At 63.2% G+C, this 111,022-nt stretch carries 109 protein-coding genes, 2 tRNA genes and 1 riboswitch (1 of these 112 cut by a window edge); of the genes, 48 read left to right on the top strand and 63 right to left on the bottom strand.

Annotated features, from left to right (window positions below; translation table 11 throughout):
- On the bottom strand, nt 1–1,194 hold the 5' portion of the coding sequence (gene hmgA / locus FJ867_RS07930) for a homogentisate 1,2-dioxygenase (protein ID WP_140565151.1). The gene continues 120 nt to the left of window position 1, outside the view; the window shows 1,194 of its 1,314 coding nt (coding positions 1–1,194); its start codon is at nt 1,192–1,194; the stop codon falls past the left edge of the window.
- 99 nt (nt 1,195–1,293) lie between these two features.
- Here hmgA and FJ867_RS07925 point away from each other — a divergent pair, with 99 nt between their 5' ends.
- From FJ867_RS07925 to FJ867_RS07910, 4 genes are all read left to right on the top strand, one after another.
- Nucleotides 1,294–1,737 carry a MarR family transcriptional regulator gene (locus FJ867_RS07925; protein WP_140494170.1) on the top strand — a complete coding sequence of 148 codons (444 nt, stop codon included), beginning with the start codon at nt 1,294–1,296 and terminating at the stop codon, nt 1,735–1,737.
- Between the two features lie 157 nt (nt 1,738–1,894).
- On the top strand, nt 1,895–2,533 hold the full coding sequence (locus FJ867_RS07920; RefSeq protein ID WP_140495013.1) for a lysophospholipid acyltransferase family protein: 639 nt from the start codon (nt 1,895–1,897) through the stop codon (nt 2,531–2,533).
- On the top strand, nt 2,530–3,480 hold the full coding sequence (locus FJ867_RS07915) for a phosphatidate cytidylyltransferase (protein ID WP_140494172.1): 951 nt from the start codon (nt 2,530–2,532) through the stop codon (nt 3,478–3,480). Before FJ867_RS07920 ends, FJ867_RS07915 begins: the two co-directional genes overlap by 4 nt.
- Nucleotides 3,481–3,484: 4 nt before the next feature.
- Nucleotides 3,485–4,132, top strand: a complete 648-nt coding sequence (locus FJ867_RS07910; RefSeq protein WP_181168334.1) for a CDP-alcohol phosphatidyltransferase family protein — start codon at nt 3,485–3,487, stop codon at nt 4,130–4,132.
- Between the two features lie 39 nt (nt 4,133–4,171).
- On the opposite strand, the gene tdh is transcribed toward FJ867_RS07910, so the two are convergent.
- Together tdh and FJ867_RS07900 are read right to left on the bottom strand one after the other, a co-directional pair.
- Nucleotides 4,172–5,206 (bottom strand): L-threonine 3-dehydrogenase, encoded by a 1,035-nt coding sequence (gene tdh / locus FJ867_RS07905; protein WP_140494176.1) that lies wholly within the window; start codon nt 5,204–5,206, stop codon nt 4,172–4,174.
- Nucleotides 5,207–5,258: 52 nt separating this feature from the next.
- On the bottom strand, nt 5,259–6,446 hold the full coding sequence (locus FJ867_RS07900) for a glycine C-acetyltransferase (RefSeq protein WP_140494178.1): 1,188 nt from the start codon (nt 6,444–6,446) through the stop codon (nt 5,259–5,261).
- 307 nt (nt 6,447–6,753) lie between these two features.
- Between FJ867_RS07900 and FJ867_RS07895 the strand changes: the two genes are divergently transcribed.
- Both FJ867_RS07895 and FJ867_RS07890 read left to right on the top strand, forming a co-directional pair.
- Nucleotides 6,754–8,826 (top strand): EAL domain-containing protein, encoded by a 2,073-nt coding sequence (locus tag FJ867_RS07895; protein ID WP_140494180.1) that lies wholly within the window; start codon nt 6,754–6,756, stop codon nt 8,824–8,826.
- A gap of 65 nt (nt 8,827–8,891) precedes the next feature.
- Complete coding sequence (locus tag FJ867_RS07890; protein ID WP_140817021.1) at nt 8,892–9,626, top strand: polysaccharide deacetylase family protein; 735 nt, start codon at nt 8,892–8,894, stop codon at nt 9,624–9,626.
- 60 nt (nt 9,627–9,686) lie between these two features.
- Here the strand turns inward: FJ867_RS07890 and FJ867_RS07885 are convergent, their stop codons facing one another.
- Complete coding sequence (locus tag FJ867_RS07885) at nt 9,687–10,085, bottom strand: MarR family winged helix-turn-helix transcriptional regulator (RefSeq protein WP_224619525.1); 399 nt, start codon at nt 10,083–10,085, stop codon at nt 9,687–9,689.
- A gap of 146 nt (nt 10,086–10,231) precedes the next feature.
- Between FJ867_RS07885 and FJ867_RS07880 the strand changes: the two genes are divergently transcribed.
- A complete protein-coding gene (locus FJ867_RS07880; protein ID WP_140494186.1) occupies nt 10,232–10,639 on the top strand; it encodes a hypothetical protein in 408 nt (135 codons plus the stop codon).
- A 128-nt stretch (nt 10,640–10,767) separates the two neighbouring features.
- Here FJ867_RS07880 and FJ867_RS07875 read toward each other — a convergent pair whose 3' ends face one another.
- Complete coding sequence (locus tag FJ867_RS07875) at nt 10,768–12,813, bottom strand: NADH:flavin oxidoreductase (protein ID WP_140817019.1); 2,046 nt, start codon at nt 12,811–12,813, stop codon at nt 10,768–10,770.
- A gap of 141 nt (nt 12,814–12,954) precedes the next feature.
- Here FJ867_RS07875 and queF point away from each other — a divergent pair, with 141 nt between their 5' ends.
- Nucleotides 12,955–13,416: a preQ(1) synthase gene (gene queF / locus FJ867_RS07870; RefSeq protein WP_140817017.1), complete on the top strand. Its 462-nt coding sequence runs from the start codon at nt 12,955–12,957 to the stop codon at nt 13,414–13,416.
- Nucleotides 13,417–13,425: 9 nt separating this feature from the next.
- Here queF and FJ867_RS07865 read toward each other — a convergent pair whose 3' ends face one another.
- The 5 genes from FJ867_RS07865 to FJ867_RS07845 all read right to left on the bottom strand — a co-directional run bounded on the left by FJ867_RS07865 (nt 13,426) and on the right by FJ867_RS07845 (nt 19,994).
- Nucleotides 13,426–14,031 (bottom strand): hypothetical protein, encoded by a 606-nt coding sequence (locus FJ867_RS07865; RefSeq protein ID WP_140817009.1) that lies wholly within the window; start codon nt 14,029–14,031, stop codon nt 13,426–13,428.
- A 4-nt stretch (nt 14,032–14,035) separates the two neighbouring features.
- Nucleotides 14,036–14,515 (bottom strand): DUF3828 domain-containing protein, encoded by a 480-nt coding sequence (locus FJ867_RS07860; protein ID WP_140624620.1) that lies wholly within the window; start codon nt 14,513–14,515, stop codon nt 14,036–14,038.
- Between the two features lie 140 nt (nt 14,516–14,655).
- Complete coding sequence (locus tag FJ867_RS07855; protein ID WP_140650051.1) at nt 14,656–16,638, bottom strand: FAD-dependent oxidoreductase; 1,983 nt, start codon at nt 16,636–16,638, stop codon at nt 14,656–14,658.
- Between the two features lie 118 nt (nt 16,639–16,756).
- A complete protein-coding gene (locus FJ867_RS07850) occupies nt 16,757–18,406 on the bottom strand; it encodes an ABC transporter substrate-binding protein (RefSeq protein ID WP_140817007.1) in 1,650 nt (549 codons plus the stop codon).
- A gap of 40 nt (nt 18,407–18,446) precedes the next feature.
- Nucleotides 18,447–19,994, bottom strand: a complete 1,548-nt coding sequence (locus FJ867_RS07845; RefSeq protein ID WP_140817005.1) for a trimethylamine methyltransferase family protein — start codon at nt 19,992–19,994, stop codon at nt 18,447–18,449.
- A 92-nt stretch (nt 19,995–20,086) separates the two neighbouring features.
- Here FJ867_RS07845 and FJ867_RS07840 point away from each other — a divergent pair, with 92 nt between their 5' ends.
- Together FJ867_RS07840 and mutL are read left to right on the top strand one after the other, a co-directional pair.
- On the top strand, nt 20,087–20,989 hold the full coding sequence (locus FJ867_RS07840) for a LysR substrate-binding domain-containing protein (RefSeq protein ID WP_140515572.1): 903 nt from the start codon (nt 20,087–20,089) through the stop codon (nt 20,987–20,989).
- A gap of 67 nt (nt 20,990–21,056) precedes the next feature.
- Nucleotides 21,057–22,934, top strand: a complete 1,878-nt coding sequence (gene mutL / locus FJ867_RS07835; protein ID WP_140817003.1) for a DNA mismatch repair endonuclease MutL — start codon at nt 21,057–21,059, stop codon at nt 22,932–22,934.
- 31 nt (nt 22,935–22,965) lie between these two features.
- Here mutL and FJ867_RS07830 read toward each other — a convergent pair whose 3' ends face one another.
- Together FJ867_RS07830 and FJ867_RS07825 are read right to left on the bottom strand one after the other, a co-directional pair.
- Complete coding sequence (locus FJ867_RS07830; RefSeq protein WP_140761687.1) at nt 22,966–23,709, bottom strand: hypothetical protein; 744 nt, start codon at nt 23,707–23,709, stop codon at nt 22,966–22,968.
- A gap of 135 nt (nt 23,710–23,844) precedes the next feature.
- Nucleotides 23,845–24,738: a DMT family transporter gene (locus FJ867_RS07825; RefSeq protein WP_140656188.1), complete on the bottom strand. Its 894-nt coding sequence runs from the start codon at nt 24,736–24,738 to the stop codon at nt 23,845–23,847.
- A 93-nt stretch (nt 24,739–24,831) separates the two neighbouring features.
- On the opposite strand from FJ867_RS07825, the gene FJ867_RS07820 reads away from it, so the two are divergent.
- Nucleotides 24,832–25,758: a LysR substrate-binding domain-containing protein gene (locus FJ867_RS07820; protein WP_140656191.1), complete on the top strand. Its 927-nt coding sequence runs from the start codon at nt 24,832–24,834 to the stop codon at nt 25,756–25,758.
- A gap of 116 nt (nt 25,759–25,874) precedes the next feature.
- Here FJ867_RS07820 and FJ867_RS07815 read toward each other — a convergent pair whose 3' ends face one another.
- Complete coding sequence (locus FJ867_RS07815) at nt 25,875–26,417, bottom strand: hypothetical protein (protein ID WP_246675024.1); 543 nt, start codon at nt 26,415–26,417, stop codon at nt 25,875–25,877.
- Nucleotides 26,418–26,589: 172 nt separating this feature from the next.
- Here FJ867_RS07815 and FJ867_RS07810 point away from each other — a divergent pair, with 172 nt between their 5' ends.
- Nucleotides 26,590–26,823 carry a DUF2093 domain-containing protein gene (locus tag FJ867_RS07810; protein WP_140494196.1) on the top strand — a complete coding sequence of 78 codons (234 nt, stop codon included), beginning with the start codon at nt 26,590–26,592 and terminating at the stop codon, nt 26,821–26,823.
- Nucleotides 26,824–26,915: 92 nt separating this feature from the next.
- Here the strand turns inward: FJ867_RS07810 and lpxK are convergent, their stop codons facing one another.
- The 6 genes from lpxK to FJ867_RS07780 form a co-directional block, all read right to left on the bottom strand.
- Entirely contained in the window at nt 26,916–27,947 is a 1,032-nt protein-coding gene (gene lpxK / locus FJ867_RS07805; protein WP_140515566.1) for a tetraacyldisaccharide 4'-kinase, read from the bottom strand.
- A gap of 1 nt (nt 27,948) precedes the next feature.
- Nucleotides 27,949–29,265, bottom strand: coding sequence for a lipid IV(A) 3-deoxy-D-manno-octulosonic acid transferase (gene waaA, locus FJ867_RS07800; RefSeq protein ID WP_140494199.1), 1,317 nt, complete (start codon nt 29,263–29,265; stop codon nt 27,949–27,951).
- The gene (locus FJ867_RS07795) at nt 29,262–30,053 is read right to left on the bottom strand and encodes a lysophospholipid acyltransferase family protein (protein WP_140521674.1); all 792 of its coding nucleotides are present in this window, start codon (nt 30,051–30,053) and stop codon (nt 29,262–29,264) included. Before FJ867_RS07795 ends, waaA begins: the two co-directional genes overlap by 4 nt.
- 5 nt (nt 30,054–30,058) lie before the next feature.
- A complete protein-coding gene (locus FJ867_RS07790; protein WP_140494203.1) occupies nt 30,059–30,304 on the bottom strand; it encodes a DUF4170 domain-containing protein in 246 nt (81 codons plus the stop codon).
- Between the two features lie 76 nt (nt 30,305–30,380).
- Complete coding sequence (locus FJ867_RS07785) at nt 30,381–31,184, bottom strand: 3'(2'),5'-bisphosphate nucleotidase CysQ (protein WP_140728237.1); 804 nt, start codon at nt 31,182–31,184, stop codon at nt 30,381–30,383.
- Complete coding sequence (locus FJ867_RS07780) at nt 31,171–32,514, bottom strand: TldD/PmbA family protein (protein ID WP_140557090.1); 1,344 nt, start codon at nt 32,512–32,514, stop codon at nt 31,171–31,173. The genes FJ867_RS07785 and FJ867_RS07780 overlap by 14 nt, the downstream gene beginning before the upstream one ends.
- Nucleotides 32,515–32,671: 157 nt before the next feature.
- On the opposite strand from FJ867_RS07780, the gene FJ867_RS07775 reads away from it, so the two are divergent.
- Nucleotides 32,672–33,088, top strand: a complete 417-nt coding sequence (locus FJ867_RS07775; protein ID WP_140494209.1) for a VOC family protein — start codon at nt 32,672–32,674, stop codon at nt 33,086–33,088.
- Nucleotides 33,089–33,114: 26 nt separating this feature from the next.
- Here FJ867_RS07775 and epmA read toward each other — a convergent pair whose 3' ends face one another.
- On the bottom strand, nt 33,115–34,161 hold the full coding sequence (gene epmA, locus FJ867_RS07770) for an EF-P lysine aminoacylase EpmA (RefSeq protein ID WP_140624609.1): 1,047 nt from the start codon (nt 34,159–34,161) through the stop codon (nt 33,115–33,117).
- A 123-nt stretch (nt 34,162–34,284) separates the two neighbouring features.
- On the opposite strand from epmA, the gene efp reads away from it, so the two are divergent.
- Complete coding sequence (gene efp / locus FJ867_RS07765; protein ID WP_140494213.1) at nt 34,285–34,854, top strand: elongation factor P; 570 nt, start codon at nt 34,285–34,287, stop codon at nt 34,852–34,854.
- 37 nt (nt 34,855–34,891) lie between these two features.
- Here efp and FJ867_RS07760 read toward each other — a convergent pair whose 3' ends face one another.
- Complete coding sequence (locus tag FJ867_RS07760; RefSeq protein ID WP_140624608.1) at nt 34,892–35,791, bottom strand: HNH endonuclease; 900 nt, start codon at nt 35,789–35,791, stop codon at nt 34,892–34,894.
- 171 nt (nt 35,792–35,962) lie between these two features.
- Here FJ867_RS07760 and FJ867_RS07755 point away from each other — a divergent pair, with 171 nt between their 5' ends.
- Nucleotides 35,963–36,505 carry a dihydrofolate reductase family protein gene (locus tag FJ867_RS07755; protein ID WP_140624607.1) on the top strand — a complete coding sequence of 181 codons (543 nt, stop codon included), beginning with the start codon at nt 35,963–35,965 and terminating at the stop codon, nt 36,503–36,505.
- Between the two features lie 97 nt (nt 36,506–36,602).
- Here the strand turns inward: FJ867_RS07755 and FJ867_RS07750 are convergent, their stop codons facing one another.
- The 5 genes from FJ867_RS07750 to FJ867_RS07730 form a co-directional block, all read right to left on the bottom strand.
- Entirely contained in the window at nt 36,603–37,472 is an 870-nt protein-coding gene (locus FJ867_RS07750; RefSeq protein WP_140494217.1) for a patatin-like phospholipase family protein, read from the bottom strand.
- Nucleotides 37,469–38,845, bottom strand: a complete 1,377-nt coding sequence (locus FJ867_RS07745; RefSeq protein ID WP_181167395.1) for a pitrilysin family protein — start codon at nt 38,843–38,845, stop codon at nt 37,469–37,471. The genes FJ867_RS07750 and FJ867_RS07745 overlap by 4 nt, the downstream gene beginning before the upstream one ends.
- 2 nt (nt 38,846–38,847) lie before the next feature.
- A complete protein-coding gene (locus FJ867_RS07740) occupies nt 38,848–40,230 on the bottom strand; it encodes a pitrilysin family protein (RefSeq protein WP_140817001.1) in 1,383 nt (460 codons plus the stop codon).
- Nucleotides 40,231–40,370: 140 nt separating this feature from the next.
- A complete protein-coding gene (rsmD, locus tag FJ867_RS07735) occupies nt 40,371–40,925 on the bottom strand; it encodes a 16S rRNA (guanine(966)-N(2))-methyltransferase RsmD (protein WP_140624605.1) in 555 nt (184 codons plus the stop codon).
- Complete coding sequence (locus tag FJ867_RS07730) at nt 40,922–42,979, bottom strand: pseudouridine synthase (protein WP_140624604.1); 2,058 nt, start codon at nt 42,977–42,979, stop codon at nt 40,922–40,924. The genes rsmD and FJ867_RS07730 overlap by 4 nt, the downstream gene beginning before the upstream one ends.
- 182 nt (nt 42,980–43,161) lie before the next feature.
- Here FJ867_RS07730 and FJ867_RS07725 point away from each other — a divergent pair, with 182 nt between their 5' ends.
- Nucleotides 43,162–43,611 carry a nucleoside deaminase gene (locus FJ867_RS07725; RefSeq protein ID WP_140495017.1) on the top strand — a complete coding sequence of 150 codons (450 nt, stop codon included), beginning with the start codon at nt 43,162–43,164 and terminating at the stop codon, nt 43,609–43,611.
- 43 nt (nt 43,612–43,654) lie between these two features.
- Here the strand turns inward: FJ867_RS07725 and FJ867_RS07720 are convergent, their stop codons facing one another.
- Nucleotides 43,655–44,332 carry a hypothetical protein gene (locus tag FJ867_RS07720; RefSeq protein WP_140494227.1) on the bottom strand — a complete coding sequence of 226 codons (678 nt, stop codon included), beginning with the start codon at nt 44,330–44,332 and terminating at the stop codon, nt 43,655–43,657.
- A gap of 202 nt (nt 44,333–44,534) precedes the next feature.
- Complete coding sequence (gene ileS / locus FJ867_RS07715) at nt 44,535–47,498, bottom strand: isoleucine--tRNA ligase (RefSeq protein WP_140583797.1); 2,964 nt, start codon at nt 47,496–47,498, stop codon at nt 44,535–44,537.
- A gap of 295 nt (nt 47,499–47,793) precedes the next feature.
- Between ileS and FJ867_RS07710 the strand changes: the two genes are divergently transcribed.
- Together FJ867_RS07710 and FJ867_RS07705 are read left to right on the top strand one after the other, a co-directional pair.
- Nucleotides 47,794–48,237, top strand: coding sequence for an antitoxin Xre/MbcA/ParS toxin-binding domain-containing protein (locus tag FJ867_RS07710; RefSeq protein ID WP_140494231.1), 444 nt, complete (start codon nt 47,794–47,796; stop codon nt 48,235–48,237).
- Nucleotides 48,238–48,239: 2 nt separating this feature from the next.
- On the top strand, nt 48,240–48,674 hold the full coding sequence (locus FJ867_RS07705; RefSeq protein WP_140816999.1) for an RES family NAD+ phosphorylase: 435 nt from the start codon (nt 48,240–48,242) through the stop codon (nt 48,672–48,674).
- Nucleotides 48,675–48,686: 12 nt separating this feature from the next.
- Here the strand turns inward: FJ867_RS07705 and FJ867_RS07700 are convergent, their stop codons facing one another.
- The gene (locus FJ867_RS07700; RefSeq protein WP_224519163.1) at nt 48,687–49,457 is read right to left on the bottom strand and encodes a MipA/OmpV family protein; all 771 of its coding nucleotides are present in this window, start codon (nt 49,455–49,457) and stop codon (nt 48,687–48,689) included.
- A gap of 227 nt (nt 49,458–49,684) precedes the next feature.
- Between FJ867_RS07700 and FJ867_RS07695 the strand changes: the two genes are divergently transcribed.
- On the top strand, nt 49,685–50,239 hold the full coding sequence (locus tag FJ867_RS07695) for an HdeD family acid-resistance protein (RefSeq protein WP_140494237.1): 555 nt from the start codon (nt 49,685–49,687) through the stop codon (nt 50,237–50,239).
- A 58-nt stretch (nt 50,240–50,297) separates the two neighbouring features.
- On the opposite strand, the gene FJ867_RS07690 is transcribed toward FJ867_RS07695, so the two are convergent.
- Nucleotides 50,298–51,278, bottom strand: a complete 981-nt coding sequence (locus FJ867_RS07690; RefSeq protein ID WP_140817303.1) for a bifunctional riboflavin kinase/FAD synthetase — start codon at nt 51,276–51,278, stop codon at nt 50,298–50,300.
- 6 nt (nt 51,279–51,284) lie between these two features.
- A complete protein-coding gene (locus FJ867_RS07685; protein WP_140817302.1) occupies nt 51,285–52,145 on the bottom strand; it encodes a TIGR01459 family HAD-type hydrolase in 861 nt (286 codons plus the stop codon).
- A 249-nt stretch (nt 52,146–52,394) separates the two neighbouring features.
- Between FJ867_RS07685 and FJ867_RS07680 the strand changes: the two genes are divergently transcribed.
- From FJ867_RS07680 to FJ867_RS07670, 3 genes are all read left to right on the top strand, one after another.
- On the top strand, nt 52,395–54,308 hold the full coding sequence (locus FJ867_RS07680; protein WP_140816997.1) for a pilus assembly protein: 1,914 nt from the start codon (nt 52,395–52,397) through the stop codon (nt 54,306–54,308).
- A 195-nt stretch (nt 54,309–54,503) separates the two neighbouring features.
- Complete coding sequence (locus FJ867_RS07675) at nt 54,504–56,480, top strand: TadE/TadG family type IV pilus assembly protein (protein ID WP_181168333.1); 1,977 nt, start codon at nt 54,504–54,506, stop codon at nt 56,478–56,480.
- A gap of 114 nt (nt 56,481–56,594) precedes the next feature.
- Nucleotides 56,595–57,227: a LysE family translocator gene (locus tag FJ867_RS07670; protein WP_140583801.1), complete on the top strand. Its 633-nt coding sequence runs from the start codon at nt 56,595–56,597 to the stop codon at nt 57,225–57,227.
- A gap of 25 nt (nt 57,228–57,252) precedes the next feature.
- On the opposite strand, the gene FJ867_RS07665 is transcribed toward FJ867_RS07670, so the two are convergent.
- Nucleotides 57,253–58,077 carry a DUF2189 domain-containing protein gene (locus FJ867_RS07665; protein WP_140650058.1) on the bottom strand — a complete coding sequence of 275 codons (825 nt, stop codon included), beginning with the start codon at nt 58,075–58,077 and terminating at the stop codon, nt 57,253–57,255.
- Nucleotides 58,078–58,406: 329 nt separating this feature from the next.
- Between FJ867_RS07665 and FJ867_RS07660 the strand changes: the two genes are divergently transcribed.
- The gene (locus tag FJ867_RS07660) at nt 58,407–58,913 is read left to right on the top strand and encodes a CAP domain-containing protein (protein WP_140515544.1); all 507 of its coding nucleotides are present in this window, start codon (nt 58,407–58,409) and stop codon (nt 58,911–58,913) included.
- 53 nt (nt 58,914–58,966) lie between these two features.
- On the opposite strand, the gene FJ867_RS07655 is transcribed toward FJ867_RS07660, so the two are convergent.
- The 7 genes from FJ867_RS07655 to FJ867_RS07625 all read right to left on the bottom strand — a co-directional run bounded on the left by FJ867_RS07655 (nt 58,967) and on the right by FJ867_RS07625 (nt 66,956).
- The gene (locus FJ867_RS07655) at nt 58,967–60,499 is read right to left on the bottom strand and encodes a DHA2 family efflux MFS transporter permease subunit (protein ID WP_140494247.1); all 1,533 of its coding nucleotides are present in this window, start codon (nt 60,497–60,499) and stop codon (nt 58,967–58,969) included.
- 309 nt (nt 60,500–60,808) lie between these two features.
- The gene (locus FJ867_RS07650) at nt 60,809–61,987 is read right to left on the bottom strand and encodes an HlyD family secretion protein (protein WP_140816995.1); all 1,179 of its coding nucleotides are present in this window, start codon (nt 61,985–61,987) and stop codon (nt 60,809–60,811) included.
- Nucleotides 61,984–62,463 carry a MarR family winged helix-turn-helix transcriptional regulator gene (locus FJ867_RS07645; RefSeq protein ID WP_140495025.1) on the bottom strand — a complete coding sequence of 160 codons (480 nt, stop codon included), beginning with the start codon at nt 62,461–62,463 and terminating at the stop codon, nt 61,984–61,986. The genes FJ867_RS07650 and FJ867_RS07645 overlap by 4 nt, the downstream gene beginning before the upstream one ends.
- A 129-nt stretch (nt 62,464–62,592) precedes the next feature.
- Entirely contained in the window at nt 62,593–63,612 is a 1,020-nt protein-coding gene (locus tag FJ867_RS07640; RefSeq protein ID WP_181168332.1) for an iron ABC transporter permease, read from the bottom strand.
- 8 nt (nt 63,613–63,620) lie between these two features.
- On the bottom strand, nt 63,621–64,568 hold the full coding sequence (locus tag FJ867_RS07635) for an ABC transporter substrate-binding protein (RefSeq protein ID WP_140816993.1): 948 nt from the start codon (nt 64,566–64,568) through the stop codon (nt 63,621–63,623).
- Nucleotides 64,569–64,613: 45 nt separating this feature from the next.
- Nucleotides 64,614–65,402 (bottom strand): ABC transporter ATP-binding protein, encoded by a 789-nt coding sequence (locus FJ867_RS07630; RefSeq protein WP_140816991.1) that lies wholly within the window; start codon nt 65,400–65,402, stop codon nt 64,614–64,616.
- 256 nt (nt 65,403–65,658) lie between these two features.
- A riboswitch (cobalamin riboswitch) is annotated at nt 65,659–65,868 on the bottom strand.
- A gap of 62 nt (nt 65,869–65,930) precedes the next feature.
- Complete coding sequence (locus FJ867_RS07625; protein ID WP_140494255.1) at nt 65,931–66,956, bottom strand: LacI family DNA-binding transcriptional regulator; 1,026 nt, start codon at nt 66,954–66,956, stop codon at nt 65,931–65,933.
- Nucleotides 66,957–67,137: 181 nt separating this feature from the next.
- Between FJ867_RS07625 and FJ867_RS07620 the strand changes: the two genes are divergently transcribed.
- From FJ867_RS07620 to FJ867_RS07590, 6 genes are all read left to right on the top strand, one after another.
- Nucleotides 67,138–68,169: a Gfo/Idh/MocA family oxidoreductase gene (locus tag FJ867_RS07620; protein WP_140816989.1), complete on the top strand. Its 1,032-nt coding sequence runs from the start codon at nt 67,138–67,140 to the stop codon at nt 68,167–68,169.
- A 2-nt stretch (nt 68,170–68,171) separates the two neighbouring features.
- Entirely contained in the window at nt 68,172–69,077 is a 906-nt protein-coding gene (locus FJ867_RS07615) for a sugar phosphate isomerase/epimerase (protein WP_210240086.1), read from the top strand.
- A gap of 85 nt (nt 69,078–69,162) precedes the next feature.
- Nucleotides 69,163–70,170 (top strand): substrate-binding domain-containing protein, encoded by a 1,008-nt coding sequence (locus FJ867_RS07610; protein ID WP_140565111.1) that lies wholly within the window; start codon nt 69,163–69,165, stop codon nt 70,168–70,170.
- Nucleotides 70,171–70,255: 85 nt separating this feature from the next.
- Nucleotides 70,256–71,053 carry an ATP-binding cassette domain-containing protein gene (locus FJ867_RS07605; RefSeq protein WP_140624761.1) on the top strand — a complete coding sequence of 266 codons (798 nt, stop codon included), beginning with the start codon at nt 70,256–70,258 and terminating at the stop codon, nt 71,051–71,053.
- Nucleotides 71,050–72,093, top strand: coding sequence for an ABC transporter permease (locus FJ867_RS07600; protein WP_140494262.1), 1,044 nt, complete (start codon nt 71,050–71,052; stop codon nt 72,091–72,093). Before FJ867_RS07605 ends, FJ867_RS07600 begins: the two co-directional genes overlap by 4 nt.
- Nucleotides 72,094–72,470: 377 nt before the next feature.
- Nucleotides 72,471–72,944 (top strand): DUF2442 domain-containing protein, encoded by a 474-nt coding sequence (locus tag FJ867_RS07590; protein WP_224671649.1) that lies wholly within the window; start codon nt 72,471–72,473, stop codon nt 72,942–72,944.
- Between the two features lie 139 nt (nt 72,945–73,083).
- Here FJ867_RS07590 and FJ867_RS07585 read toward each other — a convergent pair whose 3' ends face one another.
- Genes FJ867_RS07585 through FJ867_RS07575 form a run of 3 tightly spaced genes read right to left on the bottom strand, consistent with a single transcriptional unit; the run spans nt 73,084 to nt 76,706 of the window.
- Nucleotides 73,084–74,223: an alanine racemase gene (locus tag FJ867_RS07585; RefSeq protein ID WP_140816987.1), complete on the bottom strand. Its 1,140-nt coding sequence runs from the start codon at nt 74,221–74,223 to the stop codon at nt 73,084–73,086.
- Nucleotides 74,220–75,512 (bottom strand): D-arabinono-1,4-lactone oxidase, encoded by a 1,293-nt coding sequence (locus FJ867_RS07580; protein ID WP_140665361.1) that lies wholly within the window; start codon nt 75,510–75,512, stop codon nt 74,220–74,222. The genes FJ867_RS07585 and FJ867_RS07580 overlap by 4 nt, the downstream gene beginning before the upstream one ends.
- A 12-nt stretch (nt 75,513–75,524) precedes the next feature.
- A complete protein-coding gene (locus FJ867_RS07575) occupies nt 75,525–76,706 on the bottom strand; it encodes an MFS transporter (RefSeq protein WP_140557121.1) in 1,182 nt (393 codons plus the stop codon).
- 126 nt (nt 76,707–76,832) lie between these two features.
- Between FJ867_RS07575 and FJ867_RS07570 the strand changes: the two genes are divergently transcribed.
- The 3 genes from FJ867_RS07570 (at nt 76,833) to groL (ending at nt 79,874) form a co-directional block, all read left to right on the top strand.
- A complete protein-coding gene (locus tag FJ867_RS07570) occupies nt 76,833–77,459 on the top strand; it encodes a TetR/AcrR family transcriptional regulator (protein ID WP_224519165.1) in 627 nt (208 codons plus the stop codon).
- Nucleotides 77,460–77,852: 393 nt separating this feature from the next.
- Nucleotides 77,853–78,149: a co-chaperone GroES gene (gene groES / locus FJ867_RS07565; RefSeq protein ID WP_006203049.1), complete on the top strand. Its 297-nt coding sequence runs from the start codon at nt 77,853–77,855 to the stop codon at nt 78,147–78,149.
- 69 nt (nt 78,150–78,218) lie between these two features.
- Nucleotides 78,219–79,874, top strand: a complete 1,656-nt coding sequence (gene groL / locus FJ867_RS07560; RefSeq protein ID WP_140494274.1) for a chaperonin GroEL — start codon at nt 78,219–78,221, stop codon at nt 79,872–79,874.
- A gap of 100 nt (nt 79,875–79,974) precedes the next feature.
- Here groL and FJ867_RS07555 read toward each other — a convergent pair whose 3' ends face one another.
- Nucleotides 79,975–80,586, bottom strand: coding sequence for a TetR/AcrR family transcriptional regulator (locus tag FJ867_RS07555; RefSeq protein ID WP_140494276.1), 612 nt, complete (start codon nt 80,584–80,586; stop codon nt 79,975–79,977).
- A gap of 97 nt (nt 80,587–80,683) precedes the next feature.
- Between FJ867_RS07555 and FJ867_RS07550 the strand changes: the two genes are divergently transcribed.
- The 4 genes from FJ867_RS07550 (at nt 80,684) to FJ867_RS07535 (ending at nt 82,954) form a co-directional block, all read left to right on the top strand.
- Nucleotides 80,684–81,694, top strand: a complete 1,011-nt coding sequence (locus FJ867_RS07550) for an NAD(P)-dependent alcohol dehydrogenase (RefSeq protein ID WP_140816985.1) — start codon at nt 80,684–80,686, stop codon at nt 81,692–81,694.
- Nucleotides 81,695–81,730: 36 nt separating this feature from the next.
- Nucleotides 81,731–82,177, top strand: a complete 447-nt coding sequence (locus tag FJ867_RS07545; protein ID WP_140494280.1) for an OsmC family protein — start codon at nt 81,731–81,733, stop codon at nt 82,175–82,177.
- Between the two features lie 17 nt (nt 82,178–82,194).
- Nucleotides 82,195–82,569 carry a nuclear transport factor 2 family protein gene (locus FJ867_RS07540; RefSeq protein WP_140494282.1) on the top strand — a complete coding sequence of 125 codons (375 nt, stop codon included), beginning with the start codon at nt 82,195–82,197 and terminating at the stop codon, nt 82,567–82,569.
- A 106-nt stretch (nt 82,570–82,675) separates the two neighbouring features.
- Nucleotides 82,676–82,954, top strand: coding sequence for a hypothetical protein (locus FJ867_RS07535; RefSeq protein WP_140637692.1), 279 nt, complete (start codon nt 82,676–82,678; stop codon nt 82,952–82,954).
- Nucleotides 82,955–83,054: 100 nt separating this feature from the next.
- Here the strand turns inward: FJ867_RS07535 and FJ867_RS07530 are convergent, their stop codons facing one another.
- From FJ867_RS07530 to FJ867_RS07500, 8 genes are all read right to left on the bottom strand, one after another.
- A complete protein-coding gene (locus tag FJ867_RS07530) occupies nt 83,055–83,666 on the bottom strand; it encodes a LysE family translocator (RefSeq protein ID WP_140494286.1) in 612 nt (203 codons plus the stop codon).
- A gap of 77 nt (nt 83,667–83,743) precedes the next feature.
- On the bottom strand, nt 83,744–84,127 hold the full coding sequence (locus FJ867_RS07525; protein WP_140521623.1) for a YkgJ family cysteine cluster protein: 384 nt from the start codon (nt 84,125–84,127) through the stop codon (nt 83,744–83,746).
- A 4-nt stretch (nt 84,128–84,131) separates the two neighbouring features.
- Nucleotides 84,132–84,299 (bottom strand): hypothetical protein, encoded by a 168-nt coding sequence (locus FJ867_RS28675; protein WP_181167560.1) that lies wholly within the window; start codon nt 84,297–84,299, stop codon nt 84,132–84,134.
- 1 nt (nt 84,300) lies between these two features.
- A complete protein-coding gene (locus FJ867_RS07520; protein WP_140494290.1) occupies nt 84,301–84,705 on the bottom strand; it encodes a hypothetical protein in 405 nt (134 codons plus the stop codon).
- Nucleotides 84,705–84,932, bottom strand: a complete 228-nt coding sequence (locus tag FJ867_RS07515; protein ID WP_140515521.1) for a hypothetical protein — start codon at nt 84,930–84,932, stop codon at nt 84,705–84,707. The genes FJ867_RS07520 and FJ867_RS07515 overlap by 1 nt, the downstream gene beginning before the upstream one ends.
- Nucleotides 84,933–85,266: 334 nt before the next feature.
- Nucleotides 85,267–85,476 (bottom strand): cold-shock protein, encoded by a 210-nt coding sequence (locus FJ867_RS07510; protein ID WP_010915421.1) that lies wholly within the window; start codon nt 85,474–85,476, stop codon nt 85,267–85,269.
- A gap of 491 nt (nt 85,477–85,967) precedes the next feature.
- Entirely contained in the window at nt 85,968–87,101 is a 1,134-nt protein-coding gene (locus FJ867_RS07505) for a metallophosphoesterase (RefSeq protein WP_140816983.1), read from the bottom strand.
- A 110-nt stretch (nt 87,102–87,211) separates the two neighbouring features.
- Nucleotides 87,212–87,877 (bottom strand): TetR/AcrR family transcriptional regulator, encoded by a 666-nt coding sequence (locus tag FJ867_RS07500; RefSeq protein ID WP_140650602.1) that lies wholly within the window; start codon nt 87,875–87,877, stop codon nt 87,212–87,214.
- Between the two features lie 119 nt (nt 87,878–87,996).
- Between FJ867_RS07500 and FJ867_RS07495 the strand changes: the two genes are divergently transcribed.
- The 4 genes from FJ867_RS07495 to FJ867_RS07480 all read left to right on the top strand — a co-directional run bounded on the left by FJ867_RS07495 (nt 87,997) and on the right by FJ867_RS07480 (nt 91,730).
- Entirely contained in the window at nt 87,997–88,779 is a 783-nt protein-coding gene (locus FJ867_RS07495) for an NIPSNAP family protein (RefSeq protein WP_140816978.1), read from the top strand.
- Nucleotides 88,780–89,154: 375 nt separating this feature from the next.
- Nucleotides 89,155–90,552, top strand: a complete 1,398-nt coding sequence (fumC, locus tag FJ867_RS07490) for a class II fumarate hydratase (RefSeq protein ID WP_140549217.1) — start codon at nt 89,155–89,157, stop codon at nt 90,550–90,552.
- A gap of 179 nt (nt 90,553–90,731) precedes the next feature.
- Nucleotides 90,732–91,154: a DoxX family protein gene (locus tag FJ867_RS07485; protein ID WP_140494302.1), complete on the top strand. Its 423-nt coding sequence runs from the start codon at nt 90,732–90,734 to the stop codon at nt 91,152–91,154.
- 171 nt (nt 91,155–91,325) lie between these two features.
- On the top strand, nt 91,326–91,730 hold the full coding sequence (locus FJ867_RS07480; RefSeq protein WP_140494304.1) for a DoxX family protein: 405 nt from the start codon (nt 91,326–91,328) through the stop codon (nt 91,728–91,730).
- A 280-nt stretch (nt 91,731–92,010) separates the two neighbouring features.
- Here the strand turns inward: FJ867_RS07480 and ppx are convergent, their stop codons facing one another.
- Nucleotides 92,011–93,546, bottom strand: coding sequence for an exopolyphosphatase (gene ppx, locus FJ867_RS07470; RefSeq protein WP_140558888.1), 1,536 nt, complete (start codon nt 93,544–93,546; stop codon nt 92,011–92,013).
- Nucleotides 93,546–95,738 (bottom strand): RNA degradosome polyphosphate kinase, encoded by a 2,193-nt coding sequence (locus tag FJ867_RS07465; protein ID WP_140816976.1) that lies wholly within the window; start codon nt 95,736–95,738, stop codon nt 93,546–93,548. The genes ppx and FJ867_RS07465 overlap by 1 nt, the downstream gene beginning before the upstream one ends.
- 200 nt (nt 95,739–95,938) lie before the next feature.
- Between FJ867_RS07465 and FJ867_RS07460 the strand changes: the two genes are divergently transcribed.
- On the top strand, nt 95,939–96,184 hold the full coding sequence (locus FJ867_RS07460; RefSeq protein ID WP_140494310.1) for a zinc-finger domain-containing protein: 246 nt from the start codon (nt 95,939–95,941) through the stop codon (nt 96,182–96,184).
- A gap of 18 nt (nt 96,185–96,202) precedes the next feature.
- Entirely contained in the window at nt 96,203–97,426 is a 1,224-nt protein-coding gene (locus tag FJ867_RS07455) for an FAD-dependent monooxygenase (RefSeq protein ID WP_140584478.1), read from the top strand.
- A 34-nt stretch (nt 97,427–97,460) separates the two neighbouring features.
- On the opposite strand, the gene FJ867_RS07450 is transcribed toward FJ867_RS07455, so the two are convergent.
- The 5 genes from FJ867_RS07450 to FJ867_RS07430 all read right to left on the bottom strand — a co-directional run bounded on the left by FJ867_RS07450 (nt 97,461) and on the right by FJ867_RS07430 (nt 102,501).
- Nucleotides 97,461–98,123: a TIGR02117 family protein gene (locus tag FJ867_RS07450; RefSeq protein ID WP_140816974.1), complete on the bottom strand. Its 663-nt coding sequence runs from the start codon at nt 98,121–98,123 to the stop codon at nt 97,461–97,463.
- Nucleotides 98,124–98,238: 115 nt separating this feature from the next.
- A complete protein-coding gene (locus FJ867_RS07445; protein WP_140494315.1) occupies nt 98,239–99,042 on the bottom strand; it encodes an amino acid ABC transporter ATP-binding protein in 804 nt (267 codons plus the stop codon).
- Between the two features lie 15 nt (nt 99,043–99,057).
- Nucleotides 99,058–100,215 carry an amino acid ABC transporter permease gene (locus FJ867_RS07440; protein ID WP_140561868.1) on the bottom strand — a complete coding sequence of 386 codons (1,158 nt, stop codon included), beginning with the start codon at nt 100,213–100,215 and terminating at the stop codon, nt 99,058–99,060.
- A 4-nt stretch (nt 100,216–100,219) separates the two neighbouring features.
- Nucleotides 100,220–101,407 carry an amino acid ABC transporter permease gene (locus tag FJ867_RS07435; protein WP_140494318.1) on the bottom strand — a complete coding sequence of 396 codons (1,188 nt, stop codon included), beginning with the start codon at nt 101,405–101,407 and terminating at the stop codon, nt 100,220–100,222.
- A 65-nt stretch (nt 101,408–101,472) separates the two neighbouring features.
- On the bottom strand, nt 101,473–102,501 hold the full coding sequence (locus FJ867_RS07430) for an amino acid ABC transporter substrate-binding protein (protein WP_140494320.1): 1,029 nt from the start codon (nt 102,499–102,501) through the stop codon (nt 101,473–101,475).
- 591 nt (nt 102,502–103,092) lie between these two features.
- On the opposite strand from FJ867_RS07430, the gene FJ867_RS07425 reads away from it, so the two are divergent.
- From FJ867_RS07425 to FJ867_RS07405, 5 genes are all read left to right on the top strand, one after another.
- Nucleotides 103,093–104,277 (top strand): cystathionine beta-lyase, encoded by a 1,185-nt coding sequence (locus FJ867_RS07425; RefSeq protein ID WP_140816972.1) that lies wholly within the window; start codon nt 103,093–103,095, stop codon nt 104,275–104,277.
- Nucleotides 104,278–104,489: 212 nt separating this feature from the next.
- Complete coding sequence (locus tag FJ867_RS07420) at nt 104,490–105,578, top strand: HPP family protein (protein ID WP_140515503.1); 1,089 nt, start codon at nt 104,490–104,492, stop codon at nt 105,576–105,578.
- Between the two features lie 90 nt (nt 105,579–105,668).
- Nucleotides 105,669–106,337 (top strand): RNA polymerase sigma factor, encoded by a 669-nt coding sequence (locus tag FJ867_RS07415; protein WP_140515501.1) that lies wholly within the window; start codon nt 105,669–105,671, stop codon nt 106,335–106,337.
- A gap of 116 nt (nt 106,338–106,453) precedes the next feature.
- A complete protein-coding gene (locus FJ867_RS07410; protein ID WP_140494328.1) occupies nt 106,454–106,978 on the top strand; it encodes a DUF4142 domain-containing protein in 525 nt (174 codons plus the stop codon).
- A complete protein-coding gene (locus tag FJ867_RS07405; RefSeq protein ID WP_140494330.1) occupies nt 106,975–107,295 on the top strand; it encodes a cupredoxin family copper-binding protein in 321 nt (106 codons plus the stop codon). Before FJ867_RS07410 ends, FJ867_RS07405 begins: the two co-directional genes overlap by 4 nt.
- A 120-nt stretch (nt 107,296–107,415) precedes the next feature.
- Here the strand turns inward: FJ867_RS07405 and FJ867_RS07400 are convergent, their stop codons facing one another.
- From FJ867_RS07400 to FJ867_RS07380, 5 genes are all read right to left on the bottom strand, one after another.
- Nucleotides 107,416–108,636, bottom strand: a complete 1,221-nt coding sequence (locus tag FJ867_RS07400; RefSeq protein ID WP_140561862.1) for an anion transporter — start codon at nt 108,634–108,636, stop codon at nt 107,416–107,418.
- Nucleotides 108,637–108,789: 153 nt separating this feature from the next.
- Nucleotides 108,790–109,578 carry a GGDEF domain-containing protein gene (locus FJ867_RS07395; RefSeq protein WP_140816971.1) on the bottom strand — a complete coding sequence of 263 codons (789 nt, stop codon included), beginning with the start codon at nt 109,576–109,578 and terminating at the stop codon, nt 108,790–108,792.
- Between the two features lie 185 nt (nt 109,579–109,763).
- Nucleotides 109,764–109,988 (bottom strand): hypothetical protein, encoded by a 225-nt coding sequence (locus tag FJ867_RS07390; RefSeq protein WP_140494336.1) that lies wholly within the window; start codon nt 109,986–109,988, stop codon nt 109,764–109,766.
- A gap of 289 nt (nt 109,989–110,277) precedes the next feature.
- Nucleotides 110,278–110,354, bottom strand: a tRNA-Arg gene (locus FJ867_RS07385).
- 58 nt (nt 110,355–110,412) lie between these two features.
- Nucleotides 110,413–110,718, bottom strand: a complete 306-nt coding sequence (locus FJ867_RS07380) for an ETC complex I subunit (RefSeq protein WP_140494338.1) — start codon at nt 110,716–110,718, stop codon at nt 110,413–110,415.
- Between the two features lie 141 nt (nt 110,719–110,859).
- Here FJ867_RS07380 and FJ867_RS07375 point away from each other — a divergent pair.
- Nucleotides 110,860–110,936: transfer RNA gene (locus FJ867_RS07375), tRNA-Pro, on the top strand.
- The last annotated feature ends 86 nt before the right edge of the window (nt 110,937–111,022 follow it).

Genomic DNA, 111,022 nt, shown 5'->3' with positions numbered 1-111,022 from the left:
CCGGGTCTCGAACATGAAGGCCATGGTGTTGTCGAGCTTGACGGGCTTCAGATCCGCGCGCGAGGCCTTTTCGAAGCCAGGTGCATCCGGGCCATGGGCCAGCATCAGATTGTGCAGACTGATGCCGCCGGGAACGAACCCTTCTTCCTTGGCGTCGTACTGGCCGTGAATCAGCCCCATGAACTCGCTCATGATGTTGCGGTGATACCAGGGCGGGCGGAACGTATCCTCCGCCACCAGCCAGCGCGGCGGAAAGATGACGAAATCGATGTTGGCGGTGCCCTCCTCGCCGCTCGGCGCCGTCAGCACCGTGAAAATCGACGGATCGGGGTGGTCAAAGAGGATCGCACCAACCGGCGAAAACGCCGCCAGATCATATTTATAGGGTGCATAGTTGCCGTGCCACGCCACAACATCGAGGGGCGAATGGCCGATTTCCGTGACATGAAAATGTCCGCACCATTTGACGATCAGCCGGCAGTGCGTCTCCTTCTCCTCAAACCAGGCGCAGGGCGTCTTGAAATCGCGCGGATTGGCCAGGCAGTTGGCGCCGATCGGGCCGCGGTCGGGCATCGTCAGCTTGGCGCCGTAGTTCTCGCAGACATAGCCGCGCACTTCGGCATCGACCAGTTCGACCTTGAACACGAGACCGCGCGGCAGGACCGCGATCTCGCCGGGCCTGAGCTCGATGACTCCCATCTCGGTGACGAAGCGCAAGGCGCCCACCTGCGGCACCACCAGCAACTCGCCGTCGGCGTTGAAGAAATGGTCGTCGACCATCGACCTGTTGGCGACATAGACATGCGCCGCCATGCCGGTCTGCCCAAGCACGTCGCCGGCGGTGGTGATCGAGCGCATGCCGGCGATGAAGTCGGTCGGCTCCTTCGGCATCGGCACCGGGCTCCAGCGATACTGGCCGAGCGCCAGCTCATGATCGCCGACATTGGGCGCACTTTTCCAGAAGGGATAGCTCACCGACTTGAAGCGCCCGGTATGTCTGACGCTCGGCCTGATGCGGTAAAGCCAGGAGCGCTCATTGGTGCCGCGCGGCGCGGTGAAGGGCGAACCGGAGAGCTGCTCGGCATAGAGGCCGTAGGCCGGCCGCTGCGGTGAATTACGCCCGTGCGGCAGCGAACCCGGCAGGCTTTCGGTTTCGAAATCGTTACCGAAACCCGGCATGTAGGAAAAGGCCATCGCTTCCTCCTCGCGAATGCTTGACCAAATTGGTTTCATTTGTAACCATCCAAAATGTAACTATCAATGCCGTGCGCGGGCATTTCTCGATGGCTGGTCATGGAATCCGAAATCCTGGAACTCGAAAGCTTTCTGCCCTACCGGCTGTATCGGCTGGCCGATGCGCTGAGCCGCGAATTCTCTCGGATCTACAAGGAGCGTCACGGCCTCACACGGCCGGAATGGCGTACGCTTTCGGGGCTTGGCCAGCGCGGCACAATGACCGCGACGGAACTCGGCGCGCAGTCGGCGATGCACAAGACAAAGGTTTCGCGTGCCGTGGCGGAGCTTGAGCGTCGCCGCTGGCTCATCCGAACCACTGACGAGAACGATCGCCGCGTCGAGCACCTGGCGCTGACCAGAGCCGGACTTGCGGCCTATAGCGAGATGGTGCCACTGGCGAAGGCTTTCGAACGGGAACTGCTGGCCCAGCTGAGCGCCGACCAGCAAGCCTCCATCGTCAAAGGCGTTGCGTCATTGGAAAGCGCGTTGGGTCTGAGATAGCGGCTATCGGCCGATAGAATATGAGACGGTGGCTCGACGCGACAGCGCCTTGAAGCAGAGACTGTCTGGCGGTCATTTTCGATCGCTGCTTGCTCGGTGGCGGATTTTCAGTGCTGTATGTCAGCCAGTGATCATCGACGGGCGAATTGGGGGAAGAATGAAGTCGCTGCTCGCGAGGCCGGTGGCCGTGGTCGTCTTGCTGTTTGCCAGAGCCATCACCGCTGTGCGGCCGTTTTGGCATGAAGGCAGATTGCCTCGGCGTCGCTCGATCTTCTTTGCCAATCATTCCAGCCATGGCGATTTCATCTTGATCTGGGCTGTTCTGCCGCCGCGCCTGCGGCGGCGGGTGCGTCCCGTAGCGGGTGCCGACTACTGGCTGAAATCAAAAGTCCGAGCCTTCATCGGCCGTGACGTTTTCAATGCCGTCCTGATCGAGCGCAATCGCGATGGACGCACGATGGATCCTGTCGAAAGCATGGGAGAGGCGATGAGGGAAGGCTCTTCGCTCATTCTCTTCCCGGAAGGCACGCGCAACCAATCCGACGCGTCCTTGCAGCCATTCAAGTCCGGCCTGTTCCATTTAGCGGCATCGCACCCGGATTTCGAGTTGGTGCCGGTATGGATCGCCAATCTCAACCGGGTGATGCCGAAAGGGGAATTCGTGCCTATCCCGCTGATCTGCACCGTGACGTTCGGCGAGCCAATGAACCTGGCTGATGGCGAGAGCAAGGATATATTCCTCGAGCGGGCACGTGGGGCGCTGCTGGCGCTGGCACCGAAAAAGGCAGCGGAATGAGCTCAACCCAATTCGATATGATGGTTCTCGTGCTCGGCGTCTGCGGGATCCTGCTCGTGGCCTCTTTCGTGGGGCATATCCTGGAGCGACGGCTGTCGCCAGAAGGCTCCAACCCAGCCATCGAGAACCTCAACGCCCGTATCAATGCCTGGTGGGTAATGGCGATCCTCATCGCCATAGCATTCATCGCCGGGCGGATCGGCGTCCTGCTTCTCTTCGGCTTCTGTTCCTTCGCCGCACTTCGCGAATTCGTGACGCTGACCAACACCCGGCGTGCCGACCACTGGGCGCTGGCCACGGCGTTTTTCGTCGTGCTGCCGGTACAGTATGTGCTGCTCTGGATCGAGGACTACGGGATCTTTTCTGTTTTCATCCCGGTCTACGCCTTCCTGTTGATGCCAATCATCTCAGCCACACGGGGCGACACCCAGCACTTCCTCGTTCGAATTGCCGAGGTGCAATGGGCGTTGATGATCTGCGTTTTCTGCGCCTCCCACGTCCCGGCTCTTCTGACGTTGCATATTCCCGGCTACGAGGGTCGCAATGTGCTTCTGATAGCCTTCCTTGTCATCGTCGTGCAATTGAGCGACGTACTGCAATACATCTGGGGAAAGGCGATCGGGCATACGAAGATCGCACCAAAGCTTTCGCCGTCCAAGACGCTTGAAGGTTTCCTCGGCGGCGTTGCAAGCGCCAGCCTCATCGGCGCTGGCCTGTGGTGGATCACGCCGTTCTCTCCGCTTCAGGCGGGCGCGATGGCCTTCCTGATCACGCTGATGGGTTTTTTCGGCGGCCTTGTGATGTCCGCCATCAAACGTGACCGCGGCGTGAAGGATTGGGGCCATCTGATCGACGGCCATGGCGGCCTGATAGATCGGCTGGATTCGGTGGTTTTCTCCGCTCCGATCTTCTTCCATCTCACTCGTTATTTCTGGTCACCGGGATGAGGCAGTGATGAACACGGGCGATCGCAGACCACTTGCAAGCCGCGACACGCGCTGGGCACAAGCGACGGCCAGACGTCTCGCCGCACTCTCCGTGACCCCCAACCAGATTTCGCAGGCCAGTATCCTCGCCGGCGCGCTGGCAGGCACGGCTTTCTGGCTTGGCGGGCAGAGCGGCGGCACTTCTCGTTCGCTGCTGTTGCTGGGCGCGGCGCTGTTTTGCCAACTGCGGCTGCTGTGCAATCTGTTCGATGGCATGGTCGCCGTCGAGGGCGGTAAGGCGTCGGCCGACGGGCCGTTCTGGAACGAGTTCCCGGACAGGCTCGCCGATATCGCCGTCATGGCCGGCATAGGTTACGGCATCGGCATGCCTGGCCTTGGCTGGGCAGCGGCCTGTTTTTCGGTTCTCACCGCCTATGTGCGGGAATTGGGGCGGGCCAACGAGACGCCGAGCGATTTCACCGGACCGATGGCCAAGCCACATCGCATGGCAGTCGCAACCGTCGCGGCACTGCTATCTACCGGAGAATTCCTTTGGAATGGCCACAACGAAGTCTTGACGCTTGCGCTCGCCGCCATTGCCATCGGCGCCGCCGCAACTGCGTTGCGGCGCGCATGGCGACAGGTGCGATGGCTGAAAACCAGGCGACCCTAGCATCGCCAGCCTCGAAGCCTGAGACTCCCGGCGCATCGATCACCAGTCCATCACCACCTTGCCCGAACTGCCGCTGCGCATCGCGTCGAATCCAACCTGGAAATCATCGATGCCGATGCGGTGCGTGATCAGGCCTGAGACGTCGAGCGGGCCCTGGACCAGCGCGATCATCTTGTACCAGGTCTCGAACATCTCGCGGCCATAGATGCCCTTGAGATGCAGCATCTTGAAGATGACCTTGTTCCAGTCGATCTCGAACCCGGTCGGCGCAATGCCGAGGATGGCGATCTTGCCGCCATTGTTCATGGTGTCGATCATGTCGCGGAAGGCGGGGGCTGCCCCCGACATTTCCAGGCCGACATCAAAACCCTCCGTCATGCCGAGCGCCGGCATCACGTCGCTCAGTTTTTCCTTGGAGGCGTCGACGACGTGCTGGACGCCAAGCTTGCGCGCAAGATCCAGCCGAACCGGATTGATATCCGTGATAACGACCTTCCTGGCGCCGACGCATTGCGCCACCAGCGCGCCCATGATGCCGATCGGTCCGGCGCCGGTGACCAGCACGTCCTCGCCGACCAGATCAAATGACAATGCGGTGTGAACCGCATTGCCCAGGGGATCGAAGATCGCGGCGATCTCGTCCGGCACATCGTCCGGGATCGGCACGACATTGTGCTGTGGGATCGCCAGGTACTCGCCGAAGGCGCCCGGGCGATTGACGCCGACGCCGAGCGTGTTGCGGCACAGATGCCCCCTGCCCGCGCGGCAGTTGCGGCAATGTCCGCAGACGATGTGGCCTTCGCCCGACACGCGTTGGCCGACCTTGTATTCGGTGACCGCGGCGCCGAAATCCGCGACGGTGCCGACGAATTCATGGCCGGTCACCATCGGCACGGGCACCGTCTTCTGCGCCCACTGGTCCCAATTGTAGATGTGGACGTCGGTGCCGCAGATCGCAGTCTTCTTCACCTTGATCAGGACGTCGTTGGGGCCGATTTCCGGCACCGGCACCTCTTCCATCCAGATGCCCGGCTCGGCCTTGGCCTTCACCAGCGCCTTCATCATGTTCGACATTCTTTTGTCCCTTGAATCTCTTGATCCGGAAGCGGTTTGCGGCGCCGGTCGCTCAGGAAATCACACCTAGTTCCTTGCCAACCGCACCGAAAGCCTCGACCGCCCGATCAATGTCGGCGCTGGAATGCGCAGCCGACATCTGCGTGCGGATGCGCGCCTGGCCCTTGGGCACCACCGGGAAGGAGAAGCCGATGACATAGATGCCGCGTTGCAGCATGCGCGCCGCCATCTCCTGCGCCAAGCTGGCATCGCCCAGCATGACCGGGATGATCGGATGGCCGGCGCCTGCCAGCGTGAAGCCGAGCTTCCCCATCTGTGTCCGAAACCGTTCCGCATTGGCATATAGGCGCTCGCGCAGGGCATCGCCATTGCGGATCATGTCGAACACTCTGATCGAGGCGCCGGCGATCGCCGGCATCAGCGTGTTGGAAAACAGATAGGGCCGCGAGCGCTGGCGCAGCCAGTCGACCACCTGTTTCTTGCCGGACGTGTAGCCGCCGGAAGCGCCGCCCAGCGCCTTGCCGAGCGTACCGGTGATGATGTCGACCCTGCCCTCGACGCCGCAATGCTCAGCCGAGCCGCGGCCGTTCCTGCCGACGAAGCCGACCGCGTGACTGTCGTCGACCATGACCATGGCATCGTATTTTTCGGCCAGATCGCACACACCCGCGAGATTGGCGATGATGCCATCCATCGAGAACACGCCGTCGGTGGCGATCAGCCGGAACCGGCAATCCTTCGCCTCCTTCAGCCGCGCCTCGAGATCCGCCATATCGTTGTTGGCGTAGCGGAAGCGCTTGGCCTTGGACAGCCTGACCCCGTCGATGATGGAGGCGTGGTTCAGCGCATCGGAGATGATGGCGTCCTCCTCGCCCAGAAGCGTCTCGAACAGTCCACCATTGGCATCGAAGCAGGAGCCGTAGAGGATGGTGTCGTCCATGCCGAGGAAGGACGATATCGTCGCTTCCAACTGCTTGTGCTCCTCCTGCGTGCCGCAGATGAAACGCACCGAAGCCATGCCGTAGCCGTAGCGGTCGAGCGCGTGCTTTGCGGCCTCGCGCAGGTCGGGGCTGTCGGCGAGGCCGAGATAGTTGTTGGCGCAGAAATTCAGCACCTTCTCGCCGCCGACATCGATCTCAGCCGACTGCGTGGAGGAAATCACCCGCTCGGACTTGTACAGTCCGGCCGATCTGAGCCCCTCAAGTTCACCGTCGATATGGGAGAGAAATGCTGCGGTCATGATCGTGCCTCGTTTGACGTGGGCCGACTGTCGTCCCGCACGCACAAAAAATCCACCGCAAAAGCGACCGGATCAGGTGGCTGGGTAATGTCGAACGGATGCCGCAGGCATGGCTCGAGAGACGATCCGGATCACGTGGGGCCGGCGAATGTTCAAATACGGACCGGCCGCGAAAGAGGCCGATAACCATTTCGCGATCTTTAAGCCTTTCCCCTTGTCGGCCAGCTGTCGATTTCCAGTCCTGTTAATGTTTGCAGTTCAATGATGCTCATACAGGAATCCGTTGGCGAGAGGGCCGCCCCCCAAGATGTCGCAGCAGCCGGTGCAAACCGTTTCAGGCAAGCTCATACTGCTGATCAAGGCTGGTTACTGGCTGGCGCTGCTGATCATCGCCGCCATGGTGGTGGCTTCCTTCATCCTGCTGCAGCAGGTGATGGCCACCCAACGCCACAACCATACGCTGCTCGATATCGTCAGCACGCAAAAGACGCTGTCGCAGCGCATCGTCTTCCTCGCCGGTGCGACCGGTGCTGCTTCGCGCGACAAGCAGCCGGCGCTCGTCAACGCGCTCAAGCAGGCGACGGCGGAGTTCGAAACCAACTATGACCTGCTGCTCAAGCAGACGGCCGCCGATCCAAAGTCGCCGGCCAGGCTCGATCCGAAGACGATCGAGAACGTCCTTTTCGGCAAGCCTTTCCATCTCGACTATTTTTCCGTCGGGCTGGTCGCCAATGGCGAACGCCTGGTATCGGCCTTCTCGTCCCAACTCGCACTCGGCGACAATGGCGGCTACAAGGGCGGTTACGAGCGCGTCACCCTCGACGCCTCGGTCGCCAACGCAACATTGTCGGGCTATTCGGCGCTGGGCCAGCGCATCAGCGCTTTCGCCGACGAACGATCCGAAAAGATGCTCGATCTGCACCGCACGCTGTTTTACGCCACGATCGGCGTCATCGTTCTGGTGGCGCTGTTCATCTTCCGGCCCATGTCAAACGCGATCCTGCGCAAGACGCGCGAACTCGTCGATGCGCGCAATTCGATGGCCTTCATCGCCGTTCATGACGGGCTGACAGGTCTGCACAACCGCACATTCCTGACCGACCATTTCGACACGCTGATCAAGAGCGCGCATCGTCGGCGCGAACGTCTTGCGGTGGTGCAGCTTGATCTCGACCGGTTCAAGCAGATCAACGACACGCTCGGCCACGCCGCCGGCGACTATGTGCTGGTCATCACGGCCCAGCGCATGCGCGATTCCTGTCGGGCGTCGGATCTGTGCGTGCGCCTCGGTGGCGACGAGTTCGTGATGATCCTCAACGGCGCCGGCGGCAGCGAAGACATCAACATGCTGGCACGGCGCATTCTTGCGCACATCAACGAGCCGATCGTCTTCCAGGGCACGACCATTCTACCGGGCGCCAGCGGCGGCATCGCCGTCTATCCGATCGACGCCGACAACGCCCAGGACCTGCTGGTTCACGCCGATCTGGCGCTTTACTCCGCCAAGAAGATGGGCGGCGGCAATTTCTCGTTCTTCTCCGAGGAATTGCGTCGCGAACTCGATTATCGCAAGCAACTCGAGCACGACATCAAGGTTGCCATTTCACAGCAGGCATTCCAGGTCTATTTCCAGCCGCAGGTTTCACTGAGCGACGGCACGATCAGTGGCATCGAGGCGCTGGTGCGCTGGAACCATGCCGAGCGCGGCATGATCTCGCCTGGCGAATTCATTCCCGTCGCCGAGAAATGCGGTTTCATGCCTGATATCGGCCGCATCGTCATCAGCAAGGCGATCAACGAAGCCGCCGAATGGAACCGCGACGGCATTGCTTTCGGACGACTTGCGGTCAACGTATCCGGAACCGAATTGCGCGAGCACGACTTCGATGCTTTCCTGTTCGAGACGCTTGAGAAGGCCGGCCTACCGCCGCAGAAACTGTCGCTGGAAATCGTCGAATCCGTCATTCTCGATGACGAGAAGACAGGCATCGCGGCAAAGCTACGCCATATCAGGGCCGCCGGCGTCCATCTTGAGCTCGACGATTTCGGCACTGGCTACGCGTCGCTCAGCCACGTCAATCCCAACGAGATCGACCGGCTGAAGATCGATCGCCGCTTCGTCCAGAACATCCATGAGAACGGTGACAACTCCAAGATCGTGCGCGCCATCACCGAGCTCGCGCGCGGCCTTGGTATCTCGATCGTCGCGGAGGGCGCCGAGACCGAAGCCGAACTCGATTCACTGATGGCCATCGGATGCGACCAGGTGCAGGGCTACTCCATCGCCTTCCCGATGCCGCAGGACAAAGCCCGTGACTGGCTGAGCGCCCGCATGCCGAAGAAGGCCAGGCTAACGGTGCTGCAGGGAAGCCTGGCGTAGGCAGCCCTCACCCGCGCTTGACAACTCATCACCGAGATGGCGCCCTGTGCAAACGGGTAGTTCCGATGCCGCTTCTGCTTGCTTTGCTGACCATGCTCGCCGCATTTCCCGCTTATGCAGTGGATCGCACCATCTATCTGACTTTCGATGACGGACCGCTGAACGGCACCAGCAACATCCTCGACGTGCTGGAAGCGCAGCAGGTGCCGGCGACGTTGTTCATGGTCGGCATGCATGCGCAGGCGAGCGCGGGCAACAAGGCATTAGTCAGACGCGCAAAAGCTCGGCCGCTGGTGACGGTCGGCAATCACAGCTACAGCCACGCCAACAACCGCTACCAGCATTTCTATGCCGATACGGAAGGCGTGGTGGCAGACATGCTGCGGGCCAACGCCGTGCTCGGGCTCGCTCCAGCGGTTCATGCGAGGCTGCCTGGGCGCGACGTGTTCAGACTGCCTTCAATGTCGAAGAACGACACCTCGCTCGGCCTTGCGCAGGAAGGCCGTGAGGAGCCGGACTATGAATTCGTCGCCGCTTCCCGCTTCTATCTCTATGGCTGGGACCATGAGTGGGTGCATGACGACACAGGCAAGCCGGTGCAGAGCGTCGACCACTTGGTCAGCGAGATCGATCACCTGTTCGGCTATGGCCGCTTCGTCAAGTGCGGAAAGATGATCCTGCTCATGCATGACGAGATGTTCCAGGACGGCTTCGACGGCAAGACGAAACTGACCAGGCTGATTACAGCGCTGAAGCAGCGCGGCTATGCTTTTGGGACAATCCAGAGCTATGACGACTGAGCGGGCGATCCCTAGAGCGCGTAGTGTCGAAAGAGATTTACGTGGCGCGCCTGGACATCGTCAGCTTTCCACATTGGCCCGCAAGGTCGCCAGCACTTGCGCAAACTCCGCCAGCCTGTCGTCTGACAGGCCCACGCGCAGCCGCTTGTCGAAGGCAAGCGCCGCCTTGCGCAGTGTCTCGAACATCGCCTCTCCGGCCTCTGTCAATTCCACCAGATGGACCCGGCGGTTGACGGGGTCGCGGCGGCGCGTCAGCAATCCCTGCGCCTCCATCGCGTTTAGATGATGGGTGAGCGTCGCTCCCTGTATGCCGATCATTCCGGCAAGCTCACGCTGGTTGGCAAGCTTGCTCGATTTGACCGACAGCAGAGTAAGCCAGACGGGCAACGTGCCGCCCGCTTCAACCAACGCGGTGTCGAAGGCCTGTGCAACAAGCTTGGCGGTGCGGCCGAGATTCATGCCGACCGGCGGGCGTTCAAAGGGCGTCATGGCAGGACACTAGACGGTGTTTTCCACGGATGGAACTGGCACTCATTTATACATTGACATCTAACAGTTAGATCTCTAACTATTTAGGCGACGGCGGGCAAGAGAGGAGAGCTGGTATGCAATATGTCTACATCATCACCATCGGTCTTCACGTCATGGCGGGGGTGTTCTGGGCCGGCACCACCATCACGCTGGCGCGCGACCCCGAGATCCGGGCTGAACGCTTCATTGGACCGCAAATGGGAGCGGCCGGCATGGTGTTTCTCACCGGTGCGCTGCTCTGGTATTTTTTCCATGGTGCCTATTTCGGCCCGATGGAAATGGTGCTGGCCCTCGGCATCGTTGCCGCCTTCGCTGCGGCTGGAGTGCTCAGCACCATGGTCCGCCGCACCAGCACGCAGCTTGTTGGCGCCGACGCGGCCACCGAACCTGCCCTGCGCGCGAAGATGGCCCAAGGCGAGCGAATCGCCGCCTGGCTGCTGGTTCTCACCGTGCTCTGCATGGCCACCGCCAGAATGTTCTGATCACGGATCGTACGGTGCCGGCGCAAGCAGGCGGCGTACGCGGCGCGCAACGAACCAAGGCAGCAGATGGCTCTCCTTGCGGAGGTTCCGTTGCGCGCCTCCTCGAAATTGTTAGCGACAGCAGCCTTTCAAATCCTTAGCCCGAACCGGATGCCGTCATAGATGGCGGCGTGGATGTTGCGCGAGGCGACGGCATCGCCGATGCGGAACAGCACGAAAGATCCTTGCGGATTGCGGTCGGGAAAAATGTCGCCGCCACTCACCAGCCGCTCATAGTCTATGGCGCCGCCGTTCGTCGCCAATGGCTTCAGCGAGAGGTAAAGGTCGTCTAGCGGCGCCGTGCCATGCTCGACCACCACCTGGTCGACCCGCCGCTCGCCGCGCCAGCCGTCGGCGAAATCGGAGGCAAGCTCGGCAACCAGTTGATTGCCCTCGCGGCGCACCGAGCGCAGCCTTGTGTTGATAGTGATGGTGACCCCCTTCTCCTGGAAGGCACGCATGTAGGGTACGTGGTTCATGCCGCCCATTTCCGGCGCGAAGAATCGCTCCGGCGAAACCAGTTCCAGCTTCGAACCGGCAGCCGCGACGAGTTCCGCAGCGCCCATTCCCTGATGGCCTCCATTGTCGTCATAGAGCAGCACGTTTTCAGCCGGCTTGACGCTGCCAGCCATGATGTCCCAGCTCGATGTGACAAGAGTGTCGCCCGCCATCAGCGGCGGATTCTGCGGCAGTCCGCCGGTGGCGATCACCACGACATCGGGCGACAACGCCAGAACGTCGTCCTTCTCGGCCCAACTGTCGTAGCGGATCTCGACGCCGAGCCGGTCGAGTTCGGCCAGCCGCCAGTCGACGATGCCGATCAATTCCTTGCGGCGCGGGTTCTGCGTCGCCAGCCTGACCTGCCCGCCGGCCTGGCCCGATGCCTCCAGCACCGTCACCTGATGGCCGCGCTCCGCGGCCACGCGCGCTATTTCCAGTCCGCCTGCACCAGCGCCGATGACGACGACTTTTCGCTTTGGTCCCTCGGCCTTGGTGATGATATGCGGAATGTCCGCCTCGCGGCCGGTCGCCGCATTGTGGACGCAGAGCGCCTCGCCGCCTTCGTAGATGCGGTCGAGGCAGTAGGTGGCTCCGACACACGGGCGGATTTCGTGCTCGCGCCCTTCCATCACTTTGCGGACGATGTGCGGATCGGCGATGTGGGCGCGGGTCATGCCGACCATGTCGAGCTTGCCGGCGGCGATGGCGTGGCGCGCGGTTGCGACGTCGGAAATTCGCGCCGCGTGGAAGGTCGGGAATTTCGTCGCCGCCCTCACCTCGCCGGCGAAGTCGAGATGCGGCGATGAGCGCATGCCGGTCACCGGAATGACCTTCGTCAGTGCCGCGTCGGTCTCGATCGAGCCGCGGATGATGTTGAGGAAATCGACCTTGCCTGATGAGGCCAGCCGCCTGGCGATCTCGACGCCCTCCTCTTTCGACAGGCCTTGCGAAAAATCCTCGTCGGCGACCATGCGTATGCCGACGACGAATTTTTCGCCGACGGCCGCCCGCACGGCGTCGAGAACCATGTCGGTGAACCGCAGCCGGTTGTCGAGCGAGCCGCCGAACTCGTCGTCGCGATGGTTGGTGGACGGAGACCAGAAGCCGTCCATCAGATGGCCGTAAGCCTCGAATTCGATGCCGTCGAGACCGGCGGCCTGGCAGCGCTGGGCGGCGGAAGCATAGTCGGAAACGATGCGCTCTATATCCCAATCCTCGATGGTCTTGGGAAAGGCGCGATGTGCCGGCTCCCGCACCGGCGAAGCCGACAGCACGGGCAGCCAGTCGGCTTTGTTCCAGCCGGTTCGACGGCCGAGATGAGTGATCTGGATCATCACCTTGCAGTCATGCTCGTGGCAGGCGTCGGTCAGTTCCGCGAGCCATGGCACGATCCCGTCATCATAGAGATGCAAATTGCCGAAGGCGGCCGGGCTGTCGCGTGAAACGATGGCCGAGCCGGCGGTCATTGTCAGCGCCATGCCGCCCTTGGCCTTCTCCGTGTGGTAGAGCCGGTACCGCGCCTTGGGCATGCCGTCTTCCGAATAGGCAGGCTCGTGGCTGGTCGACATCACCCGGTTCTTCAACGTCAGATGCTTGAGCTGATAGGGCTGGAGAAGCGGATCGTTGCTGGTCATCGTCTTCCTGCGGTTTCAAATTGTGTTATTGAGCGGCCAGATGCGCCGCCCCTGAGTGGATTGCGGCGTTTATTCCAATCTTCGTTCGCGCCGACCGCCATGGAAGCGTGCTTCCGGCGACAGGCAGGAAAGGAGCCGTCCATGATCGATACCAAAACCCTCACCCAGCTCGGCGCGCATGTCGAGACGCCACAGAGCCCGGAAGCGGCGGTCCTGGAAACCGTGCCGTTTTCGCGCGGCGACGGCCCGCCGGCCATCGTGCGCTTCACCTGCCCGGAATTCACCTCGCTGTGCCCGGTCACCGGCCAGCCTGATTTCGCCCACATCGTCATCGACTACGCACCCGACGCTGCTCTGGTGGAATCGAAGTCGCTCAAGCTGTTCATGACCTCGTTTCGCAATCATGGTGCTTTCCATGAGGATTGCACCGTCATGATCGGCCGCCGCATCGTGGCGGCAACGAGCCCGCTATGGTTGCGCATCGGCGGCTATTGGTATCCACGCGGCGGCATTCCGATCGACGTGTTCTGGCAGACGGGCGCACCGCCGGAAGGCGCCTGGCTGCCCGAGAGCGGAGTGGCGCCCTATCGCGGGCGAGGCTAGCTCGAACCATCATTCGCATTGGTACTGGCTGAGTGCCCATTCACCGGTCACCGATAGCAGGTCCGATATCTTCCATTCGCCATCGACCTTCTTGAACTTCCACTCAAGGCGGTGCGGGTTGCCGGCGACGACGAAGGCGACGATGACCTTGGCCTGGTCACCATTGATCGCCTCGAGCGTTTTCAGGCTCTTGTCGATCTCGCCCTTGTCATAGTCGGCATTGTCGAGCGCCATGTTGGGGTCCAGGCACTCGCCCTGCCCGGATTTGCGCAGCGCATCGCTCTTGTCGAGCACCGTTTTCGCCGGATCGACGAAATGGCGGCGCTGCGACGGATCGACCTCCAAGCCGACCTGGTCGTAGAATGGCCGCACCACCGCTGTCGGCGAGCCCGGCTGAATTGGGGCGGCAGGTTCGCTCGGCGAGGCAGCCGGTGGTGTTGCCGGCTCGGCGGCTGCGCGAGGTGCAGGCGCTGGCGGCGACCCGTTGGCGTCGGGCGCGGTGGCCGCCGGAGCGTTTGCCGGCGGCGCGCCGAGCAGCCCCTGCGCGGCGGCGCCACCCAAGTCCGCCGCCATCATGCACACGGCCGACAGCGCCAGGAACCAGCGGCGAGCCATCGGATCACTCCGGATCTTGGCCCGCCAGGCATTCGAGCTGGCTCAGCGTCCAGTCGCTGGTCTTCGATGCGATGTCCGATATCCTCCACTTGCCGTCGATCTTCTTCAGCGACCAATGCATTTCGCGTTGTGCATCGTCTCCTTCCGGAAAGAGACTGAAGCTCGCCACCACCTGGGCAGTATCGCCATCCACCATCTCGGATACTTTCAGGGTCTTGGAGACGGTCTTCTGGTCGAAATCCTGCGCATCGAGGCCCGGATCGAAATCGATGCAGGCGACCTGGTCCGGATTCTTCCTCGTTGCCTGATCGTTGAGGTCGAACAGTCTCGTCACCGGTTCGGTGAAGCGATCCCGGTATTTTGCGTCGGCCTCGAACTTGACCTCCGGAACATAGAAGAATTTCACGGCGTCCGACGCCGGACCGGCCAGGGCGACAGCGGGAAAGGCCGTCGAAAGGGCGGCAAGGAGCACTGTCAGTCTCATGCAGAATCTCCGGCTTTTGATGGCTTGGCGCAATCCAGTAGCACGCATCCTGCATATCGGCTTTTTTGCGGCTCATGAAGCCCGAGGGCGGCTCGCCGCCGATGCAGGCCATCCGACAGGCGCGCGTGCCAAGACTGCGATCAGAGACCAAGCGCCACCTTGCGTCCATCATGGATGGCAAAAGCCGCCTGCCTTGAGGCGGTACAATCACCAATCGACGTGTGGGCAATTTTGCGCCTGTCGAGCTCGATGGAAAGCATGTCGGCTGCCATACTCGTCGTGGCGAAGATCAGCGCATCGGCTTCGACGTCCTGCTCGGTTCCGTCGAGCAGGGAAGCGACCCTGGCGGCCTTCCCGTCCCAATGAACGATGGCGCTCTCGGTCAAAAACCGCACCCGCAGCCTGGCGAGTGCGCGGCGCAGCGGCGCGTCGACTGCCATTCGCTGAAGCTCTTTGCCAACCAGGGCGTCAGGTGTCACAAGCGTCACATTGTGACCGTCCTCGGCGAGTTTCCAGGCGGTGCCGCACCCTTTCCAATTGCCGCCATCGTCGAGCAAGATAACATTTTTGCCTGGTCTCGCCTCACGGGCCATCACGGCTTCGGCCGAGAGAACCAGCCCGCCGCCCGGGATGCTTTCCCACTGCGGCAATGCCCGTTGGAAAGCGCCGTCTGACGGCATCGAGCCGGTTGCGATGATGACGTGGTCCGCGCCTTCGCGCTCGACATCCTCCGCCTCGACATATTGTCCGTACCGGACGTCGACCTGAAGCTGGCTGAGCTGGCGCTGGTACCAGTCGATCAGATCCAGAATCTGGGCGCGGCGCGGTTGCAGCCCCGCAAGGCGGAACTGCCCCCCAAGACGGTCGGAAGCCTCGGCCAGCGTGACACGATGACCGCGTTCGGCTGCTACACGCGCCGCTTCGAGGCCGGCGGGACCGCCGCCGACGACCAGTACGCGCTTGGGTTGGCTAGCCGGGGCGAAGCGATCTCCGCCCCATTCCCATTCCCGCCCCGCCGAGGGATTGATGACGCAGCTGATCCAGTAGTCGCGGCTGCGTCGGCCCCAGCACATCTGGTTGCAGGACAGGCACCCGCGAATGTCTTCCGGCCGTCCGGCGGCGGCCTTTGCGGCCAGGTGCGGATCGGCGATCTGCCCCCGCACGATGGAAACCAGATCAGCGTGGCCTTCGCTCAGCACACTTTCGGCATTCTGCGGCGTACGGATGTGACTCTCGGCGGTGACCAACGCGTGGCGCACGGTGGATTTGAGCACGGACGCCAGGTCGGCGCCGAGCTTTTCCGGATAAACAAAGGTCGGGATGATCTTGTAGAAATCGAAGTAGGAGCCCGTTCCACAAGTCACATAATCCATCAAAGAATCGCGGTCATGGAGGTCGATTATCTCGGCCAATGCTTCGCGCTTCAGCGCCACTTCGACTTCCGGTTCGTCGTTGACCGCAAGGCCGATGATGAAATCATCGCCGCATTCCCGGCGAATTCTGCTCATCACCTCACGGCTCATCCGGGTGCGATTTTGAAGGCTGCCGCCCCACCGGTCGTCGCGGCGATTCGACCAGGGCGTCCAGAACTGGTCCAGCATCGAATGATACGCCGCCCAGACCTCGACGCCGTCGAAACCGGCCTCGCGGCAACGGCGCGCCGCCTGCACGAAACCGTCGATCGTTTCTTCGATCTCGGCTCCGGACATTCGATGCGAACCGTCAGAGTCGTGATAACTCGGCAGTCCGGAAGGAGACCAGCCCGCATGGAACGAGTTGTCCGCGTCCGCGTGCTGACCGACATGATAGAGCTGCTGGATGGCGACGGCGCCGTTGCCGCGGATCGCTTCCGTCACTTTGCGGAAATGGGGGATCACGCTGTCGTCGGAAGGACGGAAGTTGCCGCGGGTAAGAATCGCGGCCCGGTGCACCGGCATCGGCTCGACGACGATCATGCCCGCGCCGCCGATAGCGCGTTCGGCATAATAGCCGACATGCCGTTCTGTCGGCAGTCCCTCTACCGCCATGTTCGCGGTATGGGCTCCGAACACGATCCTGTTGCGTAAGGTCTTGCCGCGCAGAGCAATCGGCGTGAACAACCGGTTGAAGACCTGCCCAGACATGTACCGCTCCTCAAAAGCCTTAGCGGCAGCACCCGAGCGCCAGCGCCCGCGGCCAAAATCGATTTTTGCCGGACAGCCGGCACCTGAAAGGGGTGCCGGCATTCGCCAACCATTGCAGCTAGGCGTCCAGCCAGACGTTCTGGAGGTCCATTTCGAAGGTCTGGTGGACGCCGTAGTTCTTCACCTTCTTGCTCGTATGACTGTAGAGCTTCTGCCAAAACGGCTGGATGATGACGCCGGAATCCTGCAGGATCTGCTCGACATCCTTCATCACCTCCTTGCGCTTGGCGACGTCGATCAGCGATAGCGCCTGCTTGAGCTTGGCGTCGAAATCGGGATTCGAATACGCCGATTCATTCCAGGCCTCGCCGGTGCGATAGCCGAGCGCCAGCACCTGGACGCCGAGCGGGCGCATGTACCAGATCGTCATCGAATAGGGATATTTCGTCCAGTCGTTCCAGAACGTCGAGCCCGGCAGCACCGTCCGTTTCACCTTGATTCCGGCCTCGCGCAACTGGCCCGCGATGGCATCGCCGGTGTTCTTCTGCCAATCGTCCTCGATGGTGATCAGCTCATGCTCGAAGTCGGCCTGACCCGCCTCCGCCATCAGCTTCTTGGCGCCAGCGGCATCACGCTCCTTCTTGGGCAGCGGGTAATATTCCGGATGGATGGGGCTGACATGGTGGTTTTCGCCGACCGTGCCGCGACCGCTGTAGCCAAGCTGCAGCACCGCGTTGTTGTCGACCGCCATCTGGAGCGCGTTGCGAACACGCTTGTCGTCGTAGGGTTTGTGCGTGACGTTGGTGCGCGCAACCAGGGTGGTCGCGGTCGCCACCTCCGATTTCTCCAGCCCCATCTTGTCGAGGATGTCGATAAAATCGGCGGGCGACTCGAAATTGAGGTCGATTTCGCCGGAATCGAAGGCATTCACCGTGGCGTTGAAGTCGGTGCCGTAGTCGATGAATTCGACGCCGTCGAGCGGAGCTTCGCCGCCCCACCATTTGCCGTTCTCGCGGCGCTTGACGACAGCCTTCTGGCCAACATCGTAAGAGACCAGCTCGAAGGGTCCGGTGCCGATCGGCTTCTTGATCGGATCGGCGCCATCGGCATCGAAATTGCGGTGGACGACGAGCGCCGGATAGTCGGTGAAGTTCGGGATCAGCGAAATGTCGGGCTCGGAGAGCTTCAGCTTGACCGTGTTGTCGTCGATCTTGGTGATCGCGCCGTCCCTTGCCTTGCCGGTCTTGGCGTCGATCAGCGCGCCGACACGCGCGGCCATGGAGTTGCCGGCGACGCCCTTCTCGCACCAGCGCGTCACATTGTGCACCACATCATCGGCGTTGAAGGTATCGCCATTGTTCCAGGTAACGCCCTTGCGCACATGCAGCGTATATTCGGTGGCGTCGTCGTTGATGTCCCAGCTTTCGAGCAACACCGGCTCGAAGGTGAACTCCCTAGTATAGCGCACAAGCGGCTCCAGCCAGGTGCGCGAGATGTTGGCAAGCTCAACCCAGTCGTAGGTGCGCGGATCCTTCTGCGCCTTGACCGACATCGAGACACGCAGCGTTCCGCCCTTCTTCGGCTCCTCGGCCAAGGCGTCCGTCGGCGCGGCAAGGCCGATCATGCCATAGGCCAGAGCCGTCGATGCCCCGAAGGCGCTTGCCAGCGCCAGGAATTCGCGTCGGTCGATCCGACCCGCACGCGCCTCCTTTGCCATCGCCTCTATGGCGCTTGGAACACGATCACCATTGCTTTTGAAAAGCGTCATTTTTTTCCTCCCTTGTGGTTCCCGTCAGATCTTCGTCCTGTCAGCTAACGCTGTCCGGCAGTTTCTCCTCGCGCAGCGCGATAAAATCCCTGAGACCGTCTGCGATGCCCTCATCGAGCTTCGGCTCCTCATAATCGGCCAGCATGTTGCGCGCTTTCTCGCGGCCGCGCGTGTCATGGTCCTTCGCCCCTTCGGCCTTCCACTGTTCGTAGGAGTTGAAATCCATGATGCTGGGCATGAAGAAGGCTCGCTCGAAATGCTCGAGCGTGTGCTGTGTGCCGAGGAAATGGCCCTGCGGCCCCACCTCGCGGATGGCGGCCATCGCTTCCTTGAAATCGTCGAACGGCAGCCCGCCGGCATATTTGTACCAGCCGACGAGCTGTTCGCAGTCGGTCGCGAATTTCGAATAGCCGCAGGTGAGACCCGCCTCGAGCCATCCGGCCGAGTGCCAGATGTAGTTGGCGCCGGCAAGGATGGCGGCATGCATAAGCATGTTCGCCTCGTAGCCGGCCTGGGCATCGTTCAGCTTCGAGCCGACATGGAAGCCGGACGTGCGCCACGGCAGCCCGTATTTCCGCGCCAGCGCGCCCATTAGATACATCATCTGCGCGGCCTCCGGCGTGCCGCCCATCGGAGCGCCGGTCTTCATGTCGACCGTGACCATGAACTGGCCGTAGAGTTGAGGCGAGCCGGGACGCAGGAGCTGGGTGAACGCTACACCGGCAAGCGCCTCGGCATTGACCTGCGCCACCGCGCCCACGGCCGAGGCCGAGGTCGAGGCGCCGCAGAGCGCGAAGGGCGCCAGGATCAGCGGCTGATTGTGACGGGCATAGACCTTCATCGCATCCAGCATGGTGGCATCCCATACCAGCGGTGAATTGCAGTTGGTGATCGACACCAGCACAGGGTTGTCGCGCACGTAATCCTCACCGAACACGATGCCCGCCATCGTCATCGTGTCTTCCGCCCGATCCTTCGACGTCACGATGCCCATGAACGGCTTGTCGGAATGCTTCAGCGCCGAATGGATGATGTGGAGGTGACGCTTGGGCACCGCTATTTCCATCGGCTCGCAGATGATCGAGCTCGAGGAGTGCAGGGCCGGCGCCATGTAGGCGAGCTTGTGGAAATTATTGAGGTCGGCGAGCGTGCCGTAGCGCCTGACATTGTCGAGGTCACGCACATAAGGCGCGCCATACATCGGCACGAAGATGGAATTCTTTCCGCCCACGCGCACCGTACGCTCAGGGTTGCGCGCGTTGAGCGTGAACTCCGACGGCACCTTCGAGACGAGCTCCATCAGCAAGGCGCGGTCGATCCGCACTCTTGTCTCGGAGACGTCCGCGCCGGCGGCCTTCCACATTTCGATGGCCTCATCGTCGCGGAACTCGCATCCGACGTCCTCCAGGATGGCGAGCGATTCCTGGTGTATGAGTTCCACTGCCTCGTCCGGCACCATCTGATAGACGGGGATTTGGCGGACCAGTGTCGGAAACGACGTTACCGGAGCTCCCCGCAGCGCCTTGCGCCCCAGGCGGCCGCCGGCTCGACGATTGGCGTGTTCGGTCACAGCGGCCGGTGCGTTCATGGCAACTCCATTCCTCTTATACCTCGCAGCCTAGACGCACAAAACAGGAATGTGACGCTGGAAAATCCTGATCTCTTGTATAAGCTCTGCTTATGCGAAACCTGCGCCACCTCCTTCCCTCGGCCGGCAGCCTGATCGTCTTCGAGGCGGCGGGCCGCCTGTCGAGCTTCACCGCCGCCGGGCGAGAGCTCGGCATGACCCAGGCCGCCGTTTCCTACGCGGTGCGCGGGCTGGAGGAACAGCTCGGCGCCAAGCTGTTCCAGCGCCGTCACCGGCAGGTCAGCCTGACGGAGGCCGGCGAGCGTTTCCACGCCGACGTCTCGCTGGGCCTGTCCCACATCCGCAAGTCGGCGGAGGATCTGCGCCTGCAGGCGACCGGCGGCCACGTGACGCTTGCCGCCTCAACTGCCTTCGGTTCCTTCTGGATGATGCCGCGGCTGCAGCAGTTCCGCGACGAACTGCCGGGCATTGATCTGCGCATCCAGACCGCCGACCGCGACCTCGACATCATCGCAGAGGGAATCCCGCTTGCCGTGCGCGGCGGCGAACCGAGGGACTGGCAGGACTATCATTCGCTGCCGCTTGCCGACGAAGAGATCTTTCCCGTCGCCGGCACCAGCTACGCGGCGAAGTTCGGCCTGCCCAAATCGGTCGCGGAACTGGCCACGCACCGTCTCATCCATCTTGAGGAGCCCTATCGGGAGGCGGCGAGCTGGAATGAGTGGTTCGAATCGGCCGGCGCCCGTCTCGGCGATACCGCGCGCGGCCTGCGCATCAACGACTACGGGCTGGTAATCCAGGGCGTCATGGAAGGGCAAGGCATCGCGCTCGGCTGGCGCCACCTTGCCGAGCGGATGCTGGCGACGGGACTGCTGGTGCCGGTGACGGACCATGTGCTCAGGACCGGCAAGGCGTTCTATGTCATCTGGCCGAGGAACCGGGAGCTTAGCGAGAATGCCCGCAAGGTACGGGATTGGCTGGCAGCGCAAGCGTGAGGTCGTTCACTGTTTTCACCGTACTTCACCCTCGCCCGCTCGGCACGAATCCGCCTATACTGTCATCATGCCCATACGCCAGCTTTCCGAAACGATGATCAACCAGATCGCCGCCGGCGAAGTCATCGAGCGTCCGGCAAGCGTGGTGAAGGAACTGGTCGAGAACGCGCTTGATGCCGGTGCAGGAAAAGTCGAGGTCGTCACGTCAGGCGGCGGGTTGAACCTGATCCGTGTCACCGATGACGGCTTCGGCATCCCCGAACAGGAGCTTTCGCTGGCAGCCGCACGCCATTGCACCTCCAAGCTTGCCGAAGACATCCACGACATCCGCTCGCTCGGTTTTCGCGGCGAGGCGCTGCCGTCGATCGGCTCGGTGTCGCGGCTGTCGATCCGCTCGCGCACGGCGGCAAGCGACAGCGCCGCCGAGATCGGCATCGAGGGCGGCAGGATCTCGCCCGTCAGGCCGGCGGCGGCCAATCGCGGCACCACAGTGGAGGTGCGCGACCTTTTCTTCGCCACCCCGGCAAGGCTGAAATTCATGAAAGGCGAGCGCGCCGAAAGCTCGGCGACCAGCGACGTGGTCAAGCGCATCGCGATCGCCTTTCCGACCGTTCGCTTCACGCTCAGCGGTTCCGACCGCTCGACGCTTGAATTGCCGGCGACCGATGACAGCGCGGACGGACGCCTGCGCCGCATCGCCCAGGTGATGGGGGCCGAGTTTCCCGACAATTCCATTGCCATCGATGCGATGCGCGAAGGCGTGCATCTGACCGGCCATGTATCGATCCCGTCCTTCACCCGCGCAAACGCGCTGCAGCAATATGCCTATGTCAATGGCCGGCCAGTGCGCGACAAGCTGATCGCCGGCGCTATCAGAGGCGCCTTCGCCGACGTCCTGCCACGCGACCGCCATGCGGTCACGGTGCTTTTCCTGACACTCGACCCGGCGATCGTCGACGTCAATGTCCACCCAGCCAAGGCCGATGTCCGCTTCCGCGACCCCGGCCTGGTGCGCGGGCTGATCGTCGGCGCCATCCGTCAGGCGCTTGGCGAAGCCGGCATCCGCGCCGCCACTTCCGGTGCCGCCGGCATGATGGCGGCGTTCCGGCCGGGAGCGGCGTCATACGCCCATGGCGGCCCGGCCAATGGTCACCGCAGCTACGAAGCGGCCTACCGCGCCTCGGGCTCTGCCGGTTTCGACCGCGCACGCTCGCCGCAACGGCCACTCGACATGGAGTTCCAGGGTTCAGGATTCGAGCGAAACGGCGGGTTCGGCGAAAACGAGCAGGCGGCGTTCGATGCCGGCCCGATCGCCAGCGCCGACGCCCGGGCGGGACAGGGCGAAGCGGCGGAGACGCTGCTTGGCACGGTGCTCGGTGCGGCACGGGCGCAGGTGCATGAGAACTACATCGTCGCCCAGACCAGGGACTCACTTGTCATCGTCGACCAGCATGCCGCGCATGAGCGGCTGGTCTACGAGGCGTTGAAGAACGCGCTGCACGCGCGCGCCGTGCCGTCGCAGATGCTGCTTCTGCCGGAGATCGTCGACCTGCCTGAAGAGGATGCCGAACGGCTCGCCACGCATTCCGAAACGCTCGCCCGCTTCGGGCTCGGCATCGAGCGTTTCGGGCCGGGCGCCGTGGCCGTGCGCGAGACACCGTCGATGCTGGGCGAGACCAACGTCCAGCAATTGGTGCGCGACCTCGCCGACGAGATCGCCGACAACGACACCGTCGACACGCTGAAGGAAAGGCTGGACAAAATCGCGGCGACCATGGCCTGCCATGGTTCGGTGCGTTCCGGCCGCCTGCTCAAGGCCGAGGAGATGAACGCGCTGCTGCGCCAGATGGAGGCCACGCCCGGCTCCGGCACCTGCAACCACGGCCGCCCGACCTATATCGAACTCAAGCTGGCGGACATCGAGAGATTGTTCGGGCGGCGATAAAGTGTTGCCCTCCAAGGCCGGATGCCCTCGGTCAGTTCTTTTGCTGAAATTTTCTAGCGGCACGATTGAAGACGTAGTCCATCGTGTGTCCGTTGCCGCCGCCACGAAAATTCACGGAGATGATGTCCTTACGGTGCTCCACCCATTTTTGGACGTTCATGTAGATAGGCGTCATCAGCATGCCCGCATCGCAACCATCGTCATCGAAAGAGATTTGCTGGACGACCTTGCCGCTGGTCTTCTTGATGACCTGCATTTTCGTCATGCAAATCCCTGAACCGGTGTTTGTGTAAAGTCCGGCAAACCGGTCGGCAGCGGTTTCAGCCCAAAAGGGAATTTCGACAGTTCCGTCGAGTTTCGCCTCGCCCGTGTCGTCGAGGCTTGCAACCTTCTTCAGCGTGACCGGAAATTTGTCCGCGCCTTTGCGCCAGGTCCCTGTCGCACCGCTTTCGCCGATGTCGAGGGAAAGCGGGCAATTCGTGGTATCGACTGGTGTCTTCGATCCCATCACCATGATGCGTTCAAATTCCTGGTCGTCCGAAATCGCGCACAGCGAGAGCCTGGTGCCGCTGACCGTGCCGTAGAGCGCGATCGGACTCTGCCCGGCGTCGTAGAAGTAGCTCCCCTCGACCGTTATGCCGCTGCCGAAGCTGTCATATGTCTGAAGCGATAAATGAACGGGATCGGGCCCTATCGACCCTTCGTAGTTCTCCACGTGATACCAGCCGGCGACGGCCTTTTGGCTCAGCAGCAGCAAGCAGAAAAACGCGGCCACGAACGCTCTTCCCATCCCGATCCCCTCCATCAGCGCAAATCAGGATAGCGCGCCTTATGCCCGTATCACAGGGGTTGCCGGTTGAAGCAGCGCGACTTGTGGATTTGAGTCGGAAAACAGCCGCAACTCTCTGATTTATCGTTTCAAATTCACTACGATCACGCCCCCTAGCGCCAGCGCGCCGCCAAGCAGGCCGAGCAGCGTCGGGACTTCGCCCAGCCAGAAGAAGCCGATCAGGGCGGACATGGGAGAGACCAGATAAAGGAAGTTCGAGGCACGCGCCGCAGGCAAGCGCGAAAGCGCCGTCGCCCAGGCGGCATAGGCGATCAGGCTCGGCACGACGCCGAGATAGATGACCGCGCCCAGCCCCGCCATATCGGCGACCGCCGCCTGCGAGAAAGCTGCCGGCAGGAACGGAGCCAGGCAGAGCGCGCCGAGCACCATGTTCGAGGCCGCGATGGTCAGTGGATGGTGGCTGGCGAACAGCGGCTTCTGGACGATGGTGTTGACGGCCGAACAGAGCGCCGATCCCAGCACCAGAAGCGCACCCGTGTCGAAATGCAGGCCCTGTCCGTCGGCCATGGCGATAATGCCGATGCCGCTGAAGGAAATGGCGGTGCCGACCCAGGCCATGGTCGAAAATCGTTCACCGAGCAGCGCCATCGCCATGATGGCGGTGAAGATCGGGCTGACATTGATGATGAAGCCGGCGGCGCCGGCCGAAACCGTCAGTTCGCCAAAATTGAGCATCGCGGTGTAGAGCGCGACGAAAACGGCGCCGCCAAAGGCCAGGCGCCACAACTCGCCTATGCGCGGCAGCGTCGGCCGCCTGACGGCAAGGAAGATCGCCGCAGGTACCGCGGCGATGGCAAAGCGCAGGGCGCCGAGTTCGAGCGGCCCGAACGCGGCGAGACCAGCCCGGATCGCCGGAAAGGCCGAGGCCCAGCCAATCACCGTCAGCGCCACCGCTACGGCCGCGGTGGTGTCCATCCGCTGTGCTGGATTCAACGTGCTCGTCATCGCCCTCATCTCATCGTCCTCCCGTTCTTTCGCCTCTCGATGGGGAGAAAACGCTTTTTCGGACCAATTGACAAACGACCAAATCGAGGGTCAGCTGTGACTATGGATCACAGCTTAGACGACATCTTGCCGCTCGAGACACTGCGCGCCTTCGATGCAGCGGCACGCACGGGGAGTTTTTCGGCAGCCGCGCAGAGGCTCAATCTCACCCATGGCGCTATCAGCCGGCAGATCGCCAAGCTGGAGGGCTGGCTTGGCCTGAAGGTTTTCGAACGCGGGGCGCGCGGCGTGACGCTGACGAACGAAGGCAATCGCCTGCATCTCAGGACCACCGAAGCCTTCGCGTTGATCTCGGTCAATTCGGACCGCTGGGTTGAACCGCGCGGCACCGCAGTGGTGCGGCTGGCCTCGATCCCCTCGGTAAGCGGCCTATGGCTGATGCCACGCATGACGGCGCTTGAGAATGATCCCACCCGCCTGCGCATCGTGCTGGATGTCGATAACCGCCAGGCCGATCTCGCCGATGAAGGCATCGATCTGTCGGTGCGCTGCGGACGCGGCCGCATCCCGGGCCGCGTTTCGATGCAGTTGTTCGAGGAGTATCTGTTTCCGATCGCCTCGCCGAGCCTCGCGCCGGAGATCGGCTGCGGCGACCCGGCCCGGCTGCTCAAATTCCCGCTGATCAACGATTCCGACGCATCCGGCTGGCGCGCATGGTTCGCCGCGCAGGACACGGATTACCGGCCGCGCCCGCAGGACCGACGCTTCGAAGACTACAATCTGGTGCTCGATGCCGCCGCACACGGCCTGGGCATCGCCTTGGCGCGCCCGCCGCTCACCGAACACCAGATACGGTCGGGGCGCGTCGTGGCCGTCGACGATCGTGTTGTGCTCAATCCCGTTTCCTACTGGCTCGATCGTCCCGCCGGAAGGCCCCGCGCCGCTGCCGCCGACCTGTCGCGCCGCATCGCGGCGCAGGCCGGTGTGTCGGCGGAAAAGATCGAACACTTCATCGAAGCCGACACGTAGGTTTCAGAGCAGTTCACCGTTTCACGGAAACGGCGAACCGCTCTATGTCTTCGTTTTGCGCAATTCCATAGGGAAAGCGCTACGCGCTTTTCCCGGGAAAACCGTACACACTTGCTTTAGCGAATGGCCAACCAGACAAATGCAATGAGCGCGGCAACCAGCAGGCCCGTTGCGATGGGGCCGATGCCGACCGCGCCTTGTTCGCGATTCCCCGGTGCGGCTCCCTTTGGCTGGCCGGTCATGCCCCCCGGCACCACATTGTCGGCTGACGCCTTTTGCACGACGGATACCCGCGGCGAGACGAACGCCGGCCACGAGAGCGGCGCGGGCCGGGCAGCGCCGCCGTCTTCGGCTCTTGTGACGGCCACTGGCACGCCGCGCTGAGCCTCGTCGCCTGGCGACGTCTGCTTGCGCGCCGCAATCTCGGAAACGGCCTTTCCGGCGGTGTCCATATCCGGCTCCATCGCCGCCTGATGGGCCCGTACGATCTGCGGTGCGGCCAATTGCTGCGACGTCTCGGCCGACGCGGGCGGCAGGGCCGCCAGCGCTTCCAAGGGCGGTTGCGGGCGCAAGGCCGGCAGCGGCGGTTGCATGGCCATCTTGACCAGCGCTGCCTTGAGCGCATCGGGTTTCGCCGACGGCACCGCCTGCGGCGTCATCGCCTCCTTGAGCAAGGAAGCCAGCCGAGCGGAAGAAATGTCTATCATGTCCCCACCAATGGTACCCTTCGGCTCATCAAATAGGATATCAGCATTGCCTCGAGCTTGTCCCATGCTTGACCTTGCCGGCAATTTGTGGCGATGAACTCGGCATGAAGCTCGGCACCAAAGCATGATGAACCGTTTCGAAGGCCCCGGCGGCAAGGAAGCCCGTATTCGCTATCTCGACGGCGACTTCCAGGTGACGAGCCCGGGCGCGTTCGTGCGCTGCGCGGTGACCGGCGAAAGCATTCCGCTCGACGAGCTGAAGTACTGGAGCGTTGAGAGGCAGGAGCCCTACATCAACGCCGCGGCCTCATTGCGCCGCGAGATCGAGGCGCATCCGGAATTGCGCAAGCGAAGCTGAGCAAATCCCGGAATGCGCAGCCGTTTCTGTCCGCCGTTGCGTAAAAACCAAGAAGCAGAGCGGGTCGGCGATTCCATCGAAGGCTGAACGCCTTAGCCCTTAAGCTTAAGCTTACGCTGGCGCCAGGCATCGAGCGTCTCCTCGATGATACGTTCGGGAACGTGGTCGAGTTCGAAGACCGCGTCGATTTCCAGCACGTCGAGACGATCGAGAAAGTCCTTCGAAGCGCCGTGGCGCAGCCGGGCGGCATCCTTGGCGGTGGTGATGAGGCCGAGCCCTTCGGCGCGCGCGGTGGCCGCCAGTTCAGCAAGCTCATCCTCGGCGTAGAAATGATGATCCGGAAACGGCCGCTTCAAAGCCACCTCGCCGCCGGCCTCCTCTACCGTGTCGAAGAATTTCTCGGGGTGGCCGATGCCGGCGAAGGCAAGATAACGTTTGCCGGCGAGGCGCTCCTTGCCGCTCGGCTCGGTGTGAGCCTCGAAGATCGGCCGGCCGGCGCGCGCCGCCTGGCGCACCACCGCGTCGGCGGCGGTGCCGTCACCCATCTTCAGCAACCCGCTGGTGAAGACCAGCTGATCGACGACCCTGGCCCTGAGCGGTCCGCCCGGGATGACACGGCCGTTGCCAATGCCGTAGCGCGCGTCGACGACGACCAGCGCATAGTCGATATGGATGCGCGCGCTCTGGAAACCGTCATCCATGATCAGGAAATCGCAGCCATGGTTTTCCATGAGCAGCCGTGCTCCGGCAGCGCGGTGCGGCGTCACTGCCACGGGCGCGTGTTCGGCCAGCAGCAGCGGCTCGTCACCGACATGCCTGGCGCTGTCGTGTTTGATGTCGACGACATGCGGCTCGGCGAAGGAGCCCCCATGGCCGCGCGAGAGGAAACCGGGTTTGAGCCGCATGCGCCTGGCGTGTTCGGCCATGGCGATCGCCACCGGCGTCTTGCCCGTTCCGCCGACGGTGAAATTGCCGATGCACAGAACCGGCGCTTCGATCTTCTCGCGCCTGGCCCGCCGCATGCCACGTCCGGCGACAAATGCATAGGCTGCCGACAGCGGCGACAGCGCGAAAACGCGCCAGTCCGGCTCCTCCCACCAGAATGGCGGTGCTTCGGAGGCCATTTTAGCGCCCGTTCGCGCCCTTCAGGCGCGCCTTGACGACCAGTGGCTGGATGTAGGGCTCAAGCGACTTCAGCGTGCGCGCCAGCGCGCCGCGCATCTCATCGACGGTCGCGGCGCCGGCCGCCATCATCTCATGGCGTGCGACTTCGTTGGTGAGCAGGAAGTTGACCGCACCGGCCAGCATGTCGCGGTCGCGCACCAGCTTGGCGCCGCCGCTGTCGAGCAGGCGCTGGTAGGCCTCGCGGAAATTCTGCACGTTGCGTCCGGCAAGGACCGCCGTCTCGAGCATCGCTGGCTCGAGCGGGTTCTGGCCGCCTTCGGAGGTGAGCGAACGGCCGACAAAGGCGATCTCGGTCATCCTGAGATAGAGCCCCATCTCGCCGATCGTATCGCCGAGCAAGATGTCAACGTCGGGCCCGATCCTGTCGGCCTTGCTGCGCCGCGCGACCTTGAGGCCCATGCCGGAAATCTGCTCGGCCAGGGCCCCGGCGCGGTCGGGATGGCGCGGGACGACGATCGTCAGCAGGCCGTGGTGACGCTTGTGCAGCATCGCATGAACCTCGGCGGCAACAACTTCCTCGCCGTCATGGGTCGAGATCGCCGCCCAGGTCGGACGGCCGCCAATCTGCCGCTGCAAGGTGGCCAGCGCCCGTTCGTCGACGGGCGGCGGGTTGGTGTCGACCTTGAGATTGCCGGAAACGGTTACCGGCCGGGCGCCGAGCGCGCGGAAACGCTCGCCGTCGACATCGGACTGGGCAACGACATGGGCAAGGTTCTCGAACAGCGCCTCGGCGATGTTGGGGCGCTTCTTCCAGGACGTGAAAGAGCGGTCGGACAGCCTGCCATTGACCAGAACCTGCGGCACGTGGCGGGCGCCAAGCTCGAGAATCGTCATCGGCCAGATCTCCGATTCGGCGATGATCGCCAGATCCGGCTTCCAGTGGTCGAGGAAACGGCTGACCGCCGGCTTGAGGTCGAGCGGCACATACTGGTGGATGATGCGGTCGCCCAATCTCTCGTCGGCGACCTTGGCCGACGTTACGGTGCCGGTCGTCAGCACGATATTGACGCCGTAGTCGAGTATGCTCTCGACCAGGGGAACGACAGCTATGGTTTCGCCGACGCTCGCGGCGTGGATCCAGATAACAGGCCCATCGGGGCGAGGCCGGCCGGCGACGCCGTAGCGTTCGCGGCGGCGGTTGCGGTCTTCCTTGCCGCGCGAGGTGCGCCAGGCAACATAGGGTCCGACCAGCGGATAGGCGACAGCGCCCGCCAAACGATATGCCGTCAGCATGGTACGCGCCCAGCGACCGCTCATCGCGGGGCATCCACGAGACGGTAGGCCTCGGCGGTCGCGGCATTGAGCGAGGCCGTCACTTCGAGGCGCTTGCGCTCCATCTCGGCGTCATCGGCATTGGCCGGCACGAAAACCGGTGTACCGATGATGATGGACGAGCGGCCGAACGGCAGGTTGATGGTCGTCTTGTCCCAGCTCTTCTCCAGCACCTTGCGGCGGCTGGTGGCAATGGCCGCCGGCAGGATCGGCCGGCCGGAGAGCCGCGCCAGGAGCACGATGCCAAGCCCCGCATCGCGCGGCGTGCCATGGGGGATGTCAGCGATCATGGCGACGTTCTTGCCGGCGACGAGCGACTTTTTCAGGGCGATCAGCGCCTTGGCGCCGCCCTTGTCGAGATGTTTGGCATTATCGCGCCCGCCGGAGCCGCGTACGGCCTCGATGCCGAATCTCTCGATCATCAGGGCGTTGAGTTCGGCATCGGCACTGCGCGACACCATGGCGACGAGCGGCCTGCCCTTGGGGTAGTAGGCCGGCGTCAACAGATGCTGGCCGTGCCAGAGCGCAATGATGCCGGGCTCGAATTGGGCATAGGCACCGCCGGTCAATTTCGCCGATCCGTCGACGACGCGGTTGGTCAGGCGCACCAGCCGAACGAACTGCGCCAGCAGGCCGACGATGATGTTCTTGACGAATCGCGACTGCGCCAGCGGCTTGCGGATCCTGCGCCAGAAAGCCTTGGTGGCGCGGCTGCGGCCCCTGCCCGTCGGCGTAGCCTGGCCGGGCGGCGCTTTCGCCAGATCATTATCCATCGAAGTCAACCGACAGCCTTGTGGTCGGGGTCCAGGAGCCGATGCAGGTGCACGACGAAATAACGCATATGGGCATTGTCCACGCTGGCCTGCGCCTTGGCTTTCCATGCCGTATGGGCGGATTGATAGTCGGGATAGATGCCGACGATGTCGAGCGCGTCAAGATCGCGGAATTCGGTGCCGCCAAGCTTCTTCAGTTCGCCGCCGAACACCAGGTGCAAAAGCTGTTTCTTTCCGTCTTCCGCGGCCATTTCGGTCCTTCACATATTGTGAGTTTGTGACAGGTCTAGACCAAAGCCGCCGACTTTGGAACCTTCGATAATGCTTTCAATCATCCAGTCCGGCAATGACGCCCACGAGCACCGCCAGCAGTTCACCGCTGCCGGCGGCGAGCGCGCCGTGGCGGGTCACCTCGCCGGCATAGAGCGGCGCGCGGCCATGCGGGTCGAGCAACTGGCCGCCCGCCTCGCGCAGGATAAGGTCGGCGGCGGCGATATCCCAGTCGTGCGCGTTCGGCTTTACGAAAGTGGCATCGAGCGTGCCGTTGGCGATCATTGCCAGGCGATAGGCAAGCGAAGGGCTGTAGGGCGCCCGCTTCAGCCGTTCCTGCCAGCCGGCCGGTATCCTGTCGAGCAACTGCTTCAATCCGGAAATTTCGGCCTTGTCGCCGGGCTGGCGCACCGCGATGCGCCTGCCGTTACGGAAGGCGCCCTGACCAGGCAGCGCCCAGTAAGTCTCGTTAAGCGCCGAACACTCGAGCACGCCGGCAAGCGAACGGCCATGCTCCACGACGGCGACGCTGACACACCAGGTGCGCTGGCCTTCCAGGAAGCCGCGGGTGCCGTCGATCGGATCGACGACAAAGGTTCGGCGCGCCGAAAGCCGCACTGGATCGTCGACCGTCTCCTCGGAGAGCCAGCCATAATCCGGTCGCGCCGCAAGCAGGGTCTGGCGCAAATACGCATCGGCGGCGTGATCGGCCTCGCTGACCGGCGACGTGCCGCCTTTCATCCAGACTTGCGGACTGTTGCCGAAGTAGCGCATCGCGATGGCACCCGCCTCGCGGGCAGCATCGCGCAGCAGCGGCAGATCCTCCGTGGCGCCGGTCGTGGTCAGATCATGCTCCGGCAAGGGTCATGCCTTCGATCAGCAGCGTGGGGGCAGCGGTGCCGAAATTGCGATCGAGGTCGCTTGCCGGCACCATGTTGAGGAACATCGTCTTCAGGTTGGAGGCGATCGTGACTTCGGCCACGGGATAGGCAAGCTGGCCGTTGTCGATCCAGAACCCCGAAGCGCCGCGGCTGTATTCGCCGGTCACCATGTCGACACCTTGCCCGAACACCTCGGTGACGTAGAAGCCGGTCTTGAGTGACGCAATCAGTTCTTCTGGCGAGCGCTCACCCGGCTCGATGGCAAGATTGGTCGAAGACGGCGAGACAGAGGAACCGCTGCGCGAACCGCGTCCATTGGTGACGAGACCCAGTTCCCGCGCCGCCGAGGTGGACAGGAACCAGTGGTTGAGCACGCCGTTCTCGACCATGAAAAGCTTGTCGCCTTCGACGCCTTCGCCGTCGAACGGACGCGAGGCCTGGCCGCGCCGCCTCAGCGGCTCGTCGGTGACGGTAATGGCCGATGCAGCCACCTTTTTGCCCATCATGTCGCGCAGGAACGACGTCTTGCGCGCGACGGCAGCGCCGTTGATGGCGCCCGCGAGATGGCCGGCAATGCCGCGCGCCACGCGCGGATCGAACACCACGTCGACCGGTCCGGTCGCGGCCTTGCGCGCGCCGAGCCGGCGCACGGCGCGTTCCCCGGCCTTGCGGCCTATGTCTTCCGGCGCATCCAGGTCGGCAAAATGCTGGCGCGAGGAGAATTCATAATCGCGCTCCATGCCGGTACCCTCGCCGGCGATGACGCTCGTGGAGCGCGAGAAGCGCGAGGCGACATAATGGCCGAGGAAGCCGTGCGAGGTGGCCAATACCAGCCCTCCGAGCCCGGCGCTGGCATTGCTGCCCGCCGAATTGGTCACGCCTTTGACGGCCAGAGCCGCCGCTTCCGCGGCCAGTGCCGCTTCCTTCAACTGGTCGGCCGATACTTCTGTTGCATCGAACAGGTCGAGATCGCGCGTCTGCCTGGCCAGCAGCGCCGGATCCGCGAGGCCCTGGTTGGGATCTTCGGGAGAGACCATGGCCATGGCGACGGCACGTTCGGCAAGCGCCTTCGGGTCGGACGCGGCAGTAGCGGAAACACTTGCCACCCGCTGGCCGACAAAGACACGCAGCGAAACGTCGTCGCCTTCCGAGGCCTCGGTGTTTTCGACCTTGCCCAGCCGCACCGACACACCGGTCGAGCGGCCACGCACCGCGACGGCATCCGCGGCATCGGCGCCAGCTTTTTTGGCAGCCTCGACCAGGGCCGCGACGCGGTCGGTCAATCTTGATGCGTCCGATATATCGCTCATGCGCGTGATCCTGCTGTTGCGGCTGGCCCGAGAGCCGCCGTCCCCCATCTATTGTTCCGGTCCGGCTTGTGCAATGGCACAAGCTTCAATCAAAATGCATCGGTTCAGCCGCCCATCGCGAAGCGCGGCACCGCATCGCCAGCACGGAGCATTTCCAATGACGCCTTTCCATCTTGCCTTCCCGGTCCGTGATCTCGATGAAACACGCGCTTTCTATGGCGAGGTGCTGGGTTGCGCCATCGGCCGCTCTTCGGAGACCTGGGTCGATTTCGACCTGTTCGGCCACCAGATGTCGGCGCATCTGCGGCCACCGGCCGCGCCGGCTGCCAGCGACGGCAAGGTCGACGGCATGGCGGTGCCGATCCCGCATTTCGGCGCCGTGCTTTTGATGGATGACTGGCAGCGGCTTGCCGCGCGGCTGGAAGCACGCGCCGACATAGACTGGCTGGAGCGGCCGATGATCCGCTTCAAGGGAGAGCCCGGCGAACAGGCGACGCTGTTCATCCGCGATCCCTCGGGCAACGCGCTGGAATTCAAGGGCTTTCGTTCGCTGGAGCAGATTTTCGCGCATTGACATGGTGCAAGCCGTGGCGCGCGGACTCAGGACCCGGCAACAGGCGTCCAGATCACATCCTCGATTTTTTGCGCGCCCGTGGCCAGCATCGCCAGCCTGTCGAAGCCGAGCGCGATGCCGCTGGCCTGTGGCATGACCGCGAGTGCCGCGAGAAAATCCTCGTCCAGCGGATAGCGCTCGCCATAGACGCGCTCTTTCTCGTCCATTTCCATGATGAAGCGCCGGCGCTGCTCCTCGGCGTCCGTCAACTCGCCGAAGCCGTTGGCAAGTTCGACGCCGCAGCAATAGAGCTCGAAGCGCTCGGCGACGCGGGGGTCGCGTGGGCTCGGTCGCGCCAGAGCCGCCTCGGCGACCGGGTACTCGCAAAGGATGGTCGCGCGGCCGATACCGAGATTGGGCTCGATCTTCTCCACCATCACCCGGCTGAACAGGTCGGCCCAGCCGTCGTCGGGCGCGGTACGCAGGCCGGCACCGATCAGGGCCTGATGGAGCGAATCGCGGTCGGTGATGCCGTCGGCGCTGACCGTCGCAAGCAGATCGATCCCGGCATGGCGCGCGAAGGCGTCCGCCACCGTCAGCCGCTCCGGCTCCGCGAAAGGATCGCAGTCGCGGCCGCGAAAGCTGAAGCGCGTGGCCCCTGCCCTTGTCGCGGCCAGCGCCAGCAGATCCGCGCAATCCCGCATCAGGCTCTCATAGGCTTCGCCGACCCTGTACCATTCGAGCATGGTGAATTCGGGATGGTGCAAAGGGCCACGCTCGCGGTTGCGATAGACCGGGCCGAAGCTGAAGATCCTGGTCTCGCCGGCAGCGAGCAGCTTCTTGCAGGCGAATTCCGGCGACGTGTGCAGATAGAGCGGCTTGCGCTGCCCGTCCGGCGCGACCGCCTCGGTTGCGAAGGCCGCCAGATGCGCCTCGTTGCCGGGCGATATCTGCAGGGCCGATGCCTGCACCTCGATGAAATCGCGACGGGCGAACCAGTCGCGCAAGGCGGCGGCAAGGCCGTTGCGCAGCATCAGGCGCGAACGGCGATCGGCATGCACATGCGGCGTCCACCAGGGCGAAGCGGCGGTCATGGGCGGTTTGAAGGCGCGCTGGTTCGCGTTGGGGGCTGGCGGTTCGCGCCGAGATGCGCTAGGCCCCCATCCAGCGCCGCGCAAGCCGGCAAACGCCCGTCAACTCTCGCAGGATAAAAAACCGTGGTGAAAGTCATCGCCAGTTCGCTCCGCAAAGGCAATGTCGTCGACAAGGACGGCAAGCTTTATGTGATCCTCTTTGCCGAAAACATCCACCCAGGCAAGGGCACGCCCGTGACGCAGCTCGACATGCGCCGCATCGGCGACGGGGTGAAGGTTTCGGAACGCTACCGCACCACCGAACAGGTGGAGCGCGCCTATGTCGAGGAGCGCGAGCACACCTTCCTCTACGCCGACGGCGAAGGCTATCACTTCATGAACCCCGAGACTTACGACCAGGTGGCGGTGTCGGAAGCCGTCGTCGGCGATGCCGCCCCCTATTTGCAGGAAGGCATGCCGGTTCAGGTCTCGCAGTTCAACGGCATCGCCATCTCCCTGGTGCTGCCGCAGCGGGCCACCTTCGAAGTGGTCGAGACCGAGCCCACGACCAAGGGCCAGACGGCGTCCTCTTCCTACAAGCCCGCCCTGCTCTCCAACGGCGTGCGCACCGCCGTGCCGCCGCATATCGCGCCAGGCACCCGCGTGGTGGTGATGACGGCCGATGGGTCCTATGTGGAGCGCGCGAAGGACTGAGGCGAACTCTTACGTCTACCCGGAAGCCAGCGCCGCCTCACTGTTTGAAACAGTGTTCGCGATGCCATTGCAGGAAGCGAGGATGTGGGCGCTCGACCTGCCGACGGGGTGGAAGCGCGCGGCGGCTCCTGTTTATGAATCCCTGCACACTCTCCAGGTCGTTAACCTGCCTTGATACCAGTATTTCCAGATCATCGGACAGGCTGATCAATCCGCGATCGAACATCCAATGCGCTGTGCCGGATAGCGCGATGCCATTGTTGACGATGTCGGGTCCGTTCTTTTCAACCGGTCGAATGTGGGCGGCAGAAACTTCCGCCCGGCCGCCGCCATTTATCAACTTGAGACCTGAGATCGCGCAACGCTCGTCATAGGCGCGCAAGACAACGCGACGAAAAATGCGATCCCGCACAATTCGCGATCCGATATAGCTTACACGACTACGGCCCTCCTCGAACTGGAATGGAGCCTTTTCGTCCTGAAACCCGGATGAAATGCCGATCTGATCCACACGTGGCAGCAACGGCTCATGGTCGTCAAAGCCCAGATCGATAATGCGATTGAAGTCGCTTGGACTGATTGGTCGGACGGCCGATTGGGCGCGACCAGAAATCCTTCCTTGGTCGTTAAGCAGGCCGCGTTCAACGAGACCATCCGTCCCATTGAAGGGAACAGGAGTGGCCAAATCGAGGTAGGTTCCCGGCTCAATCAGAGCCAGATACATACCAAGCGCTACTGGATCTGGGAGAACCTGCTGGACCTTGGCTACGGCGAAATAGCCACGGGTATCGTCTACTTTGCTAGGTTCGTAGTAGATGATCCAGTCACCGACGCATGCTTCCACACGACGCAGATACTGGCTAGGAAACTGATATCGCTCAGCGGGACTGTCATCGTAGATCGAATCTGACCGGTGAATGAAGACCCCGAATCCCATTATCTTCCTGCAGCTTGGGGGATACCCGTGGAGATGTAGCACCAAAACTCGATCTTGGGAGCTTACTCTACCTTGAGAAACTCCCCTCTCCGATAAACTTCCCCGGATTTTTACAGAGCTGTCGCAAATGGCTCGCGCAGTTCGTCCTTTGGGTGAAGAAGGAGAACGCCAATGAGAAAGCTTATCGTCACCGAATTCATCAGCGTCGATGGCATCGCCGAAGTCGAGAAACTGCCTGGCGTGACCTGGAACGACGAGATGAACAGGTTCAAGGAGGACGAGCTGGCTGACAGCGGCGCCATGCTTTTGGGACGCACAACCTACGAGATTTTCGCCGGCTCGTGGCCGAGCGAAACCGGAGACTTCGCCGACCGGTTCAACGCGCTGCCGAAATACGTCGCGTCCAGCAGTTTGAAGGTGCTCGACTGGAAACCGGCCGAGCTGCTCAGGGGGCCGCTGCCGGAGGCGGTCAGGACACTGAAGCTAGGTAGCGGCGGCAACATCTATGTGCATGGCAGCCTCAGCGTCGCACAGGAACTGTTGCGCCATGGTCTGGTCGACCGCGTCAGGCTGCTGAGCTACCCCGGCACCGTTGGCCAAGGCAAAAAGCTGTTTCCGGCCGGCGATCCGGTGTCGCTTGAGTTGATTTCCGCCAAGCCATTCAGCAATGGGGTGGTGGCGCTGGAGTATGCGCCGGTGCTGGCGAAATCGTAATCGGTTAGAGTGCCCTTCTTCCAGAGAGGACTGGAGGGCGCCTGGCTTTCGGGATCAAAACTATAGCGGTGACGTGAGGCAACGTGTGGACCTCGCGTCACCCGGTCTGCTTTCCCCGTCTTTGCTCGACAGCAGCACTTTCCCTAGCCTCCACAACCCTCTCCACCTCGCGCTTCAGCTGGTCCTTGATATCCGCCGTCTCGGTCATCAGGACCTCGATCTTGAGGAAGTCGAGCACGCGGTATTTGGACACCGCCGGGCGGATCAGGATGTCGGGCTGGCACTGCTTCAGCTTGTTGGCGATGATCGACTGCATCATCAATTGAGTGGCGCCGAACATCAGGTCGACGGAGGTCGGCCGCCTGTGGTCGGCCTCTTCCGGCGCGCCGACCACGTCGACGCCGATGATGATGTCGGCATCATCCTCGATAAGGTCGAAGGGCACGGGGTTGTAGATGCCGCCATCGATCAGCAGCCGGCCGTCGCGCATCACCGGGCGGAACACGGCAGGAATGGCCGCTGACGCCGCGAGCGCCGAATGCAGGTCGCCTTCGGCGAACACGGCCAGCTTGTGGCCGAAATAGTCCGTCGCCGTCACCTTCAGCGGGATTTTCAGCTCGGCGAAGGTTTCGGGAATGGCTTCGGGCAGGAATGCCTTGAGGATGCGTTCGACATTGAACTGGCTGACGCGGATGCCGGCCTGCATGGCCTCGGCGATGGTGCCGGGCCGCGCCCGCCACATGCGGCTCGCCACCTCGGCGCGACGGCCGAGGATCGAGCGGGCATAATCGTGGATGTCCTTGCCGGTCATGCCGGAGGCCATGCCGGCGCCCATGATGGCGCCGATCGACGAGCCGGCGATTGCGACCGGCCTGATGCCCAGTTCGTCCAGCGCCTCGATGACATGGATGTGCGCCAGACCGCGCGCGCCGCCGCCGCCAAAGGCGATGCCGAAGGTGAGGCTCATCCCTTATTGGCTCCGGCCAAGGGCGGTCCGACGACCATGATGGTCGGCTCGGCCGACAAAAGCTTCTTCGCCGCGGCCTTGACCTGGTCGAGTGTCACCGCGTTGATGAGGCCGGTGCGGCGCTGAATGTAATCGACGCCGAGGTCGTCGAGCTGCAGCTCGACCAGGGTCGCGGCGATGGCGCTGGAGGAATCCAGGTTGTTGATGGCGTAGGCGCCGATCATGTATTTCTTGGTCGCCGCCAGTTCCGCGTCGGTCGGGCCGTCCTCGGCAAGCCGCTTGACCACGTCCCGCACGATGCCAAGGGTTTCGGCGGCCCGGTCCGATCGTGTGCCGGTGGTGACGATCAGCGCGTCGGCATGGTCCTGGTTGATCAGCGAGGAATTGACGCTGTAGGCCAGCCCGCGCTTCTCGCGCACCTCCTGGAACAGGCGCGAGGTGAAGGTGCCGCCGCCGAGAATCTCGTTCATCAGAACCGCAGGGAAGAAATCCGCCGCCTTGCGCTTCACGCCAGGCCAGGCAAGCTGAAGCGAGGTCTGCGGCAGGTCGTAGTCGACCTCGATATGCCGCGCCAGATTCGGCTCGACGTCGGCAACCGGCGCGAGCGCCTGGTTCTGCGGCAGCCCGCCGAACACCATGTCCAGTTTCTTCTTCAGCGTTTCCGGGTCGATGGCGCCGACCACCGCGACATGCAGCCCGCTCCGCGCGAAGACCGCCTTGTGCAGCGCCTTCAGATCGTCCCGCGTGATGGCGGCGATGCTCTGCCTGGTGCCCTGATCGGAGCGCGAATAAGGATGATCGCCATAGAGCGCGCGCGCCCATCTGTCCTGCGCGATCGTGTCGGGGTCGTTCTCTCCGGCGATGATGCCGGACAGGATCTGAGCGCCGATGCGATCGATCGGCGCCTGGTCGAAACGCGGCTCGTTGACCGCCAGCCGCAGCAGGTCGAACGCCTCGTCGCGCTGCTCGGCCAACATGCGCATGGAACCGTAGATGCCGTCGCGGGTCTCCTCGAAGCTCATCTCGGCGCCGGCGTCGTCGAGCTTCACCTGGAAGGCGTCGCTGTCCAGAGGGCCTGCGCCTTCGTCGAACAGACCGGTCATCAGATTGGCCAGCCCTTCCTTGCCCGGCGGATCCTGCGTCGAGCCGCCCCCAAAGACGAAACGGATGGCCACCATCGGCACCGAATAGTCTTCGACCAGCCAGGCGGTGACGCCCTTGGGCGAGGTGACCTGCTGGATGTCCATGGCGCGGGCGGCAAGCGCCGGCAGGACCAGGAAGAAGATGGAAAGGAGCAAAGTGACAAGCGCTGCGCGTGCCCTCCCTTCTCCCCGTTTGGGAGACGGGAAAGAGCCGTGTTGCTCGCTCTTCATCATCAATTCCCCGCCTGTTGCTGCGGCAAGAGATAGCCGGTCGTCGACCGGGCCAGCACCAGATAGCGCGCGGCGACGGCCTTGATCTCGCCGGGAGTGATGTTGCGGATGCGCTCCGGCCATTGCTCGATGTCCTGCACATTGCCGCCGGTGGCAAGCTCGGCGCCATAGATATTGGCCATCGAATCCTGTTTGTCGCGGGCGAAAACCATCGAGCGGACATAGCGGTCCTTGGCCTTGTCCAGCTCCTTGACGGTGACGCCTTCCCTGGCGATGCGCACGACCTCCGCGTCGACGGCCGCCTCGACATCGACGAGCCTGGCGTCGCCGCGCGGCGTGCCATAGACGGTGAAGTTGGTGTCGTCCAGCATGGTGCCCTGGAAATAGGCCCCGGCGTTGGAAGCGATGCCTTGCCTGACCACCAGCGCCTGATACAGCCGGCTGCGGTTGCCGCCGCCCAGTATTTCCGCCAGCAGGTCGAGCGCCTCGGCTTCGCCGGGCTTGGCCGTGTGGTAGGACGGCACCACCCATTGGGTGGAGAAATTCGGCACGCTGACGCGGGCGTCGGACAGCGTCACCGTGCGCCTGGTGTTCTGCTCCGGCTCGACCGGGCGGACGCGCGGCGGCAGGTCGGGCCCGCGCGCGATCTTGCCGTAGGTTTTCTCGGCCAGAGCCTTGACCGTGTCGGGCTCGACGTCACCGGCCACGATCAGCATCGCGTTGTTGGGCTGGTAGTATTTGTTGTAGAAGGCGATGGCGTCGGTGCGGTTCAACTGCTCCATCTCCTGCATCCAGCCAATGACCGGAATTCGGTAGGGCTGGTTCTGCCACAGCGTGGCGTCGAGTTCCTCTTCGAGCACCGCCTCGGGACTGTTGTCGATGCGCGAACGGCGCTCCTCCAGGATGACGTCGCGCTCGGTCTTGATGACATCGTCGGTGAGGATGAGGTTGCGCATGCGGTCGGCCTCGAAGCTCATCATCAGCTCGAGCGCCGACGGCGCCACCGTCTCGTGGAAGGCGGTGTAGTCGTAGGAGGTGAAGGCATTGTTGGAGCCGCCTATGTCGGAGACGGCGCGGTCGAACTCGCCGGCGGCGCGATTGGCCGTCGCCTTGAACATCAGATGCTCGAAGAAATGGGCGATGCCGGATTTGCCTGGCGGCTCGTCGGCGCTGCCCACCTTATACCACACCATATGGGTGACGATCGGTGAGCGATGGTCGGGAATGACGACCACTTCCATGCCATTGTCGAGCAGAAAATCCGTTACCTTGAACTCGGCCGGCCGCTTGTCGGCGGCGAAGGTCGCCGGGGCCAGTCCGGCAATGACCAAAGCCAGCGATGTGGCCAAGAGCGTCTTGCGCAGCCATTCAGCCTGAAATGTCATCAATGGCTCCGGTTTCTCATGACGGACGATAGGCGGCGAGCCGATGTTGTGAAAGTGAATTGTTGATTACTGGCATGGCACGACCTGCTCCCCTGGGAAGAGGGCTCGCATTCCATCTTCGCCCGCAAATGAAGCTTAACTCAGGCGGCCTCGACAAGCCGGATCAGCGTCTCGCCATAGTGGCGCTCGTCGACAACTGAAAATCCCGGTCCCGGCTCGAAAGGCGCCGCCGCTGCCTCCTCGACCACGCACAGCGCGCCGGGACGCAGCCAGCCGCCTTGCTTGGCCGACCTCAGCGCGCGTTCGCCAAGACCCTTGCCGTAAGGTGGATCGGCGAAAACGAGGTCGAACGGCGCCAGCGTGCCGGCCTCGCCCAGAGCCGTCGCATCGCGCCGGAATATCTTGGTGCGGCCGGTCAGGCCGAAGGCCTCGACATTGTCGCGGATCAGGCCGCGGCCTTCGGCCGACTCCTCGATGAAGACGCCATAGGACGCGCCGCGCGACAGCGCCTCGAGCCCGAGAGCGCCCGTGCCTGCGAACAGGTCGAGCACGCGCGCGCCCTGCAACCGATCGGCAAAGCGATGCGCCAGCACATTGAAAACAGCCTCGCGGGTGCGGTCAGTGGTGGGGCGGATGGCGCTGCCGCGGGGCGTCGCCAGCGGGCGCCCGCGAAACTCGCCGCCGACGATCCTCATTTCGCCCTTGGACCCTTGAAACCGCCGCGCGGCCGCTCGCCGCCGCCGCCCGGACGTTCGCCACGCGGCTTGCCGAACGGCTTGGGGCCGCCCGGCTTGCCGCCGGGCTTGCCATAGGCCGGCTTGAAAGACGCCTTACGGGCCTTGGCCTCAGCGGCTTTGGCAGCATCCGCCTCCGCCCTGCCCTTGCCGATTGGGCGCGCGCCCGGCGCCATCCAGACATTGGCCTTGCGCTGGCCGGGCGGCTCGATCGGCCGCTGCTCGCGCTCGGATTTCTTGCCGCCCGGTTTGCCGCCAAAACCACCGCGCGGCTTGTCGCCGAAGCTACCGCGTTCGGGTCTCGGGCCGCGGTCGCCAAAGCTTTTTTCCGGCCTCGCGCCTCTGTCGGGGCTGGTCGACAGTTTGCCCAGCGCCTCGTCACGGCTGCCTTCGCGGCGCTTGCGGTTCTTGATCAGGCCGCCCTCGCCGATCGGCCGGTGGTCACCCTCGCGCGAAAATCTCGGCCGCTCGGCCTCCTCACGCCGCGGCTCGAACCGCCGCACCGGCAAGTTGGAAAACGGCTTTGTTATCTCGGCATCGAAATTGGCACCGGATTCCTCTATCAGGCGTTCGCCGAGCTGATCGCGCAACACCTTGCCCTTGATCTCCAGCACATGGCCTTCGGGGAGCTCGTCGAGCTGGAACGGGCCGTAGGAGATGCGGATCAGCCGCGTCACGTCGAGGCCGAGCGCGCCGAGAATGTTCTTGACCTCGCGGTTTTTGCCCTCGCGCAAGCCGATCGTCAGCCAGGCGTTCGAGCCTTGCTCGCGATCGAGGCTCGCCTCGATGGCGCCATAGAAGACGCCGTCCACGGCAATGCCTTCGCGCAAACCCGCAAGCGCACTTTCCTCGACCTTGCCATGGACGCGCACCCGGTAACGGCGCAGCCAGCCGGTGGCCGGCAGTTCGAGCACGCGAGACAGGCCGCCATCATTGGTCAGCAGCAGCAGGCCTTCGGTGTTGATGTCGAGCCGGCCGATGGTCATCAGCCGGGGCAATTCAGCCGGCAGCACGTCGAAGACGGTCTTGCGGCCCTCGGGGTCGCGGTTGGTGGTCACGACACCGGCAGGCTTGTGGAACAGGAACAGCCGAGTGCGCTCGATCGGCGGGATCTCCATGCCGTCGAGATGGATGATGTCGCCCGGCATCACATTGAAAGCCGGCGAAGACAGAACCCGGCCGTTGACCTTGACGCGGCCGGCCGCGATCAACTCCTCGGCGTCGCGGCGCGAGGCAAGCCCGGCGCGAGCCAGCCGCTTGGCGATCCGCTCGCCGGCTTCCTCGGGCGCCTCCGCAGGACGCGGACGGGACTTGAAACCGCCTTGCGGCCGGTCGGCAGCGAAATCGCGCTTCGGACGGTCTGCGAAATCGCGCTTCGGACGGTCAGAGAAGTCGGGCTTGGGCCGATCGGCAAAATCACGCTTAGGACGATCGAAGCGTCTTTCACCCGTCGCACCTTCAGCCGCCATTGGCCGCTCGCCGCGCGGTGCATACGGCTTGCGCGGGCCTTCGCGGTTTTCATAAGGCTTGCCTTGCGGACGCGGACCCTTGTTGAAGGGCCGCTCCGAGCGCCCGCCTTCCCCGCCCTCGCGCGGCTTGTACTCACGCTTCTGTGGCCGTTCGCCATCGGCGGCCATTGGACGCTCGCCACGCGGTGCGTAGGGCTTCCGCGGGCCTTCGCGGTTTTCATAAGGCTTGCCTTGCGGACGCGGACCCTTGTTGAAGGGCCGCTCCGGGCGCCCGCCTTCGCCGCCTTCGCGCGGCTTGTACTCACGCTTCTGGGGCCGTTCGCCATCGGCGGCCATCGGCCGCTCACCGCGCGGCGCGTAGGGTTTGCGCGGCCCTTCGTGCTTTTCGAAGGGCTTGCCGCCGTCGCCACGCTTGGCAAACGGTTTCTTGGCGCCGAAGGCTGGCTTGCCGCCTTTGCCGGCATCGCGCCCACGCGCGCCCGCCGGTTTCGGACCGCTTTTGCCCGGACCCTTCTGGCGCGGAGTTTTCTTGTCGTTGTCGTCCATGTGGCCTTTGTCCGTTTGCGCTGCTACAGCGTGGCGCATCCTTTCGGGCGCGCAACGAACGCTGTAGCATTTTTGATTTGGCGCATGATCATTTCCGAAAACCGTACCCGATTTTCGAGGTTATGCGCTCAATAACAGGATCACCGTCGAGTGGCGAGGAGATAATCGGAATGGAAACCCGCGTGAAGCGGCCCGATTTCATGGCGCTGGCGCTGGAGGAGGCGCAAGCGGCAGCCTCGCGCGGCGAAGTGCCGGTCGGCGCCGTCATCGCCAGCGCCGGCACGGTCATTGCCAGTGCCGGCAACCGCACCCGGGAGCTTGCCGATCCGACGGCCCATGCCGAGATGCTGGCCATCCGCGAAGCCTGCCGAAGGCTGTCGAGCGAGCGGCTCTCCGGACACGATCTCTATGTGACGCTGGAGCCTTGCGCCATGTGCGCCGGCGCCATCTCCTTCGCCAGGTTGCGCCGGCTCTACTTTGGCGCCGCGGACGAAAAGGGCGGCGCGGTGGTCAACGGCGTGCGCTTCTTCGCTTCGCCGACCTGCCATCACACGCCTGACATCTATGCGGGCATCGCGGAGGCCGAATCGGCCCTGCTGCTGAAGGATTTCTTTCGGGAACGCCGCGACTGAACGGGGTGCGATACCCGTCAGCAAAGCAAATGCGCCCCGCTTTTTACAGGGACGGCAGCCAGTCGAACCAGCCGCCCTTCTTGCCTTCCGCCTCTCTCTTCAGGCGGCGTTCCTTTTTGTACTCGTCTTCGCCGAGTTCGTTTTGCGGCGCCGTGCCGGATGCGACGCGATAGGCAAGGGGCGGCTCGCTCAGATATTTGCGGGTATTCGGATCGCCCTGCTTGCTTTCGGCAAGGCGGCGCTGGATATCGGCGGCGCGGCCCTTGTCGGAATCGGCAGGCGTCCAACGCGGCGGGTGACTCGATCCGGATTCCTCCATCGCCTTCTTCACCGAGGCGGGATCCGTCTGCACGTCGTCGACGATCTGCGACTGGTAGGACGGATCATCCTGGTGTGCGGTGGCGTCGGCGCGCAGGCGGGCACGGCGCTGCTCGGGCGATTCTGGCCATTCGGCGCTTGCGGTCTCGATGCTATCCTGTGGCGCCGGCAGCGCTTCCTTCTGACCAGGCGCCGGCTTCACCAGGGTCGGACGCGGCTTGTAATCGATGTGTTCCTTGCGCTTCGGCGCGAACGAAAAAGCGCCCGTGAGATCGCCGGCCAATTGTTCGCCGGCGGTCTTGTCGGTGCCGTAGGTCGGAGAACCGACACATCCGGACAGAGCGAGCCCCGATGCGACAAGCGGCGCCAACAGCGCGAGGCGCGCATTAAATCTCTCGGTCATGCCAAAAAGTCCCACTCTAGACAGCCTCTCGATCGCCGCCGGCCCCAAGGTCCGGTCCCCGTGTCCAAGCACTTGCGACGAAAATCCGGCGACAATTTGTCTTCCGGAGTTTCGCGTGTTTACCTCAACCACTCGTTAAGGGCAACGCGCGGACGGATTTGCACCGACCGGCGTGGCATTTGTGCACCGATATGCCTGGCCTTCAAAGCCGGCCGAGCGCCTTAAGCTCATGCAGCACGGCGGCGTCGCGCGCCGAGACATCGGGAAAGGCAGGATCCTGCCCGACATCGGCGGTGTAACGCCACGACCGCGCGCATTTGACCAGGCCGCGGTCCTCGGCTTTTTCGATCACCACGGCGATGCCCTTCACGTCTTCGAGCGTGAAGGCGCCTTGTTGCGCCTCGCCATGGGCGATGACGAGATCGCTGGTGATCGCCATTTCGGCCATGTCGACATCCGATATCGCGGCTTCGAGCGCCGCATCGTCGATGGTAACGACGGGAACCGCTTCCAGCGACGAGCCGATCACCTTCTGGGCACGCGCGATTTCCAGCGCACCGGTGACGACGCGGCGCACCTGCCGCACCTTACGCCATTTCTCCGCCAGCGCCTCGTTCTTCCAGTTTTCCGGGATCGCCGGGAACTGATCGAGATGCACCGAGACGGCATCGGGATGGCGGTCGAGCCAGGCCTCTTCCATGGTGAAGGGCAGCATCGGCGCCAGCCATCTTACCAGGCAGTCGAAAAGGTGGCGCACCACCTGCACCGAGGCCTTGCGCTTCGCGCTCGACGGCGCATCGCAGTAGAGCGCGTCCTTGCGAATATCGAAATAGAAGGCCGACAACTCGACCACCATGAAATCGAGGAGCGCACGGGTGATGCGCTTGAACTCGAAGGCATCGTAGCCCTGGCGCACCACCTCATCGAGTTCGGCGAGGCGATGCAGCATCAGCCGTTCCAGCTCCGGCATCCCTTCCAGCGGCACCTCCTCGCCATCGTCGTGGGCGAGCGTGCCCAGCATCCAGCGGATGGTGTTGCGCAGCTTGCGGTAGGCGTCGATGTTGGTTTGCAGCACGTTCTTGCCGAGGCGCTGGTCTTCCCAATAGTCGGTCGTCACCACCCACAGGCGCAGGATGTCCGCGCCGGACTGCTTGATCACGTCCTGCGGGACGACGGTGTTGCCGAGTGACTTCGACATCTTGCGGCCGTCCTCGTCCATGGTGAAACCATGCGTGACGACGGTGTCGTAAGGCGCCCTGCCCCTGGTGCCGCAGCTTTCGAGCAGTGAGGAGTGGAACCAGCCGCGATGCTGGTCGGAGCCTTCGAGATAAACGTCGGCCGGCCATTTGAGATCGGGACGATCCTCCAGCGTGAAAACGTGGGTCGAGCCTGAATCGAACCAGACGTCGAGGATGTCCGTCACCTGCTTCCATCTGGAGGCATCGTGATTGCCGAGGAAACGGTCCTTGGCACCGGCGGCGAACCAGGCATCGGCGCCTTCTTTCTCGAAAGCGTCCATGATGCGCTGGTTGACCGCCTCGTCCTGGAGCACATTGCCGTCGGCGTCGGCGAAGACCGCGATCGGCACGCCCCAGGCGCGCTGGCGCGACAGCACCCAGTCGGGCCGTTCCTCGATCATGGCGCGAATGCGGTTCTGCCCCGCCCCCGGCACGAAACGGGTGTCGTCGATCGCCTTCAGCGCACGGCTGCGCAGCGTCGTGCCGTCGCCGAGGTCCTTGTCCATGTAAACGAACCATTGCGGCGTGTTGCGGAAGATGACCGGTTTCTTCGACCGCCAGGAATGCGGATAGGAGTGTTTCAGCCGACCGCGCGCGAACAACGCGTTGCGCTTGATCAGCTCATCGATGACCGCTTGGTTGGCATTGCCCTTCTTGCCGTTGTCGTCAAGGACGCGCGCCGCGCCACCCTCACGATCCGGACCGAAGCCCGGCGCGTCCTTGGTGAAAAAGCCGGCATCGTCGACGGTGAACGGGATCGCGGTGTCGACGCCGCGCGCACGCAGGTCCGGGGCCGCCTCCATCCAGGCGTCGAAATCCTCGCGACCATGGCCCGGCGCCGTGTGAACGAACCCGGTGCCCGCATCATCGGTGACATGGTCGCCGGCAAGCATGGGCACCGGAAACTCGTAACCGCCGCCAAGACCCTTGAAGGGATGCGAAAGCGTAAGACTTCCAAGCTCTTGCGCCGACACGCTGCGAAGACGATTCAAGGTGACTTTGGCCTTGACCGAAGCCTCTTCGGCCAGCGTATCGGCAAAGATCAGCTTTTCGCCCGGCTGCGGGCCGAAGGCGTTCTCGGCTGCCGTAACCTCGTAGAGACCGTAGTCGATGCGCGGCGAATAGTTGACGGCACGGTTGCCGGGGATCGTCCAAGGCGTCGTCGTCCAGATGATGACATGGGCCTGCAGCAGATCGAGAGCGCCCTCGGTCAGTGCGGCCTCTCCGTCAGCCACGGGGCGCACCAGACTGGCGACCGGGAACTTCGCCCAGATCGTATCCGACTCGTAGTCCTGGTATTCGATCTCGGCCTCGGCGAGCGCGGTGCGCTCGACGACACTCCACATCACCGGCTTGGAGCCGCGATAGAGCTGGCCCGACATGGCGAATTTCAACAGTTCGCCGGCGATACGCGCCTCGGCGTGGAAGGCCATGGTCGTATACGGGTTCTTGAAGTCGCCGATGACGCCAAGGCGCTGGAATTCCGCCCCCTGAACGCCGATCCAGTGAGCGGCGAAATCCCGGCATTCCTTGCGGAACTCGTTGACCGGCACCTCATCCTTGTTCTTGCCCTTGGCGCGGTACTGCTCCTCGATCTTCCATTCGATCGGCAGGCCGTGGCAGTCCCAGCCGGGCACGTAATTGGCGTCGCGGCCGCGCATCTGGAAGGAGCGGTTGATGACGTCCTTGAGGATCTTGTTCAGCGCATGGCCGATATGGATGTTGCCGTTGGCATAAGGCGGGCCGTCATGCAGCACGTATTTCGGGCGACCGGCGGAGGCCTCGCGCAGCTTGCGGTAGAGATCCATCTCCTGCCAGCGCTTGACCAGCACCGGCTCCTTCTCGGGCAAACCGGCACGCATCGGGAAATCCGTCTGCGGCAGGTAAAGCGTCTTGGAATAGTCGATCGTTTCAGCTGTATCGGTCATTGGTCTGCCATTGTGGATTGCCCGGCGGCAAGGGAGCTCGGGCCTGAACTATCATGATCTGGAAAAAGCGCGAGGGGTCGCGCGCAAGATTCCCGGCGGCTCCGACAGCTCTCAGGCCGTCCGGAACACCGGGCTGGTAATTCGTATCGTAATCGCGACGGAACGCGAGACCACTGTCATGGCCGCGCTTTTAAACGAGGTGGGCCAGCTTGGAAAGCCCGAACTCCAAGGCACTCGCCTTGCCGCTTGTGCCAATTGCGCATATATGTTAGGCAAATGGCACCGGAGGCGCGTCATGTCCAATCCGCATCGCAAGGTCCACGTGCCGGCTGCCAGACGGGCCGCCCGTAAGGAGAAGGTCGAGCGTGCGCAGGATGGCTTGGTCCGGGATGCCGCAACGGGGCAATTCCTGGTCAGCTTCACCAAGGTGGAAGAACTCCGCCACCGTGGGTTCAGCAATGACGAAATCTACAAGATCGTAGGATCGCGGCGCACTTTGGCGCGCAGGAAAGAACGCAATGAGAAACTGAGTATTGCCGAGTCCGATCGCGTCATGCGCATCGAGCGCATTTCCACAATGGCGGATCGTGTTTTCGGAGACCACGAAAAAGCGCAACGTTGGTTGCGCAAACGCAGCCGGGTGCTCAACGAAGCGCCTATCACGCTCCTGCAGTCGGAAACCGGTGCTTCCCTGGTGGAAGAGGAACTGCATCGCATCGATTATGGCATTTTCGCCTGACGATGCGTCTATGGCGTATCTCCAACTTCGCCGACCTGTCCGGCCGGGGCGGCATGCTCAGCTCCGGCCGTTGGAACATCAAGGGCACCGCCATTGTGTACTGTGCGGATCATCCCGCCACGGCGCTTCTTGAAATTCTCGTTCATGTCGACGTGGAAGATTTGCCGCCCACGTTCCAGCTCCTGGAAATCGAAGTGCCTGACGGCGTCTCCATTGCCGTCCGCGATTTGCCCGAGGGCTGGAAAGACAATCCGGCCAAGACACGCGAGATTGGCAGCGATTTTGTCAGTGCCGCCAGCCATCCAGTCATGGAAGTTCCTTGCGTGATCGTTCCCTTCGCCAGAAACTATATTCTCAATCCCGCCTTGCTGGAACGCGAAGGCATCGCCATCGTCGGCACCACAAGTCAACAGATCGATACGCGATTGCTGGAATAAGGCCGATACCGGCTACATCTTGAAATCGAAGCGATAGGTCGTCGATACGCCGATCATGAACTGGTTGCGGTCGCCGCGCTCCTTGACCAGGCTGGAATCGGCGGCCGGGCCTTCGAGGCGTGAATATTCCCCGAACAGGCTGGCGGTCATCGGGTCGGTCACCTTCCACGTCACCGCACCGCCAAGGCCGACCGATTTCAGGCCGCCGCCGGGATTATACTGGTTCAACCCCGAGGCCACGGCTTCCTGCGCGTCGACGCCGTAATAGGCGTCGAAATATTTGGCGGAGGCGAACGAGACGCGCGGCCCGCCAGAGATCCTGACGGTTGGCGTCACATCGTAGAAGGCGTCGGCGGCGATGTCGGCGACGAAGCCGTTATGGGCGCGGATGCCGTGCCGCAACTCGGCACGCGCACGTATCCAGTCCGTCGGATAGAATTCGAAGAAGCCGCCCACCTCGCCGCCCCAGCGGACCGGATCGAGGCCCTTCAACTCGTCGGCATCGCCATCGTCGCGCGAGAACAGGAACTTGCCGGTCAGGCCGGCGCGAACGCCGCCGTCATCGACCAGCGCCAGCGAAATGTTGTCGTTGCGTGAGGTGAAGCGGGCCGCCGGGCCAGCCTTGCCCAAGGAGATGATCGGCGAGGCGCTGAGCAGGTACTTCTTGCCGCCCTCGAAATTAGGCGCCACCATGCCGGTGGCGCCGACCGTCAGATACCAATCGCCGGACAGCCAGCCGAAGGCGCCCTCGCCGGCATCGGCCGCACCCGAGGTAGCCAGCATGACGGTAGCCAAGGCTGCAGAAATTTTCCCGACCGGACTCATGACTACCCCATTAACACGATACGACTGTCTTTCGGTCACAGCTTTGAAGAGGCTTTGGTAAAATTTGATTTAAGGTCGAGACGTCCGGCTCGCATTGCTCACCATCCGGCCGCCGTCGGCTGGACGCGGGTCGGCACCAAGGGTAACTTCATTCCCTGCTGGCGGTCCTCGATGGAGGTGGCGACATGACCTTGCACGGCGATGCACTGAAGAACGCGATCGGACAGACGCGAGCAAAGTGGGGGTGGTTTGTTGGCCTGGGCGTGTTGCTGCTGATCCTCGGCGGCATTGCGTTCGGCAACCTCTTCATTGCCACGGTGGCTTCCGTCTATGTCGTGGGGTGGCTGATGCTGGTGGCCGGCATCATCGAGATCATGCATGCCTTCGGGGTCAAGACGTGGGGCCGCTTCTTCTACTGGCTGCTCAGCGGATTGCTCTACGCGGTCGCGGGCTTTTTCGCCTTCGACAACCCGCTGCTGGCCTCGGCGGTGCTGACCTTCCTGCTGGCCGTGGCGCTCGTCGCTTCCGGCGTGCTGCGCGCCTGGGTCGGCTACAGCCACCGGCCTGAGCGCGGCTGGGGCTGGATCGTCGCGGCCGGCGCCATCAGCGCGATCGCAGGATTGATCATAGCCATGGGCTGGCCGGTCAACAGCGTATGGGTGCTCGGCCTGTTCCTGGCAATCGACCTGATCTTCCAGGGCTGGACCTTCATCGCCGTCGGTCTGGCGCTGAAAAAGTAACGTCTGGTTCGAGCATGATCTAACCCGAAAACCGGGCGCCACTTTTCGGGACCATGCTTCAAAAAGCCATGGCCGCGTCGAGTTGCGAAAGCGGCTTGACGCCGGCCAGCAGTGCTCTCGCCTCGGCCTCGTCGCGCTTCATCTGCGCGACCAGCGCATCAAGCCCGTCGAACTTGACCTCGCTGCGCAGGTAACCGAAGAACGACACCTGGCAGATCTCGCCATAGAGGTCACCGGAAAAATCGAAGACGAAGGTTTCCAGAAGCGGCGCGCCATCATCGTCGACGGTCGGACGGCGGCCAAAGCTGGCAACTCCGTCATGCAGCCTTCCGTCGGCGCGGCGAAAGCGAACGGCATAGATGCCTTCCCTGAGGGTCGCCTCGGCGGGAAGCCTCATGTTGGCGGTCGGAAAGCCGAGCGTTCGCCCTAGCTTCTGGCCGTCCACGACTTCGCTCTCCACCGTGAAGCGATAGCCGAGCAGGCCGGCGGCCTCGGCCACCGCGCCTTCGCAAAGCAAGGCGCGGATGCGGCTCGATGAAACCACCTCGGCGCTTTCGTCCCGAAATGCATCGACCAGCGTGACGCCGAAGCCATGGCGCTCGCCAGCCGCCATCAGATAGGCCGGCCCGCCCTGGCGGTCCTTGCCGAAATGAAAATCGAAGCCGGTCACGGCATGGGTGATGCCAAGCGTTCTCTCCAGCACGTCGGTCACGAAAGCTTCCGCCGACAGCGAGGCGAAGTCGCGCGTGAAAGGCTGTTCGACGAGCGCGGCAAAGCCCAGCAGCGACAGGAGCCGCGCCTTCATCGGCGGCGGCGTCAGCACGAACAGCGGTATCTCGGGCCTGAATATCTTTCGCGGGTGCGGTTCGAAAGTCAGCACCAGCGCCGGCACGCCACGCCGCCGCGCCTCCGCCAATGCCCGTTCGAGCACCGCCTGATGACCGCGATGGACACCGTCGAAATTGCCGATCGCGACAACGCCGCCGCGCAAATCGGCGGGCAGCGGCGCGGTTGCCGAAAGGTGCTGGAAAGCGTCCATCGCCATCTACCGCAGCCTGGGAATGACGGCCACTGGATGATAGCCGTGCCCGTCAAGAAACGCGGCGAGCCTTGCCGGATCCGGCTGCGATGCATCGCCATAGTCGCGGGCATGGATGCCGCCCGAGACATAGAGAACGTCGAAACCGTTGTCGGCCGCGCCCTTGATATCGGTCAGCATGCCGTCGCCGATGGCCAGCACCTGGCGGCGCTCGACCGGCCGGCCAAGGATCTCCGCCACCTCCTTCATCGCCACATCATAGACGGGCGCATAAGGCTTTCCGGCTATCAGCGTGCGACCGCCGAGCTGCGCGTAGTCGCGTGCCAGGGCGCCGGCGCACCAGATGATGCGTTCGCCGCGCTCGACCATGATATCCGGGTTGGCGCAGATGAAAGGCAGGTTCCTGGCGCGCAACCGCCGCAGCAGCTCCGCATAATCTTCGGGCTTCTCCACTTCGTCATCGAACAGGCCGGTGCAGACGACGCCGGATGCCTCGAACTCCTCGACGAGATCGACGTCGAGCCCGTCATAGAGGGTCAAGTCTCGCTCGGCGCCGACATGGAAGATCTTTCGCGGGCCTTCCACGATCAGGTCGCGGGTCACGTCGCCCGAGGTGACCACGCGGTCGTAGGCCGATGGGGGAACGCCGATGACGTTCATCTGGGCCACGACGTCGGTGCTGCGGCGCGGCGAATTGGTGATCAGGACGACGGGAATGCCGGCCGTACGGGCTGCCGTCAGCGCCGACGCAGCCGCGGGAAAATGCCTTTCGCCATTGTGCACCACGCCCCAGACATCGCAGAGAATGGCCGAATAGTTCTTCGACACGTCTTCGAGCGAACCGATGATGTCAGGCGAGGCCGCCATGCCGTATCCTTCAGTCATGATCGTTGCGGTGCCGCAGCCGACGGTTCGCCGCAGCCGGTTGGAATTATCCGAACCGGCCCAGCCTGTCACCAGCTTTCGCCCGCCTGTACCGACATCCACCACCGTTCACTGGTTGGTTAACGAGCTTTGAAAATGCAGCCTGACCTTGGACATATTCCAGAAACCTGAAATTTAACGATTTATGACACCGTCCCCACTGACTATCGATTTGGCGGGGCAGCTGTGACAATGATCCGAAGATTCGGACGCGACCGGCGTGGCAATTATGCGCTGATGACCGTGCTCGCCATGGTGCCGCTGATGGGCGCCGTGGCTATCGCCGTCGACTATACGGAAATGGTGGGCCAAAGGCAAAACGCCTTGAATGCCTTGGACGCGGCCGGCTTCGCCACGGCCCAGCAGATCGTTGCCGGCGCCAGCGAAGCCGACGCGGTGGCCTATTCCAAGAATTTCTTCGAAGCCAATCTCGCGCATATCGATCCGGCCAACACCACGCTGGCCGTGACGCTGCCCAACAACAACACAGGCGGCGGGACGCTGAAGCTCTGCGCGACCTTGGTCTACAAGCCCTATTTCGAGCCGACGGCTAAACTACTGCTGGGCGGCAGCGCCGGCAGCACCGATATCGGCTTCAGCACCTGCTCCGAAGTGCGCCTGAAGAACACGCTGGAAGTGTCGCTGGTGCTTGATAATTCCGGTTCGATGAAGGAGCTCGGCAAAGGCTCGAACAAGGTGCGGTTCGACCTTCTCAAGAGCGCCGCCAAGCAGTTGGTCGACCAGTTGGCCGGCCAGGCCCAGCAGATGAGACAGGTCACCAAGCCGGTCCAGTTCAGCCTCGTTCCCTTTGCCGCCTCGGTGAATGTCGGTGCGGGCAACGCTTCGGCGGCGTGGATGGACACGACCGGCATATCGCCTATCCATCATGAGAATTTCGACTGGACGACCATGAGTTCGTCCTTTTCGTCCACCAAATACGCGCAGAAGATTGCCGGCATCTGGTACGCGAAAGGCACCGGCTGGGACGCGAGCCAGAAAGACCAGCCGCTGACCCGGTTCTCGATCTACAAACAGATGAAACGCATTTCAGCGTGCAGTCTCAAGAATTGGGACGGTACTTGTGCATCGAACGCGACCTTCACCTATGCGCCGGTCGCGAGTTGGGGTGGCTGCGTCGAGTCGCGTCCATATCCATACAATATCCAGGACACAGCTGCATCGACAACACTGCCTGCAACGCTTTTCGTGCCGATGTTCGCGCCCGACGAAACCGACCGCGTCGATAGCTCTTCAAGGCCAGCCAATAACAATTGGGATGTCGACGCCCCAGTGAGTTCAGGCGCGTCCGACGCCGCACGCCAGCGCTACATGCCAAAATATTTCGACTGGGTGAACAAGGTCACGCCGGCCTACGGCATGGACGCCGGGCCGAATACAAGCTGCAGCACGACGGCAATTACGCCACTAACCGATGTTTCCACGACAGCCGGCGCAACTTTGATCAAAAACGCCATCGATGCCATGGCCGACGACGGCGCCACCAACGTGCCGGAAGGCATGGCCTGGGGCTGGCGGACCCTTTCCAGCACGGCACCCTTCACCGAGGGCCGGCCCGAAACGGAAAGAGGCAACGACAAGGTACTGATCGTGCTGACCGACGGCGCCAACACCTACTACACGCCGACCTCGGTGACGGCGCAGACCTACTCTGGAACCAATTGGAGTTCTGGCGGTAACGACCTGGCTGGCAGCAAGGCGATCTATTCGGCTCTCGGTTACGTCGTCCCCTACAGCAACGGCTACAGCTACGGCCGCATGTTCCTCGGAACGGATGTCACCAAGGACGATTACAGCAACGCCAACTACACCAAAGCGATGAACGAGCATTTCACTGCGCTGTGTAACAACGCCAAGGCCGCCGGGATCATGGTCATGACCATCGCGCTTGATCTGGACGCCACCAAGACAGCGGAGAAAACGCAGATGGATGCGCTGAAGGCCTGTTCTTCGGATTCCCGCTTCAGCAAGGACAAGACCGATCCGAGCAAGCCGATGAAGCTGTTCTGGAATTCGACGGGCGCAACGCTGTCCGACGATTTCAAGGCGATCGGCAACGAGCTGTCCAACCTGCGCATCGTCAGCTGATCCGACGAATTCCACGTCGACGCCCTGCATCCGGCGGGGTGTCGTTTTTTGGAGGCACCGGGGGGCCGCTCCAGATTGGTTAGTGCTTGGTGAAGCGCGAACCAAGCAATCGAGCGGTTTCCCAAACCCGTCCTTCAGCGTTTTGTGGAAAGCTGGCGTCGAACGAGAATCCGCCGGCGGGGGCCGCTGCAAGACATGCGTGAAATCTGGCGTCAATTCCGCCGCGACAGGCGCGGCAACTATGCTCTCGTGACGGCCTTCGCGATGGTCCCGCTGATGGGCGGGCTGGCGCTCGCGGTCGACTTCACGGAAATGAACCGCGAAAAGCAGACGGTGTTGAACGCGCTCGACGCCGCCAACTTCGCCACGGCGCGCCGCGTGACGGAAGGCGCCACCGACGACCAGCTGAGGGCCTATGCGCTCGACTTCTTCAATGCCAATCTGAACGATGTCGATCCCGCCAACACGACGCTCAACCTCACTTTGCCCAGCAACGCCGCTGGCGGCGGAACAATGAAGCTTTGCGGCACCTTGACCTATAATCCTTACTTCCTGCCGACGGCGAAGATACTGCTCGGCGGCACCGGCGCCACCAATATCGGCTTCACCGCGTGCTCGGAGGTGCGGCTGAAGAACACGCTCGAAGTAGCGCTGGTGCTCGACAATTCCGGATCGATGGTCACGCCCGGAACCGGCTCGGGGCAGAAGCGCATCGATCTCCTCAAGACCGCGGCGAAGCAGTTGGTCGACACGCTTGCCCAACAGGCCGCGATGATCAAGCAGGTCGACAAGCCGGTGCAGTTCGGCCTCGTACCCTTTGCCGCCTCGGTCAATGTCGGTCCTGGCAATGGCAATGCGTCCTGGATGGACACCGAGGGCCTGTCACCGGTGTCGAACGAGAATTTCGACTGGTCGACGCTGAACGCCGCCAACAAATACGCCCAGCAGACCAACGGCATCTGGTACAAACGCGGCACCGGCTGGGGCGACGAGGAAGGCCAGATGCTGACCCGGTTTTCGCTCTACCGCGACATGAAGGTCGTCACCAGCCATGAGCGTGTTAAAAACAGCAAGCACGTTGTTTGTGCTGAATACAACTGGAACAATACCTGCAAGCGCAGTTACGACGCATACGACTATGTCGATTCCTACGGTCCGTTCGCCAGTTGGCAAGGCTGTGTCGAAGCCCGGCCCTACCCCTACAATGTCAACGACGCCCCGCCGTCCGGCGGCTCGGCCAACACCGGAATAGGCGTGGGCGATCCGGCGACGATGTTCGTGCCGATGTTCGCCCCGGATGAACCCGGCAATCACTGGAAGATCACCCAGGATCCCAACGAAGCCGCGCCAAAGACCTACGGCGCCATCAACAGCTGGTGGAACGACGATCCTTCGAGCAGCAGCGGCCAAGCCCGGCTGCGCAACATGACCAAGTATTTCCAGCCGCGGCCGATCGATGCACCGGTATTGCCCGCAGGCAACGGCCCGAACTACAGTTGCACTACCAACCCGATCACGCCGCTGACCGACGTCAGCGTCGCCGATGGGCTCGCTACGATCAAAGCCGCGATCGACCTGATGCAGCCGGATGGCGGCACCAATGTTCCCGAGGGCATGGGCTGGGGCTGGCGGGTGGTCTCCAGCGGCGAGCCGTTCACGCAGGGGCGCCCGGAAACAGAAAAAGGCAACGACAAGGTGGTGATCGTGCTGACCGACGGCGCCAACACCTATTACACGCCTTCCTCGCTCAGTTATTCCGACCCCGCCGATTCGAAGTCGACCTACGCGTCCTACGGCTATCTCAAGCCCGGCTATGCCGGCACCTCGGTCGGGCGCCTGTTCATGGGTACATCCAGCGCCATCGGCCAGTTCGACTATTCGAACGGCAATTACACCAGCGCGCTCAACGAGCAGATGACGACGCTTTGCAACAACGCCAAGGCGGCCGACATCATGGTGATGACGGTGGCTCTCGACCTGTCCACGACCAAGACCACCGACAAGAACGCCATCGATGCGCTGAAATCATGCTCGTCGGTCTCGCGCTTCCGCAAGGACCCGGCGGACCCGAGCAAACCCGCCAAGCTGTTCTGGAATGCGACGGGCGCCAGCCTGTCCAACGATTTCAAGGAAATCGGCAACGAATTGTCGAACCTGCGCGTGGTCGGTTAACCGAACTCTGGCGCAACGCCCGACGCCGCCAAGCCCTTGTGGGCGCCTGCCGCAACGGGCACATAATGGCTGCACGCTGGATCGCATCCATCGCGGCACGCCTGGGGACGAACAATGCCCGATACCGCCAACCACCTCGCCTTCGCGCTGGTCTGCCTGGGCATGGTGCTGACGCCGGGTCCAAACATGATCTACCTGATCTCGCGCTCCCTGTCGCAAGGGCCGAAGGCCGGGTTGATCTCGCTTGGCGGGGTCGCCGTCGGTTTTCTCTTCTATGTGCTGTCGGCGGCATTCGGAATCACGGCGCTGCTGCTGGCCGTACCCTTCGCCTATGACGCGCTGCGCTTTGCCGGCGTGCTCTATCTCCTGTGGCTGGCCTGGCAGGCCGTGAAGCCGGGCGGACGCTCGCCATTCCAGGTGCGCGACCTGCCGAAAGACGGGCCGCGCAAGCTGTTCGCCATGGGCCTGATGACCAATCTGCTCAATCCGAAGGTGGCGGTGCTCTATTTGTCGCTGCTGCCGCAATTCATCAGCATTGGCAAAGGCCATGTCCTGTCTCAGCTTCTTGTGCTCGGCGCGACGCAGATTTCGATCAGCCTGACCGTGAATGCCATCATCGCGGTGATGGCCGGCTCGATCGCCGCGTTTCTCGCCGGGCGGCCTTTGTGGCTGGTCATCCAGCGCTGGATGATGGGAGGGGTGCTGACGGCGCTGGCGCTGAAGATGGCGACCGACGCACAGCGCTGAGCCCAGCGGCGGCCCCGGCGTTGGTCTACATCGGCCGTCTTGTCTGCTGCGTCCGCTCCGGTTCCACCACCTTGCGGTAGAGGTGCCAGGTGGCATGGCCAAGGATGGGCATAACGACCGCGAGCCCGGCAAACAGCGGGATCGAACCGATCACCAGCAGCACCGCGACCGTCAGGCCCCAAAGAGCCATCTGCAGCGGATTTGCCATCACCGCCCGCGCCGAGGTTTCTATGGCCGAAACGGCGCCGACGTCACGGTCGAGCAGCAGCGGGAAGGCGACGACAGTGGTGGCCAACACGATCACGGCGAAAACGAAGCCGGCGGCGTTGCCGAGAAGGATCAACGTCCAGCCCTTGCTGGTCGTCAGCACGTCGCGGACAAAGGCGCCGATCGAAGCCGGCGGCTGGTCGCCGAACAGGCTGGTGTAGATCGACTGCGCGGTGAACAGCCACAACAGGAACAGCACGAAAAGCATGATGCCGATGACCGCGATCGAAGGCACCGCCGGCGAGTGGCGGACATCGAGGGCATGCCGCCAGTTGGTGTTCATGCCGAGCTCGCGCCGGCGGCTGATCTCGTAGAGGCCGAGCGCGGCGAAAGGGCCGACAAGGGCGAAACCCGACATCAAGGGATAGGCGAGCTGAATGGCGTTGGAGCCAGACGTCCACTGCGTCAGGATCAGGCCGACGATCGGATAGATCAAGCACAGGAAAACGTAGTGAGACGGTTTTGCCCAGAAATCCTCGGCACCGAGCCGCAGCGCATCCCAGAGGTCCGATGTGGTGATGTGGCGCACCGTGGGCTGCACATGCATACCACGCGCGTCCGCCATGACATGAAAGCTAGCCATAAGCTTCCTCCCGTTGTCGGGGGCGGTCACCACCGTGATGGCCGCCCGTAGCTGCCACTAGTAGATGTAACAGCATACCCGATTTGCCAGGGGCTGTCGCCAAATCGATGGTTCCAGACAGGCTATCACGGGATTGTCATCGCTGCCCGGCAGAAGCCGCGCGATCTTCGGCATCGGATTTCCCGGACGATGGGCCATTCGAAGCTGGATGGCCAAACGCAACGTTTGAAGACTACGCGGTGCGATCAGCGAAGGCCAAGGCATCAATTTCCTCGACAGTTTCTTCGGCTTGCCCGTCAAAAGCCATGATCGCGACTATGCAGGCAGGAATGAACACTGTCATCGACCTCCCTCCAGAACCGCGCCGGACAAGGCGCTCCTTGCTGATCGGCCTTGCGGCCATTGCCGGGCTTGCCGCCTGCACCACCGTTTCCGTGCCCACCGGTGAGGGCGCAGGTGTCTCTTCCTCCGCCACGGCCACCCTGGCCAACTTGCGCGCTGCGGCCGGGCGGACTCCGCTGACCGCGGACACCCAGCTCGAACAGGCGGCGTTGCAGCAGGCCGGCTACATGGCGTCGCGGACGCGCATGAGTCACACCACCGGCTGGGGCAAGGATTTCGCCTCGCGCATGAAGGACAATGGTGTGCACGGCGCTGCGGCCGAGAACATCGCCGAAGGCCGCTTCGACCAGCAGAAACTGTTCGATATCTGGATGCATTCGACCGGCCACCGGCGCAACATACTCGACCCGGACTTCAGTCGTTTCGGGCTTGCCTATGTCCGCGACGGCCGCGACCCCGGCCTCCGCTACTGGGCCCTGGTGCTCGGAAGGTAGCAAAGCCATCGCCGGCAGCGGCATCGCCGGCAGCGGACAGCCGTCGGCGAATATCAATCCATATGTGCCGCCGGCGCGCCGCCAGCCGGCGCCGTCTTCGGCTTGCGCAGCAGGATCACGAACGGAATGGCGGCCAGCGTCATTATCATCAGGATTTTGAAGTCGTTGACGTAAGAGATCATCATCGCCTGGATGTTCACCATCCTGTCGACCTGGGACAATGCCATCTGGTCGCCGCCGGCCGCCGCCGGCGAAACCGCCCACAGATTGGGGTTGAACGGATTGATAAAGGTGGAAAGCTCGGCGTGATTTATCTGTGTGTTGCGCACCATGAGCACCGTCACGACCGATACGCCGATGGACGAGCCGAGGTTGCGCACAAGGCTGAACAAAGCCGTGGCATCGGTGCGGAAGCGTACGTCAAGCGTGGCGAAGGCCACCGTCGACAGCGGCACGAATACCATTCCCATTCCCAGGCCCTGGATGATGCCTGAAGTGATGATCAGCCAGTTGTCCATCTGGGGCGAGAAGCCGGCCATCGTGTAGAGCGACTGCGCGGTCAGGAGGAAGCCGATGACGACGAGGATTCTGGCGTCGACCTTGCTCATGAGCCGGCCGACGACGAGCATCGAGATCATCGTCCCCACGCCGCGCGGCCCGATCACGATGCCGATGGTGATGGTCGGATAGCCGAAGATGGTCGACAGCATCGGCGGCAGCAGCGACATGCTCGCCAGGATGAGCACGCCCATGACGAAGATGAACGCCAGCCCGGTCACGAAATTGCGGTCGAGGAAGATCTTGGGGTCGATGAAGGGATGCTCTGCCGTCATCGTGTGGATGATGAACACCCAGAAGCCGGTTATCGAAAGGCCAAGCTCGATCCAGATCTCGACCGACGAGAACCAGTCGACCTCGCCACCACGATCGAGCAGCAGCTGCAGAGCGCCGACGCCGAGCGATATCATGGCGAAGCCGAAGAAATCGAAGCTTCGCACCCGCCGCGCAATGGCCGGCAGATAAGCGGCCATGCCGAGGAAGGCGACGATGCCGACCGGCAGGTTGATAAAGAACACCCAGCGCCAGCTGAAATTCTCGGTCAGCCAGCCACCAAGCGTGGGACCCAGAATCGGCCCCAGCATAATGCCGGCGCCCCAGATGGCCATTGCCTGGCCGTGGCGTTCCTTCGGGTTGATGTCGAGCAGGAAGGTCTGCGACAGGGGCACGATCGCGGCGCCGAACACGCCTTGCATGAGCCGGAACAACACAATGGTTTCAAGGCTCCAGGCCAGGCCGCACAGCATCGAGAAGATGGTGAAGCCGACCACCGCCGTCAGGAACAGTTCCTTGCGGCCGAAACGGTCCGCAAGCCAGCCGGTGACCGGCGTCATGATCGCCGCCGCCACGATGTAGGAGGTCAGCACCCAGTTGATGTTGTCGGGCGAGGCGCCGAGATCGCCGGTCATGGTCGGCAGCGCGACGTTGGCGATCGTGGTGTCGAGCGCCTGCATGATCGTCGCCAGCATGAGCGCAACCGTGATCAGGCCACGATGCGGCACTTCTTTGAAAGGTTCTGGCGTGCTCATGATGCGGAACTTCCAGCCGGTAACAAAAACGTGTACACAGGGTTTCCGGGCGGCAAAGCCTTCCGTTGAGAGACCCTCATCGCGGTGGGACGCGATTATCGATGTGGGGGTTACATCGACCGAAAGTCTCGATTGAGCGGATGCCTGCCGCCCGGAAACATGAGGACCGACGGGTCCGTGTCGAAGATTTCAGCTTTCGATCAAGCCGCGATGCGGTTTGCCCCGAAGGCTGACCCTTCCACTCCTCCCATCAGACCAATCCCCTGCTCTGTGCGTCCACCCGCATGATCCACGCGGGCTTCCGCTGATTTACTTCGCGGGCTCGCCGGCCGTGGCGTGGCCGAAAATGCCAGGCAAGCCGCGCGCCACGCCCGTGTCGACGGTGACGGCCGCGCTCATGCCTGTGCGCAGCATCATCTTGGCGTCGGGATCGCTCAGCTCCAGGCGGACCGGAATGCGCTGGGTGACCTTGACCCAGTTGCCGGTAGCGTTCTGGGCGGGCAGAAGCGAGAAGTCCGCTCCGGTGCCGGCGCCGATGGCCTTGACGGTCGCTTCGAAGGTCCTGCCCGGATAGGTGTCGACCACGATTTCTGCCTTCTGGCCCGGCTTCATATTGGTCAGCTGTGTTTCCTTGAAATTGGCGTCGATCCAGGTATCGCCGGTCTCGACCAGCGAGAACAGCGGCGTGCCGGAGCCGACATACTGGCCGACCTTGAAGGACGCGGCCTGGTAGACGACGCCATCGGCAGGCGCCTTCACCGTGGTCTGCGCCAGGTCGTAGGCAGCCTTGTCGCGCGCTGCGAGCGCCGACATCACGGTCGGATGTTTGTCGGTCTCGATATCGGGATTGCCGCCCAGCGCCGCCTTGGCGCTGACGATACCCTGTTCGGCCACGGCAAGCTGCTGCTTTGCCTTGTCGAGATCGTTCCTGGCCTCATCGAGCGAAGACTTGGCGTTGATACCTTTCTGGGCGAGATCGGCGGCACGGTCGTATTGCGACTGGGCATAGGCAACTTCGCTGCTGGCGGATTTCTCCTGCGCCATGGCCTGGCTGTAGGCGGCGCGCAGCTGTTCGACGTTGAGCCGCGCGGCGGCCACCGCCGCTTCGGCCTGCGCAAGTGCGATCCGGTAAGGCTCGGGGTCAATGGCGAAGAGAAGATCGCCTTGCTTCACCCTCTGATTGTCCGAGATCGCAACCTGAACGATGCGGCCCGCCGTGTCCGAGGCGATCGATACCTTGGCCTGCTGCAGGTTGGCGTTCTCCGTCTCCTGGTAGCGCCCCCCAGTGACCCAGACATAGCCGCCACCAATGACCAACGCCGCCGGCAGGGCGAACATCAACAAGAAGCGGCCGAGACGGCGCTTCTTCTTTGGCGCCGGCGCCGGCTCTGCCGGAGGTGTCATTGTAACAGGGGCCGCGGCCGGCTGCTGCGGCGCTTCCATTTCCACTTTGGCGGCGTTTTCGTCGACCTTGGCTACCGCGTTCATGCTGCTGCGCCTTCCGTATTCTTGACCTTGTCGCAGGACGGCGAATCGCCATCCGCGAGATTCTGTGCCATCGCATCCAATGCCCTGATCAGGACGCGGCGATCGTCCGGCGAAACGCCGGTCAGGGACTCCTCATAGACTTCGCCGGCGAGGCTCTTGACCTCCGCATACGCGGCACTTGCCTTGGGAGTTGGGAAGATCATGCGCACGCGGCGGTCGGCGGCGTCGGAGCGGCGCTCGATCCAGCCGCCCTCCTCCATCCGGTCGACCAGTCGCGAGACGCTGATCGGCTCGATTTCGAGCAGTTCGGCAAGCCGCGCCTGCGAAACGCCCGCTTCCTTGGCGACGCGAACCATCAGGCGCCATTGCGCCGAGGACAGGCCAAGGCCGCTGGCGCGCGCTTCGAAGCGCTTTCGCATCAGCCGCTGCACGTCGTGGATCAAAAATCCCAATCTGTCTACGCCTTCGGAAACCATGAGTGGCATATATAATAAGCGTGCTTATCATTCAAGTCCGGCATTGTTCCAGAAGCCGGCAAACGTGCATGGCAGCCGTGCAGCACAATCATGGCTGCGTCCGATGATTTTCGGCTGCCGCTACACCCATCACAAGCGGTTACGGATCAGCATGGTGACAACGAAGAAGGCGCCGAGCGAGCTGGTGATGATGCCGATCGGCAGTTCCTGCGGCGGCAGCAATGTGCGCGCCAGAAGGTCGCTTGCCAGCAACAGCACCGCCCCGAACAGCGCGCAACTTACGATCAGGCGCAGATGCAGCGGACCAGCCAGCGGCCGCGACAGATGCGGGATCATGAGGCCGACGAAGCCGATGACGCCGGCGACCGAAACCAGGATCGCGGTCGAAAAAGCGGCGACCAGAAACGTCGTCCGTCGCATTCGCGCCACCGGCACGCCAAGACTTTCGGCGGCATTTTCGCCGGCCAGGAAAGCGTCCAGCCGGCGATGATTCCACAGCCCGTACGCCGCAATCGTGCCGGCCCCAAGCGCACCCAGCCAGATATTGTCCCACCGCGCCACGCCGAGCCCGCCCATCGTCCAGAACAGCACCGAATGGGCGGCGCGCTGGTCACCGGCAAAGACCAGGTAATTGGTCAATGCGATGAACATGAAGGAGACCGCAAGTCCGGCGAGGATCAGCCGTTCGGGGCCTTGTCCCCTCACCCGCGCAACCAGCAAAAGCACAACGCAAGCCGCCAGAATACCTCCGGTGAACGCGGCGATCGGTAGCGTCCAGATCCCGAAACTGTCGCCGAAGACGGTGATGACGGAGACAGCGCCGGCGGCGGCTCCCGACGAGAGGCCGAACAGGAACGGATCGGCAAGATCGTTGCGCGTCACTGTCTGCAACAGCGCGCCGACCACGCCCAGGCCGCCGCCGAGACAGATGGCCAGGATGGTGCGCGGCAATCTGAGGTCGACGACGATCCTGCCGACCGGGCCGGACACGTCATGCCCCTTCAATCCGATCGCATGGCCAAGTGCTGCAACGACGTCGCCCAGCGGGATCATCGTCGAACCATAGGCGATCGATAGCAGCGCGAGCGCGGCCATAGCCAACGCGGCCGCCATCATGGCCAATACGAATGCCTTGTGCCGCAAAGTCATCTTCCCGGTTAAAAAGCTTCCGGATGCATCGCCCTGGCGATCTTGCCGATCGCTTCGATGTTGGCCGGTCCGGGTGTCAGTTCGGCATAGCGAAGCGCCACGAAGCGTTCGTTCTTGACCGCGTCTGTCTCCTTCATTGCCGGATGCGCTTTCAGGAAATCGAGCAGCTTCCGGTAGCCGCCGCCATCCTGATAGTCGAGCAGGATGAGGAATTGCGGATTGCGCGAGGCCACCGTCTCCCAATCCGTGTTGCCCCAGCTGGTGTCCATGTCGGCCATGATGTTGTCGCCGCCGGCCGCGGAAATCATGGCGTTGGGAAGGGCGAACTTGCCTGATGTGAACGGCTTGTCCTCGCCGGAATCATAGAGGAAGACGCGCGTTCCCCTGCGGTCGCCGACCTTTGCGGCGATTTCGGCGAGCTGCGCCTTCCAGCCGGAGACGAGCTTATCCGCTTCGGCCTCCTTGCCGAAGATCTTGCCCAGCTTCTCGACATCGCCATAGAGCAGGTCCATCGAAGCGGCAGGCCGGTTCTTGTCGAGATGGACACAGCTTTCCGTCAGCACCAGGGTCTTGATGCCGTGTGGCGCCAGCGTATCGGGCGTCACCTCGCCGCCCGGCTTCATGCCGTAATACCAGCCGGCGAAGAAGAAGTCGGGCTCGACAGCGACCAAGTTTTCCAGCGTCGGATATTTGGGCGCCAGTTCGGGGATCGAGCTCTGTTCGGCCTTGAATTCGGGAGTGACCTTGTACCATCCAGTGATGCCGGTCAGGCCGACGATCGACGGCTGCAGCTTCAGTGCGAAGGCCATCTCGGCCATGTTGAGATCGTGAATGACGGCGCGCTTTGGAGGCGCGTCGAAGGTCAGCGGCTTGCCGCAGCTGTCGACCGTCACCGGAAAGGCGAAGGCCGTAGAGCCGAGCAGGGAGAAGGCAAGAGACACGGCAAGGCGTTTCACGGATGTTGCTCCTTGTTGAACAGGATCTGCCGGAAATGGCTTCGATCACGAAGATGGCGCGGCACGGTTCGGAACCTCGAACACCGTCAGCTCGCGGTCCTCCGTCGGGTGGCGCAACCTAAAGACGTCGATACCGAAGATATCGCGGATCAGCTGCTGGGTGAGTGCTTCGCGTGGCGGCGCCAGCACATGCAACCGGCCATGGCTCATCACCGCGACTCTGGTGGCGAAAGGCGTCACCAGTGCCAGATCGTGCAGCACCGCGATCACGGTCATGCCGAGGCCTGCAACCAGTTCGAGCAACTCGCTGCGCGCCCGCGGGTCGAGATGGTTGGTCGGCTCGTCGAGGAACAGGATCTTCGGCTCCTGCGCGATGGCGCGGGCAAGCTGGGCGCGCTGGCGCTCGCCGCCCGACAGCGAGCCGATGGTGCGGCCAAGCAGCGGCAACAGCCCGGTCCGGCGCAGCGCCTCGACGACAATGTCGCGTTCCTCGCTCCTGTGCCTGCGGCCGGTATGCGGAACCCGGCCGAGCTCGACATAATCGATCACCGCCAGCCGTGGATCCGGTTGATCGGTCTGGCCGACGACGGCGATGTGCAGCGCCCGCTCGGCGGTCGAAATCCTGTCCAGCAGGCGTCCGGTGAGCTTCACTTCGCCCGAACTCGGCCGCAGCATGCCCGACAGCATGCGCAGCAATGTCGTCTTGCCGGCGCCGTTGGGACCGATGATGGCGAGACGGTCGCCCGCCGCCACCGAAAGGCTGACCGGATGCACCAGATGCAGGCCATCCGCCGCCGCGGCCAGGTCGCGGGCCTCGAGAAGCGGCGCGGTCATGGGCAATTCCTTGCAGGGCCTGCCGGAATACGGGCCAGCGTCTTGCCTGCCAATCCTGCCGGACGCTGGCCTGAATTCACCTCGGTGGCGATATCGCGGCAAAGCGTGCACACGATGATGCGATGCATGGGAATGCAGTGAATGCGATCGATGGAGCCGTCCAACTTCCGTCACTTTCAAAAATGGCGACGGAAGGAAGCTGGCTTGAACCGGTCGACAAGACCGAACCCCGCGTCTCCTCCCGGCACACCCCGTCCGGTCAACTCATGCAGATGGCAGGTCTCCTGGCTCGCGGGTCGTTGCGCCATCCTGCCTTCCCAGCCTTGCCGGCCAGTGGCTTTTCGGATTTTGCTCGCCGCTTACAGTTGCGGGGGCAGCCAAGGCTTCGACCCGAAAATCGGGCCTCACCATGTTCCCTTTTCACCCCTCGCCTTGCGGCGCGGGGACCATCACGAGTCGCAGCCTAGGATGCAGGCAGCGTCAAGGCAAGGTCGATGTATGTTCTGTTATAACAATACAATCATCCGGTCAATCGCTATCGCGCGCCACCAGTTCCAGCGGCCAGACCTCGCGAATGATCTCTGGCCCTTTCGCGCCGGCGAAAGCCGGGAGCGAGGCGAGCAGGATTTCGCCGAGGCGCCGCCCCATCGGATCCAGGCTCGGGCGAAAGCCGGTCAGCGCCGGCGAGAAATAACGGCAGAGCGGCGTGTCGACGATGACGATCACCGCGACATCCTGCCCGGGCTTGATCCCCATTTCGGCGAGCGCTTTGCAGCCGCCGAGCGCCATCGAGTCGTTGTTGAAGATAATCGCGGTCGGCGGATCCTTCGACCGCATGACTTGCGGTGTCACCGCGTAGCCACCGGCTTCGTTGATAAAACCGTCCACAATCAGGCCGGGATCGACTTCGATGCCGTGCCGCCGCAGCGCCTTGCAATAACCCTCCAGAAACAGATAACCGAAATTCAGGTCAAGCGACGGCCGGATGGCGGCGATGCGGCGGTGGCCACGCGCAACCAGCCGGTCGACCGCATCGGCGCCCGCCTTCTCGAAATCCAGATCCAGAGAGGGATAGCTGTCGTCGCCGGACCGGCTTCGGCCGAGCGTCGCGAAGGGAAAGCCGGCCTTGCTCAGATAGTCGATGCGATCGTCCTCGCGCCGCGTCCAGGCCAGTACGACGGCATCGGCACGACGCGTCTCGACGACGCGGCGCAGCCGCTCCTGTTGATAATCCGCCGGCGCGCCCATGACGATGATCAGGTCCAGCCCGCACTCGGCCAATGTCGCTTGCAGTCCGGTGAGGAACGGAATGAAGAACGGCTCGCCATACTGCTGGTCGCCCGGATGCGGCTGCAGCATGAAAGCCACGGCATGGGTGGTGCCGCGGCGTAGGTTCCTGCCCGAGTGGTTCGGTGAATAATTGAGCTTCCGGGCCGCCTCGAGCACGCGCTGGCGTGTCTCGGCGTTCACGTCGGCGCGCCCGTTAAGCGCGCGCGAGACTGTACCGATCGAAATGTTCAGGTGCCGCGCAAGATCGTGAATGCTGGACGCCAAGACCTCCCCCTCCTGCTTCTGGCTAGCACCAGCCGGTCGTGCGGCCAAGGCGTTTCAGAGCCGACGGTACAAATCCGATTGACAATATATGCCATCGGGTGTGTCATCGTAAACGTTTACGGAAGTCATTTACGGACTGCCGTGGGTGCCAGCCAGGAGGGGTTGGCCGGAGGAGCGCTGGATGATGCACGTCGTCCTGGTCGGGTGCGGAGCCATGAGCAAAACCTGGCTCGAGGCCATCAGCCAATCCCCTGCCGTCAAGATCGTCGGTCTCGTCGACCTCGACGCCGACAGGGCGCGCCAGCGGGCACGCGAATACGACCTCGCCGGGGTCGCGATCGGGACCGATCTCGACGTCGTTCTCTCCCAGACCAGACCCGATGCGGTGTTCGACGTGGTCGTGCCTGCCGCCCGTCGCGCCGTGGCGAATTCGGCCTTTGCCCATGGCTGTCATCTGTTGACGGAAAAGCCGCTGGCCGACAGCCCGGACAATGCGCGCGCCATCATCGACGATGCGCGGCGCGCCCGGCGCATCCATGCCGTGGTGCAGAACCGCCGCTACGTCGCCAACGTCCGGCGCATCCGGCGCTTCCTCGGCTCCGGCGCCATCGGCGCTGCGACCAGCATCCATGCCGATTTTTTCATTGCGCCGCATTTCGGCGGTTTCCGCGAAGGCATGCGCCATGTGCTGCTGCTCGACATGGCGATCCATACATTCGACGCCGCCCGCTACATGGTCGATGGCGAGCCGACCGAAGTGTATTGCCGGGAATGGGAGCCGGCCAATTCCTGGTACCGGCAGGGATCGTCGGCAAGCGCCACCTTCGAGCTCGGCCAGGGCAAGATGTTCACCTATCGCGGCAGTTGGTGCGCCGACGGTTTCCGCACCAGTTGGGAAGGCAGTTGGCGCATCGTCGGCGAACGCGGCAGCCTGACCTGGGATGGTCATGACGAGTTGAAGGCCGAAGCCGTGCTGCCGGAACGCGAAGGCCTGCTCGACAAGGTCGTGCCGGTAGCGGTGCCGCCGCTCGACCCTGCCGACCGCATCGGCGGGCATCTCGGCGTCATGGAAGATTTCGTCCGCGCCGTGGAAACCGGCACCGAGCCGGAGACGCGCGGCGCCGACAATATCACGAGCCTGGCCATGGTTTTCGCGGCGATCGAAAGCGCCGAGACCGGGCGCCGGATCGAAATCCCCAGGCAGGAAGGATGACCATGGCGGACCCGCTTCTCGACATCAGGATCGGCACCATGGTGCGGGCCAATCTCGAAGATCCGGCCGCCTATGTCAGGCAGATCCTGCCGCTCGGTTTCGAGAGCGTCCAGCCCTTCTTCTGGCAGACGCTGGGCGGCAAGGACCTAGGGCGGCTCGCCGGCGAGATCCGCGACGCCATCGGCGATGCCGATGTCAGCGTCAGCTCGATCGGCGTGTTCGGCAATCCACTCGAGAGCGGCGACACCGACCGCGGCGTGCTCAAGGCCTGGGAAACGGTGATCGACAGCGCGCATCTGTTCGGCACCAATCTGGTCAGCGGTTTTACCGGCCGCATCCGCGGCAAGCAGCTGACCGACAGCCTGCCGCGCTACCGCGAAGTCTGGGGCGAATTGGCCAAACGCGCGGCCGACAAGGGCGTGCGCATCGCCTTCGAGAATTGCGCCATGGATGGCAACTGGGCCGCCGGCGACTGGAACATCGCCCATAATCCGGACGCCTGGGAGCTGATGTTCAACGAATTGCCGGATGAGAATCTGGGTCTGGAATGGGAGCCCTGCCACCAGTTGGTCTATCTGATCGACCCGATCCCGCAGATCCGCAAATGGGCGCCGCGCATCTTCCATATCCACGGCAAGGACGCGACGGTGCGCTGGGATGTCATCCGCGAGCACGGCGTCTTCGGCCGCCTGCCCTTCGTGCAGATGCGCACGCCCGGCTTCGGCGACAGCGACTGGACGCGGGTGATCAGCGAATTGCGGCTGGCCGGATACAAGGGCGCCATCGATATCGAAGGTTGGCACGACCCGGTCTATCGCGACGATCTTGAAATGACAGGCCAGGTCCGCGCGCTGGAATACCTCCAGCAATGCAGAGGGGGCCTGAGCTACCTGCCGAACCCGACGTGAGGATTGGCCGGCGGGAGGAGCCGGACGGGATTGCCGAAGCAGATGTCGAAACCCTCGCTCGCGAGGACAAAAGGGAGGAACGTGCATGAGCATCGCCAAGAGAACGACACTTCTGCGCACGACCGTGGTGGCGACCGCCACGGCGCTCGCCGCCGCCATCTCCACCTTGCCGGCACAGGCGCTCGACGCGCAATGGTGCAAGGACGTCCACATCCGTTTCTTCGTCGGCGGCGCCGAGGGCGACGCTTTCGGCACCATTGTCTACAATGGCGCCAAGCAGGCTGCGGCCGATCTCGGACCGAAAGTGGATTACATCTTCTCAGGCTGGGACATCGAAAAAATGGTCCAGCAGCTGCGCGAGGCGGTCGCCGTCAAGCCCAACGGTATTGCCATGATGGGCCACCCCGGCGACGCCGCCATCATGCCGCTGGCCGAACAAGCGCATAAGGACGGCATCAAGATGATGTACCAGAACGTGCCGGTGCCGACGGTGGTGACGGCCTTCGGCGGCGGCTATGTCGGCGCGCAGCAGGAACAGCAGGGCCGCGCGCTCGGCGCGGAAGCCTTCAAGCTGGCCAAGCTCAAGGCCGGTGACAAGGCAATCATGATCGGCCCGTTCGAGAATGAGAGCCGCGGCGCCCGCGAGCGAGGAACCGTCTCCGCCTTGAAAGAGGCCGGCATCGATGTCGTTCAAATCAATTCCGCAACCGAATGGGCGGCCGATCCGAATCTGGCGATCCCGGTGATCACCGCCGCCTTGCTCAACAACCCCGGCGTAAAGGCCGTCGGCTACCCCGGCGGACAGATGCTCGGCAACGTCCAGACCTATATGACGGCGGCGGGCCGGAAGCCGGGCGACATCTTCAATTTCGGCTTCGACACCAGCCCGCAGATCGTCGAGGCCTTCAAGGGCGGCTGGGTGCAGCTGACCGCCGATCAGCAGCCGTTCATGCAGGGCTATCTGCCGATCCTCAGCCTCTGCCAGCAAGTGGTGCTGGGGCTGGCACCGATGAATGTCGATACCGGCGCCGGCTTCGTCACGCCTGAGAATTACAAGATCGTCGCCGAACTGGCCAAGCAGGCACTGCGCTGACCTCCCAAGCCGCCGGCCGGGGGCTCAGGCCCGGCCGGCGGGACCGCCGGCGAGGCCCGGCATGCGACAAGCAAGCGAGGACCCGATGGCCGAACGCATCATCGAACTGCGCGACATCACGAAATCCTACGGCCAGGTTTACGCGCTTGGCGGGGTCAATCTCAGCGTCGACCGCGGCGAGGTGGTCGGACTGATCGGCGACAATGGCGCCGGCAAGTCGACGCTGATCAAGATCCTCGCCGGCGCGGTCAAGCCGACCAACGGCGAGATCCTCGTTCGCGGCAAGCCGGTCACCGGCTGGAACGCGGCGCGCTCGCGCGACGCCGGCATCGAGACCGTGTTCCAGGACCGGGCGCTGGCCGTGCAGCAGACCATCGTGCGCAATATCTTCATGGGACGCGAACTCACCGGCTTCCTCGGCTGGCTGAAGGTCGGCACCGAAATCAGGGAGGCGAGCCGGCTTATGCGCGAGATCGGCTTCACTTCGAAAGTGTTCACGCCGCAGTCCGTCGTCGGCCAGCTTTCCGGCGGCGAGCGCCAGGGCGTGGCGATCGCGCGCGCCATCTACAAGCAGGCCGACCTGATCATCCTCGACGAGCCGACAACGGCTCTGTCGCTGACCGAAACCGCCAAGGTCTTCCACTTCGTGCGCCAGGTGCGGGCGAGCGGGCGCTCGATCCTGTTCATCGGCCACAACATCCACCATGTCTTCGACATCGCCGACCGTTTCGTCGTGCTCGATCGTGGCACTGTGGCGCTGCAGGCCGACAAGCGCGACATCAAGTCGGCCGACATGCTCGTCAATTTCATGGAAGACCTCGCGCATCCCGGCGGACTGCCCGGCTTGGGCGAAGCCCAGCGCGCGGAGGACACAAGGCCATGAGCAACATCGCGGAACCCAATCGCCAAGCCACCTCGCCCCATGCCGAAATGGGCGAAGCGGCATGGAAGCATCCGTCGGATCATTTGCTGCGCGGCTTCGTTCTCGACAATCGCGCGGCGCTGGGCACGCTCGGCGTGTTCGCGGTGATGATGGTCGCCTTCACCATCGCCAATCCGACCGTGTTCACCACCTGGTTTCTTTACAGCTCCGTGCTGACCACGCTGCCGGTCGCGCTGTTCGTGGTCGTGCCGCTGGTCTTTGTCGTCACCGCCGGCGAGATCGACCTGTCGTTTCCGGCGACGATGGGTTTTGCCTCCTGGGTTTTCGCGCTGGTCGTTCAGGCCGGCTACGATCCCTTCCTCGGCATCGTCGCAGCACTCGCCACCGGCATGCTGCTCGGCTTCCTGGTCGGCGTGCTGGTCGTCTATGGCAGCCTGTCGTCGCTGATCGCCACGCTCGGCATGAACTTCCTGCTGCGCGGGCTGATCCAGATCATCAACGAAGGCAAGTCGACCGCGCTGCCGACGCTCGGGCAAAGCTGGACCTATACGATCTTTTCCAGCCAGGTTTACGGCATTCCGGTGCAGATCCTGTGGGCGCTCGCCTTCGTCGTCTTCGCCGCGCTGCTCTACAACCGCCACCGCTTCGGCGCGCAGGTGAAGGTGGTCGGCGACAATCCCGACAGCGCCCAGCAGATGGGCATCGACGTCAAGCGGGTGAAGGTCAAGGTGTTCGTCTTCGTCGGCATCGGGGCCGCGATCGGCGGCACCTTCTCGACGATGATCAACTTCACCTGGTGGCCAACCGCCGGCGACGGCTATCTGTTGCCGGTGCTGGCTTCGGTGTTCGTCGGCGGCACGCCGACCTGGGGCGGCATCGGTACCGTGCTTGGCGGCGCCATCGGCGCGCTGACGGTGGCGTTCATCCAGACCGGCGTCGTCGCCGCCGGCCTCAGCGGCTTCTATGTGCAGTTCTTCAACGGGCTGATCATCATCCTGTCGCTGCTCGGCCACCGCTGGAACCAGGCGCGCTACCGCTGAAACGCTACCCAAGGCCGGCCGTTCGGCGCGACCGTCCGAGCTCAATCCGGTAGCGACAACGGCGGCCGCGCGGACGAGAACGCAGGGCCGGGGTCGTCGATTTACGTCACGCGCAATATCGATCAAACTGATGAAATGCGACGCTTTGGTGCACCCAGTGCACTTTCGCTTGATTTAGTGCACCCTATGCGTTAAATTTGGCACGATGGAACAGCCACATGCCCACTTTGAAGGTTCTCGACGGCATCACGCGTTGAAGGGTGAGTATGAAGTCCTGATCAGGATTGGCTCATGGAACGTGTTGCGTGGCCAAATGCGTCGCAAAGACCTCGATGCCGTAATCGCTTGGGCTAACTCGCATGAAGAGGAGTTGCGCAATGAATGGACCCGCCTCAATGGTTGACGATATCGTAACAGTCGGCAATCCGCTCCCCAGGATCGCCTCGGTCACCATGATTGATGGCCGCCGCGTGCGCATCACCTGGCGAGACGGCCGCTCCAATACGGTTGACCTGAATCCAGTATTGAATAGCCATCGACACTTCATTCCGCTTCGCGACGATGACGAGCTGTTTGGAACCATGCGGGTTAACGAAGACGGCAATGCAATCGAGTGGGACGGGGGAATCGAGTTGTCAGCCGAATGGATCGATACCCTGCCCTCAATTGGTATGGAGAACCGGGAATTCCGCCATATCATGGACGATCTGCTGAAATTCTCGCTTGAGGGGATGGCGCTCCAGTTGGAAATCTCCAGGCGCCAAATTGCCAACTATAGAGGATCGACACCGATCCCCAATTCAATCGCGTTGGCTACTCGATATCTCGCCGAGAAGGCCGGTCAACGATGACCCCGTCTGGAGGCGGATAGGCTCGCTGACTGTTCCAAGCATGCGGCTGCTGGCCGCCGGCGCATCGTGGCTTTGGGTTGACGGTCGGTCTGTTACATCGAAGCGTCTGGTTTGGCCTCATCGTAACGAGGCACCATGCCTACCCCATCGGCAGCGCGGGCCAGCGGTCCACGAGGCTGCCGCCCGAAAAAACCGCGATCGATCCGAACTGCTGCAGCACCGCCTCGCTTTGCGTCGGACGCAGGAAGACGTAGTCGCCGGACCTGGTGGTGGCATCGCCGGGCAGGCCCATGAATTGCTGGTTCGAGGAAAGGCCAAGCAGGCCATTGGCCTTCATGCCTTCGGGAAACACCGGTTCGGCCATCCATTTGCCGCCATAGAGATAGCAACCCTTGCGCGGAAACCGGCCGATCGTCTGCAGCAGGCGGGTGACCGCCGGCGGGCCTGGCAGCATCGGCTCGACCACCTTGAGGATCGGCGTGGCGATGAAGGCCGCGGACTGGAAGCCGTCGAGGCCGGGCGTGTCGAAATCCCCGGGCAGCACGAAGGCCGAGCCGACCGACACTTCGTTGGCCATGCCGCCACGATGAAGCAACGCGGTCTTCGAGCCGCCGATGTTCAGTGTTCGGCGCTGGTCCTCGCCGAGAGCCGCGATGAACGCCGCGGCCCGCTGCGACGCCTCTGCCAGCGCCTTTTTGGGACCGCCGAACAGACCGGGAATGTGCGGCGCGTGCGCCTCGTAGGCCATGACGCCTTCGCAGCGCAACCGGGCGGGCAGCACGTTCAATGCCTTCGACAGCGCACGCGGTTCGGCGAACCCGCCCCGATGCAGCCCGACATCGATCTCGAAAGCGATGCGCAACCCGACGTCGAGTTCGGCGGCCAGAGCGCCGTATTCCGCCAGTCTCTCCTCGCTGTCGATCAGCCAGCAGGCGCGCGACCAGTCGGCGGTACCGCTTGAAATCGCTTGCCTTGCCGCGCCGACCGGCATCGGCTTGCCGTAAAGCATGTCGGCATCGGGAAGAGCGTCGAGCACGGCCCTTGTGATCGGCGGATGAAACGTCATGAAGCGATGGGTGCCGAGCGCCTCGGCGATATGCGAAAGCAGCGGCAGGCAAGCAAGCGACTTGTCGACCAGCCGCACGGCAAGGCCGGGCGCCAGTCTCTGCTTCACCAGGTCGATGTTGCGGTCCAGCCGGTCGCGGTCGAGCACGAGACAAGGCTGAAAGACGCCGGCCGCCCTCAACGCATCCGACAGCGTGGTGAAATAGCCGCTCATTGGCCGATGCCGAATAGGCCGGCCATGTAGGGCGAGACGAAACGGTTCTCGGGATCGATGTCTCGCCGAACGGCCATCGCATCATCCCAGCGCGGATAGAGCTTTTTGAGATCCGCCGCCTTCAGGCTGTGCATCTTGCCCCAATGCGGCCGGCCGCCATGCCTGCGGAAGATCGGCTCGGCCGCCCGCATGAAGGGCTCAGGGTCGTTGGCGGCATCGTGGTGAATGGCGATCGAGCAGGTCAGACGCTTGTAGAAGGGCGAAAGCCAGAACATGTCGGGTGCAACCGAGCGCACCTCCATCGGAAAATAGACTTCTGGAAAGTGCTTCTCGGTCAGCTCGATGATCTGCGTGATCACCTTCGGCCCCTCCTCGAAAGGCAGATGATACTCCATCTCGTTGAACTTGGTCTGGCGGTCGCTGGCATAGACATTGAGCCAGTCCTGCACATAATCCTCGGCCGGCACCTTTTTCACGGCGCCGCGGATCAAGGAGCGGCGCAGCCATGGCAGCCGGCGCAGCGCCCTGCTCAGCTTGCGTAGCGTCGCCAGGCCGGCCTCGTCGTGCTCGGTAGGCCTGGTGGTCGGGTTCGCGTCGCTGAGGTCGCTGGCGATAAACTGCGCGTAGCCGGAAAACGGGATGTAGTAGAATTCGGCCGACCGGTGCGCGGCCATCATCGTCTCGAAATCGCGCAGCATGTCGGCGATCGGCAGCACCCACTTGCGGCGGCGCAGCCGGTAGGTCGCGATGTTGTTCAGCGTGACTTCGCTCAAGATGCCGAAGGCGCCGAGAGCGACCCCCATCGCATGGATCATATCCTGGTCGCGGGTCCGATCGAATTCGCGCAACTCGCCCCGCCCGTCCACGATCTGCACCGTCTCCAACTGGGTGTGATAAGCGCCCAGCGTCAGCCCGGAACCATGGGTGGCGGTGCCCAGCGCGCCGCCGATCGCCTGGCGGTCGATGTCGCCCATATTTGGCAGGCCCTGGCCGATGCCGTGCAGCATGTGCATTAGCGGGCCGAGCCGGGTCCCTGCCCGCACCCGCGCGCGATGGCTTTGTATGTCGTGCGAGACCAGCCCCTCGATCTTCTCCAGGGAAACGATCGAGCTTTGCGATGCCACCAGCGCCGTGAAGGAGTGGCCAGCACCCGCCACCCGCAGCGGCCCAGGTGCCGTGCGCACCAGATCGGCAAGCTCGCCGGCGTCGGTTGGAGTGGCGATCAGCTTCGGCTCGGCGCGCACGAAGCCCGACCAGTTGCTCCAGTTCCGCGCGGTGATCGTCGACATCCAGCCGTCCCGTCAGACGCGCCGACGGCGCATAGTGGCCACGAACAGGCCAAGCAGGGCCACGCTGGCAAACGCGCTTGCCGCGGCGAATTCCGGCACGGGCCGGAAATCCTTGCCATTGATGAGCAGCGACGCCGCCACCGGCCCGATCGCCAAGCCGAAGAGCTGTGCGGCCGGCACCAGCAGCACGGCGGTACGCGTCTCGTCGGCCGTGATCGCCAGCCGGATCTGATAGGGTACGATGAACAACAGGATGAAGCCCATGACCAAGGCGGCGATCCAGAATGTCGTCAGGCCAGGTGCGCTGGCAAGAACAAGGGAGGAGACCAGCGCGACGGCACCGATGGCCGTAATGGCAATGCGGTAATCGATGCGCGCCTCGAACACGGTCGCCGTCATCGCGCCCAGGACCTGCGTCGCCAGGCTGGCCGAGACGATCAGACCGACGGTCCAGCTATCAATCCCATATTGCGCACCGAGCGGTTCCAGGAAGGCCCAGATCGCGCCGAAGAACATGAAGTAGCAGAAGACCGACAATAGCGCGGTGATCGACGGAACCGTCAGCACATTGGCCAGGTTCTCCCCTTTCGGCAGGTCGGCGTAGTCACCGGGTACGGTGAAAGCGGCCGCCAGCGAGACGACGCAGACGACGGCAAGCACGATGAAGCCGCCGGACGACCCCGCCTCGGGAATGACATAGAGTGCCAAAAGCAGAGCGAGCGCACATTGCGCCAGGGTCTGCAGCGTCACGAAATAGCCGCCGATGCGCTCCGCCCGGCGCGAACGGGCGATCAGTTCAGTGGCGATCGCGACCAGGCCGCCCTCAGCCAGCCCGGCGATGGCGCGGGCGGCGATCAGCGCATTGGCGCTTGCGGCATGGGCGGTCCATACATTCGCCAGGGCCAGCAGGATCAAAAGGACGGCGCTTTTCCAGCGCATGTTGCGCGCGGAAAGCAGCATCGCCACCACGGCTGAACCGATGGCGATTGCGATCATCTCCGCCGTGGCGACCAGCGCCAGTTCATCGCCGCTGACATGGCCCTCGGTGTAGAGCGCGCCAAGCAGCACGGGCTGAAGCCCGAGGATCAGCAGCCCGACCGAGCCGATCCATAATGCGGAGCCGAGCTCGACGCCGGTCGGGTTGCCGACCAGCCAATCGCCATTTTCCGCTTGTACGGCTTGCGTCGCAGTCACGAGGCGCCTCCCAACGTCCTTGCAGTGCGATAAAAAAGCTGACAACTTGTCAGCATTACGAAACTGATACTTGATCATGTTTCTTGTCAACCGGGAATTTTGAAGCTCTCGCGAGAGATTGGGCGCATGGCGGAAGCAAGCCGGATGGCGACGGCGCCGAGGCGCAGGCCCAAGCAGGAGCGGAGCCGCGAACGCATCGACGCGATCCTTTCGACGACCATGCGGCTGATCGGCGAAAAAGGCATCGACGCGGTGACGATGAAGGAAGTGGGCGCACTGGCGGGCGGACCGATCGCCACCGTCTACCATTATTTCCCCAACAAATCGGCGATCCTGGCGATGCTCTATGAGCGCTTCTCGGAGGAAAGCCGCGCACGCTTCGGCGAGATCATCGCCGAAATAAGTGGGCTTGAGGACGTGACGGCTGCCGCGGACCGCATGATCGAGGACTATTACCGGCGCGTGGCCGACGACCCGGCCATCCAGGATCTGCAGAACGCGATACAGGCTGACAAGGCGCTGCAGAACCTCGACATTGCTGAGACAAGGCACCAGGCCAAGATGTTCTGCGACCACGTCGCTCCGATGCTGCGGCCCGACCGGCGCGAAGACTTCGCGCGCGTGGTGTTCCTGATCTTCCAGCTTGCCGGCGGCGTCGTGCGGCTAGCGCTGACGCAGGACGAGAAGGAAGGCCGCCGCACGATCGACGACTACAGGTCCATCATCCATACGCAGCTGAGATTGTTTCTGTAGTTTTCGGCGGCGGCTTTCGCGCCCCTCTCCCGTGACATCGACACGTCTTGCGTATCGAAGTATCGGGCGGCAGGATCTCTGACCGGTAGCGGCGGAGCACCCCTCCGCGCCTTGTTTCGCCGTCGATTGCGGGAGGAACCGGCGCATTTCGCATGAAAGGCCAGCGGCAACTGGCACGTTCTGCGAGCGGGCTTTCGCGGAAAACAAAATTTCGCGCCGCTGCCCGCTCGCGCGCGCCTTGACTCTCGCCAGCCAGCAGCCTATTTCACCGCCACGTTAGCACTCGCCCTGGGTGAGTGCTAACCACAGGTCCGGTACCGCCGGGCTTTGTAGATTGTCCGGCTTCGCCGGACGGAGGAACTGTTTCTCACCGTTCTCATCGAGGAAGAAAACATGGCAAAGTCGAAGTTCCGCCCGCTTCATGACCGCGTGGTCGTACGCCGGGTCGAATCCGAATCCAAGACCGCCGGCGGGATCATCATCCCCGACACGGCGAAGGAAAAGCCGCAGGAAGGCGAGATCATCGCCGTCGGCTCCGGCGCCCGCGACGAAGCTGGCAAGCTCGTGCCCCTGGACGTCAAGGCTGGCGACCGCATCCTGTTCGGCAAGTGGTCGGGCACCGAAGTCAAGCTCAATGGCGAAGACCTTCTGATCATGAAGGAATCCGACATTATGGGCATCATCGGCTGAATATCGGCCTTCCCATCAACTGAATCTTAAATCTTCGGGCTCGATCCGAGCCCCTGCCAGGAGTTGAACATGGCTGCCAAAGACGTAAAATTCTCCCGCGACGCCCGTGAGCGCATGCTGCGCGGCGTCAACATCCTCGCCGACGCGGTGAAGGTCACGCTCGGCCCCAAGGGCCGCAACGTCGTCATCGACAAGTCGTTCGGCGCACCGCGCATCACCAAGGACGGCGTCACCGTCGCCAAGGAAATCGAACTTGAGGACAAGTTCGAGAACATGGGCGCGCAGATGGTCCGCGAAGTCGCTTCGAAGACCAACGACATCGCCGGCGACGGCACCACGACCGCGACCGTTCTGGCGCAATCGATCGTCCAGGAAGGCCACAAGGCGGTTGCCGCCGGCATGAACCCGATGGACCTGAAGCGCGGCATCGACCTGGCCGTGACCGAAGTGGTCGCAGCTCTCGGCAAGGCCGCCAAGAAGATCAAGACCTCCGAGGAAGTCGCCCAGGTCGGCACCATCTCGGCCAATGGCGACGAGTCGGTCGGCAAGATGATCGCGGAAGCGATGCAGAAGGTCGGCAACGAAGGCGTCATCACCGTCGAGGAAGCCAAGACCGCCGAGACCGAGCTGGAAGTCGTCGAAGGCATGCAGTTCGACCGCGGCTATCTCTCGCCCTACTTCGTCACCAACCCCGATAAGATGGTTGCCGATCTCGAGGACGCCTACATCCTGCTCCACGAGAAGAAGCTCTCCAACCTGCAGGCCATGCTGCCGGTCCTGGAAGCGGTCGTGCAGACCTCCAAGCCGCTGCTCATCATCTCGGAAGACGTCGAAGGCGAGGCCCTGGCCACGCTGGTCGTCAACAAGCTGCGCGGTGGCCTGAAGATCGCCGCCGTCAAGGCTCCGGGCTTCGGTGACCGCCGCAAGGCCATGCTGGAAGACATCGCCATCCTCACCGGTGGCCAGGTCATCTCCGAAGACCTCGGCATCAAGCTCGAGAATGTCGGCCTCAACATGCTCGGCCGCGCCAAGAAGGTGTCGATCTCGAAGGAGAACACCACCATCGTCGACGGCGCCGGCAAGAAGGCCGAGATCCAGGGCCGCGTTGCCCAGATCAAGCAGCAGATCGAGGAGACCACCTCGGACTACGACAAGGAGAAGCTGCAGGAACGCCTGGCCAAGCTCGCCGGCGGTGTTGCCGTGATCCGCGTCGGCGGTGCGACCGAAGTGGAAGTGAAGGAAAAGAAGGACCGCGTCGATGACGCCCTCAACGCGACCCGCGCGGCCGTGGAAGAAGGCATCGTTGCCGGCGGTGGCGTGGCCCTGCTGCGCGCTTCGGGCAACCTCAAGGCCACCGGCGTCAACTCCGACCAGGCCGCCGGCATCAACATCGTGCGCCGCGCGCTGCAGGCTCCGGCCCGTCAGATCGCTGCCAACGCCGGTGCGGAAGCATCGATCGTTGCTGGCAAGATCCTCGAGAACAAGGGCGCGACCTTCGGCTACAACGCCCAGACCGGCGAATATGGCGACATGATCGCCATGGGTATCGTCGATCCGGTCAAGGTCGTGCGTACGGCTCTCCAGGACGCGGCCTCGGTCGCCGGCCTGCTGGTCACCACCGAAGCCATGATCGCGGAGGCTCCGAAGAAGGAGTCGGCTGGCGGCGGCATGCCTGGCGGCATGGGCGGCGGCGGCATGGGCGGTATGGGCGGCATGGACTTCTAATCCAGCCATCTGCTTTATGCATGTGGAAAGGGCGGCAGCGATGCCGCCCTTTTCTTTGCACATTCAGGCCTTGCTTCAGCGTAGTCGGTTGGAACCAGCGTCAGACAGCAGTGCTCTCCGCTTGCCGCGTCGCCTTGCCGGCGAGGACTGCCTGCTCGATCAGGGTAGCCACCTCATCGGCCACGACGTTGATCGATGAGCGATCGCGGGTGGCGCGGGCAATCACCATCAGGCCTTCCAGCGAGGACTCGACCAACAGCGCCAGCGCCCGTGCGCGGCGCTCGACCACCCCTGCCCTGACAAACGCCTGGCGCAGCAGGCCGATCCACTGCTCGAAAGCGGAGCGGCAGATTTCCTCCAAGTCCGGCACGTCGTTCGGCGCATCGAGCACGACCGGCGCGATCGGGCAGCCGAGCGAGAATTCGTTGTCCTCCAGCATGCGAGCGACCGACTGGTAAATGTGGTGAACGGCAACCGCCGGATCGCTTTCCGCCGCCAGCTCGGCGCCAAGCCTCTCAGTCACCTCGGCCACGCTGGCGCGCGTCACTTCGACGACCAGCTGATCCTTGCCACCGGGAAAGTGGAAATAGAGCGAGCCGCGCGGGGCGCCGCTGGCGCTCAGTATGTCATTGAGCGAAGTGCCGTGATAGCCGCGCCGCCTGAGCAGCAATCCGGTCGTTTCGAGTATGCGGGCTCTCGTATCGTTCGCCATGTCAACCTCTGTCAGGAGAGATCCTTATAAGCCTTGCCAGAAATATGACAACTGGTCTACATAATATGTAGATCAGTCTATATAATCGAGAGCCGAAATGCGCAGCTATCGTCTTGAGGGTTTGGGCGGAACCGAATGTCTGGTGATGCGGGAAGAGGTGCGACCGGAGCCAAGTCCCCAGGAGATCGTGGTGCGGGTGCGCGCCACCTCGCTCAACCGACGCGATACGATGATCCTCAATGGCACCTACCCCCTGACACCGCGCCGCGGGATCGTTCCGCTCAGCGACGGCGCCGGCGAGGTCGTCGCCATCGGCGATGATGTCACACGCTTTGCCGTCGGCGACCGTGTCACCGGCAGCTATTTCGCCCGCTGGATCGATGGCCGCATCAATGCCGGACTGATCGACCAGCTCGGCTGCACGCTGGATGGCATGCTCGGCGAGTACGCCGTGCTTGACGAGCAATGGACGGTGCGAGTTCCCGAGCATCTCGACTGGCGCGAGGCGGCAACGCTGAGCTGCGCCGGCCTGACAGCCTGGAACGCACTGACCGGGGCGGAGATTCCCAAGCCCGGCCAATGGGTTCTAGTCATAGGCTCGGGCGGCGTCTCGCTGTTCGCGTTGCAGTTCGCCAAGCTGCTCGGCTGCCGCGTCGTCGCCGTCACCTCTCGCGCCGAGAAGGTCGGCAAGCTGCGGGCGATGGGGGCCGACCTCGTCGTCTCCTCGACCGACATGCCGGAATGGGGGGCGATGGTGCGTGGCGAAACCGGCGGTATCGACCTTACCGTCGAAACCGGCGGCCCGCCGACCTTCGCGCAGTCGCTGATCGCCAGCGCGCTTTATGGGCGCATCGTGCTGCTCACCATTCAGGATGCGAAGGGCGCAACGGTGCAGATCCCCGGCGCCGTCTATCAGCGCAGCCTCGTCACAATCAGCCGTCTGTTCGTCGGCAGCCGCGCAAACCTCGAAACGATGCTCAACGCCGTCTCGGCGCACCGGTTGAGACCGGTCATCGACAAGGTCTTCCCCTTCGCCGAGGCCCGCGACGCCTACCGCTATTTCCAGCAGGGCGACGTCTTCGGGAAGGTCGTCATCGACGGAGCCTGATCTTTCATATCGATCGAACCAGAAGGGAGAACAGCAATGACAATTCGTGAAGCTTCGGCCGAGTGGCAAGGCACGCTGAGGGAAGGTTCAGGCCGGCTGCGGCTCGGCAGCGGTGTGTTCGAAGGCGCCTATTCCTTTCCGTCGCGTTTCGAGAACGGCCCCGGCACCAACCCGGAAGAACTGATCGCGGCCGCGCATGCCGGCTGTTTCTCGATGGCGCTGACCTTCATCCTTGGCCAGGGAGGTCATGTTCCCCGGGACATCCGCACCATCGCCAGGGTGCACCTCGGAGCGACCGAGGCCGGGCCGACCATCACCCGCATCGACCTTGAAACGGCGGTGGAGGTCACGGGGCTCGCCGAAGACCAGTTCGAGCGCCTTGCCCAGTCCGCCAAGGCGAGCTGTCTCGTTTCGCGCGCGCTGGCCGGCGTGGCCCAGATCAACCTCAAGGCGACCCTCGTGGGTACCGCCGCGCAACAATGAATCAGGAGAAGTACGAGATGAGCAGCATCATGGACGGTCATCCAGAGTCGCGGCGGACAGCCGAGATCATGCGGCGCTTCAACGATGTGTTCCAGTTGCACGATCCGTCGGCGCTTGCCGAGTTGGTGGGCGAGGACTGCGTGATTGAAAACACCGTGCCGGCACCGGACGGTGCGCGCCATGCCGGCAAGGCGGCCTGCGTCGGGCTATGGACGGCGATCGCGACCCAGCCCGGCACGCGCTTCGACATCGAGGAGACCTTCGTCGCCGGCGAGCGGGCGACGATCCGCTGGCGCTACTGGATGGCGGACGGCAATTCGCTGCGCGGCGTCAATCTGATGCGCGTCGAGGGCGGGCGGATCGTCGAGGCGATGGGCTACGTCAAGGGATAGGCCGGCTTCACCATATGAGTTACTCCTAATACACATCGGTTTGTGCTAGGAATAGAGTCCGACCGCCATTCGACGATCGAGAAAGACCATAGGGAGGACTAATGTCATGAACATCAGAACCGCCTGCTTTGGAGCACTCGCGTTGACCGTTCTCAGCGGCACGGCACTTGCCGGAGCGCTCGACTCGCCCAAGATGATGGAACCGTTCTTCACCGATGCGAGCATGAAGACGATGAAATCCGACGCCGAGATGAAAGCCGCCTGGGCAAAAATGTCCAAGGACGACCAAGCCATGATGATGAAGGACTGTCAGGATGCGGCGATGAGCAAGCCGTATGCCCCGTTCTGCGAAAAATTGAAGGCGCTCGGCGGCGCGAACAAATGATTGCCGGCTAGTCCGGAGTTGAAGAACAAAAGAAGGCGGGCCAAGGCTCGCCTTCTCATTGTTCGGCATCGATTTCGTGCCAAGGCGAGGCGAACGAATTCTACCTGTCCGCCAGCGCAAGCTTGGCGCCGAGCATGACGAAAGCGCCGGCGAACGTGCGGCGCATCCAGGTCAGCACCCTCGGCCGCGACGCGACATGGCTGCGGATCGAGGCGGCGAAGATGCCATAGCCGACGAAGATGACGAAGGTCAAAAGCATGAAGACGCTGCTCAGTTCCAGCATCTTCGACAGCGCGTGCGGCTCGGTCGTGCTGACGAACTGCGGCAGGAAGGCAAAGAAGAAGATCGACAGCTTCGGGTTGAGCACATTGACGAGGATGCCTCTCGCAATCACCTTGCCGGTGGAGCGCGGCGCGACATTGTCCTCGACGTTCAGACCACCCCTCTCCTTCAGCGTGTTCCAGGCCATGTAAAGGAGGTAGGCGACGCCCAGATATTTCAGCGTCTCGAAGGCGACCGCGCTGGTGTGCAGGAGCGCGGCGAGGCCGGTGATGGCGGCAGCCATATGCGGGATGATGCCGAGCGTGCAGCCGAAAGCGGCGACGATTGAGGCGCGGGCGCCGCGGGAAAGCCCGGCGCTCAGCGTGTAGAGGACGCCGGTGCCGGGCGAAGCCACCACGATCAGCGACGTCAACAAGAATTCGATGCTCACGATTTGGTCCTCCGCTGTGCTGCCCGGCGGGCAGCGTAGCAGCGAAATCCCCGCGCACAAGCCGCGGCGCCGTCAGATCAGAGGACAGGCAGCCCGTGCGCCCGACGCGCCATCAGGCAATCCTCGTCGCCGGGCATGCAGGCGCGGCAGACATCCGGGCGCAGCTCGTAGATGCCGCAAGCGGTTGCCTTGCCCACTTCGCCACAGAGGGCCGAACAGCGCGGGCCCTCGCAACGCATACCCGACAGATCGGTCGCGACATACTTGTCCGGGATACGGTCGAGGTGCGCGTCGTCCTCGGTGGAAAAGCGCGGCCACTCGGCCGAGTAGGAGCAACAGGCGCCGCAGCTCTGGCAATCAAATGCCGGGACGGTGCCTCGTTGCGACGATGAAAGGCTGGCTGCGGCCACCGGGTTGAACAGCCCCTGCGCAGCAGGATTGCGGTCGGCGTCTTGCGGCAAGGCGCTATTTCTTCTTGCCTGCCTTGCGCGACGGCGCCTCGGCCGGCGACTTGAATAGATCGGTCGCGGCCTCGGCAGCTGCATCGGCCTTCGGCGCGGCAGCCGGCTTGACCGGCTTTGCAGCGGCGGCGGGCGCCGGCGGTTGGTCCTTGGCGGAGAATTTTATGGCCATCTCAGTCCTCGTCGGCGAAGCGCGATGGTGCGCGCGGACTGCGCAAACGGCCGATCAGGGCCGAAACCGCCGTTATGTTCATTTCCTCAGGCGACCAGTTCCTCGCCTCCGCGATGTGATGCGGCGCCAGTTCGCGATGCGTGCTGCCGCTGTAGGCGGCGTCCTGATGGGTCACCGGCTCGCGGGTCTTGGCGTCTTGGCGGACATATTCGATCAAATAGTTCGGGCACTCGGCGCGGCCCCGCACGCCGACGCGCACCTGTGCATCGCCATGGACGCGCTTGCAGCGTTCGAGTTTTTCCAGCACACGCCGGACATATTCGACTGGCTTGTCCAATGTTTCGACCATATCGGCGATGGTCGCATCAGCGGCGATTGGTGTCGCCGGCACACGCTTCGTCGCCATCAGCGTCTTCCGGCCCGTTTCGGCAACGCCGCCTGTGCGGCCGCCGCAGCCATTTCATCTGCCTCTTTTTCCAGGCGCAGTTCGCGCAAACGCGCGGTCTTGGCTTCACGCGCCTGGGTAAGGGCATCGCGTTCGGAAATGATGCGGTTGAGCGACATCGACTGGGTTTGCGTCTTGCTGAACAAGGGCACTGCCTGATCAGCAGCTGTTTTCGAATTGGCGGTCAAAATCTTTCTCCTGTCAGGAGTCTCGTGCCGATAGGGCAAGACCGGTCTTCAGTCAGGACCCACGCACAAAAGCATTGGGGCGGCGGATTCAACTTGCTGGAGCGTCCCTTAGCACGTTCAGGCCGACGCGCAGCGCATTTTCGGCGGCGAGACCCACAAAGTGAAAAAGGCCAGGCACCGCCTGACCTTCCATGAGAGCGTCGCGCATCCAGTGGATGCACAGGACGCTCCGGCACGCAGCGTGCGAAAACTCAGGTTTCCGCCGCCATGCGCCCGAATTCGCCATTCACCAGTGCCAGTACATCCGTGGTCACCGGGAAGGCTGAATCCTTTTTCAGGCCGCCTTCAACTGGTCGGCCGACATCTTGCCGGACTTGTTGTCGCGGACCATCTCGTAGCCGAGCTTCTGGCCCTCGACGATGTCACGCATGCCGGCGCGCTCTACGGCCGAGATGTGGACGAAAACGTCGGCAGAGCCGTCGTCAGGCTGAATAAAACCAAAACCTTTGGTGGCGTTGAACCATTTAACTGTGCCGGTGCTCATGACGAACCCTTTCCATGGCAAATACTCGTTCGCCGTCATGCGGATGCACAACGTCGTTTGTCTCGATTTTTGATGTGGGAAGTTCGTCAAAGGCGCGCTGCAAAGCGCGGATAACAAAAGTCAGTCAACAAATATCGACAAAGGTCTTGTAAGCTATTTAAACGGCCATGTCAATTCTTGGCTCACCCGCCGCGACGGTTCACGCCAATCGGGCACTGAACAAAGCGGCCCTAAAAAAATCTGGACGCGCCGGGAGCCATTTCGGTCGAAGCACGTTTCATGGTTGTCGTCAGCAATTCACGAGAGCAATCGAAGGAAAAGCGAACGGCAAAGACGCCCCCCGCACGATAAAAGGTGCGAGGGGCGTTTTCTTTCGGCCCCTACATCGCGGCGGTCATCATCGGCGGCATCTCGTAGCGGAGGCCGAGGCCCGAGCGCACTGCCAGGTCGACGTCAGTCAGCGTCCGGGACGAAAAGGCCGCTGCGGGCTTTCATGTCTGGAACGGTTTGCTGAAGGCGTTGGTGAATGTGACCCCGCCGTGATCGTCGCTGGCTTCGCCCAGCACGACATCCATGCCATCATTGGTGACCCGCGCCAGTGCGAACCCGCCCATATAGGCCGCCTTTGGCTTGAAGAGATCAAGGCCGTCGCGCTGATAGATCATCGGCACCTCGTGCTGATGGCCATGGAAGATGGCAATCACGTTGTAGCCCTTCAGAGCCGCAAGCAGTGCCTGACGGTCCGCATCGCTCCACCAATGCGGCGGCCCCTTGCCGTCGTCGTCGAACACCTTTTTGGCGGGATCCCATCGCTCAGTCGAAAAGTTATCCCAGCCATAATGCTGAAACAGGATGACCGGGCGGCCGTCCGCCGCATAGGTCGCCAGATCCTGCTTCAGCCAGGGCAGGCTGCTGTCCGCGCCATGGCCGGTGTCGCCAGCGAAACGGTGGGTCTGGACAAGATGCAGCCCGCCCCAGTCCCACGCATAGCAGTCGGTCTCGACATCGTAGTCGGTGGCCGGAACCGGTGGCTTGAAGAACACGCCGGCACGGTGATTGACTTCGACATAGTCGCGCATTTCGCGCCGGTACCAGTCAACGTGATGCCGCGGGCCGTTTTGGTCGAGGTCATGATTGCCGAGCCCGACATAGACTGGAACATGCACGCGGTCAGGCCCCATGCCTTGCTGGTAACGCTGGCTGAATTGCAGCAATTGCGTGCCTTCACTCGGCTGGGTGATCTGACCACCGCCATCGTCGGTCATGTCGCCGCCGATGACGAGGCCGAGCGGCGTGCCGATTCGGCTGCCGGCGGAGCGTAGGCCCGTCGGGACGCCGCCGATCTCGACGGGCCATGTTTTGTCGCCAATGCCGTTCAGAGCCGCCACATTGCGCAGCAAGGCAGCGTCGGTCTTGCCTTCCTGCTGGCAATTGGGACTCAAGCCGCTGGCCATGCGGCAGGCATGGACATCGGCGATGAACAGGAAGGTGGCGTCGACAGGCTGAATGCGCTGCCCGGTCTGGCCGAGCGCCGGGCGTGGAAGCGCAAGGGCCGTGGCAAGACCGGCGGCCCGCGCCAGAAAACGGCGTCGTGATACCGATTTTGGTGAGAAGCGCTTCATCATGGGTTGAAGTTCAGCACGGACACCGGTCAGCAGTAAAGTTCAGCGCCCGGTCCACGGCTGCCCTCCCCCAGAACGGAACTGAGTTGTAGGGATCGTTCCCGTCCTCGGCATCAAAGGTTTCCCGGTGGCAGCAATATCCTGCGACGCCGCCTCGTTGCGGCCATGGGCGAAGCTTGGGCGACATTCTGCTCCAGCCCCGCCAGGCAATCGCGCAACATGCCGGCATCCTGCGCCGTCTTGGCCATCGACATCGCGCCGGAATAGGCCGCGACGGCCAGGGCGGCGAAACGCTGCGGGTCGGTGTCCTGCTCCCTGCCCGCCTGCTGATCAGCCCGGACCTTGTCGGCGATAGCCTGGCGCCAGCCGGCAAAAATGCCGGCAAGGGCGGCGCGCAATTCGGCATCGGCGAGCGACAGTTCATGTGCAAGGTTGTTGAGGGGACAGCCGCGCACGAAGCCTTGTTGCTCAAGTTCCGCCGCCACGGCTTCGAAGGCTGCACGCACGCCTTCGCGCGCCGAAGCGGCCGCCCGCAAAGGCGCCATCCATGTCTCTTCGACCGCCGCGGCCACACGCTCTTCGATCACCGCCAGCGCCAACGCTTTCTTGGTCGGGAAATGATGATGCAACGCGCCGCCGCTGACACCCGCCGCCGCCATCAGATCGCCGAGACTGGACGCGTGATAGCCGCGTACCTGAAAGGACTCCTGCGCGGCATCGAGCACTCTGTTGCGCATGCCTTCGGGATCATTGGTGCGCTTCTGGGCATGCCCTGTCATCGGGAATCTCCACCGTGCCCCTCCAGGAGGGAAGAAAAAGAAGCTAGCAGATTGACAAAACAGGACAACCGGTCTGTTTTATAAAACAGGATGATCACCCTGTTTTTGGAGACGAGCTTATGAGCCTGCCCCTGAGTGCCACATCGGAGACAGCAGCGCTCGCCTCCCCGGTCGTCGAACTGCGGCAGTACACGCTGAAACCCGGCAAACGCGATACCCTTATCGACCTCTTTGACGGCAAGCTGATCGAAGGCCAGGAAGAGGCCGGGATGACCATCATCGGCCAATTCCGGGATCTCGATCGCCCCGACATGTTCGTCTGGCTGCGCGGTTTCGAGGACATGGAGGCGCGCAAACGTGCCCTGAGCGCCTTCTATGACGGTCCGGTATGGGCAGCGCACCGCAATGCCGCCAACGCCACGATGATCGATTCCGACGATGTGCTGCTGCTCAAACCTGCGTGGCCCGGCGCTGGCTTCGATCTCTCCGGCGCATTACGCGCGGGCTTGGCTGCCGACGAAAAGCCAGGCAGAAGCACGCCGCTGTCAGGGATGGTCGTGATTCGGATTTATCATTTGCGGCCGGGCGCAGAGGCCGCGTTCGCCAGCCGCTTCGAGGCCAAGCTGGCGCCGATGACGGCGTCACCCGGTGCGCGGCTGCTCGCCGCTTTCGTCACGGAGCATGCGGAAAACAGCTTTCCACGCCTGCCGGTGCGAGCGAGTGAGAATGTTTTCATCAGTGTGATGGGTTTTGATGGCGAAGAAGCGCAGGCCCAGCATGAAACCGCGCTTGCCGCCTCACCTGCATGGCAAGCCTTCTCGCACGCGGTCCGACATGACCTGGCCAGACCGACCGAAACCATGCGCCTGTCGGCGACATCGCGCTCGCGGCTTTGTTGCTGATCTCCAGTCCGCCCGGAGACGGCGTCTGATCAGAGGCGGGGCGGCGTCTTTGCGGTGGACGGCGGGTATACGGCGGAGTGAGTGGACAGCCGATCTCCCCCTCGTGGGGGAGATGGCCGGCAGGCCAGAGGGGGGCGCTGTCCCGCCGATCTCTCATTCGATTGCACTTCCGCGCTTGTTCTAACCTGAACGCAGTTGAATGACGACAGATAGCGTTCCTTCGCGCCCCCGCCGCCCTGCCGGGCATCTCCCCACGAGCGGGGAGATTGGCTCCGTCTTCAACCGATTTGCATCTTCACCGCCCGCAATCTCCGCTTGATGCGTTTTGTGCAACGCGATACGCCGTTGCCCAAATCGACAGACCGGAGACTTGCCGTGAGCGCTGCCAAGACCAGAACCGAAACCGATACGTTCGGTGCCATCGAGGTCGCCGCCGACCGCTATTGGGGCGCGCAGGCGCAGCGTTCGCTCGGCAACTTCAAGATCGGTTGGGAAAAGCAGCCGGCATCCGTCGTGCGCGCGCTCGGCATCGTCAAGCGGGCGGCGGCGGAAGCCAATATGGAGCTGAAGCGGCTCGATCCGGCGATCGGCAAGGCGATCGTCGAAGCCTCTCAAGAAGTCATCGACGGCAAGCTCAACGACCATTTCCCGCTGGTGGTCTGGCAGACCGGCTCGGGTACGCAATCCAACATGAACGCCAACGAGGTGATCTCCAACCGGGCGATCGAGATGCTGGGCGGCGTCATGGGCTCCAAGAAGCCGGTGCACCCGAACGACCACGTCAATATGAGCCAGTCGTCGAACGACACCTACCCGACCGCCATGCACATCGCCTGCGCCGAGCGCATCGTGCATGACCTGTTGCCGGCGCTGAAGCACCTGCACAAGGCGCTCGCCGCCAAGAGCAGAGAGTTCAACCATATCATCAAGATCGGCCGCACCCACACGCAGGACGCCACCCCGCTTACGCTGGGCCAGGAATTCTCGGGCTACGCCGCGCAGGTCGCTTCGTCGATCAAGCGCATCGAGCTGACGTTGCCCGGCCTGCAGGAACTGGCGCAGGGCGGCACCGCCGTCGGCACCGGCCTCAACGCGCCCGTCGGCTTCGCCGAACGGGTGGCCGACCGCATCGCAGCCATCACCGGCATCGCCTTCGTCACCGCCCCGAACAAGTTCGAGGCGCTCGCCGCCCATGATTCCATGGTGTTCTCGCACGGTGCCATCAACGCCGCTGCCGCCGCGCTGTTCAAGATCGCCAACGACATCCGCTTCCTCGGTTCAGGGCCCCGCTCGGGACTTGGCGAGCTGTCGTTGCCGGAAAATGAGCCGGGTTCCTCGATCATGCCGGGCAAGGTCAACCCGACGCAGTGCGAAGCGATGACCCAGGTCTGCGTGCAGGTGTTCGGTAACAATGCAGCCCTCACCTTCGCCGGCAGCCAGGGCCATTTCGAGCTCAACGTCTACAACCCGCTGATGGCCTACAACTTCCTGCAATCGGTGCAGTTGCTCGCCGACGCTTCGGTCTCCTTCACCGACAATTGCGTCGTCGGCATCGAGGCGCGCGAAGACAACATCAAGGCGGCCCTCGACCGCTCGCTGATGCTGGTGACGGCGCTTGCGCCCACCATCGGCTACGACAACGCCGCCAAGATCGCCAAGACCGCGCACAAGAACGGTACCACGCTGCGCGAGGAAGCGCTGGCCACCGGGCTGGTCAGCGAAGCCGATTACGATCGGATCGTGCGGCCGGAAGATATGACCCATCCTGGGTGAAGGCACTTTTTCGGCGGGAAAATATGCTCCCGCCACCGCATCGACCGGCACGAATTTCCGTTTTTCACCGGTTCACGGAAACGTATGTCCTGTGAACAATGTGTCGCCAGACAGGCGGCTTTGGTGAACAGTCAGCATGGTCTATCTGACGGGCGATCAACCCCATTCGGAGAGCCACCATGTCCACCAACACTTCCTTCGCCGGCACCGGCACCGCGTCCAACAGTTCTGTCACGATCCTGCTCGGCCGCATCCTGCTCGCGGTCATTTTCCTGCTTTCCGGTTTCGGCAAGCTCAGCGCCCTTTCCGGCACCGCGGCCTATTTCGGCGGCCTCGGCCTGCCCTTGCCGACCGTGACGGCCATCGTCGTCGGCCTCATCGAACTGCTCGGCGGTCTGGCCATTCTCGTCGGCTTCCAGACCCGGATTGCCGCCTGGGTGCTGGCGATCTTCACCGTCGCCACGGCCCTGGTCGCCCACACCGGCTGGGCCGACCAGATGCAGATGATCAACTTCATGAAGAACCTGGCGATCACCGGCGGCTTCCTCGTGCTGGCTTCCTCAGGCGCCGGCGCCTATTCGGTCGACGCCAAGCGCGGCTGAACTTCCCTCCCCCGTCTTTGACAGCAGTGGCGCGGAATTTTCCGCGCCACTGTTTCGTTGTCGGTCCAGAAGCCTCAATTCAGCGCCCGGATTTGCCGGGGCATTGGTGGTAGGATCGATCGGTCCGGGTGGGTAAAGGCCCAAACCGGCCAACCGACAACGGAGGTGACCATGCCTCGCAACGCACTGCTTCTGGCTTCGCGGCTGCTGCTTGCCGCGCTGTTCGTACCGTCAGGCTTCCATGCGCTCGCCGACATTGCCGGCACATCGGGCTATTTCGCCGGCCTTGGCCTGCCGCTCCCGGGGCTCGCCGCGTGGGGCACGGGCCTGTTCGAGCTGATCGCCGGACTGCTGATACTCATCGGCTTCCAGACCCGGATCGTGGCTCTGCTTTTGGCCGCCTTCTGCATCGTTGCCGGCTTCATCGGCCATTACGGCCAGGGCGCCGATGATGCGACGCTTGCCTTCTTGCACCAGCAGATGCTGATGAAGGACATCGCGATATCGGGCGGCTTTCTGGCGCTCGCCATGGCCGGCGCCGGCGCCTGGTCGGTCGACGGGCGGGCTGCTGTTTGATATCGCCTAAATCCAAGGGCAGGCCCGGAACCAACCAGACAAATGCCCCGGGTTGGACTCTCAATGCCCGAGCCAAGCCAACGCCCGTGTCAAGTCGACCCCCACTCCGTCGAGCTGCGCTCGACACCTCTCCCCCGATCGACGGGCGAGAGGTGGCTTGGCGAAGCCAAGACGGAGTGGGGGAAGCCGGTCTTCAAACACGAAGCCGCTGAACAAGTGGCGCGATTGAGTTGGTCAATATCGGCGTGGATCAGATAACTCACGCTCTGGTAGGCCGTACCTATTTCACCGAAACGCTCGGCCCACCCTCGACCGCCAGTACCAGGCGGCGGCCGGTAATTCGCGCCAGTTGCGCCAGGCGCCCGGCCGGGCGCTCGCCATAGAGATCTGCCAGCGATGCCGGCAAGACCAGCGCCAGCACGCCATTGCCGCGCTGCTCCCATTTCAGTCTCGGCATGACGCCGGGCATCGAGGCGGTCAGCAGGTAGACGACGCGCATCGATGCCGCCAGCACCCGCGCTCGCTCCAGATAGCGCGGTGTCGCCAGCGCCTTGATCTCGGGCGCGATGGCTTCGTTGAAGATGCCGTCGTGCCGATAAGCGTTGGCCATCGCCAGATAGGCGCGGCCAGGGTGGTCCACGCCGAAAAAGGAGGCGTGGGCGATGATGTTGAGCGATTGCTTGCCGCGATATTCGGGATGCGCGCGCCAACCGATGTCGGCCAGCAATGCCGCCGCGTGGCGGTAGCGCGCCTCGTCCTCGGTCTCGTCGATGCCGAAAGCGGCAAAGGTCTTGGCCGTCCAGTCGACGAGTTCATGCGCATGGGTGACCGAGCGCGAGCGCAGCCGGGCGAGTTCCTCCGATGCCGAGATCAGCGGATCGGCCTTCTGCTCGGCCTGGTCGAGCAGCGAATAGAGGAAGCCTTCGCGCACGCCGAGCGCCGAGACGATGATCTTCGACGGCTGCATCGCCGCCATGATCTCCTGCAGCACGATGGCACCGTAAGGCAGGAGCGAGCGGCGGTTCTTCGAAACGCCCTCGATGCCTTTGATCTTCTCGATCTCGCCTTTCGCCACTTGCCGCAGGAAATTGGCGGCACTTTCGACGCCGATCTCGTAGTGGTGCATGACGCCAAGCGGATAGTTGGTCATCTCCATGTGCAGCCGGGCGAGATTTCGCCAGGTGCCGCCAACGGCATAGAAAGGCCTGCCTTGCCCGCCTTTCAGCAGCTTCGCCCGCCCCAGCTCGTCGCGCACGATTTTCGCCGCCTGCGTGAGCGAGTTCTTGGCCATGTCCTGCAGGCGCAGGCCGCCCAGCGGCAACGTTATGCCGTCGCCGATCGCTTCGCCGTTGACGTCGACCAGTTCAAGGCTGCCGCCACCGAGGTCGCCCGCAATACCGTTGGCCGGATGAAAGCCGCAGATGACGCCGAGCGCGGAATAATGGGCTTCCTCGCGGCCGCTGATCACGCGGATCTCGGTCTTGAGCACGTCTTCGGCGCGGTGGATGAAATCGGGGCCGTTGACGGCCTCGCGCGCGGCGGCGGTCGCCAGCACGTACATGTGCTCGGCACCGGCCTGGTCGGAGAGCGCGCGGAAGCGGCGGAACTCCTCCATCGACCGTGTCACGCCCTCGGGGTCGAGCTTCCCCGTCGACACGATGCCGCGGCCGAGGCCCGCCAGCATCTTTTCGTTGAACAGCATGGTCGGCGAGCGCGCCAGCCCCTCATATACGACAAGGCGGATCGAATTCGAGCCGATGTCGATGATGGACAGCGGTCGGCGATCCTGCAGCCGGCCCTGGGAATCGGACAGCATCAGGCGGCGGCGTTCTTCTTGCGGCGCTTGAATTGCGCGATCCGCTTCGGCGCATGCGATTTCAGCGCATCACCCCGTCCCGACAGGCTCGGATTGGTCATGAAATATTCCTGTGCGTTGAACGGCTCCTCGCCCTCCTCGAGCACGACGCGCCGGGAGGTTCCATCAGCCAATACGTCGAAACTTTGCTGATTGTCCATGATGTTGCCGAGCATGATCTGGCCCAGCACCTGTTCATGCACGGTTGGGTTGGTGATCGGCACCATGGTCTCGACGCGGCGGTCGAGGTTGCGCGGCATGAGGTCGGCCGAGGAGATGTAGACGACGGCCTCGTCCGACGGCAGGCCGTAGCCATTGCCGAAGCAATAGATGCGGCTGTGCTCGAGGAAACGGCCGACAATCGACTTGACCCTGATGTTTTCCGACAGGCCCGGCACCTGCGGCCGCAGGCAGCATATGCCGCGCACGACCAGGTCGATCTCGACGCCCGCTCGGCTGGCGTCGTAGAGCGCGTCGATGATGATCGGATCGACAAGGGCGTTCATCTTCATCCAGATGCGTGCCGGCCGTCCCTCGAGCGCGTGGGCGACCTCATCGGAGATGTGCTGCAGGATACGGTTCCTCAGCGTGAAGGGCGAGATCGCCAGCCGCATTTCGGCGGTCGGCTCGGCATAGCCGGTGATGAAGTTGAAAAGCTGGGCGACATCGCGTGCGATCGTTGCATCGGTGGTGAAGAAGGACAGGTCGGTGTAGATGCGCGCGGTCACCGGATGGTAATTGCCGGTGCCCAGATGCACATAATTGCGCAGCTTGCCGTCCTCGCGCCGCACCACCAGCGACATCTTGGCGTGGGTCTTGAGCTCGAGGAAGCCGAACACGACCTGGACGCCGGCGCGCTCGAGGTCGCGCGCCCAGCGGATGTTGGCCTCCTCGTCGAAGCGCGCCTTGAGCTCGACCAGCGCGGTCACCGACTTGCCGGCCTCGGCCGCGTCGACCAGCGCACGCACGATCGGGCTGTCATTGGAGGTGCGGTAAAGCGTCTGCTTGATCGCCACCACTTCCGGGTCGGCCATCGCCTGGCGCAGGAACTGCACCACGACGTCGAAGGATTCGTAGGGGTGGTGGACGATGATGTCCTTCTCGCGGATAGCGGCGAAGCAATCGCCGCCATGCTCGCGGATGCGCTCGGGGAAACGCGGATTGTAGGGCGTGAATTTGAGGTCGTCGCGGGCAACGGCGACGATCTCCGAAATCTGGCTGAGCGCCAGCGGGCCGGTCAGGACGCTGATGCGGCTCGACGAAACGCCGAGTTCGCCGGCGACGAATTCGCGCAGTTCGGCCGGCATGAGCATGTCGAACTCGATGCGAATGACGGAGCCGCGGCGGCGGCGCTTTAGCGCGGTCTCGAACAGGCGCACGAGATCTTCCGATTCCTCCTCGACCTCGATGTCGCTGTCGCGAATGATGCGGAACGTGCCGGAGCCCTTGACCTCGTAACCCGGGAACAACTTGCCGATGTAAAGGCCGACCGCCTCTTCCAGCGGGATGAAGCGGACATGGTGCTTGCGGTCCGGCAAACGGATGAAACGCTTCAGCGCCACCGGCAGGCGCAAGAGCGCGCTCATCTCCTCGCCGTTCTTGCGATGGCGAAGCTGCAGCGCCATCGAGAAGCCGAGATTGGGGATAAACGGGAACGGATGCGCCGGGTCGATCGACAATGGCGTGAGAACAGGAAACACCTGGTCCTGGAAGTGCTCCTCCAGCCAGGCCTTCTCGTCCTTGGTCAGCGCGTCGCGGGTGATGCTCTCGATGCCTTCCTTGTTGAGCAGCACGGTCAGCGCCGAAAGGCTTTTCTGCTGGTCTTCCTGCAACCGTTCGACCTCGCGCAGCAGCTGTTCGAGCTGCTGTTCGGGGGTACGCCCGTCCGGACTTCTCAACACGATGCCTTCGCGAACCTGGCCGGCCAGGCCGGCGACGCGCACCATGAAGAACTCATCGAGATTGGCCGCGGAGATCGACAGGAAACGTACCCTCTCCAGCAGCGGATGGTTTGTGTTCTGCGATTCCTCGAGCACGCGGCGGTTGAACTGCAACCAGGAGAACTCGCGATTGACGAAACGATCCGGATTGCCTTCCGGGCTTGCCGCTTCCGCATTGATGAACTCGCTCTGGACCGGCTTCAGTTCGTTCATGGTTCCTGCTCTTCCCACGTCTGGTTGCTTCGCCGCTTTCGGGCGGCGCCCAGGCTGTTGCGCCTGGCCGCGATGCTCCAGCCGGTTAACCGGCTTAACTTATCCTCTGACAGGCTTTTGCGACAGTTTCATTTCATCGAACTTGCAAACAGGCCGGTTATGATCCAAACGCTGAGCAGACTGCGCTAAAGGAGACGACGATGGCAGGCGGTTCCATTCCCCATTTCCAGAACGATGCGGGCCATCCGGCGATCGATATCGGAGTCAAGGAATTCATGTGCACCGGCGCCAACCCGCCTTTCGACCATCCGCATGTGTTTCTCGATATGGGCGACGACAATGAGAAGGTCTGCCCCTACTGCTCGACGCTCTACCGCTATTCGCCGAAGCTGACGGCGATGGAAACGCTGCCGGCCGGCTGCCTCTACATCGACCAGGCCGCCTGACTTCCAGCGGCCCGGCCAATGGCAGACGCACAGTCCCGGCAAGTCATCATCGCCGGGGCGGGTATTGCCGGGCTGACCGCGGCGTTGGCTTTCGCCGAGCGGGGCTATCCCGTACGGATCTTCGAACAGGCGCAGCGCCTAGAAGCGGCGGGCGCCGGCATCCAGCTTTCGCCCAACGCGACACGCATCCTGCGTGAGCTCGGCGTACTCGACGCACTTCTTCCCAATGCCGTCAGGCCGGAAGCCGTGGTGCTGAAGGATGCGGCAACCTTGGGCGAACTGGCGCGCGTACCTTTTGGACGAGCCGGCGAGGCGCGCTGGGGTGCGCCCTACCTCGTGGCGCATCGAGCGGACCTGCAAAACGCGCTGATGGCGCGCGTGGCTGCCATGCCCGATGTTCATCTCACTACTGGTGCGCGCCTTGGCAGCGTCACGATCAGCAGTTCAGGCGTCACCGCGGCAGCCGATGTGGGTGGCAGGCTCGTCGCGGCGGAAGGTTTCCTTCTGGTCGGCGCCGATGGCGTCTGGTCGTCGATGCGCGGACTTGCCGACCAAGGAAGGAAAACCAGGCTTGCGAAAAGCCACTTCTCCGGCGAACTGGCCTGGCGGGCAACCGTCAGCGCAGACAGTCCTGCCGGGCAAGCTTTTGCAGAGATCGGTGCGCCGGACTGCGTCACCACCTTCCTGCATCCCGGCTTTCACATGGTCGCCTATCCCGTCAGCAAGGGCAGCGCCATCAACCTCGTCGCTTTCACCAGGGGCGAGCGTATCGCCGAAGGCTGGTCCGGCCATGCCGATCCCGCAATCCTGGCCGGCGCCATGCGCCGCACCGCGCCGGCGCTGGCAAGGCTTGCGGAGTTGGCCGGCCCGTGGGCGGCCTGGCCGATCCATACGGTCGATCAGAAGCAGCCATGGGTAAGGTCGGGCCGCATCGCGCTGGTCGGCGACGCGGCGCATGCCATGACGCCGTTCGCGGCACAGGGCGCCGCGATGGCCATCGAGGATGCCGCCACGCTTGCCGACGTCATGGCCGCCTCCCCTGCCGATCTCGCCGGAAGTCTTCAAATCTGGGAAGGCCTGCGCCGGCCGCGCGTCGTGAGAGTGGCACGTCGCGGCGCCCTCAACCGCCTTGCCTGGCATGCCTGGGGTCCGGTGGCGTTGGCGCGCAACCTTTTCCTGAAAATGCGGGCGCCGGAGAAGCTCGCCGCGGATTTGGACTGGCTTTATGGGTGGCGGGCCTAGAACTCGAACGAGGCGTTGGCGTTATCTGCGCGACCTAGCAATTATACAGCCTCAACGACCACCCGAGCGAGACCGGCAACGGGTTCCACCAACCGGTGCGCAGGCCGGCGGTTCGCAAGGCGGCCGCGGTCCAGGTGTTGCAGCCGGCCAGCGCATTGAAATGGCCGTTCGCCTCATAGAAGCGGTCGAAATTGGAATAGGCGGCCCCTGCGATGACGATCGGCCCGCCTGGTCCTTGCTGAAAACTCGCATCGATGAAGTCGAGCAATGCGGCAAAGCGGTCTTCCGGGATGTCGAAGCCGGCAACGTCGGGTCCGGAGATATCGCCGGCGACCTCGACATGCATCACTGAAGCGTCAAGCGTCAGGGCCTTGAATACGGGCATCGCCTTCAGCTGTGACCAGGTCGGCGTCTCCAGGTAGAAGGCGCGGCCGCCCCAGCCGAAGACGATGTAGCGCACCTCGGGCGCGTCGGAAGGCTGGCCGGCAGCGGCGAGGAAGCGAAAGCGCCGGCGCACGCCGTCATCGACGGGAATGGCGATGTCGGTGTGGATCGGATTGCTCAGCACCAGAATGTGCCTGACGCCCTCGCCGGCCGCGGCAGCCGGCCAAAGTGGCCGCGGCACCAGCGTGCCGAGTGCCGCGACCAGCACCACCGCGGCAACCAGCATGGCCAGGAAACGAAGGCGTTTTCTCATCCGGGCATAGTTCTTCCGGTTCCATCACGTTTCAATCGAAACGATCCGATCGGCCAAATGTGAAAAAGCCCGACCGTGGCGCGGCCGGGCTCCTTCCATTTCGACGAAGCAGCGCTCAGTGCAATATCTGCGACAGGAACAGCTTCGTGCGCTCGTGGCGCGGGTGATCGAAGAACTCGGCCGGCGTGTTCTGCTCGACGATCTGGCCCTGATCCATGAAGATCACCCGGTTGGCGACTTTCCGCGCAAAGCCCATCTCGTGGGTGACGCACAGCATGGTCATGCCTTCCTCGGCAAGGCTAACCATGGTCTCCAGCACTTCCTTGATCATTTCCGGGTCGAGTGCCGAGGTCGGCTCATCGAACAGCATGATGCGCGGGTTCATGCACAGCGAACGGGCGATCGCCACGCGCTGCTGCTGACCGCCGGAGAGCTGGCCCGGATATTTGTTGGCCTGCTCGGGGATCTTGACGCGCTTGAGGAAATGCATGGCCATCTCCTCGGCCTGTTTCTTCGGGGTCTTGCGGACCCAGATCGGCGCCAGCGTGCAGTTCTCCAGGATGGTCAGGTGGGGGAACAGGTTGAAGTGCTGGAACACCATGCCGACCTCTCGGCGCACCTCGTCGATCTTCTTGAGATCGTTGGTCAATTCCTTGCCGTCGACGAAGATCTTGCCCTTCTGGTGTTCTTCGAGCCGGTTGATGCAGCGGATCATGGTGGACTTGCCGGAGCCGGACGGGCCGCAGATGACGATGCGCTCGCCGCGCATCACCTTGAGGTTGATGTCCTTCAGCACATGGAACTCGCCATACCATTTGTGCATGGCGATGATGTCGATGGCGACATCGGTTGTCGAGATGTGCATCTTCGCGGCATTGACCTTGATCTCTTCCGCGCTGACGGCGTTTTCGGTGGCCATGAACCAATCCCCTTTTTATCGTTTGTAACCGGTGTCGAGCCGGCGTTCCGTATACATTGAATAGCGCGACATGCCGAAGCAGAACAGCCAAAACACGAAGGCGGCGAACACGAGACCGGATTTCGCGGTCTGCGGCGTCGCCCAGTTGGCGTCCGAGAAGTTCTGCTTGACGACGCCGAGCAGGTCGAACATCGAAATGATGAGGACCAGGCTGGTGTCCTTGAACATGCCGATGAACGTGTTGACGATGCCGGGAATGACCAGCTTCAGCGCCTGCGGCAGCACGATCAGTCCCATCTTCTGCCAATAGCCGAGGCCGAGCGAATCGGCGCCCTCATATTGGCCCTTGGGGATCGCCTGCAGGCCGCCGCGCACCACTTCCGCCATATAGGCGGCGGCAAACAGCGACACGCCGATCAATGCCCTCAGATACTTGTCGAAGGTGACGCCGGCGGGCAGGAAAAGCGGCAGCATGACGCTGACGAAGAACAGCACTGTGATCAGCGGGATGCCGCGCACAGCTTCAATGAAGATGATGCACAGCATCTTGACGATCGGCATCTTGGAGCGCCGGCCGAGCGCCAGCACGGTGCCCAGCGGCAGCGACACGGCGATTCCGACGAAGGAGAGGCTGAGCGTGATCAGCAGTCCGCCCCACCGCGACGTCTCGACATGCGGCAGACCGAACACGCCGCCCACCAGAAGAAAGAAGGCGACGATCGGCAGCACCAGGAAAAGCAGGATGGCGTTCAGGCCCTTGCGCGGCACGCTGGGGATCAGCATCGGCACCAGCAGCGCCGCGAACAGGATAGCGACCAGGATCGGCCGCCAGCGCTCCTCGACCGGATAAGTGCCGAACATGAACTGGCCGAACTTAGCGTTGACGAAGGCCCAGCAGGCGCCGCTCCAGCCATCGGGCTGGATGCCGCCCTGCGCCACTGTCGCGCAGACGGTCCGGTCCGGCCCGGTCCACTGGGCATTGATGAAGGCCCAGTTGATGACCTGCGGCAGGACCCAGGCGACGATGATGATGCCGAGTATGGTGAGGATGGTGTCGCCGACCGAACCGACGAGGTTCTTGCGGACCCAGGCATACAGGCCACGCTCGCTGATCGGCGCCGCCTCCGCCAGGGCCATTTCGGTGCGCACCCAGGACATGTCGTGTTCCTGCATGGCCCTACCTTTCCACCAACGCCATTCTGGCATTGACCACGTTCATCACGGCCGAGGTCACCAGGCTGAGTATGAGATAGGCGATCATCATGATCAGCACGCCCTCGACCGCCTGGCCGGTCTGGTTGAGCACCGTGCCGGCGGTCGCCGTCAGGTCCGGATAGCCGATGGCGATGGCCAGCGAAGAGTTCTTGGTCAGGTTGAGATACTGGCTGGTCAACGGCGGGATGACGATGCGCATGGCCTGCGGCACCACGACCAGCCGCAGGATCGATCCCGAGCGCAGGCCAAGTGCGGCGGCGGCCTCGGTCTGGCCCTTGCTGACACCCCTGATGCCGGCCCGCACGATCTCGGCGATGAAGGCCGCCGTGTAGCAGGACAGCGCCAGATAGAGCGACAGGAACTCCGGCTTGACCTGGAAGCCGCCGGTCAGGTTGAAGGTCGATTGTTTCGGAAAATCGAAGCTCAGCGGAAAGCCGCTCAGCGCATAGGCGAGCAGCGGCAGGCCGACGATCAGCGCGACGGACGTCCAGAACACGGGAAACTGCTGACCCGTCGCCATCTGCCGCTGGCGCGCCTTGCGGGCGACGAACCAGGCCATGGCGATACCCACGATGAGCGCCACGAAGATCAGCCATGAGCCCTCGCCCCAGACGGCGCGCGGGAAATAGAAACCGCGCTGGTTGAGGAAGGAACCGAAAGGCAGGTTATAGCTCTCGCGCGGCGGCGGCAACACGGCCAGCACGCCCGAATACCAGAAGAAGATGACCAGCAGCGGCGGGATGTTGCGGAAGATCTCGACATAGACCGTGCAGATCTTGCGGATCAGCCAATTCTGCGACAGCCGGCCGATGCCGATGACGAAGCCGATAATGGTCGCGGTGACGATGCCGGCCACGGCGACGATGATGGTGTTGATCAGGCCGACAATGATGGCGCGACCGTAGGTCGAATCGGACGTGTAGGCGATCGGCGTGTCCGAGATGTCGAATCCGGCGCGGCCCCTGAGAAAGCCGAAACCGGAGGCGATGTGAAGACGCTGCAGATTGTCGATGACGTTCTGCACGATCCACCAGACAGAGCCGAACAGAACGACGACGACCAGTGTCTGGAAGAAGAGACTGCGGACTTTCGGGTCGTTGATAAAGGAGCCGCGACTTGTGTCCTCGCGAAGGACTTCCTGCGATGCCATATCACCGTCCCCTGTGAAAGAGAAACCGGAAGGCAGAACCATCTGCCTTCCGGATCACATTTCGATCAGCGGATCGGCGGAGCGTATTGCAGGCCGCCCTTGGTCCACAGCGCGTTGATGCCGCGGGCGATCTTCAGCGGGCTGCCCGAGCCGACATTGCGATCGAACATTTCGCCGTAATTGCCGACCGCCTTGACGATGTTGACGACCCAGTCGTTGGAGACGCCGAGATCGGTGCCGATCTTGGTGTCGGCTTCCTGGCCAAGCACGCGCTTGATCTCAGGGCTGGCCGAGTTCTTCATCTCGTCGACATTGGCCTTGGTGATGCCGAGTTCCTCGGCGTCGAGCAGCGCGAAATAGGTCCACTTGACGATATGGTACCACTGGTCGTCGCCCTGGCGCACCGCCGGTCCGAGCGGCTCCTTCGAGATGATCTCCGGCAGCACGACGTGATCGGCCGGCGCACCCAGCGTCAGGCGGATGCCGTAAAGGCCCGACTGGTCTGTGGTGTAGACGTCGCAGCGGCCGGCGTCATAGGCTGCGTTGACCTCTTCGAGCTTCTCGAAAACGACCGGATTGTACTCCATCTTGTTCGCCTTAAAGTAGTCGGCGAGGTTGAGCTCGGTGGTGGTGCCGCTCTGCACGCAGACGGCGGCGCCGGACAGCTGAAGCGCCGAATTGACGCCCGGCAGCTTCTTGGCGTTGATCATGAAGCCCTGGCCGTCATAGTAGGTGGTGCCGATGAAGTTCAGGCCAAGTGCCGTGTCGCGGTTAATGGTCCAGGTGGTGTTGCGCGACAGGATGTCGATCTCGCCCGACTGCAGCGCGGTGAAGCGCTCCTTGGCGCTGAGCGGCGTGAACTTGACCTTGGAGCCGTCACCGAAGACGGCGGCCGCCACGGCGCGGCAGAAATCGGCATCGATGCCTTGCCAGTCACCCTTGTCGTCCGGCGCGGAGAAGCCGGCCAGACCCGTCGAGACGCCGCACTGGATGAAGCCCTTCTGCTTGACCGTGTCGAGCGTGGTGGCTGAAGCCGTTGAAGCCACGGCTCCAAGCGCGGCGGCTCCAAGGATGCCGATTGCAATGTGTTTCATGACCCACAGACCCTTTTCTGTTTTCAGGCAAACCTGATCTTTTTTTCCCGCGTGAACGCAGCTTTTCGTTCCGGCCCATTTCCGGAACTCCGCATCGCAGTCGACGCGCCGCCTCCCATTCACGAACAGCATCGAAGGCGATAATTCCTGTGAGGTCAAGGAAAATGACCGAATTCAGATGGGTTTGAAAATCGTTTGCCGCAATTGCCTGAATAGCAGACAAACGCGCCCGCAATTTAGTCAGAAGCGCGAATAAAGCCGGCGAAGCTCGCCCTACGCCAGGCTGCGCTCTGTCCGCAAAAAATCCATCCGCCCGATTACTCTGCGTTACTGTGCTCTGCCGGCCGGTTGCGTGCCGATGTCTGCGCCCTCTGGCTGGATCTGGGTCATGGTGAGGTACGCTTTGCGCTATCAGGCGACGCATGCCGCTGCCGGCGGCGGGCTTTCTGGCCGCGCCATTACGCTTGCAGTCGGCCTGCGGCGGCTCCGGCAATTGGCACATTCGAAGTCGGGGTCCTGGCGAAAGCCGGCTGTTGCGCGGTCCATGTCGCCGCACTATGGCTAGCGGCTTACCAAAAAAGGCGACGACGAATGGCAAAAGACGGCAACGAGCCGGTGACTGGCAAAATGGGCATCAACACGCGGCTTGCCCATTCGGGCAACAACCCGCACGACTATTTCGGCTTCGTCAATCCGCCTGTCGTGCACGCCTCCACGGTGCTGTTCCGCAATGCCGCCTCGATGGCTGGACGGGACCAGAAATACACCTACGGCACGCGCGGCACACCGACCACCGACGCCTTGGCCCAGGCCATAGACGCGCTGGAGGGGTCGGCCGGCACGATCGTGGTCCCGTCGGGCCTGGCGGCGGTGACGGTGCCGCTGCTTGCCTTCGTTTCGGCGGGCGACCACCTGCTGATCGTCGACAGCGTCTATCATCCGACGCGCAACTTCGCCGACACGATGCTGAAGCGGCTCGGCGTCGAGGTCGAGTATTATGCTCCCGGCATCGGCGCGGGCATCGCCGCCTTGATCAAGCCGAACACCAAGGTGGTGTTCACGGAATCGCCGGCTTCAAACACGTTCGAGGTGCAGGACATACCAGCCATCGCCAAGGCCGCGCACGCCGCCGGTGCCATCGTCATGATGGACAATACCTGGGCGACGCCGCTTTATTTCCGTCCGCTCGACCATGGCGTCGACATCTCGATCCATGCGGCGACGAAATATCCCGCCGGCCATTCGGACGTGCTGCTGGGTACGGTGTCGGCCACCGAGGCCTGCTGGAAACAGCTGTATGAAAGCTTCTGCACGCTTGGCTGCTGCGCCGGACCCGAAGACGTCTACCAGGTGCTGCGCGGCTTGCGCACCATGGGGGTGCGCCTCGATCACCATCAGCGCAGCGCGCTCGCCATCGCGGCATGGCTGGAGGGCCAGAAGGGCGTGGCGCGCGTGCTCCACCCTGGCCTTCCCAGTCATCCCGACCACGCGCTGTGGAAGCGTGACTTTTCCGGCTCCAGCGGCATCTTCTCCATCGTGCTTGCCGGCGGCGGCCAGAAACAGCAGCACGCGTTCCTCGACGCATTGCGGATCTTCGGTCTCGGCTACTCCTGGGGCGGTTACGAGAGCCTTGCCGTGCCGGTCTGGCTCGGCGACCGCGTCGTTGCCAAGGGCCCCTATGAAGGGCCGTTGATTCGTCTCCAGATCGGCCTCGAGGATGTCGAGGACCTCATGACCGATATTCTTCGCGGGCTCACCGCCGCCGCAGCGGCCTGACGCGACCTCTCGGACCGATACCAGCAGCGCCCGCAAGGCCTTGACGCGATTGAGCAAACGGGGGCCGCACGCGGCGCCCCGGTCCGGCCATGTCGGCAATATTATTCTCCCCATCCGCAGTTTTGCGGATTTGTTTGACTTCCAAATTGCCGGCTTCCGCTTCATTGCGGCAGCGGAAATCATTCCCCAGCCACCGCACCAAGAGCCTGCCCATGGCGTTCCGCCTCTTTGTTCCCATTCTTGCCGGCGCGACGCTGCGCGAACGCATCATCGCCTGCGTCGGTGCGATGATCGGCATTGCGCTGACTGGCGCGATCAGCGGACTCACACTGGGTAGCGGGCCACATGTGCCGCTGCTGGTGGCGCCAATGGGAGCATCGGCGGTGCTGTTGTTCGCGGTGCCCGCCAGCCCGCTGGCGCAGCCCTGGTCGATCATCGGCGGCAACACGATCTCGGCGCTTGTCGGCGTGATCGTGGTGCAATTCGTGCACCAGCCGGTGCTCGCCACCGGTATTGCGGTAGCGCTGGCGATTGCCGCAATGTCGTTCACGCGCTGCCTGCATCCACCCGGGGGTGCGGCGGCATTGACCGCGGTGTTCGGCGGCCCAGCCGTGATCAGCGCCGGCTTCCTTTTTCCTTTCGTGCCGGTGGCGGTCAATTCGATGCTGCTGGTGGCGCTTGGCTACGGCTTCCACAAGCTGGCCCGGCGCAACTACCCGCACGTGCCGGCCCCGGCGCCGGTAAACAGTCACGGCACCATCGATCCGCCGGCGCAATTGCGTGTCGGTTTTCGCTCCGAGGACATCGACGCCGCGCTTGGAGCGCTCGACGAGACCTTCGACATCGATCGGGGCGATCTCGACCGGCTGCTGCGGCAGGTCGAATTGCAGGCCATGGTGCGCGAGCATGCGACGTTGCGGTGCCAAGACATCATGTCGCGCGACGTCATCTCGGTGGACGAGCACACGCCAGCCGCCGCTGCGCGCCAATTGCTGCTTGACCACAACATACGAACCTTGCCGGTGGTGGATGCTGAGGCAAGGCTGGCCGGAACCGTGGGCTTGCGGGAACTGACGCTGGCGGCCGGCACGGTCGGAACCGTGATCTCGCCGGCGGCAACCGCAACTGCCGGCTCGAACGCCATGGCGCTGCTGCCAGTGCTGACCGACGGGCGCAGTCACGCCGTCATCATCGTCGACGATAAAAACCACATCCTCGGGCTGATCACGCAAACCGATCTGCTGGCCGCGACGGCGCGGATGCAAAACACCGGCAGGGAGCCGGCCAAAGTGCTAGCATAGGCAGCCAGGCGGATCGCCTGGCGTGATTTTTCGGGAACCTTTTTTCGAAACCTGCATCCAATCTTTCGTGCAAGGATCGATGGAGGACACATGCCTGCGCTGACGGCAACATCAACAGCGACGGACGAGCTCCGGCTCGTAGCCCGCGCGCTTGCCCGCGACAGCGATGCCTTTCGCAAGATCATGAAGCTGAACAACCAGCGGCTCTACCGACTGGCGCGCGGCATGGTGCGCAATGACAGCGAGGCCGAGGACATCGTGCAGGAGGCCTATGTCAGGGCCTTTACCAATCTCGGCACCTATCGCGGCGATGCTTCGCTTTCCACCTGGCTGTCGCGCATCGTCATCAACGAGGCGCTCGGGCGGCTTCGCAAAGGACGGCGAACCGTGGCCATGCCTGAAAACCCGGAAGCGCAGATCATCCGGTTTCCCCTCAACCCAAGCGACGATCCGGAGCGGACGATGGCGCAGCGGCAGATCCTCGGGCTTGTCGAGCGGGCGACCGACAGCCTGCCCGACGCCTATCGCGCGGTTTTCGTGGCCCGCGTCATCGAGGGCCTGAGCATCGAGGAGACCGCCGACCTGCTCGGCGTGCGGCCCGAGACCGTCAAGACGAGACTGCACCGCGCCCGCGCTTTGCTGCGCAAGGCGCTGGACGACGAGATCGGGCCGGTGCTGCTCGACGCCTTCCCCTTCGCCGGCCGGCGCTGCGAACGGCTGACGCAGGCCGTGATGAAGCGGCTCGGATTCGAGGGGTGATCTTCAAAGCCAGATCTTTCGCCGATTTGTCGGGAACGTTTCCGCGCCATCCTCATCCAATGAATGTCAACCCAGATGAAGCCCGCTGCCCAGGCTGTCGGGCGGAAGGAGATGCCATGCTTATCAGACACACCGCAGCGCTTGCCGCCCTCTTGCTGCTTGGCGCTGCCCCATTCGCGCAAGCTGCCGACAAGCCGACCGACCCGCAGATCGCCCACATCGCCTACACAGCCGACATGATCGACATCGAGGCGGCCAAGCAGGCAATCAAGAAATCCAAGAACAAGGAAGTCGTCGATTTCGCCAAGGACATGGAGCGCGACCACGAAGCGGTGAACAAGCAGGCGCTCGACCTGCTCAAGAAGCTCAAGGTGAAGCCGGAAGACAATGCCACCAGCCAGGCGCTGACCAAGGCGGCGAAAGAGGAACATGCCAAGCTCGCCAAGCTGAAAGGGGCTGCCTTCGACAAGGCCTATATCGAAAACGAGGTGGCCTACCACAAGCAGGTCAATGGAGCGCTCGAAACCCTGCTCATTCCGTCGGCCAGCAATGCCGAGCTGAAGAGCCTGCTCGAAACCGGCCTCAAGATCTTCCAGGGGCATGAGCAGCATGCCGAACATGTCGCCGGCATGTTGAAATGAAAGCGGCCGTGCTGATCCGACCGCTCCTTGCCTGGCTGGCGCTGGTGCTTGCCGCCGGCCCGGCGCCGGCAGCGACGATCGAGGTGACGATCGACAAGCTCGTCTTCTCGCCCGCAAGCGTCGAGGCAAGGGTCGGCGACACGATCGAGTGGGTGAACAAGGACGCATTCGCCCACACGGCCACGGTGAAGGGCGGCTGGGAGGTGATGATCCCGCCGAAGGCGAAGGGAAAACTGACCCTCAAGACGGCGGGAGCGGTTGATTATTTCTGCCGCTTCCATCCCAACATGAAAGGCCGATTGGTAGTGGCGCCCTGAAAATCTGGGCCGGTGGCGGGACTTGGCCGCAAATACCAAGCCCCGTCACTCCGGAGCACCCGCCACTCCGGAGCACCCGTCACTCCGCAGCAATTGAGCACGGAACAGTCGCGCCAGGGATCAGAGCGCCAGCCATGCCGTGCCAGCCGCCAGCGTTAGCAGCGTCAATGGCAGGCCGACTTTGAAGAAAGCGCCGAACGACAGCGACGTGCCGGCGGCGCGCGCCTGTTCGGCAACGATCAGATTGGCGACCGAGCCCAGGAGCGTGAAATTGCCGGCCAGCGTCGAGCTCATGGCGACGACCAGCCAGGCGCGCTCGGGGTTTTCCAGGCCGGGGATGAAGGGCCGCAGCGCCAGCACGGCCGGCACGTTGCTCATTATGTTGGAGAGCACCGCGGTGAAGCCCGACAGGCGCCAGACGTCGTCCAGCCCGAGGTTCTTGGCCGATGCGACGATGTCCGGTGTCAGCAGCGTTCGTTCGGCGCCGGCAACCACGATGAACAGGCCGGCGAACATGAACAGCAATGGCCCGTCGATTTCGCGATAGATGCGCTCTGGTTTGATGGCGCGGGTGAGCAGGAGGATGGCGCCGCCGATGAGCGCCGCCTTGGCGACAGGCACACCGGCGAAGAAGGCAACGGCCAGTCCGATGCAAACCACCACCGCTTTCAGCACCTGGCGGCGATGCATGCGGCCGCGCGAGACCTGTGGCGTCAATTCGCCGTTGCGCGCGAATTCGGTGCGGTAGACGATGCGAACAATGGCGATGACCGCGACGAGACCGAACAGGGCAACCGGAGCCAGAGCCGCTGAAAAGGCCGGATAGGAGATGCCCGACAGCGCACCGATGACCATGTTTTGCGGATTGCCGGTGATGGTGGCGACACTGCCGCAATTTGACGCGGTGGCGGTCGCGATGAGGTAAGGAACCGGATTGCGTTTGATGGCGCGGGTGACGTGAACGACGATCGGCGCCATGACAAGACAGATGGCGTCATTGACCAGGAAGGCCGACAGCAGGCCGGTCAGCAGGGTCACCATAACCAAAAGCATGAACGGCGCATGCGCATGCTCGATCGCGATGGCACCGAGGCCGCGAAAGGCGCCCGAGACCTTCAGATGCGCCACTACGATCATCATGCCGAGCAAAAGCGTGATGGTGTCGAAATTGATGGCGCGGTAGGCATCCTCCAGGCTGATCGCCCCGATGGCGATCATCGCGGCCCCGCCGAGCAGTGCGATCCCCGCCCGATCGAGGCGCAGGCCTGGTATGCGGCCGACGGCGACGCCGGCATAGGTCAGGACCAGGATCAGCAGTGCCGCCGCGCCCATCAATGTCATGCGAAGAAGGCCCTGCCCGATGCATTCAGCCCCGGCCGGAGCTGTGGCCACCACCTTTAGCGGGCGGCGCGCAAAGCGAAAATACCTTCTGCGTGATGGCTGCAGAAATCCCCAGCGACGCGCCCCCGGCGCCGGTGGCTGGCCGGATCCGCCTCAATGAACCGTGATTGTCGCGGCTGGCGGCGTTTGCTGAGAAACCATCGGATCGAAACTGACCTGGTCGCGTCCATTCGATTTGGCTGCATAGAGCCGCCTGTCGGCTGCCGAGAATATCTCCTCATAGGTAGTCGGCCCGTTAAAGGCAGTACCGCCAATGCTGACGGAAAGCGGACAGGACCGGCCGCCCGGCGAAAATTCCACCTCACGAATTCGCCGGCGGATGCTTTCGGCAACCAGCCAGGATTGCGAGGGATCGACGCCGGGAAGAAACACGCCGAATTCCTCGCCGCCGATGCGGCCGACGATGTCGGTGCCGCGGAGCTGATCCTTGATCGTCTGCGCGATCAGTTTGAGCGCCTGGTCGCCGCAGTCATGCCCAAGCCGGTCATTGATCGATTTGAAGTGATCGGCGTCGATGATCAGCAGCGCACCGGAATTGGCCGACGCCTGTTTGCGGACCTGTTCGAGATAGGCTTCGACCAGCATGGAGAAAGCGCCGCGGTTGAGCACCGCCGTCAGGCTGTCGGTGGCGGCAACGACGGTGAGATCGCGCTGGGCAATGGCCAACTGGCGTATCTTCCACATCAGGAAGAAGAGAAACGATCCACCCAGCACCAGGGGCAACAGAATGTCGGTCAGCTGAGCCCGCCACACAGCTTCGGGGGAAAGATACGGGAAATTGAACGAATCGACGAAAAACGCCACGCCAATGAAGAACGCCGTGCCGGCGGCGGTGACGGCGATCACCCTGCCCCAACTCGTCGGCGCCAGGTCGAGCTTCATCTCTTCAACTCCGTTAGCCGCGTCTACTATGACGCGCCAACGCAAACAAAACGATAAGACTTTCCCTCCAATTCGACGGCAGAGGTTGCAGGGTTACGGCCGCCGGACCGGCGGCCGCCTCCGGCCTGCGTCTCGAAGATTTGTCCGGATCATCGATCCGGACCTACGACAGGAGGGTCCTGCCGTCAGCCGTTGGGCGCCGATTCGCCCAGCGTCTCTGCAACAAAGGATGCCGCGATCAGATCGTCGGCATCCAGGCCTAGAGAGCCTTCGCCCGCTCCCATGATGGCGGCAACCTTGTGGAAGGTCTTCAGCTCATGGTCGGAAATCCGGGCGGTTTGCATCTTGGCTTTGAGCTCGGCGATACGTCGCCCCAAGGCGGGCGACGTTCCAATTTCACGTTTCGACATGACGCGGTTTTCTCCTTCCCCAACCCATGCTTGTTTTGCCCGCCATTCGCAGCCCGAATGCTTACTTTTATGAGGGACCGCGAATACAAGGCCCCGAACGCGTGATCCTTGCGAAGGTTCCCGCGCGACAAGGTCACGAAATAATACGGAAAGGGCGCCACGGCGGCGGCGGGCCGCCGTCGCGCCGGCAAGCGCATTCGGGAAGACAAAAAGGGATGAAAAGTTCCGACCGGATTCCTGCCCGCGTTGAAATTCCTCACGTCCGGAGCAGCTAAGCCGTTGAAAAGATTGGCGATCCCGACAGGATTCGAACCTGTGACCATCGGCTTAGAAGGCCGGTGCTCTATCCAGCTGAGCTACGGGACCGCTGGCCGGCTCGGAGCCGGTAAGATGTCTGCGCTGGCGCCCGCCCGGGCTTTGCCGGTCAATGCGTCCAGGGCGTCCTGCGGTCATAGCGGAAATTTTCCGCATAGGAAATCTGGCGGCGCTTGGGCTCTTTCGGCTCCTCGACGCGGTAGGCGAGCCCTTCCTTCTCGGCATAGGCCACGGCCTCTTCACGCGTATCGAAGGTCAGCTTGATCTGGCTCCTCATGTCGCCGGAAGTGGTGTAGCCCATCAGCGGGTCGATTTTCTTGCGCATCTCGGGATCGAATTCCAGCACCCAATGGCCGGTCTTGGCCGTGCCGGACTGCATCGCGGTTTTGGCTGGACTGAAAATGCGCGCGGACATGACCACCTCATTGCTGTGCAAGGCAGCATGGCCGCCTCTTCGCCCGTCATTACTGCGCAATGCCGACGGCGGCAAGGTTTTTGCACCTGCAGGTTTTTGCACTTGCCATGGAACACTGAAATGAATAGGCAACAGACCGTTCGGAGTGTAGCGCAGCCTGGTAGCGCATCTGGTTTGGGACCAGAGGGTCGGGAGTTCGAATCTCTCCACTCCGACCACCTTTCACATGTACGGCCCGAAGACATAGGTAACAGAATGTACCTAAGACATGGGTGACAACCTCGTGCCGAACGGGTTGTCGATG

Origin of the sequence: Mesorhizobium sp. B2-5-3 (genome assembly GCF_006441005.1) — a bacterium.
Classification (GTDB): Bacteria; Pseudomonadota; Alphaproteobacteria; order Rhizobiales; family Rhizobiaceae; genus Mesorhizobium.
The sequence above is the reverse complement of the archived record's forward strand: the minus strand, read 5'-3'. Positions and strand labels throughout refer to the sequence as shown.

What these genes read in the sequence shown, in the direction of transcription:
- FJ867_RS07610 (WP_140565111.1), top strand. Translation starts at nt 69,163, where the DNA reads ATGAGCATCGCCAAGAGAACGACACTTCTGCGCACGACCGTGGTGGCG.
- ppx (WP_140558888.1), bottom strand. Translation starts at nt 93,546, where the DNA reads ATGCTGTCCGATTCCCAGGGCCGGCTGCAGGATCGCCGACCGCTGTCC.
- FJ867_RS07550 (WP_140816985.1), top strand. Translation starts at nt 80,684, where the DNA reads ATGCGCAGCTATCGTCTTGAGGGTTTGGGCGGAACCGAATGTCTGGTG.
- FJ867_RS07670 (WP_140583801.1), top strand. Translation starts at nt 56,595, where the DNA reads ATGCCCGATACCGCCAACCACCTCGCCTTCGCGCTGGTCTGCCTGGGC.
- FJ867_RS07580 (WP_140665361.1), bottom strand. Translation starts at nt 75,512, where the DNA reads ATGTCGACGATCACCGCGCGGAACTGGAGCAACTGGTCGGGCTTCGTG.
- FJ867_RS07845 (WP_140817005.1), bottom strand. Translation starts at nt 19,994, where the DNA reads ATGAACGCACCGGCCGCTGTGACCGAACACGCCAATCGTCGAGCCGGC.
- FJ867_RS07605 (WP_140624761.1), top strand. Translation starts at nt 70,256, where the DNA reads ATGGCCGAACGCATCATCGAACTGCGCGACATCACGAAATCCTACGGC.
- FJ867_RS07440 (WP_140561868.1), bottom strand. Translation starts at nt 100,215, where the DNA reads ATGCAGGAACACGACATGTCCTGGGTGCGCACCGAAATGGCCCTGGCG.
- FJ867_RS07730 (WP_140624604.1), bottom strand. Translation starts at nt 42,979, where the DNA reads ATGGACGACAACGACAAGAAAACTCCGCGCCAGAAGGGTCCGGGCAAA.
- FJ867_RS07815 (WP_246675024.1), bottom strand. Translation starts at nt 26,417, where the DNA reads ATGACGCCGCAGGCGGTGCCGTCGGCGAAACCCGATGCGCTCAAGGCA.
- FJ867_RS07900 (WP_140494178.1), bottom strand. Translation starts at nt 6,446, where the DNA reads ATGACCGCAGCATTTCTCTCCCATATCGACGGTGAACTTGAGGGGCTC.
- groL (WP_140494274.1), top strand. Translation starts at nt 78,219, where the DNA reads ATGGCTGCCAAAGACGTAAAATTCTCCCGCGACGCCCGTGAGCGCATG.
- FJ867_RS07875 (WP_140817019.1), bottom strand. Translation starts at nt 12,813, where the DNA reads ATGACCAGCAACGATCCGCTTCTCCAGCCCTATCAGCTCAAGCATCTG.
- FJ867_RS07820 (WP_140656191.1), top strand. Translation starts at nt 24,832, where the DNA reads ATGGATCACAGCTTAGACGACATCTTGCCGCTCGAGACACTGCGCGCC.
- FJ867_RS07710 (WP_140494231.1), top strand. Translation starts at nt 47,794, where the DNA reads ATGTCCAATCCGCATCGCAAGGTCCACGTGCCGGCTGCCAGACGGGCC.
- FJ867_RS07500 (WP_140650602.1), bottom strand. Translation starts at nt 87,877, where the DNA reads ATGACAGGGCATGCCCAGAAGCGCACCAATGATCCCGAAGGCATGCGC.
- FJ867_RS07615 (WP_210240086.1), top strand. Translation starts at nt 68,172, where the DNA reads ATGGCGGACCCGCTTCTCGACATCAGGATCGGCACCATGGTGCGGGCC.
- FJ867_RS07570 (WP_224519165.1), top strand. Translation starts at nt 76,833, where the DNA reads ATGGCGGAAGCAAGCCGGATGGCGACGGCGCCGAGGCGCAGGCCCAAG.
- FJ867_RS07450 (WP_140816974.1), bottom strand. Translation starts at nt 98,123, where the DNA reads ATGAGAAAACGCCTTCGTTTCCTGGCCATGCTGGTTGCCGCGGTGGTG.
- FJ867_RS07890 (WP_140817021.1), top strand. Translation starts at nt 8,892, where the DNA reads ATGCCGCTTCTGCTTGCTTTGCTGACCATGCTCGCCGCATTTCCCGCT.
- FJ867_RS07700 (WP_224519163.1), bottom strand. Translation starts at nt 49,457, where the DNA reads ATGCTGGCTACCTCGGGTGCGGCCGATGCCGGCGAGGGCGCCTTCGGC.
- FJ867_RS07485 (WP_140494302.1), top strand. Translation starts at nt 90,732, where the DNA reads ATGTCCACCAACACTTCCTTCGCCGGCACCGGCACCGCGTCCAACAGT.
- waaA (WP_140494199.1), bottom strand. Translation starts at nt 29,265, where the DNA reads ATGAGCGGTCGCTGGGCGCGTACCATGCTGACGGCATATCGTTTGGCG.
- FJ867_RS07760 (WP_140624608.1), bottom strand. Translation starts at nt 35,791, where the DNA reads ATGGGATTCGGGGTCTTCATTCACCGGTCAGATTCGATCTACGATGAC.
- FJ867_RS07860 (WP_140624620.1), bottom strand. Translation starts at nt 14,515, where the DNA reads ATGAGACTGACAGTGCTCCTTGCCGCCCTTTCGACGGCCTTTCCCGCT.
- FJ867_RS07425 (WP_140816972.1), top strand. Translation starts at nt 103,093, where the DNA reads ATGGCAAAAGACGGCAACGAGCCGGTGACTGGCAAAATGGGCATCAAC.
- FJ867_RS07555 (WP_140494276.1), bottom strand. Translation starts at nt 80,586, where the DNA reads ATGGCGAACGATACGAGAGCCCGCATACTCGAAACGACCGGATTGCTG.
- ileS (WP_140583797.1), bottom strand. Translation starts at nt 47,498, where the DNA reads ATGACCGATACAGCTGAAACGATCGACTATTCCAAGACGCTTTACCTG.
- FJ867_RS07655 (WP_140494247.1), bottom strand. Translation starts at nt 60,499, where the DNA reads ATGAGCACGCCAGAACCTTTCAAAGAAGTGCCGCATCGTGGCCTGATC.
- FJ867_RS07410 (WP_140494328.1), top strand. Translation starts at nt 106,454, where the DNA reads ATGCTTATCAGACACACCGCAGCGCTTGCCGCCCTCTTGCTGCTTGGC.
- FJ867_RS07435 (WP_140494318.1), bottom strand. Translation starts at nt 101,407, where the DNA reads ATGGCATCGCAGGAAGTCCTTCGCGAGGACACAAGTCGCGGCTCCTTT.
- FJ867_RS07540 (WP_140494282.1), top strand. Translation starts at nt 82,195, where the DNA reads ATGAGCAGCATCATGGACGGTCATCCAGAGTCGCGGCGGACAGCCGAG.
- FJ867_RS07640 (WP_181168332.1), bottom strand. Translation starts at nt 63,612, where the DNA reads ATGACTTTGCGGCACAAGGCATTCGTATTGGCCATGATGGCGGCCGCG.
- FJ867_RS07645 (WP_140495025.1), bottom strand. Translation starts at nt 62,463, where the DNA reads ATGGTTTCCGAAGGCGTAGACAGATTGGGATTTTTGATCCACGACGTG.
- FJ867_RS07855 (WP_140650051.1), bottom strand. Translation starts at nt 16,638, where the DNA reads ATGTCTGGGCAGGTCTTCAACCGGTTGTTCACGCCGATTGCTCTGCGC.
- FJ867_RS07915 (WP_140494172.1), top strand. Translation starts at nt 2,530, where the DNA reads ATGAGCTCAACCCAATTCGATATGATGGTTCTCGTGCTCGGCGTCTGC.
- rsmD (WP_140624605.1), bottom strand. Translation starts at nt 40,925, where the DNA reads ATGAGGATCGTCGGCGGCGAGTTTCGCGGGCGCCCGCTGGCGACGCCC.
- FJ867_RS07750 (WP_140494217.1), bottom strand. Translation starts at nt 37,472, where the DNA reads ATGAGCCTCACCTTCGGCATCGCCTTTGGCGGCGGCGGCGCGCGCGGT.
- FJ867_RS07745 (WP_181167395.1), bottom strand. Translation starts at nt 38,845, where the DNA reads ATGAAGAGCGAGCAACACGGCTCTTTCCCGTCTCCCAAACGGGGAGAA.
- FJ867_RS07775 (WP_140494209.1), top strand. Translation starts at nt 32,672, where the DNA reads ATGACGCCTTTCCATCTTGCCTTCCCGGTCCGTGATCTCGATGAAACA.
- FJ867_RS28675 (WP_181167560.1), bottom strand. Translation starts at nt 84,299, where the DNA reads ATGGCCATAAAATTCTCCGCCAAGGACCAACCGCCGGCGCCCGCCGCC.
- FJ867_RS07925 (WP_140494170.1), top strand. Translation starts at nt 1,294, where the DNA reads ATGGAATCCGAAATCCTGGAACTCGAAAGCTTTCTGCCCTACCGGCTG.
- FJ867_RS07495 (WP_140816978.1), top strand. Translation starts at nt 87,997, where the DNA reads ATGAGCCTGCCCCTGAGTGCCACATCGGAGACAGCAGCGCTCGCCTCC.
- FJ867_RS07675 (WP_181168333.1), top strand. Translation starts at nt 54,504, where the DNA reads ATGCGTGAAATCTGGCGTCAATTCCGCCGCGACAGGCGCGGCAACTAT.
- FJ867_RS07520 (WP_140494290.1), bottom strand. Translation starts at nt 84,705, where the DNA reads ATGGCGACGAAGCGTGTGCCGGCGACACCAATCGCCGCTGATGCGACC.
- FJ867_RS07585 (WP_140816987.1), bottom strand. Translation starts at nt 74,223, where the DNA reads ATGAGCGGCTATTTCACCACGCTGTCGGATGCGTTGAGGGCGGCCGGC.
- FJ867_RS07400 (WP_140561862.1), bottom strand. Translation starts at nt 108,636, where the DNA reads ATGACATTGATGGGCGCGGCGGCACTGCTGATCCTGGTCCTGACCTAT.
- FJ867_RS07895 (WP_140494180.1), top strand. Translation starts at nt 6,754, where the DNA reads ATGTCGCAGCAGCCGGTGCAAACCGTTTCAGGCAAGCTCATACTGCTG.
- FJ867_RS07390 (WP_140494336.1), bottom strand. Translation starts at nt 109,988, where the DNA reads ATGTCGAAACGTGAAATTGGAACGTCGCCCGCCTTGGGGCGACGTATC.
- epmA (WP_140624609.1), bottom strand. Translation starts at nt 34,161, where the DNA reads ATGACCGCCGCTTCGCCCTGGTGGACGCCGCATGTGCATGCCGATCGC.
- FJ867_RS07865 (WP_140817009.1), bottom strand. Translation starts at nt 14,031, where the DNA reads ATGGCTCGCCGCTGGTTCCTGGCGCTGTCGGCCGTGTGCATGATGGCG.
- FJ867_RS07660 (WP_140515544.1), top strand. Translation starts at nt 58,407, where the DNA reads ATGAACACTGTCATCGACCTCCCTCCAGAACCGCGCCGGACAAGGCGC.
- FJ867_RS07455 (WP_140584478.1), top strand. Translation starts at nt 96,203, where the DNA reads ATGGCAGACGCACAGTCCCGGCAAGTCATCATCGCCGGGGCGGGTATT.
- FJ867_RS07600 (WP_140494262.1), top strand. Translation starts at nt 71,050, where the DNA reads ATGAGCAACATCGCGGAACCCAATCGCCAAGCCACCTCGCCCCATGCC.
- FJ867_RS07545 (WP_140494280.1), top strand. Translation starts at nt 81,731, where the DNA reads ATGACAATTCGTGAAGCTTCGGCCGAGTGGCAAGGCACGCTGAGGGAA.
- lpxK (WP_140515566.1), bottom strand. Translation starts at nt 27,947, where the DNA reads ATGGCCTCCGAAGCACCGCCATTCTGGTGGGAGGAGCCGGACTGGCGC.
- FJ867_RS07415 (WP_140515501.1), top strand. Translation starts at nt 105,669, where the DNA reads ATGCCTGCGCTGACGGCAACATCAACAGCGACGGACGAGCTCCGGCTC.
- FJ867_RS07755 (WP_140624607.1), top strand. Translation starts at nt 35,963, where the DNA reads ATGAGAAAGCTTATCGTCACCGAATTCATCAGCGTCGATGGCATCGCC.
- FJ867_RS07430 (WP_140494320.1), bottom strand. Translation starts at nt 102,501, where the DNA reads ATGAAACACATTGCAATCGGCATCCTTGGAGCCGCCGCGCTTGGAGCC.
- FJ867_RS07720 (WP_140494227.1), bottom strand. Translation starts at nt 44,332, where the DNA reads ATGACCGAGAGATTTAATGCGCGCCTCGCGCTGTTGGCGCCGCTTGTC.
- FJ867_RS07465 (WP_140816976.1), bottom strand. Translation starts at nt 95,738, where the DNA reads ATGAACGAACTGAAGCCGGTCCAGAGCGAGTTCATCAATGCGGAAGCG.
- FJ867_RS07535 (WP_140637692.1), top strand. Translation starts at nt 82,676, where the DNA reads ATGAACATCAGAACCGCCTGCTTTGGAGCACTCGCGTTGACCGTTCTC.
- FJ867_RS07445 (WP_140494315.1), bottom strand. Translation starts at nt 99,042, where the DNA reads ATGGCCACCGAAAACGCCGTCAGCGCGGAAGAGATCAAGGTCAATGCC.
- FJ867_RS07840 (WP_140515572.1), top strand. Translation starts at nt 20,087, where the DNA reads ATGCGAAACCTGCGCCACCTCCTTCCCTCGGCCGGCAGCCTGATCGTC.
- FJ867_RS07505 (WP_140816983.1), bottom strand. Translation starts at nt 87,101, where the DNA reads ATGATGAAGCGCTTCTCACCAAAATCGGTATCACGACGCCGTTTTCTG.
- FJ867_RS07405 (WP_140494330.1), top strand. Translation starts at nt 106,975, where the DNA reads ATGAAAGCGGCCGTGCTGATCCGACCGCTCCTTGCCTGGCTGGCGCTG.
- FJ867_RS07480 (WP_140494304.1), top strand. Translation starts at nt 91,326, where the DNA reads ATGCCTCGCAACGCACTGCTTCTGGCTTCGCGGCTGCTGCTTGCCGCG.
- FJ867_RS07650 (WP_140816995.1), bottom strand. Translation starts at nt 61,987, where the DNA reads ATGAACGCGGTAGCCAAGGTCGACGAAAACGCCGCCAAAGTGGAAATG.
- FJ867_RS07885 (WP_224619525.1), bottom strand. Translation starts at nt 10,085, where the DNA reads ATGAATCTCGGCCGCACCGCCAAGCTTGTTGCACAGGCCTTCGACACC.
- queF (WP_140817017.1), top strand. Translation starts at nt 12,955, where the DNA reads ATGATCGATACCAAAACCCTCACCCAGCTCGGCGCGCATGTCGAGACG.
- FJ867_RS07880 (WP_140494186.1), top strand. Translation starts at nt 10,232, where the DNA reads ATGCAATATGTCTACATCATCACCATCGGTCTTCACGTCATGGCGGGG.
- FJ867_RS07920 (WP_140495013.1), top strand. Translation starts at nt 1,895, where the DNA reads ATGAAGTCGCTGCTCGCGAGGCCGGTGGCCGTGGTCGTCTTGCTGTTT.
- FJ867_RS07850 (WP_140817007.1), bottom strand. Translation starts at nt 18,406, where the DNA reads ATGACGCTTTTCAAAAGCAATGGTGATCGTGTTCCAAGCGCCATAGAG.
- mutL (WP_140817003.1), top strand. Translation starts at nt 21,057, where the DNA reads ATGCCCATACGCCAGCTTTCCGAAACGATGATCAACCAGATCGCCGCC.
- FJ867_RS07420 (WP_140515503.1), top strand. Translation starts at nt 104,490, where the DNA reads ATGGCGTTCCGCCTCTTTGTTCCCATTCTTGCCGGCGCGACGCTGCGC.
- FJ867_RS07825 (WP_140656188.1), bottom strand. Translation starts at nt 24,738, where the DNA reads ATGAGGGCGATGACGAGCACGTTGAATCCAGCACAGCGGATGGACACC.
- tdh (WP_140494176.1), bottom strand. Translation starts at nt 5,206, where the DNA reads ATGTCGAACATGATGAAGGCGCTGGTGAAGGCCAAGGCCGAGCCGGGC.
- FJ867_RS07510 (WP_010915421.1), bottom strand. Translation starts at nt 85,476, where the DNA reads ATGAGCACCGGCACAGTTAAATGGTTCAACGCCACCAAAGGTTTTGGT.
- FJ867_RS07395 (WP_140816971.1), bottom strand. Translation starts at nt 109,578, where the DNA reads ATGAAGCTCGACCTGGCGCCGACGAGTTGGGGCAGGGTGATCGCCGTC.
- FJ867_RS07705 (WP_140816999.1), top strand. Translation starts at nt 48,240, where the DNA reads ATGCGTCTATGGCGTATCTCCAACTTCGCCGACCTGTCCGGCCGGGGC.
- FJ867_RS07795 (WP_140521674.1), bottom strand. Translation starts at nt 30,053, where the DNA reads ATGGATAATGATCTGGCGAAAGCGCCGCCCGGCCAGGCTACGCCGACG.
- FJ867_RS07780 (WP_140557090.1), bottom strand. Translation starts at nt 32,514, where the DNA reads ATGAGCGATATATCGGACGCATCAAGATTGACCGACCGCGTCGCGGCC.
- FJ867_RS07590 (WP_224671649.1), top strand. Translation starts at nt 72,471, where the DNA reads ATGAATGGACCCGCCTCAATGGTTGACGATATCGTAACAGTCGGCAAT.
- FJ867_RS07790 (WP_140494203.1), bottom strand. Translation starts at nt 30,304, where the DNA reads ATGGCCGCGGAAGACGGAAAGAAACAGCTTTTGCACCTGGTGTTCGGC.
- groES (WP_006203049.1), top strand. Translation starts at nt 77,853, where the DNA reads ATGGCAAAGTCGAAGTTCCGCCCGCTTCATGACCGCGTGGTCGTACGC.
- FJ867_RS07740 (WP_140817001.1), bottom strand. Translation starts at nt 40,230, where the DNA reads ATGACATTTCAGGCTGAATGGCTGCGCAAGACGCTCTTGGCCACATCG.
- FJ867_RS07695 (WP_140494237.1), top strand. Translation starts at nt 49,685, where the DNA reads ATGACCTTGCACGGCGATGCACTGAAGAACGCGATCGGACAGACGCGA.
- FJ867_RS07460 (WP_140494310.1), top strand. Translation starts at nt 95,939, where the DNA reads ATGGCAGGCGGTTCCATTCCCCATTTCCAGAACGATGCGGGCCATCCG.
- FJ867_RS07620 (WP_140816989.1), top strand. Translation starts at nt 67,138, where the DNA reads ATGATGCACGTCGTCCTGGTCGGGTGCGGAGCCATGAGCAAAACCTGG.
- FJ867_RS07690 (WP_140817303.1), bottom strand. Translation starts at nt 51,278, where the DNA reads ATGGACGCTTTCCAGCACCTTTCGGCAACCGCGCCGCTGCCCGCCGAT.
- FJ867_RS07685 (WP_140817302.1), bottom strand. Translation starts at nt 52,145, where the DNA reads ATGGCGGCCTCGCCTGACATCATCGGTTCGCTCGAAGACGTGTCGAAG.
- FJ867_RS07810 (WP_140494196.1), top strand. Translation starts at nt 26,590, where the DNA reads ATGATGAACCGTTTCGAAGGCCCCGGCGGCAAGGAAGCCCGTATTCGC.
- FJ867_RS07680 (WP_140816997.1), top strand. Translation starts at nt 52,395, where the DNA reads ATGATCCGAAGATTCGGACGCGACCGGCGTGGCAATTATGCGCTGATG.
- FJ867_RS07665 (WP_140650058.1), bottom strand. Translation starts at nt 58,077, where the DNA reads ATGGCTAGCTTTCATGTCATGGCGGACGCGCGTGGTATGCATGTGCAG.
- FJ867_RS07380 (WP_140494338.1), bottom strand. Translation starts at nt 110,718, where the DNA reads ATGTCCGCGCGCATTTTCAGTCCAGCCAAAACCGCGATGCAGTCCGGC.
- FJ867_RS07630 (WP_140816991.1), bottom strand. Translation starts at nt 65,402, where the DNA reads ATGACCGCGCCGCTTCTCGAGGCCCGCGACCTGGCCGCGGCGGCGGAT.